Annotated in this window: 80 protein-coding genes, 1 tRNA gene, 1 other RNA gene and 2 pseudogenes; 41 read left to right on the forward strand and 43 right to left on the reverse strand. The window is 67.5% G+C overall.

The genetic code is table 11. The features are described 5' to 3' along the window. A pseudogene (locus AC1DWT_RS16845) lies at window positions 1-314 on the reverse strand (pyruvate dehydrogenase (acetyl-transferring), homodimeric type); the annotation flags it as partial. A 196-nt stretch (window positions 315-510) separates the two neighbouring features. On the opposite strand from AC1DWT_RS16845, the gene AC1DWT_RS16850 reads away from it, so the two are divergent. From AC1DWT_RS16850 to AC1DWT_RS16865, 4 genes are all read left to right on the forward strand, one after another. After that, entirely contained in the window at window positions 511-1,074 is a 564-nt protein-coding gene (locus AC1DWT_RS16850) for a hypothetical protein (protein ID WP_241031275.1), read from the forward strand. A gap of 168 nt (window positions 1,075-1,242) precedes the next feature. After that, a complete protein-coding gene (locus AC1DWT_RS16855; protein WP_012688155.1) occupies window positions 1,243-1,668 on the forward strand; it encodes a DUF3052 domain-containing protein in 426 nt (141 codons plus the stop codon). Window positions 1,669-1,710: 42 nt separating this feature from the next. Beyond that, window positions 1,711-2,175 carry a peroxiredoxin gene (locus tag AC1DWT_RS16860; protein ID WP_072945554.1) on the forward strand — a complete coding sequence of 155 codons (465 nt, stop codon included), beginning with the start codon at window positions 1,711-1,713 and terminating at the stop codon, window positions 2,173-2,175. A gap of 32 nt (window positions 2,176-2,207) precedes the next feature. Then, a tRNA-Val gene (locus AC1DWT_RS16865) sits at window positions 2,208-2,279 on the forward strand. A gap of 61 nt (window positions 2,280-2,340) precedes the next feature. Here AC1DWT_RS16865 and AC1DWT_RS16870 read toward each other — a convergent pair. Both AC1DWT_RS16870 and AC1DWT_RS16875 read right to left on the reverse strand, forming a co-directional pair. Beyond that, window positions 2,341-2,601 carry a hypothetical protein gene (locus AC1DWT_RS16870; protein ID WP_072945553.1) on the reverse strand — a complete coding sequence of 87 codons (261 nt, stop codon included), beginning with the start codon at window positions 2,599-2,601 and terminating at the stop codon, window positions 2,341-2,343. After that, window positions 2,594-3,109 carry a GbsR/MarR family transcriptional regulator gene (locus AC1DWT_RS16875; RefSeq protein WP_072945551.1) on the reverse strand — a complete coding sequence of 172 codons (516 nt, stop codon included), beginning with the start codon at window positions 3,107-3,109 and terminating at the stop codon, window positions 2,594-2,596. Before AC1DWT_RS16875 ends, AC1DWT_RS16870 begins: the two co-directional genes overlap by 8 nt. Window positions 3,110-3,244: 135 nt before the next feature. On the opposite strand from AC1DWT_RS16875, the gene AC1DWT_RS16880 reads away from it, so the two are divergent. After that, window positions 3,245-3,439 carry a hypothetical protein gene (locus AC1DWT_RS16880; RefSeq protein ID WP_072945549.1) on the forward strand — a complete coding sequence of 65 codons (195 nt, stop codon included), beginning with the start codon at window positions 3,245-3,247 and terminating at the stop codon, window positions 3,437-3,439. Between the two features lie 4 nt (window positions 3,440-3,443). Here AC1DWT_RS16880 and AC1DWT_RS16885 read toward each other — a convergent pair whose 3' ends face one another. Then, on the reverse strand, window positions 3,444-3,635 hold the full coding sequence (locus AC1DWT_RS16885) for a hypothetical protein (RefSeq protein ID WP_095865214.1): 192 nt from the start codon (window positions 3,633-3,635) through the stop codon (window positions 3,444-3,446). A gap of 264 nt (window positions 3,636-3,899) precedes the next feature. After that, window positions 3,900-4,262 carry a DUF5655 domain-containing protein gene (locus AC1DWT_RS16890; protein ID WP_072945545.1) on the reverse strand — a complete coding sequence of 121 codons (363 nt, stop codon included), beginning with the start codon at window positions 4,260-4,262 and terminating at the stop codon, window positions 3,900-3,902. A 49-nt stretch (window positions 4,263-4,311) separates the two neighbouring features. Between AC1DWT_RS16890 and AC1DWT_RS16895 the strand changes: the two genes are divergently transcribed. Next, complete coding sequence (locus tag AC1DWT_RS16895; RefSeq protein WP_206012689.1) at window positions 4,312-5,295, forward strand: cobalamin biosynthesis protein; 984 nt, start codon at window positions 4,312-4,314, stop codon at window positions 5,293-5,295. Here the strand turns inward: AC1DWT_RS16895 and AC1DWT_RS16900 are convergent. Genes AC1DWT_RS16900 through AC1DWT_RS16910 form a run of 3 tightly spaced genes read right to left on the reverse strand, consistent with a single transcriptional unit; the run spans window position 5,236 to window position 7,325 of the window. Further along, window positions 5,236-6,111: an SURF1 family cytochrome oxidase biogenesis protein gene (locus tag AC1DWT_RS16900; protein WP_072945541.1), complete on the reverse strand. Its 876-nt coding sequence runs from the start codon at window positions 6,109-6,111 to the stop codon at window positions 5,236-5,238. The genes AC1DWT_RS16895 and AC1DWT_RS16900 overlap by 60 nt on opposite strands. Window positions 6,112-6,154: 43 nt before the next feature. Then, window positions 6,155-6,628 (reverse strand): low molecular weight protein-tyrosine-phosphatase, encoded by a 474-nt coding sequence (locus tag AC1DWT_RS16905; RefSeq protein WP_072945539.1) that lies wholly within the window; start codon window positions 6,626-6,628, stop codon window positions 6,155-6,157. Next, complete coding sequence (locus AC1DWT_RS16910) at window positions 6,615-7,325, reverse strand: HAD hydrolase-like protein (RefSeq protein WP_095865217.1); 711 nt, start codon at window positions 7,323-7,325, stop codon at window positions 6,615-6,617. The genes AC1DWT_RS16905 and AC1DWT_RS16910 overlap by 14 nt, the downstream gene beginning before the upstream one ends. Between AC1DWT_RS16910 and cobC the strand changes: the two genes are divergently transcribed. The 4 genes from cobC (at window position 7,319) to AC1DWT_RS16930 (ending at window position 11,462) form a co-directional block, all read left to right on the forward strand. Continuing rightward, a complete protein-coding gene (gene cobC / locus AC1DWT_RS16915; RefSeq protein ID WP_206012688.1) occupies window positions 7,319-8,389 on the forward strand; it encodes an Rv2231c family histidinol phosphate aminotransferase CobC in 1,071 nt (356 codons plus the stop codon). The two genes, AC1DWT_RS16910 and cobC, sit on opposite strands and share 7 nt — an antisense overlap. After that, entirely contained in the window at window positions 8,386-9,525 is a 1,140-nt protein-coding gene (locus AC1DWT_RS16920) for a Nif3-like dinuclear metal center hexameric protein (protein ID WP_206012687.1), read from the forward strand. The genes cobC and AC1DWT_RS16920 overlap by 4 nt, the downstream gene beginning before the upstream one ends. 99 nt (window positions 9,526-9,624) lie before the next feature. Continuing rightward, window positions 9,625-10,362: a zinc ribbon domain-containing protein gene (locus AC1DWT_RS16925; RefSeq protein ID WP_206012686.1), complete on the forward strand. Its 738-nt coding sequence runs from the start codon at window positions 9,625-9,627 to the stop codon at window positions 10,360-10,362. Further along, window positions 10,359-11,462: a bifunctional RNase H/acid phosphatase gene (locus AC1DWT_RS16930; RefSeq protein WP_477921487.1), complete on the forward strand. Its 1,104-nt coding sequence runs from the start codon at window positions 10,359-10,361 to the stop codon at window positions 11,460-11,462. The genes AC1DWT_RS16925 and AC1DWT_RS16930 overlap by 4 nt, the downstream gene beginning before the upstream one ends. A 7-nt stretch (window positions 11,463-11,469) precedes the next feature. Here AC1DWT_RS16930 and AC1DWT_RS16935 read toward each other — a convergent pair whose 3' ends face one another. Both AC1DWT_RS16935 and AC1DWT_RS16940 read right to left on the reverse strand, forming a co-directional pair. After that, the gene (locus AC1DWT_RS16935; protein WP_072945525.1) at window positions 11,470-12,720 is read right to left on the reverse strand and encodes an SLC13 family permease; all 1,251 of its coding nucleotides are present in this window, start codon (window positions 12,718-12,720) and stop codon (window positions 11,470-11,472) included. A 7-nt stretch (window positions 12,721-12,727) separates the two neighbouring features. Next, window positions 12,728-13,279, reverse strand: coding sequence for a DUF1697 domain-containing protein (locus AC1DWT_RS16940; protein WP_072945573.1), 552 nt, complete (start codon window positions 13,277-13,279; stop codon window positions 12,728-12,730). A 36-nt stretch (window positions 13,280-13,315) separates the two neighbouring features. On the opposite strand from AC1DWT_RS16940, the gene rnpB reads away from it, so the two are divergent. Further along, an RNA gene (rnpB, locus tag AC1DWT_RS16945) (RNase P RNA component class A) lies at window positions 13,316-13,752 on the forward strand. 225 nt (window positions 13,753-13,977) lie between these two features. Further along, on the forward strand, window positions 13,978-14,781 hold the full coding sequence (locus tag AC1DWT_RS16950; protein ID WP_206012685.1) for an alpha/beta fold hydrolase: 804 nt from the start codon (window positions 13,978-13,980) through the stop codon (window positions 14,779-14,781). A gap of 59 nt (window positions 14,782-14,840) precedes the next feature. Here the strand turns inward: AC1DWT_RS16950 and AC1DWT_RS16955 are convergent, their stop codons facing one another. Genes AC1DWT_RS16955 through AC1DWT_RS16965 form a run of 3 tightly spaced genes read right to left on the reverse strand, consistent with a single transcriptional unit; the run spans window position 14,841 to window position 16,355 of the window. Next, a complete protein-coding gene (locus AC1DWT_RS16955) occupies window positions 14,841-15,470 on the reverse strand; it encodes a LysE family translocator (protein ID WP_206012684.1) in 630 nt (209 codons plus the stop codon). 22 nt (window positions 15,471-15,492) lie between these two features. Beyond that, entirely contained in the window at window positions 15,493-15,912 is a 420-nt protein-coding gene (locus AC1DWT_RS16960; protein WP_072945518.1) for a MaoC/PaaZ C-terminal domain-containing protein, read from the reverse strand. Then, window positions 15,909-16,355: an FAS1-like dehydratase domain-containing protein gene (locus AC1DWT_RS16965; protein WP_477921489.1), complete on the reverse strand. Its 447-nt coding sequence runs from the start codon at window positions 16,353-16,355 to the stop codon at window positions 15,909-15,911. The genes AC1DWT_RS16960 and AC1DWT_RS16965 overlap by 4 nt, the downstream gene beginning before the upstream one ends. A gap of 393 nt (window positions 16,356-16,748) precedes the next feature. On the opposite strand from AC1DWT_RS16965, the gene AC1DWT_RS16970 reads away from it, so the two are divergent. Together AC1DWT_RS16970 and AC1DWT_RS16975 are read left to right on the forward strand one after the other, a co-directional pair. Next, window positions 16,749-16,934, forward strand: coding sequence for a hypothetical protein (locus tag AC1DWT_RS16970; RefSeq protein WP_072945514.1), 186 nt, complete (start codon window positions 16,749-16,751; stop codon window positions 16,932-16,934). Window positions 16,935-16,964: 30 nt separating this feature from the next. Beyond that, on the forward strand, window positions 16,965-18,365 hold the full coding sequence (locus AC1DWT_RS16975; protein WP_477921490.1) for an RNB domain-containing ribonuclease: 1,401 nt from the start codon (window positions 16,965-16,967) through the stop codon (window positions 18,363-18,365). A 4-nt stretch (window positions 18,366-18,369) separates the two neighbouring features. Here AC1DWT_RS16975 and pip read toward each other — a convergent pair whose 3' ends face one another. The 3 genes from pip to panB are packed head-to-tail and all read right to left on the reverse strand — an operon-like array spanning window position 18,370 to window position 20,714. Next, window positions 18,370-19,335 (reverse strand): prolyl aminopeptidase, encoded by a 966-nt coding sequence (gene pip, locus AC1DWT_RS16980; RefSeq protein ID WP_095865222.1) that lies wholly within the window; start codon window positions 19,333-19,335, stop codon window positions 18,370-18,372. 7 nt (window positions 19,336-19,342) lie between these two features. Continuing rightward, window positions 19,343-19,804 carry a hypothetical protein gene (locus AC1DWT_RS16985; RefSeq protein ID WP_072945510.1) on the reverse strand — a complete coding sequence of 154 codons (462 nt, stop codon included), beginning with the start codon at window positions 19,802-19,804 and terminating at the stop codon, window positions 19,343-19,345. A 40-nt stretch (window positions 19,805-19,844) separates the two neighbouring features. Next, complete coding sequence (gene panB / locus AC1DWT_RS16990; RefSeq protein WP_072945509.1) at window positions 19,845-20,714, reverse strand: 3-methyl-2-oxobutanoate hydroxymethyltransferase; 870 nt, start codon at window positions 20,712-20,714, stop codon at window positions 19,845-19,847. A 183-nt stretch (window positions 20,715-20,897) separates the two neighbouring features. On the opposite strand from panB, the gene AC1DWT_RS16995 reads away from it, so the two are divergent. The 4 genes from AC1DWT_RS16995 (at window position 20,898) to AC1DWT_RS17010 (ending at window position 27,905) form a co-directional block, all read left to right on the forward strand. Beyond that, on the forward strand, window positions 20,898-22,466 hold the full coding sequence (locus tag AC1DWT_RS16995; protein WP_072945507.1) for an alpha/beta hydrolase: 1,569 nt from the start codon (window positions 20,898-20,900) through the stop codon (window positions 22,464-22,466). Between the two features lie 116 nt (window positions 22,467-22,582). Further along, on the forward strand, window positions 22,583-23,923 hold the full coding sequence (glnA, locus tag AC1DWT_RS17000; protein WP_005247775.1) for a type I glutamate--ammonia ligase: 1,341 nt from the start codon (window positions 22,583-22,585) through the stop codon (window positions 23,921-23,923). Between the two features lie 8 nt (window positions 23,924-23,931). Then, window positions 23,932-26,946 (forward strand): bifunctional [glutamine synthetase] adenylyltransferase/[glutamine synthetase]-adenylyl-L-tyrosine phosphorylase, encoded by a 3,015-nt coding sequence (locus AC1DWT_RS17005; protein WP_072945566.1) that lies wholly within the window; start codon window positions 23,932-23,934, stop codon window positions 26,944-26,946. Next, entirely contained in the window at window positions 26,943-27,905 is a 963-nt protein-coding gene (locus AC1DWT_RS17010; protein ID WP_206012683.1) for an endonuclease/exonuclease/phosphatase family protein, read from the forward strand. The genes AC1DWT_RS17005 and AC1DWT_RS17010 overlap by 4 nt, the downstream gene beginning before the upstream one ends. Window positions 27,906-27,908: 3 nt before the next feature. On the opposite strand, the gene AC1DWT_RS17015 is transcribed toward AC1DWT_RS17010, so the two are convergent. The 7 genes from AC1DWT_RS17015 to glnA (AC1DWT_RS17045) form a co-directional block, all read right to left on the reverse strand. Beyond that, window positions 27,909-28,892, reverse strand: coding sequence for a glycine betaine ABC transporter substrate-binding protein (locus tag AC1DWT_RS17015; RefSeq protein ID WP_072945503.1), 984 nt, complete (start codon window positions 28,890-28,892; stop codon window positions 27,909-27,911). Next, window positions 28,892-29,665 carry an ABC transporter permease gene (locus AC1DWT_RS17020; protein ID WP_072945501.1) on the reverse strand — a complete coding sequence of 258 codons (774 nt, stop codon included), beginning with the start codon at window positions 29,663-29,665 and terminating at the stop codon, window positions 28,892-28,894. Before AC1DWT_RS17020 ends, AC1DWT_RS17015 begins: the two co-directional genes overlap by 1 nt. Continuing rightward, window positions 29,662-30,888 carry an ABC transporter ATP-binding protein gene (locus AC1DWT_RS17025; RefSeq protein WP_477921492.1) on the reverse strand — a complete coding sequence of 409 codons (1,227 nt, stop codon included), beginning with the start codon at window positions 30,886-30,888 and terminating at the stop codon, window positions 29,662-29,664. The genes AC1DWT_RS17020 and AC1DWT_RS17025 overlap by 4 nt, the downstream gene beginning before the upstream one ends. Beyond that, window positions 30,881-31,531 (reverse strand): ABC transporter permease, encoded by a 651-nt coding sequence (locus tag AC1DWT_RS17030; protein ID WP_072945497.1) that lies wholly within the window; start codon window positions 31,529-31,531, stop codon window positions 30,881-30,883. Before AC1DWT_RS17030 ends, AC1DWT_RS17025 begins: the two co-directional genes overlap by 8 nt. A 99-nt stretch (window positions 31,532-31,630) precedes the next feature. Then, complete coding sequence (locus AC1DWT_RS17035; protein ID WP_072945495.1) at window positions 31,631-32,611, reverse strand: putative antibiotic biosynthesis monooxygenase; 981 nt, start codon at window positions 32,609-32,611, stop codon at window positions 31,631-31,633. A 6-nt stretch (window positions 32,612-32,617) separates the two neighbouring features. Further along, window positions 32,618-33,871, reverse strand: a complete 1,254-nt coding sequence (locus AC1DWT_RS17040; protein WP_206012682.1) for a multidrug effflux MFS transporter — start codon at window positions 33,869-33,871, stop codon at window positions 32,618-32,620. Between the two features lie 269 nt (window positions 33,872-34,140). Continuing rightward, entirely contained in the window at window positions 34,141-35,577 is a 1,437-nt protein-coding gene (glnA, locus tag AC1DWT_RS17045; RefSeq protein WP_005247755.1) for a type I glutamate--ammonia ligase, read from the reverse strand. A 212-nt stretch (window positions 35,578-35,789) separates the two neighbouring features. Here glnA (AC1DWT_RS17045) and AC1DWT_RS17050 point away from each other — a divergent pair, with 212 nt between their 5' ends. Next, window positions 35,790-36,266, forward strand: coding sequence for an RDD family protein (locus AC1DWT_RS17050; RefSeq protein ID WP_072945490.1), 477 nt, complete (start codon window positions 35,790-35,792; stop codon window positions 36,264-36,266). Window positions 36,267-36,349: 83 nt separating this feature from the next. On the opposite strand, the gene AC1DWT_RS17055 is transcribed toward AC1DWT_RS17050, so the two are convergent. From AC1DWT_RS17055 to AC1DWT_RS17080, 6 genes are all read right to left on the reverse strand, one after another. Then, a complete protein-coding gene (locus AC1DWT_RS17055) occupies window positions 36,350-37,108 on the reverse strand; it encodes a DUF4191 domain-containing protein (RefSeq protein WP_072945564.1) in 759 nt (252 codons plus the stop codon). A 73-nt stretch (window positions 37,109-37,181) separates the two neighbouring features. After that, window positions 37,182-38,222, reverse strand: coding sequence for a lipoyl synthase (gene lipA, locus AC1DWT_RS17060; RefSeq protein WP_477921493.1), 1,041 nt, complete (start codon window positions 38,220-38,222; stop codon window positions 37,182-37,184). A gap of 71 nt (window positions 38,223-38,293) precedes the next feature. Continuing rightward, window positions 38,294-39,703: a dihydrolipoyl dehydrogenase gene (gene lpdA / locus AC1DWT_RS17065; RefSeq protein ID WP_477921494.1), complete on the reverse strand. Its 1,410-nt coding sequence runs from the start codon at window positions 39,701-39,703 to the stop codon at window positions 38,294-38,296. A 9-nt stretch (window positions 39,704-39,712) separates the two neighbouring features. Then, complete coding sequence (locus AC1DWT_RS17070; protein WP_072946843.1) at window positions 39,713-41,245, reverse strand: 2-oxo acid dehydrogenase subunit E2; 1,533 nt, start codon at window positions 41,243-41,245, stop codon at window positions 39,713-39,715. 2 nt (window positions 41,246-41,247) lie between these two features. Continuing rightward, complete coding sequence (locus AC1DWT_RS17075) at window positions 41,248-42,279, reverse strand: alpha-ketoacid dehydrogenase subunit beta (RefSeq protein ID WP_072946842.1); 1,032 nt, start codon at window positions 42,277-42,279, stop codon at window positions 41,248-41,250. Between the two features lie 14 nt (window positions 42,280-42,293). Beyond that, window positions 42,294-43,259 (reverse strand): thiamine pyrophosphate-dependent dehydrogenase E1 component subunit alpha, encoded by a 966-nt coding sequence (locus tag AC1DWT_RS17080; RefSeq protein ID WP_477921495.1) that lies wholly within the window; start codon window positions 43,257-43,259, stop codon window positions 42,294-42,296. A gap of 149 nt (window positions 43,260-43,408) precedes the next feature. On the opposite strand from AC1DWT_RS17080, the gene AC1DWT_RS17085 reads away from it, so the two are divergent. Both AC1DWT_RS17085 and AC1DWT_RS17090 read left to right on the forward strand, forming a co-directional pair. After that, window positions 43,409-43,696 (forward strand): nucleoside triphosphate pyrophosphohydrolase, encoded by a 288-nt coding sequence (locus tag AC1DWT_RS17085; protein WP_095863523.1) that lies wholly within the window; start codon window positions 43,409-43,411, stop codon window positions 43,694-43,696. Between the two features lie 184 nt (window positions 43,697-43,880). Next, complete coding sequence (locus AC1DWT_RS17090) at window positions 43,881-44,408, forward strand: ester cyclase (RefSeq protein WP_095863524.1); 528 nt, start codon at window positions 43,881-43,883, stop codon at window positions 44,406-44,408. Window positions 44,409-44,556: 148 nt separating this feature from the next. On the opposite strand, the gene AC1DWT_RS17095 is transcribed toward AC1DWT_RS17090, so the two are convergent. From AC1DWT_RS17095 to AC1DWT_RS17115, 5 genes are all read right to left on the reverse strand, one after another. Further along, window positions 44,557-45,171 carry a hypothetical protein gene (locus AC1DWT_RS17095; protein WP_477921496.1) on the reverse strand — a complete coding sequence of 205 codons (615 nt, stop codon included), beginning with the start codon at window positions 45,169-45,171 and terminating at the stop codon, window positions 44,557-44,559. 578 nt (window positions 45,172-45,749) lie between these two features. Continuing rightward, entirely contained in the window at window positions 45,750-49,097 is a 3,348-nt protein-coding gene (locus tag AC1DWT_RS17100) for an Ig-like domain-containing protein (protein WP_477921498.1), read from the reverse strand. Window positions 49,098-49,638: 541 nt separating this feature from the next. Continuing rightward, a complete protein-coding gene (locus AC1DWT_RS17105; RefSeq protein WP_255315017.1) occupies window positions 49,639-49,770 on the reverse strand; it encodes a hypothetical protein in 132 nt (43 codons plus the stop codon). 187 nt (window positions 49,771-49,957) lie between these two features. Further along, the gene (locus AC1DWT_RS17110; protein WP_477921499.1) at window positions 49,958-52,564 is read right to left on the reverse strand and encodes a protein kinase domain-containing protein; all 2,607 of its coding nucleotides are present in this window, start codon (window positions 52,562-52,564) and stop codon (window positions 49,958-49,960) included. 189 nt (window positions 52,565-52,753) lie between these two features. Continuing rightward, complete coding sequence (locus AC1DWT_RS17115; RefSeq protein WP_477921501.1) at window positions 52,754-53,530, reverse strand: hemerythrin domain-containing protein; 777 nt, start codon at window positions 53,528-53,530, stop codon at window positions 52,754-52,756. A 239-nt stretch (window positions 53,531-53,769) separates the two neighbouring features. On the opposite strand from AC1DWT_RS17115, the gene AC1DWT_RS17120 reads away from it, so the two are divergent. Further along, complete coding sequence (locus tag AC1DWT_RS17120) at window positions 53,770-54,414, forward strand: TetR/AcrR family transcriptional regulator (RefSeq protein ID WP_072946837.1); 645 nt, start codon at window positions 53,770-53,772, stop codon at window positions 54,412-54,414. 183 nt (window positions 54,415-54,597) lie between these two features. Here the strand turns inward: AC1DWT_RS17120 and AC1DWT_RS17125 are convergent, their stop codons facing one another. Continuing rightward, window positions 54,598-55,983 (reverse strand): SLC13 family permease, encoded by a 1,386-nt coding sequence (locus AC1DWT_RS17125; protein ID WP_477921502.1) that lies wholly within the window; start codon window positions 55,981-55,983, stop codon window positions 54,598-54,600. Beyond that, a complete protein-coding gene (locus tag AC1DWT_RS17130) occupies window positions 55,980-56,252 on the reverse strand; it encodes a hypothetical protein (RefSeq protein WP_143548918.1) in 273 nt (90 codons plus the stop codon). Before AC1DWT_RS17130 ends, AC1DWT_RS17125 begins: the two co-directional genes overlap by 4 nt. A 122-nt stretch (window positions 56,253-56,374) precedes the next feature. Between AC1DWT_RS17130 and AC1DWT_RS17135 the strand changes: the two genes are divergently transcribed. From AC1DWT_RS17135 to AC1DWT_RS17145, 3 genes are all read left to right on the forward strand, one after another. After that, the gene (locus tag AC1DWT_RS17135) at window positions 56,375-56,500 is read left to right on the forward strand and encodes a hypothetical protein (protein WP_259375893.1); all 126 of its coding nucleotides are present in this window, start codon (window positions 56,375-56,377) and stop codon (window positions 56,498-56,500) included. 179 nt (window positions 56,501-56,679) lie between these two features. Continuing rightward, window positions 56,680-57,789, forward strand: coding sequence for a PrpF domain-containing protein (locus AC1DWT_RS17140; protein ID WP_477921504.1), 1,110 nt, complete (start codon window positions 56,680-56,682; stop codon window positions 57,787-57,789). Continuing rightward, window positions 57,786-58,613 (forward strand): HpcH/HpaI aldolase/citrate lyase family protein, encoded by an 828-nt coding sequence (locus tag AC1DWT_RS17145; protein WP_477921506.1) that lies wholly within the window; start codon window positions 57,786-57,788, stop codon window positions 58,611-58,613. The genes AC1DWT_RS17140 and AC1DWT_RS17145 overlap by 4 nt, the downstream gene beginning before the upstream one ends. Window positions 58,614-58,639: 26 nt before the next feature. Here AC1DWT_RS17145 and AC1DWT_RS17150 read toward each other — a convergent pair whose 3' ends face one another. Further along, the gene (locus AC1DWT_RS17150; RefSeq protein WP_072946918.1) at window positions 58,640-59,560 is read right to left on the reverse strand and encodes a LysR family transcriptional regulator; all 921 of its coding nucleotides are present in this window, start codon (window positions 59,558-59,560) and stop codon (window positions 58,640-58,642) included. 178 nt (window positions 59,561-59,738) lie between these two features. Here AC1DWT_RS17150 and AC1DWT_RS17155 point away from each other — a divergent pair, with 178 nt between their 5' ends. The 6 genes from AC1DWT_RS17155 to AC1DWT_RS17180 all read left to right on the forward strand — a co-directional run bounded on the left by AC1DWT_RS17155 (window position 59,739) and on the right by AC1DWT_RS17180 (window position 65,452). After that, window positions 59,739-60,980 (forward strand): CaiB/BaiF CoA transferase family protein, encoded by a 1,242-nt coding sequence (locus AC1DWT_RS17155; protein WP_072946832.1) that lies wholly within the window; start codon window positions 59,739-59,741, stop codon window positions 60,978-60,980. Next, window positions 60,980-61,765 carry an HpcH/HpaI aldolase/citrate lyase family protein gene (locus AC1DWT_RS17160; RefSeq protein WP_477921508.1) on the forward strand — a complete coding sequence of 262 codons (786 nt, stop codon included), beginning with the start codon at window positions 60,980-60,982 and terminating at the stop codon, window positions 61,763-61,765. Before AC1DWT_RS17155 ends, AC1DWT_RS17160 begins: the two co-directional genes overlap by 1 nt. 221 nt (window positions 61,766-61,986) lie before the next feature. Next, a complete protein-coding gene (locus AC1DWT_RS17165; protein ID WP_477921509.1) occupies window positions 61,987-63,165 on the forward strand; it encodes a cytochrome P450 in 1,179 nt (392 codons plus the stop codon). After that, complete coding sequence (locus AC1DWT_RS17170) at window positions 63,162-63,359, forward strand: ferredoxin (RefSeq protein ID WP_095863534.1); 198 nt, start codon at window positions 63,162-63,164, stop codon at window positions 63,357-63,359. Before AC1DWT_RS17165 ends, AC1DWT_RS17170 begins: the two co-directional genes overlap by 4 nt. Beyond that, the gene (locus tag AC1DWT_RS17175) at window positions 63,356-64,486 is read left to right on the forward strand and encodes an NAD(P)/FAD-dependent oxidoreductase (protein ID WP_477921510.1); all 1,131 of its coding nucleotides are present in this window, start codon (window positions 63,356-63,358) and stop codon (window positions 64,484-64,486) included. Before AC1DWT_RS17170 ends, AC1DWT_RS17175 begins: the two co-directional genes overlap by 4 nt. A 39-nt stretch (window positions 64,487-64,525) precedes the next feature. After that, window positions 64,526-65,452, forward strand: a complete 927-nt coding sequence (locus AC1DWT_RS17180; RefSeq protein ID WP_477921511.1) for a LysR family transcriptional regulator — start codon at window positions 64,526-64,528, stop codon at window positions 65,450-65,452. Here the strand turns inward: AC1DWT_RS17180 and AC1DWT_RS17185 are convergent. After that, entirely contained in the window at window positions 65,449-66,036 is a 588-nt protein-coding gene (locus AC1DWT_RS17185) for a TetR/AcrR family transcriptional regulator (protein WP_072946827.1), read from the reverse strand. The genes AC1DWT_RS17180 and AC1DWT_RS17185 overlap by 4 nt on opposite strands. A 148-nt stretch (window positions 66,037-66,184) precedes the next feature. Here AC1DWT_RS17185 and AC1DWT_RS17190 point away from each other — a divergent pair, with 148 nt between their 5' ends. From AC1DWT_RS17190 to AC1DWT_RS17220, 7 genes are all read left to right on the forward strand, one after another. Then, window positions 66,185-67,171: a phosphotriesterase family protein gene (locus AC1DWT_RS17190; protein WP_477921512.1), complete on the forward strand. Its 987-nt coding sequence runs from the start codon at window positions 66,185-66,187 to the stop codon at window positions 67,169-67,171. 52 nt (window positions 67,172-67,223) lie between these two features. Beyond that, the gene (locus tag AC1DWT_RS17195) at window positions 67,224-68,177 is read left to right on the forward strand and encodes a phosphotriesterase family protein (protein WP_387496238.1); all 954 of its coding nucleotides are present in this window, start codon (window positions 67,224-67,226) and stop codon (window positions 68,175-68,177) included. A 51-nt stretch (window positions 68,178-68,228) separates the two neighbouring features. Continuing rightward, on the forward strand, window positions 68,229-69,350 hold the full coding sequence (locus AC1DWT_RS17200) for an FAD-dependent oxidoreductase (RefSeq protein WP_378687425.1): 1,122 nt from the start codon (window positions 68,229-68,231) through the stop codon (window positions 69,348-69,350). 4 nt (window positions 69,351-69,354) lie between these two features. After that, window positions 69,355-70,281, forward strand: a complete 927-nt coding sequence (locus tag AC1DWT_RS17205) for an alpha/beta hydrolase (RefSeq protein ID WP_477921514.1) — start codon at window positions 69,355-69,357, stop codon at window positions 70,279-70,281. Window position 70,282: 1 nt separating this feature from the next. Further along, window positions 70,283-71,224 (forward strand): MBL fold metallo-hydrolase, encoded by a 942-nt coding sequence (locus tag AC1DWT_RS17210; RefSeq protein ID WP_072946821.1) that lies wholly within the window; start codon window positions 70,283-70,285, stop codon window positions 71,222-71,224. A gap of 22 nt (window positions 71,225-71,246) precedes the next feature. Next, a complete protein-coding gene (locus AC1DWT_RS17215) occupies window positions 71,247-72,980 on the forward strand; it encodes a CocE/NonD family hydrolase (protein WP_477921515.1) in 1,734 nt (577 codons plus the stop codon). A gap of 228 nt (window positions 72,981-73,208) precedes the next feature. After that, window positions 73,209-74,351, forward strand: coding sequence for an RNA-guided endonuclease InsQ/TnpB family protein (locus AC1DWT_RS17220; protein WP_477921516.1), 1,143 nt, complete (start codon window positions 73,209-73,211; stop codon window positions 74,349-74,351). Window positions 74,352-74,462: 111 nt separating this feature from the next. Here the strand turns inward: AC1DWT_RS17220 and AC1DWT_RS17225 are convergent, their stop codons facing one another. Together AC1DWT_RS17225 and AC1DWT_RS17230 are read right to left on the reverse strand one after the other, a co-directional pair. Then, window positions 74,463-74,930 (reverse strand): HAD family hydrolase, encoded by a 468-nt coding sequence (locus tag AC1DWT_RS17225; protein ID WP_241031220.1) that lies wholly within the window; start codon window positions 74,928-74,930, stop codon window positions 74,463-74,465. Between the two features lie 81 nt (window positions 74,931-75,011). After that, a complete protein-coding gene (locus AC1DWT_RS17230; protein WP_095864095.1) occupies window positions 75,012-75,455 on the reverse strand; it encodes a DoxX family protein in 444 nt (147 codons plus the stop codon). Window positions 75,456-75,674: 219 nt separating this feature from the next. On the opposite strand from AC1DWT_RS17230, the gene AC1DWT_RS17235 reads away from it, so the two are divergent. Further along, complete coding sequence (locus AC1DWT_RS17235) at window positions 75,675-76,124, forward strand: DUF5990 family protein (protein WP_174705512.1); 450 nt, start codon at window positions 75,675-75,677, stop codon at window positions 76,122-76,124. Window positions 76,125-76,133: 9 nt separating this feature from the next. Here AC1DWT_RS17235 and AC1DWT_RS17240 read toward each other — a convergent pair whose 3' ends face one another. From AC1DWT_RS17240 to AC1DWT_RS17250, 3 genes are all read right to left on the reverse strand, one after another. Continuing rightward, entirely contained in the window at window positions 76,134-77,537 is a 1,404-nt protein-coding gene (locus tag AC1DWT_RS17240) for a sensor histidine kinase (protein WP_477921519.1), read from the reverse strand. Window positions 77,538-77,698: 161 nt separating this feature from the next. Further along, window positions 77,699-78,064, reverse strand: coding sequence for an MmcQ/YjbR family DNA-binding protein (locus AC1DWT_RS17245; protein WP_477921520.1), 366 nt, complete (start codon window positions 78,062-78,064; stop codon window positions 77,699-77,701). A 129-nt stretch (window positions 78,065-78,193) separates the two neighbouring features. Further along, entirely contained in the window at window positions 78,194-78,901 is a 708-nt protein-coding gene (locus tag AC1DWT_RS17250) for a FadR/GntR family transcriptional regulator (RefSeq protein ID WP_206012354.1), read from the reverse strand. A 210-nt stretch (window positions 78,902-79,111) separates the two neighbouring features. Between AC1DWT_RS17250 and mhpA the strand changes: the two genes are divergently transcribed. Beyond that, window positions 79,112-80,713 (forward strand): bifunctional 3-(3-hydroxy-phenyl)propionate/3-hydroxycinnamic acid hydroxylase MhpA, encoded by a 1,602-nt coding sequence (gene mhpA, locus AC1DWT_RS17255; RefSeq protein ID WP_206012355.1) that lies wholly within the window; start codon window positions 79,112-79,114, stop codon window positions 80,711-80,713. A 24-nt stretch (window positions 80,714-80,737) separates the two neighbouring features. Further along, window positions 80,738-81,040: pseudogene (locus tag AC1DWT_RS17260) on the forward strand (fumarylacetoacetate hydrolase family protein); the annotation flags it as partial.

An 81,040-nucleotide genomic window follows, 5' to 3' on the forward strand; every position in this document is an offset into this window, starting at 1 on the left:
GTGGTGTTCACATAATCGGTCGACGTCAACGCCGGCAGAGCGACGTGCTTCTCCCCGGCCCGCTCGAGCATCCGCAACATCAGATACCGGGCACGAGTCGGACCGGACCGGTCCAACAAACCATCGAACGATTCCAACCACTCCGTGGTCTCATCCGGATCGATATCCGGCAGATACGACGCAACACCCTCACGGATGACGCGCACGCGTCCGTCGGAGCCCGGGGTCGCACTGGGGTTGGAAGGTTGGGCCGCTCCGGCGCCGGGTGTGGCGGAATCCGGTTGAGACGCGGGTCCCTGGATCAGGTCTGACAACGTTGCTCCTCATTGTGGTGGGACGCGCGGTGTGGCGTCCTCTCCATGCGATCGCGGCCTTGTTAGGCCCGATCCATCTCCTTTATGAATATGGCGCACCCTCATCTTTCCCCATTGCGGCGCGGTCGGCACACCGTGCTCGGGTTACTCTTCGGTAGCGTTTGCGCAGATCCGGGGGCGAATGTTGAATTTATCGATGTCGTCGAAAACGTGGGGGAGACGAATGTGCACGTCGTCGCGCCGCTGGGGGCTGCTGAGTGCTGCCGCCGCGGCGATCGTCGGCGCCGGCGTCATCGCCGGATGTGGCGGCGCGATCGAGGGAACCGCGCAGCAGAACGATTCCCAGGCCGCCGAGTACGCCGCCGAAGCGACGTCCTCATCGGTGGCCGCGTCGTCCTCGCAGAAGGCTGCGGCCGAGCGGGAGGCGCTCGTGGAGCAGTGCACGATGTTCGTGACCCGGGCCGGCGACACGATCGATACCTACAACACGTTCATCGATGCCGCCAACGCCGAAGCCGCGGACACCGGCGCGAAAGCGAGTGCCGCGGCGGCGGCACTCCGGTCGGCCGCGGACGGTGCGAACGCCGCCACGCCCGCACTTCCCCCCGACTTGACCGGACTCCTCACCGATTACGCGAACAACTATCGCGAACTCGCTGCGGCCGTCGACAGCGGGCAACGCGGAGACATTCTGAACACTCTCGCGAGCCGCGGAGACGAGCTCAGCGACTCGATTCGGGCAGCCTGCCCCACATCGTGACTCCCGCACCGTAGGCTCGGTCGATGACCACGCATCACTACATTCTCAGAAAAATTCGCGTGGTCGGCTTGCGCGAAAGCGTTCGAGCATGTTCGCTTTCACCTAATTGATCTTCATCCGGCAGGTGTTCGGGTATCCGAGCACCGTCAACAAAAGGAGGACCCCACCGTGGTCGCCGCGGCGGACGCCCAAAACTACGCTCAGAAACTCGGGATCACTGCCGACATGGCGGTACAGGAACTGGGCTGGGACGAGGACACCGACGACGACCTGCGTGCCGCGGTCGAGGACACCATCGGTGGAGAACTGCTGGACGAGGATTCCGACGAGGTCATCGACGTCGTGCTGCTGTGGTGGCGCGACGAAGACGGAGACCTCGTCGACGCCCTCATGGATGCCATCGGGCCCCTGGCCGACGATGGATTCGTGTGGGTCCTCACCCCCAAGACCGGTCAGCCCGGTCACGTGGAGCCCAGCGAGATCGCCGAGTCCGCGCCCACAGCCGGTCTCACCCAGACGTCGGCGGCAAATCTCGGAGACTGGTCGGGAAGCCGTCTGGTTCAGCCGAAGTCGCGTCCCGCGAACAAGCGCTGAACAGTCTCACGTTTCCCGTTCACTCACCGAAGGAATCACGTCATGCCGCTCGAGGTGGGCACCACCGCCCCCGATTTCACCCTCAAGGACCAGAACAACCAGGAGGTGACGCTTTCCGATTACCGCGGAAAGAAGAACGTCCTGCTCGTGTTCTACCCGCTCGCGTTCACCGGAACGTGCCAGGGTGAGCTCTGTAAGGTTCGCGACGAACTGCCGAAGTTCGAGAACGACGAGACGGCGATCCTCGCCCTCTCCGTCGGTGCGTCGCCGACCCACAAGATCTGGTCCGCCGAACAGGGATACACCTTCCCGCTGCTCGCCGACTTCTGGCCGCACGGCGCGGTCGCGCAGCAGTACGGCGTCTTCAACGACAAGCTGGGCTTCGCGAACCGCGGCACCTTCGTCATCGACAAGGAAGGCATCATCCGGTTCGCCGAGATGAACGGGCCCGGAGAGGCCCGTGACCAGGGAGCTTGGGAGAAAGCGCTCGCCACGCTAGAGTCCTGATGCGCATCCGGCGAGGTTCTCGCCGGATGTTCGGGCGTGTAGCTCAGTGGTAGAGCTCTGGTTTTACACACCAGCGGTCGGGGGTTCGAAACCCTCCGCGCCCACCGTCAGGCAAGGCCCCGATCTGCGCTCGTGCGCGGTCGGGGCTTTCTCGTTTCGCCGGTGTCAGTCGTCGGTGAGTTCCGCGAGCTGCTCGGCGGCGGTGATGTTTCCGCTGTCGGCGAGTCGCCGGAGTTCGTCCAGGTCGCCCAGTTCGGTGGCGACTTCGATGAGCTGGTCGGCCGCGTCGGAGCTGCCGCCCTCGGCGAGGCGCCGGAGTTCGGCCATGTCACCCCGCTCGCCGGCGAGTTCGATCAGGATGTCGACCGCCGTCGCGTCGCCGTTCGCGGCTCGCTCGCGCAGAGCGGACAGGTCGGATTCAGTCATGATGCACGTCCCCTTCTCGATCGACTGTGCTGGTTCGCCGGGCTCGGAGCTCATCGCGGCGTGTGTGCCATTCGTCCCGCAACTCAGGCAGTCGCTCGCTGAGGAACTCGGCCAGCGCGATCATCTCCTCGAGCGGAGCGCGGCGTTCGGGTGGGGCGTCGGCCAGCAACGCCAGCCCCTCCCGGAACAGTGCCGCGTGCTCGCGGTGGAGGGCGGAATCGAAGTTCTGCGGTTGCTGACTCGCCGGGTCCAGGCTCACCCGGTCCACCCGTTCACCGGCCACGCGGGTGCGCCGCGCCATCCGATAGCCCTCGAGCAGTTTGACCGCGCCGGTGACGGCGCTCCGGCTCGCCAGGAGGGCTTCGCCCAGCTCGTCGATCGTCTGCTGCGGCGGGTCGCATACGAACAGGTACCCCAGCAGACGTCCTGCCATCGGAGGGAAGCCGTACTGGCGGGCGTAGAAGCGGCCGACGTGGTCGGCGAAGATCAGCTGTGTGTCGGACGGCACAGCACCGAAGGTAGCAGTCCTGACTGAAATAACACAGATTTGTGTCATTTCAGTTCGGCTGCGGTGCTCCGACTGGTTTCGTGGAGTTAACCTGTTCATCGCCCGGAGCTTCGCCTGCAGTGGCATATTCCTGATATGTCCAGGTACAAGGTGACGCTGCGCAACGGCACGTCGAGCGACAGAACCTTCGAATCAGACTTCCAGGCTGTCAACGAGACGCACCGGCCCACCGAGCCCGGGGCGGGCATCGTGAAGATCGACCGTTACGAGGACGGCGGGGGAGTGGCCGGCGTCTGGGCTGCGCCGGCCACGAGCCGCCCCTCCCGGTAGTCGGTCAGGTGCCGTGTCGCGAGGCCGTCGATCCGCGGCGATCGAGTTCGGCCTCGAGTTCGGCGATCCGGCTGGTGACGGTGCGCACCGTTCCGCAGCCGTAATCGTTCGCGATCGACTCGCCGAGCAGCGCTCGCTGCTCGGCGAGAAGCGCGAGCAGTTCGTCGTCGCCGAGCTTCGTCACGTCGCTGGACACCCTTCGATCGTCTCAGGCCCAGTCGCCGATTCCAATGGCTCACTGAAATTCCCCACCGGACGCGCAGAACCCCGCCGGGCCACGTGGGTGTTGAGTCAGCACCGAAGATGTGAGCGGGGCGGGGCCGTGCGCCGCCCCTGAATGGGGGGAACGAGGCGGCAAATACCATGGTAGGCGCACGAAAGGGCGCTTGGCGAGTTCCTCAGGAGAGTTTCAGGAATCAGACATTCCGACCGGAACGTGTCCGTCCGGCAGGGACGGCCTCTACCGGGTGCGCGTGCCCGGACCCACCGTGTCGTAGGCCTCCGCGAGGAGCTCGGCCAGGGTGTCGTCGAGCTGATCGTCGGAGGTGATCGTCAACCGGTGCGTGATCACCGTCTTCGTGGTGGGAAACGCCTCCCGCAACTGCGGGTGATGGACKCGGCGGCGCAGGTCGAGGGCGATCTCGAGCCGCGACGAATAGATGAACGCGGCAGCGAAGACGCGGGCCCGAGCCCACGCGACCTCGGTCCGGTGGACGCGCTCGTCCACCTCGCCGCAGGCCAGAACGAGGTCACGGAACTGCAGCAGGCGCTCGGTGGCGTCCGGATCCTTGCCTGCCAGGTACTCGTCGATCGCGGCACTCATGGGACGCTCCTTTACATCGCCTGCAACGTTAGTTGATACAAATAGCGGCGTGCATCGAACCTCCCGTCCCGCCACCGCGCGCGCCGCAGGCCTGCTCCTCGGCTTCGCCGCCGACCGCGCGTTCGCCGACCCCGCCCGATGGCATCCCGTGGCCGGATTCGGCCGCACCGCAATGGCATTGGAGAAGGCGACGTACCGCGACTCCCGGCCGGCCGGAATCGTGCACGTTGCCGTCCTGGTCGGTGGAGCGGCGGGTCTGGGGGTCGCCGCGGCGCGGGTGGCGCGGCGCGGGGGCTGGGCCGGCGAGGCAGCCGCGACCGCCGTCGCAGCGTGGGCGGTGCTCGGCGGAACGTCCCTGGGACGGACCGGGTCGAGAATGGCCGCGCACCTCGAGGCGGACGACCTCGCCTCCGCCCGCGCCCTCTTGCCGTCGCTGTGCGGTCGCGACCCCAGTGTGCTCGGCGTCGACGGGCTCACCCGGGCGACGCTGGAGTCGGTGGCCGAGAACACGTCCGATTCCGCGGTCGGGGCGTTCGTGTGGGGCGCGGTGGCCGGCATCCCCGGACTGTTCGTCTACCGGGCCTCCAACACCCTGGACGCGATGGTCGGCTACCGCTCGCCGAAGTACGGCAACTTCGGCTGGGCCGCGGCGCGGTGGGACGACCTCCTCAACCTGCTGCCCGCCCGCCTGACGGGTGCGCTGTCGGTCGTCGCCGCGCCGGCGGTCGGCGGGTCGCCGAAGGAGGCGTGGGAGGCGTGGCGGCGCGACGCGTCCCAGCACCCCAGCCCCAACGCCGGTGTCGCGGAGGCCAGCGCGGCGGGCGCTCTCGGGATCTCGCTGGGCGGGCGCACCGAATACGCGCACGGCGTCGAGATGCGACCTGTGCTCGGATCCGGGCCATCGCCCCGGCCCGTCGACCTCGACCGGGCGGTGCGGCTGTCGACCGCGGTGCAGGGTGGTGCGGCGCTGGTGTCAGCGGCCCTTGCCGTAGCGGTCGGCCAGTTTCGCTTCCGCCGCCGTCCTCGGCGCTGATTCCACCGGTTTGCTCCGGGTGAACGGCTTCTTCCGGGCCACGGGCGCGGGAGCGGCGTCGTCGGCGGCCTTCGCGGACTTTTCCCTGCGGCGTTCGCGCCACTCCGCGCGGATGAAGTAGGCCAGGCCGAGCGGGGCCATGATGCCGAACGCCAGCCACTGCAGGCCGTACGACAGGTACGGGCCCGCGTCGAGTTGCGGGAGCGGAATAGTGCCGAGGCCACCCGGCTGATCGGGTTCGAGTTGCACGTACGCGTCGACGAGGTCGGTGCCGATGTAACCGCCGATCTGGCCCGCGTCGATGTAGTACACCTGCCGGAGCCCGTTCTCGTCGATCGGCTCCTTGCCCGCGATGGTGCCCTCGGACTTGCGGACGCGACCGTCGAGCGTCACCGGCCCGGCCGGCGGCGGATCCACCGGCGGCGCCTCGGTGCCCTGGATCGGGCGCACGTAGCCGCGGTTGACCAGGATGGCGCGGCCGTCGGTCAGCTGCAACGGGGTCAGGACCTCGTACGCGGGCTGCGACTCGATGGACCGCAACCGGACCAGCAGATCACTGTTCTGCACGTACGACCCGGTCGCGGTGACGCGGCGCCACTCGTCGTCCGGATTCGCCGCACCGCCGGACAGCAGGGTCTCCAGCGGGACGGGCTCGGCGTCGACCGAGTCGGCGATCAGCTGGTTCCGGTGCTCCGTGGACGTGTTCTTGCCGAGCTGCCACGGCGCGAGCACGTAGAAACACATGAAGGCGAATCCGGCGACCACCAAGGCCAACACCAACCAGCCGGGTCGCAACAGAAATCTCAGCCTTCGCACGCCTCCACGGTAGCCGCTCGCAGGTCGGGCCCCTGATCGTGGGTTACCGGCTGCGCACCCAGTCGAGCAGCCCGGGCACCGCGGCCTCGATCTGGAGGCGGACCCGTTCGAAGTCCTCGAGGTCCCCGTAGAACGGGTCGGGTACGGACGACGTGTCCGCGTCCGGGTCGAAACTGCGCAGCAACCGGCGGCGCTCGTCGGGCACGCCCATGTGGGCAAGCTCACGGTCGTGGTTGGCCGCGAGAGCGACCACCAGATCGGCGCCGAGGTGGAACGGGCCGACCTCCGCGGCCGTGTGGCCCGTCGGATAGCCGTTCAGCTTCAGGGTCTCGTTGGTGCGGATGTCGGCCTCACGGCCGACGTGCCAGCCGTGGGTCCCGGCGCTGCTCACCATCACCCGCTCGTCGAGGGCTTCCCGCCGGAGGTGCTCGGCGAAGATCTTCTCGGCCATGGGGGAGCGGCAGATGTTGCCGGTGCACACGAACGTCACGTGCAGCGGGGTGTCAGGCCGCGTCATCGAGCAACTTCCCGAGGTCGGCGACGGTCTGCGCCGTCGTGTGCGCGCGCTCGGCCTCGGTGGGGAACCCGTAACCCCACTCGACGAACACCGCGGGGATGCCCCAGTGCGCGGCGCCGAGGACGTCGTGGTCGCGGTCGCCGATCATCAGGACGTCGGCGGTGGCGCCCTCGGTGGCGGTGACTCCCAGGTTCCGCAGCGAATGCGCGATCACGTCGGACTTGGCGCGGCGACTGCCGTCGTCGCTGGCGCCACCGATGAACTCGAAGTAGTGCGCGAGTTCGAAGTGTTCGAGGATGCGGATCGCGAACCGCTCGGACTTCGACGTGGCGACGGCGAGCCTCCTGCCGCTGTCGTGGGCGGCGACGAGCACCTTCTCGATGCCGTCGAAGACGGCGTTCTCGGCCCACCCCACGCGGTCGTAGCGTTCGAAGTAGGCGGCGATCGCTTGCTGCACGAGGTCTTCGCCCAGTCCCATCGACCGGAACGTGTCGATCATCGGCGGGCCGATGACGGCGTCGATCATCTCGTCGGTCGGTTCCGGCTGACCGATCGTCGCGAGCGCATGGCGGAAGCCGGCGTGAATGCCGGGCGCGGAATCGGTCAGCGTGCCGTCGAGGTCGAACAGCACGATCGGTGCGGACAGGGCAGAAGAGGCAGGCGGGGTGGTGGACGCGGAGGTGGAGAGAGATGTCACCGGACCATTGTCCCTTAGGCTCGACAATCGTGGACATTCGTGCCGGGAGCCGGGAGAGCCTGCGTCACCACGGAGACGTGGATGCGGGGCCCGGACTTCTCGATTTCGCAGTCAACGTGCAAGGTGACGGGCCACCGGACTGGCTGCGCCTCCGCCTCGCCGACGCGCTGGCGCACCTGGGCACGTACCCGACGGTCGCGGCTGATCTCGCGGCCCGGACCGCGGTGGCGTCCCGGCACGGCCGGACACCCGAGGAGGTGCTGCTGCTCGCCGGGGGCGCCGAGGGGTTCTCCCTGCTGCCGCGGCTCGGAGTCCGGGAGGCGGCGCTGATCCACCCGTCGTTCACCGAACCGGAGTGGGCGCTGCGGGAGGCGCAGGTGCCGGTCACACAGGTGCTGCTCGACGACCCGTACGTCCTCGACTCGGCGACGGTCCCGGAATCGGCCGACCTGGTCGTGATCGGCAACCCAACCAACCCGACGTCGGTACTGCACCCCGCCGAGGCGATCCTGCGGTTGCGCCGACCGGGCCGGATCGTCGTCGTCGACGAGGCGTTCATGGACGCGGTCCCGGACGAGGGCGAGTCGCTGGCCGGTCGCGCACTGCCCGACGTGCTGGTGCTCCGCAGTCTCACCAAGACGTGGGCGCTGGCGGGACTGCGCTGCGGGTACGCGCTCGGGGCCCCCGAGATCCTCGAACGACTGCAGGTGGGACGGGCGCACTGGCCGGTGGGCAGCCTGCAGGTGGAGGCGATCGCCGCGTGCAGCGAACCGCAGGCCGTCGCCGCCGCCCGCGACCACGCCGTCGTGCTGGGCGAGTGGCGCGAAGACATGGTCCGGCGGCTGACCGGGATCGGCGTTGCCGTGCACCGGCCCGCCGTCGCGCCGTTCCTGCTGCTCCGCCTGCCGGACGGCGAACTGATGCGCAAGCACCTGCGCGAACGGGGCATCGCTGTACGCCGCTGCGACACGTTCCCCGGACTCGGACCGGACCTCCTCCGCGTCGCGGTGCGCCCCGCGGAGCAGACCGCCGTGCTCGTCGACGCGATGAAGGAGATCCTGTGAACCCGGTGCGTCTCACCGACGTGATCGCGACCCTGGACGCGGCCTACCCGCCCGCCCTCGCCGAGTCGTGGGACTCCGTCGGCCTCGTGTGCGGCGACCCCGACGACACGGTGGCGACGGTGACAGTCGCGGTCGATCCGACCGCCGCGGTGGTCGACGAGGCGATCGCCGCCGGTGCCGACCTGCTCCTCGTCCACCACCCGCTGCTGCTCCGCGGAGTCGACACCGTCGGCGCCCACACCCCGAAGGGTGCGCTCGTCCACAAGCTGATCAAGGCCGGCTGCGCCCTGTTCACAGCGCACACCAACGCCGACTCCGCGGACCCCGGCGTCTCCGACGCCCTCGCGGCGGCGCTCGGGCTCACCGTCACCGGGCCGATCGAGCCGCAGCCCACCGAGAACCTCGACAAATGGGTGATCCTCGTCCCCGCCGATGACGCCGACCCGGTCCGCCGCGCACTGTTCGACGCCGGCGCCGGACACATCGGCAACTACCGCGACTGCAGCTGGTCCGTCACCGGTCACGGTCAGTTCCTCCCGACCGACGGCGCGAATCCGGCACTCGGCGAGGTCGGCGCACTCGAACGGGTCGAGGAGAGCCGGGTGGAGGTGATCGCGCCGCGAGCCCTCCGGCCGAAGGTGCTCGCCGCCATGCGCGCCGCCCACCCGTACGAGGAGGTCGCGTTCGACGTGTTCGAGACGGCGACGTTCCCCGGCCCCCGCGGACTCGGACGCGTCGGCGAGCTACCCGAACCGCTGACGCTGCGCGACTTCACCGACCGGGTGGCGGACGCGCTGCCCGCAACCACGTGGGGTGTGCGGGCCGCGGGCGACCCCGAAGCCATGATCCGCACCGTCGCCGTGTGCGGTGGCTCGGGCGACTCGTTCCTCGACGACGTCGCACGTCTCGGCGTGGACGCCTACGTGACCGCCGATCTGCGACACCACCCGGCCGACGAGCACCTGCGCGCCGGAGGTCCGGCCCTGATCGACGTCGCGCACTGGGCGAGCGAGCAACCGTGGTGCGAACAGGCGAAGGGCGTGCTCGACACCGCGTTCGCGCACACATCGGGGTGGCAGGTGCAGGTGTCCGCGGTCCGCACCGATCCGTGGTCGATCAGCGCGCCGCCGTCGTAGCGCCGTCCGGCCGAAACCCGTGATGCGCCGGGGTACGGTTGACACCCAGCAATCTGCCGCAGAAGAACCCTTCACAGAAGACAGCAGGAGTTACCACGCGTGAACGTCGAACCACAGGTGCAGTCCAAGCTTCTCGACCTCGCCGGCGTCGATGCGGAGCTGTCGAGGATCGCCCACCGACGCACCGCGCTCCCGGAGCGTCAGGAAGTCGAGCGGCTCGAGGCGGAGCGCGTCACCCGTAAGGACGCGGCCGTGGCCGTGGAGATCATCCTCGACGACCTCGACCGCGACATCCGCAAACTCGAAGGCGAAGTCGACGCCGTCCGTCAGCGTGAGGACCGCGATCGCAAGCTCCTCGAGAGCGGAACGGTCGGATCGAAGCAGCTCACCGAACTCGAACACGAACTCGGCAGCCTCGTCCGCCGTCAGGGACTGCTCGAGGACGAACTGCTCGAGGTGATGGAACGGCGCGAGGCGTCGCAGTCCGACCACGACCACGCCGGTGCGCAGCTGTCGCAGGTCGAGGAAGACCTCATCGACGCGTCCCGCCGCCGCGACGACGCCGTCGCCGACCTGGACGCCGCGGAGCAGCGCTGCACCCGGGACCGGGCGGCACTCGCCGACCAGTTCCCCGCCGACCTGATCACCGTCTACGAGAAGCAGCGCAGCCAGAACGGCGTCGGCGCGGCGCTGCTGCAGGCGCGGCGCTGCGGAGCGTGCCGCATCGAACTCGACCGCGGCGAGATCTCCCGCATCACCGGCACCGCACCCGACGTCGTGGTGCGCTGCTCCGAGTGCGGCGCGATCCTGGTGCGCACCAAGGAGTCGGGTCTGTGAGCGTCGGTCGCGTCGTCGTCGAGGCCGACGGTGGATCGCGCGGTAATCCCGGACCCGCGGGCTACGGCACCGTGGTGTTCGCCGCCGCCGACGGCGCCGTCCTCGCCGAACGCAAGGAAAGCCTCGGCACCGTCACGAACAACGTCGCCGAATACCGGGGGCTGATCGCCGGGCTCGAGGCCGCCGCCGAACTCGGCGCGTCCGGGGTGGACGTGCGGATGGACTCCAAACTGGTGGTCGAGCAGATGTCCGGGCGCTGGAAGGTCAAACACCCGGACATGATTCCGCTGCAGCGCCGGGCGTCGGAACTCGCCCGGCAGTTCGATTCCGTGACATACACGTGGATTCCGCGGGCCGAGAACGCGCACGCCGACCGCCTCGCCAACGAGGCCATGGACGGTGCCGCCGGTTACGGCGCCGAACCGGAACCCGCCGCCGCGGCGTCGGACAAGCCCACCCCGGCGGCGCCGGGCTGGATGGACACGACCGGCGCCCCGACCCGGATGCTGCTGCTCCGGCACGGGCAGACCGTCCTGTCCGTCGACCGGCGGTACTCGGGTCGCGGGAACCCGGCGCTCACCGAGATCGGGCTGGCCCAGGCGAACGGCGCGGCTTCGCGCTTCGCGGGCAACGACGGCATCGCGGCCGTGGTGTCGTCCCCGCTGGGGCGCGCGCAGCAGACCGCGGCGGCGGCGGCGAAGGTGCTCGGGCTCCCGGTCACCGTGCACGAGGGCCTCACCGAAACCGACTTCGGCGAGTGGGAGGGCCTCACGTTCAGAGAGGCCGCCGACCGCGACCCCGAACTGCACCGCAAATGGTTGTCGGACACGTCGGTGCGACCGCCGGCGGGGGAGAGCTTCGACGAGGTCCGGGAGCGGATAGTGAAGGTCCGAGACGACCTCACCGCCACCTACGGCGGCTCCACGATTCTCGTCGTCACGCATGTGACCCCGATCAAGACCCTGCTGCAACTGGCGCTCGACGCGGGACCGTCGCTGCTGTACCGGCTGCACCTGGATCTGGCGTCGCTGAGCATCGMCGAGTTCTACCCCGACGGCGGCTCGTCCGTCCGCCTGGTCAACGACACCTCCCACCTGTGAGTACTTATTAACCGCCGGCGGTTAATAAGTACTCACAGGCCCAGAGGGCAACAACGGCCGCGAGCAGGGTCAGCGGCGTGGTCACCAGCGCGAGAATCGTGAAGGTCCGCAGATCCGCGGGCGATCCGGCTCGCGCTGAGACCCGCCGCCACAGCATGATCGCCAGCGACCCCACGTAGGTGAGGTTGGGGCCGAGGTTCACCCCGAGCAGCATCGCCAGGACGAGGGCGGTCGGCGGGTGGGGTCCGAGCGCCGCCAGCAGGAGCAGTGTGGCGGGGAGGTTGTTCACCAGATTCGCGGCGACCGCCGCGACGACGGCCATCGTGAGCAGGGCCGCGAACGACGTGTCGGTCGGCAGCCGCGAGCCGATCCAGTCCCCGATCGGGCCGTTCGCGACGCCGGCGACGACGACGCCGAGGACCAGGACGAACGCGCAGAACCACACGTCGACCGAATACAGGATGCGGCCGAAGTCGGTGCGGCCGTCGCGCAGCGCGACGACGCCGAGCACGATCGCCCCCGCCGCCGCCACCCATGCCGGCGCGATTCCCACGAAGCCGGACACCGCGAAACCGACGAGCGTCGCGGCGATGATCGACAGTGCGACGGTCGGTGCGGCTGGATCGCGGGCCGGTTCCGGTTCGGCGTCGGGCCGAACCAGGTCGCGGCGGAAGAACATCCGGAACAGGATCAGTTCGACGACGATCGCCACCGCCCAGGGCAGCGCCATGACGGCGGTGAAATGGAGAAAGGTCAACCCCGTCGCGGAAAAGGCGATCAGGTTCGTCAGGTTGGAGACGGGCAGCAGCGTCGACGCCGTGTTCGACAGGTGAGCCGTGGCATACGAATGGGGGCGCGGATCCATCCGCAGCGAGCGGGCCGTCGCGATCACCGCCGGCGTCAGCAGCACCACCGTCGCGTCGAGACTCAGCACTGCCGTGGTGAGTGCCGCGGCCCCGAACACGAGCGTCAGCAACCGCTTCGGATCTCCGCGGGCCCCGCGCCGCAGCCGGGCCGCGATCCAGGTGAACACACCCATCGCGTCCGCGAGGTGCGCGAGGACGAGGATCGCCGCGAGGAACCCGACGGTCGGGGCCATCTCGGTCACTTCGTCCCGGGCCTGCGCCGGCGTCACCAGACCGGTGGCCAGGACGATGACGGCGGCCGGTGCGGCCGCGACGATCTCGGGTAACCGGCGAGGCCGGACGACCGCGAAGACGAGGACCGCGGCGACGAGCGCCACTGCCAGAACAGTCACCGGCGGGTCACTTCAGGAGCTTGAGGAGGGTGCGCAGGTTCCGCGTGGTGGTGAAGGCCTTGAGTTTGGGAGTGCCGGTGCTCTTGCCGAACTTGCTCTTCAGCGTCATGCCCCGTTCCACCTCCCAGTACAGGACACCGTCTCCGGCCTGCACGCGTTCGACCTCCGGGTCCAGGTCGTCCCGGATCCCCAGCAGGGTGTCCAGGACCTCGGGGTCGGGAGTCACCAGCACGTACGGGTGCCAGCCTTCTCGCTCGGGGTCGAACGGGTAGTCGTCGACGATCTTCCGGATCGTGTCGAGGTCGAGGACGAAAACCCAGGCTTCGTAGTGGAAGTCGGCGCGCAGCGCGGATTCGATCTCGCTCTTCAGCGCGGGGACGTCGTCGCGGTCGGAATCGAACAGCACGTTGCCCGACGCGAGGACGGTCTTCACGTTCTCGAATCCCAGCTCGGCGAAGGTGCTGCGAAGGTCGGCCATCTTGATGTTGATGCCGCCCACGTTGATACCGCGCAGGAGGGCGGCGTATCGGGTCATGCTCAGACCATAGTGCGGCGGCATGACACGTTCGCGCGAACTGTAGGCTGATCGGGCGGACGAGTTGGCCGGGCGACCGCGGCACGGGGAACCAGCACATCAGTGCGCAGGCCCCGAGTCGAGGAAAGTCCGGACTCCACAGAGCAGGGCGGTTGTTAACGGCAACCCGAGGTGACTCGCGGGACAGTGCCACAGAAAACAGACCGCCGACGCCACATCCTCCGGGGTGCGGTGTCGGTCAGGGTGAAACGGTGCGGTAAGAGCGCACCAGCACCCCGGGTGACCGGGGTGGCTAGGTAAACCCCGCCCGGAGCAAGGTTGAAGGCCGCATCGGATCCTCCGGGACCCGGTGCGGCTGCGCAGGTGTTCGAGGGCTGCTCGCCCGAGCCTGCGGGTGAACCGCTCGAGGTACCCGGCGACGGTGTGCCCAGATGGATGGTCGCCACCCGGAGCTTCGGCGCCGGGGACAGGATCCGGCTTACACGCCAACTCGTCCGCCTCGTTCTTGCGTCTGCGGGATCCGCCGCGTGCGGCTGGAGACCAGGTCACGGCCCTGACTGGCGAGTAACAAACAGACCGGTTAGTGTTTTTCCCGCAGCGGCCCGACTGACCCGAATCGGGGTCGATGCCGGGGCCCGTCGTCCACGTCCGTGGGCGATGGGGCCCCTCGCCGACGGTGCCGGAACAGTAGATGTTACTCATGATAGCGGTAACATCTGCTCATGGACTTGCCTCACGACATCGCCGGTTCCGGCCCCACCCTGGTCCTCGTGCACGGGGTGGTGCATCGCAGGCAGGCCTGGAACGTCCTGCTCGACCAACTGACCCCCTATCGCCGGGTGGTCACCGTCGACCTTCCCGGGCACGGCGAATCGGCGGCACTCGAAGACGGCGCGGACACGATGGACCAACTGGTCGAGGAATTGAGCGGGTTCGTCCGCGCGGTGACGCCTGCCGGGGAACGGCCGCACGTTGCAGGGAATTCGCTCGGCGGCTGGCTCTCGCTCGCCCTCGCCGCCCGCGGCGAGGTCGCCTCGGCCACGGCACTCTCACCGGCAGGCTTCTTCGTCAATCACGCCGATCAGGCCCGCACCATCTACACGTTCCGCGCTCTGCGCGGAGTCACCCGGGCGCTGGGCCCGAACACTCCGAAGGCGTTGCGATACAAAGCCGTCCGCTATCCCACACTCGCCGCCTTCTTCGCGCGGCCCAGTCGGGTGCGCTACGAGGACGCCGTGATCGACGCGCAGTCGCTGGCCACGAACGCTCTGGTCGACAAGGGGTTGACGGCCTCGTTCGACCTCCCGCCGGTCGTCGACGCGACGGTACCGGTCACCGTGGCGTGGGGGCGGCGGGACCTGATCCTGCCCGTCTACCAAGCGCGACGGGTGCGCAGAGTGTTCCCGCAGGCGCGGATTCTGATCCTGCCCGGCATCGGGCACGTCCCGATGACCGACGACCCGGACCTGATCAGCACGATCCTGCTCGGCGGCAGCGCCGCGAGTTCCAGCGACTCCCCGAACTGACCGCGCTACCGCGCCTCGGTGACAAATCGGCGCTACCGCGCCTCGGTGACAAATCGGCGCTACCGCGCCTCGGCCACGACGATGGCGCCGAATCCGAAGAGAACGCTTCCGGTGATCCGGTCGAGGACCTTTCGCACCGACGGCTTCTCCAGCGTGGTGCGTGCGCGGGTCAGCAGGATGCTGTACGCGCCGAGCCAGACGATCCCGAGCAGCCCGTGCACCAGCACCAGCAGGGCCAGGCTCGGGGCGGTCGGCCAGCCGGGCGGGACGAGCTGGGGGAGCAGGCCGGTGTAGAACACCGCGATCTTGGGGTTCAGGAGGTTGGTCAGGAATCCGGCGCGCCAACTCGACCCCGAAGACGGCGCCGGCGCCGGCGCCGGCGCGGACGGGGCGGCGTGGGGGCGCGTCCGGCTGCGCCAGAGGGTGGAGACCCCCAGATACACCAGGTACATCCCGCCGACGATCTTCACGACGGTGTACGCCTCCGCGGAGGCGGCGAGCACGGCACCGAGCCCGACGACGGTCAGCGCGCCCCACACCATCAATCCGGCGACCACGCCGAACGTGGCCCGCAGCGCGGCGCTGCGCCCGCCGGACAGTCCGGCGCGGGTCACCACCGCCATGTCCGGACCGGGAATCACGGTCAGAAGCCCGAGGACCGCGAACGCTGTCACCACCACACCGATCATCGGCCCAGTATGTGGGGTGTGGTCAGCGCAGTGAAATCCACACCTGCGACTTGCCGAGCACGGTGTGCCCGTCGAACGTGACTGTCAGGTCGATCCTCGCGGTGCCCGCGGATTCGTCGACCTCCGCGGCCTTCGCGACGACCTCGACCACCGCGCCCCGGTCCGGGCCGACGATCACCGGCTTGGTGAAGCGCGCGCGGTACCCGGTGACCAGTGCCGGATCGCCGAGCCAGTCGACGACGCACTGCGTCGCCAGTCCCAGTGTGAGCATGCCGTGGGCCAGCACACCGGGCAGGCCCACTGCGTCCGCGATGTCGTCCCGGTAGTGAATGGAGTTGAAGTCACCGGAGGCTCCGGCGTAGCGGACCAGGGATTCCCGGGTCACGTGATACCGGGCCTTGGCGACGGTGTCGCCGAGCAGGATTCGTCGCGGGGAGGTCATTCCTCCCCCCTGACGAACAGTGTCGACGTCATCGTGCTCACGTGATCGCCTGTGGCGTCACGGATCTCGATGTCGGCGACGAGCAGGGTGTGCGGGCCGCGCGAGGTCACGTGCGTCACGGTGAGCACGGCGGAGAGTTCGTCGCCCGCGACGACGGGGCGGTGGGACGTGGCGTGCTCGGTGCTGTGCACCATATTGACCGGCTCGATCCCCGACGTCGGATCGGCGACCAGTTGCGCGAGTGCGCGTTCCTGCACGATGACGGGAAACGTGGGCGGGGCAACGAGATCGGCGTGACCGGCGGCGCGGGCACTGTCGACGTCGAACRACGTCGGGTTGGTGGCGAAGACGGCGCGGGCGAATTCCCTGATCTTCTCGCGGCCCACGAGGTAGGGCTCGGTCGGTGGGTAGACACGACCCTCGATCTCCGGATTCACTCCCATCACGTCAGCCTAGAGACGTGAGGTCCGGTGGGCAGGGCGAAGCGTCACGAATGTGTTGCGGGCGTGCGTGCCCTGATGCAGGGAAACCCCCGCCGGATGCGTCCGGCGAGGGTTTCGGGGTATCGACTGATCGACAACCGTCAGACGGGATCGACCATCAGCAGTTGGGCCCAGTAGGTGGCGCCTTCGGCACCGAGGTAGGGAAGTAGCTGATCAAAAATGATCGTCGACATGCTCGCTCCATTCTCTGTTCGGGCACTGCGCACGGGAAGAACGAGCCATCGGCACCGCACTGACCGGCGCCGGAGACCGTATCACCGGACAGGACTCCGAGGGTAACAGTCTGAGCGTGATCCACAACCCCACACGTCCCACCGGTGCCACACTGAGGACATGACTGACGAAGATCACCTCTGGTACTACAACGTCGAGGACGGCACCGTCACGCAGGGGAAGGCGGCGTCGTCGATGACGCGGATGGGCCCGTATCCCGACCGCGCGTCGGCGGAGAAGGCGCTGCAGATCGCTGCGGAGCGGAACAAGGCGGCGGACCGGGCCGACGAGGAGTGGAACAACTAGCGTTACGGAAAGGGTGTGCGCGAGGTGCCGATGAGTCGTTTCGTTGCGCGCGGAATCGATTTCGGCACCGTGCGCACCGAATTCCACCTGCCGGACGGGTATCCGCCCGCCGCGGTCGCGCAGGCGCGGACGGCGTCCGACCGGTTCGCGTCCGGACGGCAGGACCGCACCGATCTGGCGTTCGTCACCATCGATCCGCCCGATTCGATGGATCTCGATCAGGCGTTGCACCTCGAGCGGACAGCCGACGGGTTCGTCCTGCACTACGCGATCGCGGACGTCGGCGCCGTCGTGGAGCCCGGTGGGGTGCTCGACKTGGAGACCCGCAAACGCGGGCAGACGTTCTACCTCCCCGACGGCAAGGTGCCGCTGCATCCCCAGGAACTCTCGGAGGGATCGGCGAGCCTTCTGCCGGGTGAGGACCGCCCGGCGGTGGTGTGGCGGATCGAACTCGACGAGTCGGCCGAGCCGCTGTCGTGCACCGTGTCCCGTGCCACTGTGCGGTCCGTGGCCCGACTCGAATACTCCGGTGTGCAGGCCGATGCGGAGGCGGGGCGACTGCATCCGTCCATTGCGTCGCTGCCCGAGTTCGGCCGGCTCCGCACGGCGGCGGCGGTGGCGCGCGGAGCCATCGAACTCCGGCTCCCCGAGCAGGAGGTGGTGCCGGACGGCGACAGCTGGCGCGTCGACCTCGCGCCCCGCACCGAGGCCGACGACTGGAACGCCGAGGTCTCACTGCTGACCGGAATGTGTGCGGCCGCCATGATGCTCGACGCGAAGATCGGATTGCTCCGCACTCTGCCGCCTGCCGGGCCGGACGCGGTCGGGGCGCTGCGGCGCACAGCGGCGGCACTCGGGGTCGACTGGCCCGAGAGCGTCGGTGTCGGTGAACTCCTGGCGCGGTTGGACCCGAATTCGGCGTCGACGCTGGTGCTGATGACCGAGGCGCCGTCACTGCTGCGGGGCGCCGACTACGCGGCGTTCGACGGCACCCTGCCGGAACTGACGGCGCACGCCGCCATCGGCGCCCCCTACGCGCACGTGACCGCGCCGCTGCGCCGGCTCTCGGACCGGTACTCCACGGAGGTGTGCCTGGCCGTGTCCGCCGGAACGCCGGTGCCGTCCTGGGCGCGGGACGCCCTTGGATCGATGCCCGAGATCATGGGCGGCTCGGATTCCCTCGCGAGCAAGATCGACCGGGCCTGCATCGACCTCACCGAGGCGACCGTGCTCGCCGACCGGGTGGGGGAGACGTTCGACGCGACCGTGCTGCGGTCACGGAACGGCAAACGCACCGCGGACGTGTTCGTCCCGTCGGTGTCCGTGATGGCCAAATGTGTCGGCGACCCCGCCGAGGGCGAGCAGGTGAAGATCAGACTCGTCTCCGCCGACGTCGCGAAGCGGACCGTCGAATTCGGTTATCCCGCATAGCGGGTCAGGTGCGGAACCGGTCCGTCGCCTCGACCAGGTGGTGGACGATGCCTGGTTCCATCGCGGAGTGCCCAGCGTCGTCGACGATCTCGAGCCGGGAACCCGGCCACGCCCGGTGCAGCGCCCACGCGCTGGCCGCCGGGCAGACCACGTCGTAGCGGCCCTGCACGATCACGCCCGGAATGCCATCCAGCGCGGCGGCGTCCCGCAGCAGCTGGCCCTCGTCCAGGAATCCGCGATGGTGGAAGTAGTGGTTCTCGATGCGGGCGAAGGCCAGCGCGAACCTCGGCTGGGACGTCTCCACCACCCGTTCCGGTTTGGGGAGCAGCGAACTCGTCGCGCCCTCCCACGTGGACCACGCGACCGCGGCCCTCGTCGCGACGTCGGCGTCGTCGGAGTGCAGGAGCCGGTGATAGGCCTCGACGAGATCCCCGCCCCGCTCCGGCTCCGGCACCGGCGCCAGGAACTCGTCCCACAGTTCGGGGAACAGGTGTCCGGCACCGCCGTTGTAGTACCAGTCGATCTCGCTGCGGCGGAGCAGGAAGATGCCGCGCAGCACCAGTTCGGTGACCCGGTGGGGGTGCTGCTGGGCATAGGCGAGTGCCAGCGTGGAGCCCCACGACCCGCCGAAGACCTGCCACCGGTCGATGCCGAGATGCTCACGCAGCAGTTCGATGTCGCCGAGGAGGCGGCCGGTGGTGTTGACCGACAGATCGGCCCCGTCGGCGACGTGGGGTGTGGAACGCCCGCACCCGCGCTGGTCGAGCAGCACGATCCGGTACACCCGCGGGTCGAAGAACTGGCGTTGCGCGGGGTCGGTGCCGCCGCCGGGCCCGCCGTGGAGGAACACGACCGGCTTCCCGTCGGGGTTTCCGCTCTGCTCCCAGTACATCTGCTGGCCGTCGCCGACGTCGAGGTGCCCGAACTGATACGGCTCGAGCGGCGGGTACAGGGTGCGCAACTGGCTCACGTCGGCCTCAGAACCCGATCAGGCCGGACGCCAGATCGGGGATCTCCAGCGCGGTGATCGCCTGCTGCCGGATGTCGGGGCAGGCCGCCGTCGTGATGACGTCGATCCGGGCCCGGTCCTGCAGGAAGTCGAGCGCATTGAGGTTGTTCTTCGCGATCCACGTGCCGACCAGGCCGTTCAATCCGGTCTTCCCGATCGTCGGGGTGTAGGTGCGCCAGCTCTGCAACTGACCCTCGAGGTCGGTGCACAGCTGGGCGGCCTGCGCCTCGGTGACGCCACCCGGCACCAGGGCGGTGCCGGGAACCGCGGTGGTGGCCGGCGGCGGGGGCGCGGTGGTGCCGGGTGCGGGGGCGGGGCCCTGTCCGGCGCACCCTGTGACCAGCGCCGCGGCCGCCACCGTCCCGGCCGCGGCTGCGGCCAGGCGGTGACGACGTCCGAAGCCGTGCACGCGTCGCTGTCCCATGAACATCCCCCTCGAGTGTGTGCCGGCCCGGTGAGTCGAGGACGACCTAGAAGCTGTGCTCTTCCGCCGGAAACGTTCCGGTGCGCACTTCGGCCGCGTAGGCGACGGCCGCGTTGCGCAACTCGTCACCGACGTTACCGAAGCGCTTGACGAACTTCGCCGTCTTGCCACTGGTGTAGCCGGCCATGTCCTGCCACACGAGGACCTGGGCGTCGCATTCGGCGCCCGCTCCGATGCCCACGGTGGGGATGGTGAGCTTGCGGGTGACCTGGCCTGCGATCTCGGCGGGCACCATCTCCATGACGACGGAGAACGCGCCGGCCTCCTGCACGGCGATCGCGTCGGCGACCAACTGCTCGGAGGCGTCGCCGCGGCCCTGCACGCGGAATCCGCCGAGCGAGTTGACGCTCTGCGGGGTGAACCCGACGTGGGCCATGACGGGGATGCCCGCGGCGGTGATCGCGGCGATCTGCGGAGCGACGCGCTCGCCGCCCTCGAGCTTGACCGCGTGGGCCAGCCCCTCCTTCATGAACCGGGTCGCGGACGCGAGGGCCTGCTCCGGCGAGCTTTCGTAGCTGCCGAACGGCAGGTCCGCGACCACGAGGGCGTGCGGCGCTCCGCGGACGACGCCGCGAACGAGGGGCAGGAGTTCGTCGATCGTGACCGGGACGGTGGTCTCGTATCCGTAGACGACGTTGGCGGCCGAGTCGCCGACGAGGAGGACCGGGATTCCGGCCTCTTCGAAGATGCGGGCGCTGGAGTAGTCGTAGGCGGTGAGCATCGACCAGCGTTCGCCCTCGGCCTTCATGGCCTGCAGGTGGTGGATCCGGGTCTTGCGCTTGGGAACGTCGTGCGATGGTGCTGATCCGTAGAGCCGATCTTCTGACGTGCTCGCGGACGACTTGCTATCGGACATCGTTGTCCCTTTCTGGCCTCGAGGCCCTTGACGGGTCCCCGGGTGCGGGTGATGACGCCTACAGTCTGCCACCGGCCRGCGGGGGAGCGAAGGGGTCGCGCGGGTGCAATGGGTCACACCTGCGGTCCGGTCTCTGACCTGCGGGAAGGCCCTTCGCCGCGGAACCCCTGGCACGATCGTCCTATGTCGAAGAGTGCTCGGGTACCGGCCGCGTTCGCGGGGTGCATCGCCGTCGTCCTTGTCGTCGCAGGCTGCGCGGGGGGCGGACAGGGCACCGGTGAGGCCGTCGCCGAACCGTCGGCGGCCGAGGCCGCTCCGGCCGGACCGATCCCCGCCGGGCTCGAGGAGTTCTACACGCAGCAGGTGCAGTGGGGCTCGTGCGACGGGTTCAGCACGGACGGGTCCCCGCTCGGGGACACGCTCGAGTGCGCCGAGGTGACGGTGCCCAACGACTACGCGAATCCAGGCGGGGCCACCGCGCAGATCGCCGTCTCCCGCTCGAAGGCGACCGGCGACAAGATCGGATCGCTGCTCGTGAACCCGGGCGGCCCCGGGGCGTCGGGTATCGGGCTGGCATCCGTGGCCGACGGCACCGCCATCGCCGAGCGGTTCGACGTCATCGGTTTCGATCCGCGCGGCGTCGGCGCGTCCACACCGCAGGTGACCTGCATGACCCCGGCGGAAGTGGACGCGAGGCGCAAGGACGACGACGTCGACATGAGCCCCGCCGGAATCGCACGAACCGAGGCCGAGAACCGCGACTACGCGGACAAGTGCGCGCAGCGGACCGGTGTCGACGTCCTCGCCCATGTCGGCACGAACGACGTGGTGCGCGACATGGACGTCATCCGGGCGGTGCTCGGCGACGAGAAGCTGAACTACCTCGGCTATTCGTACGGAACCCGGCTCGGCTCCACGTACGCGGAGACGTTCCCCGGCAACGTGCGCGCGATGGTCCTCGACGGCGCCCTCGACCCGGAGCAGGACCCGACGCAGGAGGTGATCCTGCAGGCCGCCGGATTCCAGTCCGCGTTCGACGCGTTCGCCGCGGAGTGCATGCAGCAGAAGGACTGTCCGCTCGGCACCGACCCGGCGCAGGCGAATGCGAGGTTCCGGGCGCTCGTCGACCCGCTGATCGGCAAGCCCGCCGCGACCACCGACCCGCGCGGACTCAGCTACACCGACGCGATCACCGGCGTCCAGCAGGCGCTGTATTCGCCGAACCTCTGGGGCCCGCTCCGCGGCGGGCTGGAGAGCCTGCAGTCGGGGACGGGTGATTCGCTGCTGATGCTGGCGGACCTGTACGAGGGGCGCGCCGACGACGGCACGTATTCCAACCTCAACGACGCATTCAATTCCATCCGCTGCATGGACGATCCGCCCGTCACCGACCGCGCGGTTGTCGGGGAGGCGGACGTGCGGTACCGCCAGGCGGCGCCGTTCCTCGACGACGGTCGCGGCACCGGCAACGCTCCACTGGACGTGTGCGCGTTCTGGCCTGCGCCGAACACGGGCGCGCCGCACACCGTGTCCGCGCCGGGGATCCCGCCGGTCGTCGTCGTGTCGACGACCGAGGATCCGGCGACGCCGTACCAGGCGGGTGTGGATCTGGCGAAGCAGATGAACGGCTCGCTCGTCTCGTACCGGGGCACCCAGCACACCGTCGTCCTCGACGGCGAGGCGTGCGTCGACGACGCCGTCACGGACTATCTCGTCGACCTCGCAGCGCCGCCCGCCGAACTGATGTGCTGACCGGTGCCTGTGACGGGATCGCCCGAGGTGCCCGCACGCTGGCCCGATGCGGAATCCGGAACAGCCGAATCAACGAAGTAACACAGATTTAACGAACTTTGCTTACTCTCGCGGACATGGATCGCCAAAAGGAATTCGTGCTTCGCACCCTCGAAGAGCGCGACATTCGGTTCGTCCGATTGTGGTTCACGGACGTTCTCGGATACCTGAAATCGGTGGCGATCGCCCCCGCGGAACTGGAAGGTGCCTTCGAGGAAGGCATCGGCTTCGACGGATCCGCGATCGAGGGCTTCTCCCGGGTGTCCGAGGCGGACACGGTCGCGAAGCCGGACGCCTCCACCTTCCAGGTGCTGCCGTGGAGTTCGAGCAAGGGGCATCAGCATTCCGCCCGCATGTTCTGCGACATCGCCATGCCGGACGGTTCGCCGTCCTGGGCGGATTCGCGGCACGTGCTGCGCCGCCAGCTGAACAAGGCCAGCGATCTGGGCTTCAGCTGCTACGTGCACCCCGAGATCGAGTTCTTCCTCCTCGAGAACGGGCCGATCGACGGCACCCCGCCGAAGCCCGCCGACTCCGGCGGCTACTTCGACCAGGCCGTGCACGACTCCGCGCCCAACTTCCGCCGCCACGCCATCGACGCGCTCGAGTCGATGGGCATCTCCGTCGAGTTCAGCCACCACGAGGCGGCTCCCGGCCAGCAGGAGATCGACCTGCGGTACGCGGACGCCCTGTCGATGGCCGACAACGTGATGACGTTCCGGTACGTCGTCAAGGAGGTCGCGATCGCCGAGGGCGTGCGCGCCACCTTCATGCCCAAGCCGTTCAGCGATCAGGCCGGCTCGGCGATGCACACCCACATGAGCCTGTTCGAGGGCGACACCAACGCCTTCCACAACCCGGACGACCCGATGCAGCTGTCGGAGACCGGTAAGGCGTTCATCGCCGGCATCCTCGAGCACGCCAACGAGATCAGCGCCGTCACCAACCAGTGGGTGAACTCCTACAAGCGCCTGATCCACGGCGGCGAGGCCCCGACCGCGGCGTCCTGGGGTCCGTCCAACCGGTCGGCGCTGGTCCGCGTCCCGATGTACACGCCGAACAAGGCGTCGTCGCGTCGTGTCGAGATCCGCAGCCCAGATTCGGCCTGCAACCCGTACCTGACGTTCGCGGTACTCCTCGCCGCGGGTCTGCGCGGAATCGAGAAGGGCTACGAACTGCCCCCCGAGGCCGAGGACGACGTGTGGGCGCTGACGTCGGCCGAGCGCCGCGCCATGGGCTACCGGGAGCTGCCCGGCAACCTCGACGGCGCACTGCGCGAGATGGAGAAGTCGGAGCTGGTGGCCGAAGCCCTCGGCGAGCACGTGTTCGACTTCTTCCTGCGCAACAAGCGGCGTGAGTGGGAGGAGTACCGGAGCCACGTGACGCCGTTCGAACTCAAGACGTATCTGGGGTTGTGAGCAAGAGCATGGTGAAGCCTCCGGCAGCGCGTTCTGCCGTTCCCGGTCCGGGTCGTCTGGGTCTCGTCGAGCCGACCGCTCCGTCCGAACTCCGCGAGCTGGGCTGGGTCGGTGAGGACAGCATCGAACTGCTGTGGTCGCTGTCGCGGGCCGCGAACGCCGACCTCGCCCTCCGCACCCTGGTGCGCCTGAGGGACGGGCTCGGTGAGAGCTGGGCCGAACTCGATACGGCACTGCGTACCGACAAGGGCCTGCGCGGCCGATTGTTCGGGTTGTTCGGTGCGTCCAGCGCGTTCGGTGACCACTTGGTCGCGGATCCCGCGTCCTGGAAGATCCTCGCCGGCGACGTCCGCCTGCCGTCGAAGGACGAGGCGACCGCCACGATGATGGCCGCGGTCGGCGCCGAACCCGAGGAGGGCGCCCACCCGGACGCCCGCCTGTACCGGGCGAAGGTCACCGGACCCGATGCCATCGCGGCACTGCGCAAGACGTACCGCGACGAACTGATGCTGCTCGCCGCCGTCGACCTCGCGGCGACCGTCGAGAACGAACCGGTACTGCCGTACCAGACCGTCGGGCATCAGCTGTCCGATCTGGCCGATGCGGCGCTCGACGCCGCCCTCGCGGTGGCCGTCGCAGCCGTGTGCCCGGACGCCCCGTGCCCCGTGCGGCTGGCCGTCATCGCCATGGGCAAGTGCGGTGCCCGCGAACTCAATTACGTCAGCGACGTCGACGTGGTCTTCGTCGCCGAACCCGCCGACTCGATCGCCAGCCGCATCGCGGGCGAGATGATGCGCATCGGGTCCTCGGCGTTCTTCGACGTGGACGCGGCGCTGCGGCCGGAGGGCAAGCGCGGGGAACTCGTCCGCACCCTCGAATCCCACGTCGCGTACTACAAGCGCTGGGCCAAGACCTGGGAGTTCCAGGCCCTGCTCAAGGCCCGCCCGATGATCGGTGACGTCGCGCTCGGGCAGCAGTATTTCGACGCCCTCAACCCGATGGTGTGGACCGCGTCGGAGCGCGAGGACTTCGTTCCCGAGGTGCAGGCGATGCGCCGCCGGGTGGAGGAGATGGTTCCCCCGGAACTGCGCGAGCGGGAACTGAAACTGGGTCGCGGCAGCCTGCGCGACGTCGAGTTCGCGGTCCAGCTTCTGCAGCTCGTACACGGGCGCGCCGACGAGGCGTTGCACGTCCAGAGCACCATCGACGCGCTCACCGCACTCGCCGCCCGCGGCTATGTGGGCCGCGACGACGCCGCGAACCTGGCGGCGTCCTACGAGTTCCTGCGGTTGCTCGAGCACCGGCTGCAGTTGCAGAAGCTGCGCCGCACGCACACCCTGCCGCCCGCCGAGGACGAGGAAGCGCTGCGCTGGCTGGCCCGGGCCGCGCACATGCGACCCGACGGCAGCAAGGACGCGCTCGGCGTCCTCAACGCGGAGATCAAACGCAACGCGCACCGGGTGCGGCGCCTGCACGCCAAACTGTTCTACCGGCCGCTGCTCGAATCGGTGGCGCGCATCGACAAGGAAGCGCTGCGGCTGAGCCCGGACGCGGCCATCCGCCAGCTGGCGGCGCTGGGTTACACGGCCCCGGAGAACGCGCTCGGCCACCTCACCGCACTCACCAGCGGTGCGTCCCGCAAGGGCCGCATCCAGGCGCTGCTGCTGCCGACTCTGCTCGAATCGCTCGCCGACACACCGGATCCCGATGCGGGCCTGCTCGCGTACCGGCGGCTGTCGGACGCGATGACCGATCAGACCTGGTTCCTCCGGTTGCTGCGCGACGAGGCCTCGGTCGCCGAGCGGCTGATGACGGTGCTGGGATCCTCGGCCTACGTTCCCGACCTGCTGATCAAAGCACCGGACGTGGTGCGGCTGTTCGCCGATTCACCGGCCGGCCCACGGCTGCTGGAGTCGAAGCCGGAGGACGTCGCCCGCGGCATCCTGACGGCGTCGGCACGACACGACGATCCGGCCCGCGCGATCGCGGCGGCGCGCTCCCTGCGCCGCTACGAACTGGCCCGCATCGCCTCCGCGGACATCCTCGGCATGCTCGACGTGCCGGGCGTGTGCCAGGCGTTGTCGTCCGTGTGGGCGGCCGTGCTCAACGCCGCCCTCGCCGCCGTCATCAAGGCGAGCGAGAAGGAGCTCGGCACGCCCGCTCCCGCGACGTTCACCGTGATCGGTATGGGCCGGCTCGGCGGCGGTGAACTCGGCTACGGTTCGGACGCGGACGTCCTGTTCGTGTGCGAGCCGCGCGAGGGGATCGACGAGACCGTCGCCGTCAAGTGGGCCAACAGCATCGGCGACAAGGTGCGGACCCTGCTCGGCGCGCCGAGCACCGATCCGCCGCTCGAGGTGGACACGGGCCTGCGGCCGGAGGGGCGCAGCGGCCCGATGGTGCGCACGCTGGCGTCCTACGAGGCCTACTACGCGCAGTGGGCACAGGCGTGGGAGATCCAGGCGCTGCTGCGCGCCCATCACGTGGCCGGCGACGCCGACCTGGGTCTGCGCTTCCTGCACATGATCGACAAGACCCGCTACCCCGAGGGCGGGGTGTCGGAGCAGGCGGTCCGCGAGATCCGGCGCATCAAGGCGCGCGTCGACTCCGAGCGGCTGCCGCGCGGCGCCGACCCCGCGACCCACACCAAGCTCGGGCGCGGCGGGCTCGCCGACATCGAGTGGACCGTGCAGCTGATCCAGCTGCGGCACGCCCACGAGATCGAGTCGCTGCACAACACGTCGACCCTCGAGACACTCGACGCGATCGGTGCCGCCGAGTTGCTCAGCGAGTCTGACGTCGAACTGCTGCGCGACGCGTGGATCACGGCGACGAAGGCACGCAACTGCCTCGTCCTCGTCCGCGGCAAGGCCACCGATCAGCTGCCCGGGTCGGGACGCGTCCTGTCCGCGGTCGCGCAGATCGCCGGCTGGGGCGGCGGCGACGCCGGCGAGTTCCTCGACAACTACCTGCGGGTGACCCGGCGGGCCAAGGCCGTGGTGGAGAGAGTCTTCGGGGAGTGATCGCCACCTGGGGGGTGCGAGCACTGATCGCCCTCGGGTGGCTCGCGGTGCTCGTCGGCGTGTTCGGTGTGGTGCTGCGATTCCTCGACGTCCAGAATCAGCGTCTGCTCGTGCTGGCGTCCGCGGCGCCCTACCTGATGGCGGCCGCCGCGGTCGGGGTTCTGCTGCTGGGAATCACCCGGCACTGGATCGGGTTCGGGGTCGCGCTGACCGTGGCCGCGGTGGCCACCCTGTCGCAGGGCCCGCTGTACGTGGCGAATTCGGCGCCGGCGTCCGGGCCGGAGCTGACCGTGATGCAGGCCAACATCTGGCTCGGCAACGCGGACGCCGACTCCCTCGTCCGGCAGATCCGGGACCGCGACGTCGACGTGCTCACCGTCGACGAACTCACGCCGGAGGCCGTCGACCGGCTGGGGGCCGCGGGCCTCGAATCGACCCTGCCGTACTCGTTCCTCATGCCCGGCGGCGGCGGTGAGGGAACCGGGATCTGGAGCCGGTACCCACTGACCGACAAGGTCCACCACTCGGAGTTCGTGCTGTCCGCGCTGTCGGCCAGGGTGGAACTCCCGGACGGCGCGAGCACGGCACTGTACGCGTTCCACCCGGTCCCGCCGTGGCCGTCGGATCCGTCGCTGTGGTCACGCGAAATGGACCGCATCAAAGCCATTCTCGACGCCGTCCCCGCCGACTCGGGACCCGTGATCGTCAGTGGCGACTTCAACTCCACCCGCGACCACGTGAAGTACCGCAACCTGGTGACCGGACGCTACCGTGATGCCGCCGACCAGGTCGGTGCCGGAATTCAGAACACGTATCCCGCCGACCGGCAGCCGTTTCCGCCGATGATCGCGATCGATCACATCGTCACGAGCGGGGCGCAGGCGCAGTCCGTGGAATCGGTGGTGCTGACGGGCTCGGATCACCGGGGCCTCGTCGCCAGGATCACCCTCGGCGGCTGACCGTCACGGGAGCGTGACGAATCCCTTCTGCACCAGCCAGTCCCGGGCCACGTCGGCCGGTTCCTCGCCCTCCACGTCGACCCGCCGGTTCAGTTCGGTGATCTCCTCGTTGGTCAGGGCCGCAGAGATCGGGGCCATCACCTCCGCCACCTGCGGGTGCTCCTCGGCGAAATCCTTGCGCATCGTGATCGCCGGGTTGTACTTCGGGAAGAACTGGCGATCGTCTTCCAGCAGCACCAGATCGAGCGCGATGATGCGGCCGTCCGTCGTGAACACCTCACCGAACTTGCACTGGGTTCCGTCCGCGGTGGCCTGATAGATGATGCCGGTCTGCAGGATCTGGCGGTTCGCGCGAGCCGGATCGAAGCCGTACTTGGCGGCCATGCCCGGGAATCCGTCCTGGCGGACGTTGAACTCGGTCTCCACGCACGTCGTCGCCGCGGCGGGGTCGCGGTTGACCAGGTCCGCGTACTCCGACAGCGTGGTGATCCCGGTCTCCTCGGCGGTCTGCCTGCTCATCGCGAGCGCGTACGTGTTGTTCATCGGGGCGGGATCCACCCACACCATGCCGTTGCGTTCGAGGTCCTCGTCGCGGACGGCCTCGAACTGCGCGGTCGGGTCGGGAATCGGAATCTCGTTGCCGAGGTAGTTGATCCACCCGGTGCCGGTGTACTCGTAGGTGACGTCGATCTGACCGTCCAGCTGGGCGTCCCGCGTGCTGTTGGACCCCTGGATGTTGGTGAGGTCGCGCACGTCGGCGCCTGCGGCGCTGAGCGCGAATTCGATGATGTACCCGAGGGTGACCTGCTCGGTGAAGTCCTTGGACCCGACGGTGATCGGGACGCCCTCGAGTTCGGGCACGGGCTGGATGCTGCCCGGCTCCACCGACAGCGGCAGGGCGCCTCCGGATTCGAGACCGCAGGACACTGCGAGGACCCCGCAGAACGTCACGGCCGTCGCGGCGATCGCCTTCCGCAGGAGGTTCATCAGCGCAGCCCCTTCGGGCCGAGGAACTCCTCGGCCAGGGCGCCGCACCAGTCGACGAGCAGCGCCAGCGCGACCGCGAGCACGGCTCCCACGACCAGAGTCACGTTGTCGCGCAGCTTGTATCCGGTGTCGATGAGGATGCCGAGACCGCCGGCGCTGACGAGGAAACTGAGCGTCGCGGTGCCCACCGCGAGGACCAGCGACGTGCGCAGTCCGGCGAGGATGTACGGGACGGCGAGCGGGAACTCGACCTTGCGCAGCACGAGACCGGCCGTCATGCCCTGTCCCCGCCCGGCGTCGATGACCGCGGGATTGACCTCCTGCAGACCGAGGATCGTGTTCCGCAGCACGGGCAGGAGGGAGTAGAACGCGATGGGGAGCACCCCGATCCAGAATCCGGTGGTCCCCGTCGCGAGGAACAGCAGCACGAGCAGTCCGATGGCAGGCGCGGCCTGCCCGATGTTGGCGATGCCGATGAAGACCGGTGCCAGCTTGGTGAACCCGGGCCGGGTGAGCAGGATCCCGAGCGGGACGGCGACGATGACGACGATCACCACCACGACCACGGTGATCAGCACGTGCTGCCACGTCAGGGTCGCGATGTTCGCGGCGTTGAGACTGCCCTTCTGCGTGGCGGTCAGGTCTCGGCTGAACGCCCAGCCGAGGACACCCACCACCAGGAACAGGACGAGGATCGGCTGGACCAGCAGGCGGGCCCGCTCCGATCGCCGGGCGGCCGGAGCGGTGGGCTTCGTGGTGACGGCGGCCGTCATGACGGTGTCCCGCGCTCACTCGCCCCGTCCTGCTGCGGCTCGGCGTCCTCGTCGTCGTGCGCGTGTTCTTCACGCATCGCGGACAGGTGTGCCACCAGCGTGTCGATCGTGATCAGGCCGCGGTACTCGCCGTGCAGGCCGGTGACGATCGTCGACGCGCTGCTCTCCGCCAGCAGTGCCTCGAGGGCGTCCTGCAGTGTCGACTGGGTGGACATCACCTCGTCGATCGGGTCGCCGAGGTCGTGCAGCGAGGTGGCGGTGGCCAGATGGTGCAGCGACACCCAGCGGATCGGCCGGTCCCGCGCGTCCAGGACGATGCCCCACTTGATCYTGCGGGGGGAGATCGCCGCCCGCAGATCGTCCACCGAGCCGTCCTCGTACGCGGTCGGGCAATCGAGGAGTTCGACCTCCGCCACCCGGGTGAGCGTCAGCTGCTTCAGCGATGCGTCGGCGCCGATGAACCCGGCGACCATGTCGTTGGCGGGATGCGCGAGGATGGCCTCCGGCGTGTCGTACTGCATGATGTGCGACTGGTTGCCCAGCACCGCGATGCGATCGCCCAGCTTGACCGCCTCGTTGAAATCGTGCGTCACGAACACGATCGTCTTGCCGAGATCGGACTGCAGTCTCATCAACTCGTCCTGCAGTAGTGCGCGGGTGATCGGGTCGACCGCGCCGAACGGCTCGTCCATCAGCAGCACCGGGGGATCGGCGGCCAGTGCCCGCGCCACCCCCACCCGCTGCTGCTGACCGCCCGACAACTGGCGGGGGTAGCGTTCCCGGTAGAGGCCGGGTTCCAGTCCGACGAGGTCGAGCATCTCGTCGGTGCGGTCGGCGATCTTCTTCTTGTCCCAGCCGATCAGCCCGGGGACGGTGCCGACGTTCTTGGCGATGGTCAGGTGCGGGAACAGCCCGGCCTGCTGAATCGAGTAGCCGATGCCGCGCCGCAGCTTGTCGGGGTCGATGGACAGGGCGTCCTTGCCGCCGATCGTGATCTTCCCCGACGTCGGTTCGATGAGCCGGTTGATCATCCGCATCGTGGTGGTCTTCCCGCAGCCGGACGGGCCGACGAGGACCACGATCTCCCCGGCCGGGATGCGCATCGACACGTTGTCGACCRCCGCCTTCTCCTGGCCGGGATAGCTCTTGACGACGTCTTCGAGGACGATGTCCACGCCCGAGACCGTGCTGCCGTTGGTGTGAGGTGTATCGAGATCAGTCACGGATCCCCCTGGAGGTGGTGAGTCGGCCGACGACGGCGAGGACGCCGTCGAGTACGAGGGCGAGGATCACGATGAGCACGGTCCCCGTGAGGGCCTGCGGTATCGCTGTCGGGCTGCCGACGCGGGACAGTCCCGAGAAGATCAGGTTGCCGAGCCCGGGGCCCTTGGCGTAGGCGGCGATCGCGAGGATGCCCATCAGCATCTGCGTGCTCACCCGCATGCCCGTCAGGATCGACGGCCACGCGAGGGGGAGTTCGATCCTGCTCAGCACGGTCGTGCGGCTCATCCCCACACCGCGGGCGGCGTCGGTGACGGCGGGGTCGACGGACGCGAGTCCGAGGATGGTGTTCCGGATGATCGGCAGCAGCGCGTACAACACCAGGGCGGTCACGGTGGGGGCCACACCGAGCCCGAGGATCGGGATGAGCAGGCCGAGCAGGGCGAACGACGGGATGGTGAGGATCGTGCCGGCCAGGGCGGTCGCGATCGCGGAGCCGGCGGGGCTCCGGTACACCAGGATCCCGATCGCCACCGCGACGATCGTGGCGATGACCACCGACTGCACGACGGCACTGACGTGCAGGAGCGAGTCTGTGAGGAGTTGCTGTTTCCTGGCGGAGACGAAGTCCCACAGTTGCTGCATGTCCAACCGCGCACACCTTTCTCCAGATGTGAAAACAGACCTCGGTCCTTCACAGTGCTATGTACCCGGACATCGCGCAGGTGAATCGGGAAACTCCCGTCAGGTCGTGGGGATCATGAACAGCAGGGTGCACACGCCGATCGAGATCGCGAACAGCACGACCATGACGGTGTAGCCCAGGTTCCGCCGCCGGGCAGGGATCGCCGGGTCCATCCACCACCCGAACGCCTTGAACGCCGCGGGAACCGCCCACCACCCGAGGATCTGGGTGGTGACCAGGTTCCCGATGAACAGGGCGACCGCGATCGGCACACCGTGCGCCTCGATGAACGGCGCGCTGAAGAAATGACCCCAGATCACGACCAGCGGGTACAGCACCAGCAGCGCCAGCAGGTTGCTGCGGGCGACGGGCACCGGGGGCGGTTCGTCGCCGCCCGTGCCGCGGAACCAGAAGTCGAAACCGTAGCTCGCTTTGCGGATCCGGAGATTCCTGTTGAACTTCTCACCCTCCTCGAGGAGGGCGGCCCGCTCCGGTGAATCCATCCACGACCCCAGGTTGTCCTCGGTGTCGAAGCTGAGCACGATCGTCCAGTCCTCGGTGATTCCCTGCACCGGCCTCTCGACCTTGTGCCCCCGGAAGCCGCGGAACCCTGCCTCGGCGGCGGAGATCTTCCGCTGCCAGTCCATGAACGCCGACTCGTCCGCGGGGTCGACGTGACAGGAGATGACCACCGACGTCGCGGACTGCTCCCGGGTCTGCTCACCGGTGAGCAGGTGGACGTCCTCGTTGCCGATGAAGGCGTGCTTGATCTCCGCCACCAGTTCCGTCCGCAGGTCGCTGTCGAGCCACGCCCGGGCGTCGTCGAGGGTGGTGAACCGCAGCACGTCCACCCAGTCGTCCTGCACGGGCGGCGACGGCGGCACGATGTCCTGATCGATGAAACCGGGAACCGTCGCGAGGGCGTCCGCCGCGCGTTTCTGCCACTGCGAATATTCGGCGTAGCGGGCGTCGTCGATCCGGCGTTGAAAGATCACCGACACCGGGGATGCGGCTGGGCCGTGCTGGCTCGGGTGCGGCACGTGAGATCACCTCCGGTCGGTTCGTGGTGCGGGCGCCTCGGCGGGGGAACTGTCGGACTGCCGGGCGGATGTGGTGAGCAGGAGCAGAATTCCGGCGCCGGCGCCGAGAGCGAGGTAGAGCCAGCCGAGCGGTGCCTGACTGTTCTCCGGCAGCACGCCCGCGACGGCCATCGCCGCGCTGACGACGAGATAGCAGGCGGCGGTGACGACACCGCCGATCAGCCCGAGATTGCGGGTGAACAGCCCGAGAGCCAGCCCGTACATCTGTGGGCAGAGCACGCCGCATCCGGCGAGTGCGAGGCAGGCGCCGATCGTGATGGCCGGTGCGGTGACGACGGACATCCCGGCCGTGACGGCCAGTACCAGCGCGCCGAGCACGAACACCCACCAGGCGCCGAAAGCGAGGCGGCGGGTGCCGACCCGGACGGCGAGTGCGCTGCAGGCGAGTTCGCCGAGAAGGTTGGCGCCGCCCACGACGAGCGCCACCGCGCCGTACGCGGCGGGGGAGAAGCCGAGGATCTCCTGGTACAGGAAGGGCGCGACGACGCCGAACACCATCTGGGCGGACGCCATCAGTCCGAACACGAGCACGAAGCCCACGAAGAGGCGGTGGCGCAGCGCGGCCCGCAGCACCCGCGCCGCCGCCGTCGCATCGACCGGTGATCGCGATTCCTTCGGAAGCGTCTCCGGCAGTCCCGCGAAGACGAGGGGAACGGCGAGCGCAGCCAGAAGCGCGATCAGCCCGAACACCAGGCGCCACGACATGAACTGCACGAGCACACCGCCCACGGCGGGCGCGAGGACGGGGGCCAGCCCCCACGCGGCCCCGAGGAGACCGGACACGGATGTGAGCCGGGCGCCGCGGTAGCAGTCGGCGGCGATCGCATACGCGAGGACGAGGCACGCACACCCGCCGATACCCTGCACGAATCGCAGCCCGAGCAGGACCGTGATGTTCTGCACGAGTGCGCATCCCACACTGGTGACGACGAGGATCGTCAGGCAGGTCAGCAGAGTTCGTTTGCGGCCCACAGCATCCGCGATCAGTCCGACCGGGATGAACGCCAGACTCATGCCCAGCATGTACGCCGTCACCGTGTTCTGCACGACGGCCGCGGACGAGTCCAGATCGAGCACCATTCGCGGCAGCGCCGGGGTGTAGATGTCCAGCGGGATCTGGCTGAGCGGAATCACCAGCAGCAGGATGACCACGACACGGCGCGGCACCGGGACGCCGGTCGGCGTCGTGGGCACTGACATCCCGCACCACCTGCTTCTCGACCCATGGGGGATGGAGAACGGAGCAAGTTTCCCGAAAGTCTTCACGTGAACATGCCGCAACGGTCCGTGCGGTCGGTTCCCTGGATCATACGACTGCGCACTGCCGCGCCGTGCCGGTTCCGGGTGCGCCCGCAGCGGGGGAGCCCGCGACGCACAACGAGCCCACCCATGTCACCGGCTGGAATCAGCAGGCGCCACGGATGGGCTCGTCAGGAAGTGCCGGCCCGCATGTCGGCGGGCATCACGACTTACACGTCGTAGTACAGCTGGAACTCGTAGGGGTGCGGACGCAGGTTGACCGGAGCGATCTCCTGCTCACGCTTGAGCGAGATCCACGTCTCGATCAGGTCGGAGGTGAACACGCCGCCCTCGGTGAGGTAGTCGTGGTCGGCCTCGAGGCGGTCGATGACAGCCGACAGGCTGGTGGGGGCCTGCGGGATGTTGCGGGCCTCCTCCGGCGGGAGCTCGTAGAGGTCCTTGTCGACGGGAGCCTGCGGCTCGATCTTGTTCTTGATGCCGTCCAGGCCGGCCATCATCTGCGCCGCGAAGTTCAGGTAGGGGTTACCCGAGGAGTCGGGGGCGCGGAACTCGAGGCGCTTGGCCTTCGGGTTGTTGCCGGTGATCGGGATACGCACGGCCGCCGAGCGGTTGCGCTGGCTGTACACCAGGTTGATGGGGGCTTCGTAGCCCGGCACCAGGCGGTGGTACGAGTTGATCGTCGGGTTGGTGAAGGCCAGCAGCGACGGAGCGTGGTGCAGGATGCCGCCGATGTAGTGACGCGCCATGTCGGACAGGCCCGCGTAGCCGGCCTCGTCGTGGAACAGCGGCTTGCCGTCCTTCCACAGCGACTGGTGGACGTGCATGCCCGAACCGTTGTCGCCGAACAGCGGCTTCGGCATGAAGGTGGCCGACTTGCCGTGCTGCCAGGCAGTGTTCTTCACGATGTACTTGAACAGCTGCAGGTCGTCAGCGGCTGCGAGCAGCGTGTTGAACTTGTAGTTGATCTCCTGCTGGCCGCCGGTGCCCACCTCGTGGTGGCCGCGCTCGAGCTCGAAGCCCGCGTTCTGCAGGTTGGTGGAGATCTCGTCGCGCAGGTCGACGTAGTGGTCGTACGGAGCGACGGGGAAGTAACCGCCCTTGGGGCGGACCTTGTAGCCCAGGTTGGGGCTGCCGTCGGCGTTCACGTCGTTGCCGGTGTTCCAGGAACCCGAGATGGAGTCGAGTTCGTAGAACGCGCCGTTGATGCCGGAGTCGTAGCGGACCGAGTCGAAGATGTAGAACTCGGCCTCGGCGCCGAAGAAGGCGGTGTCGGCGATGCCGGTCGACTTCAGGTATTCCTCGGCCTTGCGCGCGACGTTACGCGGGTCGCGGCTGTAGGACTCGCGCGTGAACGGGTCGTGCACGAAGAAGTTGATGTTCAGCGTCTTGGCGGCGCGGAAGGGGTCGATCTGGGCGGTGGCGACGTCGGGGAGGAGCATCATGTCGGACTCGTGGATCGACTGGAAGCCGCGGACGGACGAACCGTCGAACGCGAGGCCGTCCTCGAACACGTCCTGGTTGAACGCGGACGCGGGGATCGAGAAGTGCTGCTGCACACCCGGCAGGTCGCTGAACCGGATGTCGACGTACTCGACGTTCTCGTCCTTGATGAACTTGATGACCTCTTCGGCCGTGGTGAACGCCACGCTTGTGCTCCTTAAGTCGCTTCAGCCAAGTGGATATTGGCGAAATTCGTCGAGCCAGACGGTATGGACTTGGTGTTGCCCGCCGGTCAACCTTTTGTTTCGCCCGTGTTACACGTCGAATCTTCCTGGGCTTTTACACCCGCTGTGACTGCGCACACAGCCCCAAGCTCCGGTGTGAGGTCCTCGGAGAGACGACGCCTATCCTGGACAGCATGGCACGTATCACCGGTTCTTGGCTCTCCGGACCTTCGGCTGCACTGCCGGACGGCGCCGACGAGACGACGCAGTCCTTCCGGGGCGAGCGCCTCGGGTTGCAGGCGGAGGGACCCGGTTCACTCGCGAGCACGGGACGCCGTCTCGCCGCGCTGATGATCGACTGGGTGTCGTCGGCCGGCGTCGCGGCTCTGATCATCGGCGACAACTTCTTCGACGGCCCGTTCTCCACGATCACACTGCTCGTCTGGTTCGTCGTCGGTGTCACCACGGTGACGCTGTTCTCCTTCACCCCGGGGCAGTTGTTCCTCGGCATGCAGGTGGCGCGCGTGGACGGACCCGCCCGCGTCGGCTTCGTGCGGGCCCTGGTGCGTCAGGCGCTGCTCGTGTTCGTCGTGCCCGGCACCATCACGGACGTCGACGGTCGCGGCATGCAGGACCGCGCCACCGGCACCGCGCTGATCCGCACGCGCTGACCCCCGAACGTCTTCCGCCCGATGTCGGATTCGACATCGGGCGGAGTAGGTGTGACGCGGACCAGGTGGAAGGCGACCGGCTTCTAGCGGCGACGGATGGTGCGCTGCACGCCGCGCATCTTCGCGCCGCCGGGCATCGGACCCTTGGGCAGTGCCGCGCCGCCACCGCGGCTGCTGAGCGCGGCGAGCCGCGACTCGATGGCGTCCATCCGCTTGGTGTCGATGTTCTTGGGAAGCTTGTTCAGGTGCTTCTGCAGCTGCGACAGCGGGACCTGGCCCTCGTCGTTGCCGATGACGATGTCGTAGATCGGGGTGTCGCCGACGAGGCGCGCCGTCTTCTTCTTCTCCTGGGCGAGGAGCGACTTCACGCGCTGCGGCGAGCCCTCGGCGACCAGGATGACGCCGGGGCGTCCGATCACGCGGTGCACGGCGTCGAGTTGGGTGGTGCCCGCGACCGCGCTGGTCACGCGCCAGGAGCCCTGCATGTTGTCGAGCGCCCACGCGGCCGCACCGGCCTGGCCCTCGGCCTTGCCGTACACCGTCTTCTGCACGCGCCGGCCGAAGATGATGAACGCACCGAGGACGCCGAGGAGGAGGCCGATCGGGAGGAGGAACCACTGCAGGCCCCAGATCAGACCGACGAGGAAGAACACCACCGCGAGTCCGACGAGTGTGCCGAGCATGAGCGGCAACAGCAGCTTGTCTTCCTTGCGCTGCATCTGGAACGCCTGCCAGAGCTGGGTTCTGCGTTCCTTCGACGCCTGCCTGCGGGCTGCCTTGGCGGCTGCCTTTGCTTCTTTACTGGGTTTGCCCGCTTTACCGGTTTTACTGCCGTTCGCCATGCTCTTCAGGATACGTCCCTGGCCGTGCGCGGTGATGACCCGTCCGGTGTCGATCACCGCGCACCCGCCGTGGTCAGCGGGCGAGGCGCGCCATGAGGGAACTGGCCTCCTGCGAGGCGTCACCGCTTTCGGTGAGATGCGCCTGTCCAGCAGGCAATTCGCGCCCGTGGTGGGCCATCGCCTGCGCGTAGAGGCGGCCGGCGCGGTACGACGAGCGGACGAGCGGTCCGGCCATGACGCCGGCGAACCCGATCTCCTCGGCGGCCTTGGAGTGCTCGACGAACTCTTCGGGCTTGACCCACCGCTCGACGGGGTGGTGGCGGGGGGAGGGGCGCAGGTACTGGGTGATGGTGATGATGTCGCAGCCCGCGTCGTGCAGGTCGTGCAGCGCCTGGGTGACCTCGTCGGGGGTCTCGCCCATGCCGAGGATGAGGTTCGACTTGGTGACCAGGTTGTCTTCGCGGGCGGCGGTGATCACGTCGAGGCTGCGCTGGTAGCGGAACGCGGGCCGGATCCGCTTGAAGATGCGGGGGACGGTTTCGACGTTGTGGGCGAGCACCTCGGGGCGGGTGGAGAACACCTCGGCGAGCTGGTCGGGTTTGGCGTTGAAATCGGGGATGAGCAGTTCGACGCCGGTGCCGGGGTTGAGCTGGTGGATCAGGCGGACGGTTTCGGCGTAGAGCCAGGCGCCGCCGTCGGGGAGGTCGTCGCGGGCGACRCCGGTGATGGTGGAGTASCGCAGTCCCATCGCCTGGACGGATTCGGCGACGCGGCGGGGTTCGTCGCGGTCGAGGTCGTCGGGTTTGCCGGTGTCGATCTGGCAGAAGTCGCAGCGGCGGGTGCACTGTTCACCGCCGATGAGGAACGTCGCCTCGCGGTCTTCCCAGCATTCGTAGATGTTGGGGCAGCCGGCTTCTTCGCAGACGGTGTGCAGACCCTCGCGTGTGACGAGGCCCTCGAGCTCGGAGTATTCCGGGCCCATCTTCGCTCTCGTCTTGATCCAGTTGGGTTTGCGTTCGATCGGAGTCTCCGCGTTTCGGATCTCGAGGCGGAGCAGCTTGCGGCCGGGCGGGGCCTGCACGGCCCGGGACGGTGTTCGTGGTGTGGCAGTCACGTGTCGATTCCTGGGTGGTGGTTCCCACCGAACCGCGGTGCCGGAGGGCAACCACGGTTCGGCGGGGAGCGCTACATGTTGATCGGGCGGCCGAGCGCCGACAGGACCGATTCGTGCATGGCCTCGGACAGCGTCGGGTGCGCGAAGACCACGTCCGCGAGATCGTCACCGGTGGCCTCCAGGGATCGTGCGATGCCGAATCCCTGGATCTGCTCGGTGACTTCGGGCCCGACCATGTGGGCGCCCAGCAGTTCACCGCTGTCGGGGTCGAAGATGGTCTTGACGAAGCCTTCGGCTTCACCGATGGCGAGTGCCTTGCCGGACGCCTGCAGATCGAACTGTCCGATCTGCAGGGAACGTCCGGTTGCCCGCGCCTGGTCCTCGGTGAGGCCGAGGCTGGCGACCTGGGGTCTCGAGTACGTGCATCCGGGGACATAGTCCTTGTCCAACGGTGTCACGTGTGGGGCTCCCGCCAGCTTGTCGACACACAGCACGCCTTCGTGACTCGCTTTGTGGGCGAGGCACGGGGCGCCGGCGACGTCGCCGATGGCGTAGATCCCGAATGCGGTGGTGCGGCACCACTCGTCGGTGGTGACGAACCCGCGGTCCACCTCGACGCCGACGTCCTCGAGCCCGAGATTCTCGACGTTGCCCTGGACGCCGGCGGCGACCAGAACCCGCTCCACGACCCGTTCTTCGAGGGATCCGTCCGCGCATTTCACCGTCACGGCGACGGAACCCGCGCCGACGGTGAGTTCGGACACCGAGGCGCCGGTGTGGATCTCGATCCCGCGCTTCTCGAACTGCAGGCGCACGTGGCCGGCCACCGAGGCATCCTCGACGGGCATGATCTGCGGTGCCAGTTCGACGAGGGTGACCGCACTACCCAAATCGTGGTAGAGGCTCGCGAACTCGACGCCGATGGCACCGGAACCGATGACCAGCAGCGACTTCGGAAGTTCCCGGGGTACCAGCGCGTCGAAGTAGGTCCACACCCGATCGCCGTCCGGTGTCACCCCGGGCACCGAACGGGGACGCGCACCCGTGGCGAGGATGATGTGGTCGGCCCGGTACTCGGTGAGCGGCGACGCCGAGTCACCGTCCTCCCGAACACCCACCACACCCTTTCCGGCCAGTCGCGCGGTGCCGCTGATCACGTCGATGCCGTTCTTCTTCATCAGGTACCCGATGCCGTCGGACAACCGCCCCGACACCCCACGGCTGAACTCGACCAGTTGCGCCATGTCGAATTCGACACCGCTGGTGGAGAATCCGAGGGGGCGCAGATTCTCCAGCGTGTGCGCCACGTCGGCGCCGTGGAGCAGGGCCTTGGTGGGAATGCAACCCCAGTTCAGGCAGATTCCGCCGAGCCGGTCCCGTTCGATCACCGCAGTGCGGAGTCCGTGTTGGGCGGCGCGGATGGCGGCGACGTAGCCGCCGGGTCCGCTTCCGATCACCAGAACGTCGTATTTGTCAGTCATCAACACTCCCTAGACCAGCATCAACGCGGGTGATTCGACGAAGCGCCGCAGTTCCTGCAGGAACGTCGCGCCGAGGGCGCCGTCGATCACGCGGTGGTCGCACGACAGCGTGACGGTGAGCATCGTACGGACCTCCATCCGACCGTCCACGACGATCGGTCGTTGCTGCCCCGCACCGACGGCGAGGATGGCGCCCTGCGGTGGGTTGATGATCGCGTCGAATTCGCGCACGCCGAACATACCGAGGTTCGAGATGGTGAACGTGCCGCCCTGGAACTGCTCCGGCGTCAACTTGCCGGTCTTGGCCCTGGTCACCAATGTGTGGACCTCACCGGAGATCTCGGCCAGGCTCTTGCTCTCCGCTCCGCGAACGATGGGCGTGATCAGGCCCGACGGCAAGGCGACGGCCACCGAGATGTCGGCGGCGGAGAATCTCAGCACCGATTGCGCCGCTTCGTCGAACTGGACGTTGACGTCCGGGACCTTGCGGAGCGCCGCAGCGCAGGCCTTGACCACGAAGTCGTTGACCGACAGCTTGACTGCCGGCACCGTTGCGTTGATCTCCGTGCGGAGTGCGAGGAGATTGTCGATCTCGAGGTCCGCGGTGAGCCGGAAGTGTGGGGCGTTGCGCTTCGATTCCTGCAGGCGCTGACCGATCGCCTTGCGCATCGAGTTGAACGGGATCGTCTCGAACTCGGGTATCGCGTGCGGGGTGGCCGCACCGCCGGCGGGCGTGGGTGTCGGTTCGGGAACCAGTCGGAACGTCCTTTCGGCTTCCCGGACGTCCGCCTCGCAGACGCGCCCCCGCGAACCGGTGGCCCGGCAGTCGTGCAGGTTGATGCCCAGAGATTTCGCCAGTCGACGTGCCACCGGCGTCGCATCGACCGCGCCGTCGTCCTCGGCGGAGCGTCCGGGCACACCTGAGCGAGTCGGCGACGGTGCCTCTGCGACGGTTCCGCCTGCCGAGCGAATCGCGTCGTGGACGTCAGCGACCGAGATCCGGCCGTCGCGGCCGGTCCCTGCCACCCGGCCCAGGTCGATCGACAGTTTCTCGGCCAACCGCAGGGAGTGCGGCGTTGCGAAGACGTCGACATTCGTCTGTCCCCGTAGCGAATCCGGGACGGCGGTGGTGCCGGATGGCCGCGCCGATTCCTGGGCCGCCGGAGCGGTCGGGGTAGTAGTCACGCGCGGCTCTGCGGGCGTGGGCTGCCCGCCCGGTGCCCGCTCCGGCTCGGGCGCGGGGACGTGATCCGCTCCGATTCCGGTCAGGAACTCCTCGATATCGGCATCGGAGACGGCCGCGTCCGCCGACACCGCCAGGACCGCACCCACCGGCAGCGTGGCACCCGGCTTGGCGACGATGCGCCGCAGTGCGCCGTCGAACGGCGCCTCCAACTCATTGGTGATCTTGCTGGTCTCGATCTCGCAGATCAGATCGCCTTTTGCGAAGGGCGATCCTTCGTCGATCAACCACGCGGTGACGGTGCCCTCGTCCATGGACAGGCCCCATTTGGGAACTTCGATCAGCTTGATGTCGCTCATGGTCAGGCAGTCACCACCTTGCGTACCGCGGCCTCGATGCGCGCCGCGTTGGGAAGCCATGCCTGTTCGAGCACGGGGGAGAACGGCACCGGGGTGTGCGGTGGGGTGACCAGTTCGATCGGTGCCTTCAGCGAACCGAACGCCTTGGTGGCGATCAGTGCGGCGACGTCGTGGCCGAATCCGCAACGCGCCGCGGACTCGTCGACGATCACAACCCGTCCGGTGGACGCGACGGATTCGAGGATGCCTTCCTCGTCGAGGGGCGAGACGGTCCGCGGGTCGACCACCTCGACGGAGATGCCCTCGGTGGCAAGTTTGTCGGCGGCCGTGTTGGCGGCGTTCACCATCGCCGAGAGCGCGATGATCGTGACGTCCGTACCTTCCCGGGTGTAGTTGGCGACCCCGAACGGGATCGTGTACGGCTCGTCGGGAACCTCGCCCTTCAGGTCGTACAGGGTCTTGTGCTCGCAGAACACCACCGGGTCGTCATCGCGAATGGACTGGATGAGAAGACCTTTGGCGTCATACGCGTTGGACGGGGCCACCACCTTGAGGCCCGGGACCGCGGCGAACACGTTGTACGGGGACTGCGAATGCTGCGCCGCCGCCGAGAATCCGGCACCGATCATGCCGCGCACCACGAGCGGGGTGCGGGCCTTGCCGCCGAACATGTAGCGAAACTTCGCCGCCTGGTTGTACAGGGCGTCGTAGCAGACTCCGAAGAAGTCCATGAACATCAGTTCGGCGACCGGACGCAGCCCGGTCAATGCGGCGCCGGCTGCCATGCCGATGATCGCGGACTCGGTGATCGGGGTGTCGATGACCCGGTCGGAACCGAATTCGGTCCACAGGCCCTTCGTCACACCCAGCACCCCACCGAACGCCTCGAGTTTTCCGGACTCGAGGTCCGGATTGGTACCCGCCTGACCGCCACGTAGGTCTTCACCGATCTGCACAACCGTCGCGTCGCGTTCCATCTCCTGGGCGAGCGCGGCCTTGATCGCTTCGCGGTACGTCGTCTTCGACGTTGTCATTTCTGTTCTCACTCTCAGTACGACACGTAGACGTCGGTCAGAAGGTTTGCCAACGGCGGATACTCGGCCTGCCGGGCCTTCGCCACAGCGTCGTCGACCCGGACCCGCGCGTCGGCGTCGACCGCGTCGAGCTCCTTCGCGGACACCTTCTTGCTGTCCGGGTGGTTGCGGAAGTTCAGCAGCGGGTCTTTCGTCTTGCGCAGTTCCGCGACCTGATCCGCGGTGCGGTACAGCTGCGCGTCACCTTCGAAGTGTCCGTGCCAGCGGTACGCGATCGCCTCGATCGACGTCGGCCCGCCTCCCATGCGCGCACGTTCGACGGCCTCACGGGTCGCCTCGTACACGGCGAAGAAGTCGGTTCCGTCGACGGTCACGGCAGGCATGCCGAACGAAGCCGCACGGGAAGCGATACTGGGTGCGCCGACGGCGTAGTCCCGGCCGGTGGCCTCGCCGAAACCGTTGTTCTCGGTGACGAAGACGATGGGAAGGTCGAGCACGACGGCCATGTTCATGGCTTCGAAGACCGTTCCCTGGTTGGAGCCGCCGTCGCCGGTGAACGAGGCGGCGACGCCGCCGTTGCGCAGTGTCTTCGCGCTGAGCGCCGCACCGATGGCGAGGGAGGGTGCCCCGCCGACGATGGCGTTCGCGCCGAGCATGCCCACCGACAGGTCGGCGATGTGCATCGAACCGCCCTTGCCGTGGCAGAGGCCGTCGTCCTTCCCGAAGATCTCCGCCATCATCCCGTGGAGGTCGCACCCCTTGGCGATGCAGTGCCCGTGACCGCGGTGGGTGGACCCGATGTAATCGCTGTCCTGCAGGTTCTCGCACACGCCGACGGCAATGGCTTCCTGACCGGAGTACAGGTGGATGAAGCCGGGAATGTCGCCGGTGGCGTTCTCCTCGTGAAGGCGGTCTTCGAACGCTCGGATCTCGGACATCTTCCGATACGCGCTCAGTAACGAATTCTTGTTCAGCGCCATTGCACTCCCTTGGTTTCTCCGTTGTCGCCGGCTACGTCGGGGCCGACCTCCGATCGCGATGCGGCGCCGGAACGGTTCGTGCCTCGTGTAACCCGGGTCATGAATGTAGGGAGATATGACGTGCGCACTAAAGGTTGCAGCGGATTGCAATGGGGCGGCTTCCGCGGCGAGGGGCCGGCCCGCGTGCGCCGGAATACCTGGCGGCCCTCCACACCAAGGTCGTGGAGGAGGCGAAAGAACTTCAGGACGCATCGCCGGACGAGCGGGTCGACGAACTCGCCGACCTTCTCGAAGTCACCACCGCCCTGATAGCGGCGCTGGGGATCACCGAGGCCGAAGTGAAACAAGCGGCCGACCGCAAACGCGCCACCCGCGGTGGCATCGAACGGAGAATCTGGCTCGAACACGTCGAACTCGGCGGCGCGTCCGACGCGTAGTCGGGGGGTATTTCCCCAAGCGAATCATCGATGACATCGCAAGCGGCGCGGAGGACAATGGGAACCGACCGGCCCCGGCAGCTGGAGTCGGCCGGGGTCGTGTTGTGTCAGAGTCTGTTCCGCAGGGGCCGAGGCTGCGTGCCAGCGTGCCAGCCTGCCTCGCGTCAACCTGCATGGAGTAGAGATGTCTGATCGCAGCCCGACCTCGACAACTTTTCCTCCCCCGAACGACGTCTCCAATGCGCTACTCGTCCGGTGGGCTTTCGAGCGGATCAACGCCAAGGACGTCGGCAGCCTGCGAAGTTTCTGGACCGCCGATTCCACCGTGCACTTCCCGACCGGGACATGTCGCGGGAGCGACGAGATCGCCGTCTACTTCGACCAGGTCTTCGCCGCCGTCTCCGACTTCGCCTTCGAGATCGTCGCGATGGCCGAGGCCGGCAACGACGTCCTCGTCCACTGGCGCCTGACCGGGCGGCACGTCGGCACCTTCGTCGGCGTCGCCGCCACTGGCCGGCGAATCGAATTCGAGGGATTCGACCATTTCGTCATCGCCGACGGAAAGGTCGTCACCAATACGGTGCGCTACGACCAAATGGAGTTCGCCCGCCAGATCAAGTTGCTACCGCCCGACGGTTCGATTGCGGATCGCGCGTTGAAGGCGGCCTTCAATGCCAAAACCCGTGTCGTCGGTATCGCTCGTCGTCGCTAGCTCGCGATCACGGATTGATCATCCGACGCAAGCTGTCGACGAACGGATAATCCCTGTTCGGGAACCGCGGTGGCCGAGACGAACTCGGTGCTCGCGGGGGATCTCGCAGTCGAACTCGATCCGGGCCTTCATCTGAATTCGTGTCAGATCAGGGCGCAAACTTCCCGACGGCGTCGAGGTTGGYGAACACCTCACCCGGCTGGACGAGGTTGGCGCCGGCGGTGTCGTTGAAAACCTGCGCGAAATATGGGGAGAAACGGAACGGCCAATATGTGGGTCCTATCCCGCCGCCGTGGGGCGTCATGAGCGTCGGCATCATTTCACCCACGTTGTAGGTGGCAACCATCCTCTCGCCCTGAGGAACTCCGTTGATCGTCACAGCTCCGTAGGCGCCGTCCATTCGCAGCCAGATATTCTCGACCGCAACAGAATTCCCAGTCTTGCTGATCAATCTCGGACCGCCGGGGTAGTACACGCCCTGGCATGCGTCGATGTAATTGGTGTGCGAGCCGATTGGCAGATAGAGACCGGTCTTCGCGGGCTTGGCCTCGAACGGCGTGATGCCTTCGACCGCGATCTCGTTGTCGTTCATCAGCGCAACGATTCGCGGGGGGAAATCGAAGTTGGCATATCCAAACGGCGTGAAGTACGGCATTCTCAGACACTCGGCCTGAGCAGTCGGCACGGGCGCGTGAAGAGATAGTCCCAGAACCAGAATGATCGCCCCGGCGATCCCTCCTACAAACGCACGCAAGATACGCATCTCTGCTCCAATCTTCGGGTTTGTATGGCGCGGCACCGGGCGGCAGGTAGCACCGAGAAGCGCTAGGAAGCGCCGAGAAGCCTCATGTAGTAGATTACGCGCCCAGCGCCTGACATTGAATCGCTATTTTTGCTGGGCTTGACCTTCTGTTGGGATTATCGCCACCGGGGCCTGAAGTTCGACTTCAACTTCAGCTTCCGCGCGAGGCGCCGTCAAGCGACCGGCACCCGTGTGGTCGACCGCCAACCGTCGCCGCCGAGGGTGCTCACAGTGCACGGTCGTGACGAAGTCCGGCTTGGTCGGATTCCGGCGGGTCGAGACCGCCCGGGGCCGAAAACCACGGCGATGGAACTTTTTCCGGTCGCCGTCGAGCGGGACGGCTCTGTGAACACATGCTCGACTTCCCCGTGCTGACATCGCGCATCCGGTGGCGTGCCAGAAGGCGTATTGGGGCGACGTGACCGGTCCCAAATCGACACCGCTCGTGTGAGTTTCGCGCGCGGTCATGCGCGGAGAATTGAGCATTTGTTCGGCGCCGGATCGTCTTCGGGCCATTCAGGCGTTCGGCCGCCGGGTGTTCACACGCTCTGGGCGGCGGGCGCGCCGATCGTCAGGCCGGAGACCGCGTACACCGCGCCGTCGCGGTAGTCGGTGACGTACAGCGTGTCGCCCGCGAGCAGCACGTTCCGGAGCGGACCGTAGGGCCCGGTGACCGCGCCGTCCTCGTCGGTGACGAAGGTTCCGACGACGGTGTTCGTGGCGGTGTCGATCACCGCGACGGTTCGTCCATCCCCGACGGTGACGAATGCCCGGCTGCCGTCGTGGCTCAGCGCCAGGTCCTGCGCGTCGCCGGTCAGTCGCACGTTCTCGAGCGTGGTGYCGTACGTGGCACTCGCCGGATCGATGTCGATCACGGAGACCAGTCCGTATCCGCCCGTCACGCGCCACAGCCGTCCGGTGTTGTCGACGATGAACTGTCCGTTGGAGAAGCCGCCGGAGGCGAGTTCCACGGTGCTGACGTGCTGGGTGACGTACAGCCGGTTCCCGTTCACGACGGTGAGGCTGTGCGAAACGTCGGTGAATTCGCTGCTCGTCCTGGTGTGGTCCCACGTGGGCCCGACCGTGATGGAGCCGACCGTGTTCAGGGACTCGGTGTCGATGACGCTGACAGTCGACCCGTTCGCGCCGAACAGGTAGCGGCCGTCCGCACTGACTTCCAGGCTGCCGTAGGAGCCGAGCGGCTGCGAAGCCACGACGGCGTTCGTGGCGGTATCGACCACCGACACCGTGCCGTCCTCACCGCTGGCGTAGAGGCGCGTCCCGTCGGGGCTGACGGCCAACTCCTGCGCCAGGGAATAGCCCTGAAAGTCGGGGGAGGTGGGCAGCCAGATCGTCTCGATGACGGTGCCGGTGGTCGTGTCGATCACCGAGATGGTGCCGGTATAGGGGCTGTTGACGTACACCCGGTCCACGTCCGGGGCTGCCGCGATATTCGACGAACTCCAGTCGACCGCGATCGGTGTCCCGACGGTCCCATCTGCGTCGATGACCCGCACGTAGCCGTCCTCGCTGACGACGTAGAGCCGGTCGTCGACGACGGCCGCGTCGGTCGGGTACCCCACCGTGATCTCCGTCGACTCGACGTCGAAGACGACCTGGAGAGGGGTCGGCGAAACGGAAACGGTGACAGGGATGTTCGTCACGGCGTGGCCGTCTGTGAGGGCGATGGTGAAGTGGTCGGCGTCTTCAATCGGTGTTTGCAGGGCGAGGTCGCGGGCGGCGGCGGTCGGGGTGTAGGTGAAGGTCACGCCGTCGGAGAGGACCGACCCGGACCCGGGCGCGGTGTTCGTGAAGGTCACCGGGTCGCCGTCCGGGTCTCTGGGGTCGACGAGGGTGACGACGACCGCGCCGTCGGACGCCCGAGGTGCGCCGGCCGTCCAGGTCGCTGTGGGCGCGGAGTTCACGTAGGTGAGCGTCAGGGCCCGGACCCGCCCGTCGGACGCGTCGGTGACGAGCATCCGGGAACCGTCGGCACTGAGCGCGATGGAGTGGTCGCCGGACTCGGCGGGCGAGTCGAGGGAGAGGGTGGACACGACGGTGTTGGTGCGCGTGTCGACGACGGTCAGTGTGTCCGGATTGGAGACGACATAGGCTGCGCTTCCGTCGGGGGTGACGCGCACGGCGGTCGGCTGGGAACCGACGGCGACGGTGGCGACGACGGTGTTGGTGGCGGTGTCGATCACCGAGACGGTGTTGTTGGCGCGGTTGGTGACGTACGCGCGGGTGCCGGCGGGGTTGACGGCGACGGCGGTGGGCGTGGTGCCGGTTCTGACGGTGGCGACGACGGTGTTGGTGGCGGTGTCGATCACCGAGAGGGTGTTGCTGCTGCGGTTGGTGACGTACGCGCGGGTGCCGGCGGGGTTGACGGCGACGGCGTTGGGCGTGGTGCCGGTCTTGACGGTGGCGACGACGGTGTTGGTGGCGGTGTTGATCACCGAGACGTTGCCGCTGCCGCTGTTGGTGACGTACGCGCGCGTGCCGGCGGGGTTGACGGCGACGGCGCTGGGTGTGGTGCCGGTCTTGACGGTGGCGACGACCGTGTTGGTAGACGTGTTGATCACCGAGACGTTGCCGCTGCCGCTGTTGGTGACATACACCCGGGTGCCGGCCGGGTTGGCCGCGACGCCGGTCGGCGACGTGCCGACGGTCACCGAGCCGACGACTGCGTTGTTTGCGTCGAGCACGGAGACGCTCTTCGAACCCTGGTTTGCCACATAAGTTTTGGTGCCGGCGAACACCGCACCCGATGGGTTGGACCCGACAGTGGTGGACTGCGCGAGCTGCATCCGTGCCGCCGACACCGGCACCTGCACGGTCACCGGGTTGCTGGACTGCCCGGAGGTCACGGTGACGGTGAACGAGTCGTAATCGGCGTCCGGGTTCAGCGCGGCCCGTTGGCGCTCTACCTGGGTGGGGGTGTAGGTGAAGCCGCCGGTCGTGTCGACGGTGACCGTGCCGCGGCTCGGCGGTGTGGTGACCGGGTACTGGAGTTGGGTTCCGGACGCGTTGATCGAGCCGAGCACCGTACCGGTGCTGCGGTCGGGGACACGGACATCGACGGTCGGCCCGGCAGTGGATGCAGAGAGTGCGGCGGTGGAGGTGGTGCTCGCGGCGGCGAACGATCCGATCGGCTCGCCGGTCGCGACGGAGGATGTTCGTGCTCCGGCGAACGATTCGATCGGCTCGCTGGTCGTGACGGGGGCGGCAGCCAGCGCCCGGCTCGCGTCGGTGATGACTGCCTTCTCCTGTCGACGGCACCACGCTGCGGCCAGCGCCCAGAACGTCGGCGACTCGATCGGTACCTGTGGGTCATTCGACAGGAACGGGCGTAGCCCGAGGGCGCCGAGCACCTTCGACACGACGCTGGATGCAACTTCTACCGCCGGGGCGGGGAGAGACGGTCCCGATGCCTGCGTCCCGATCTGCGGCGCATCGGCACGCGTGACGGGCACCGAGCGCGTCAGGGCTGCCGTCCCGTCGATCGCAGTGATCGCGGGAACCGTCGCCGGAACTGCGTCCGGAATCGCCGCCGACGCGGCCGGGACGGGTCCCCGCGCCGCCGGGTCCTCCACCAGGGCGGGCGGGTCGAGGGCCGCGCCGGATCCGTCCGTCACCGGTGCTGTCGACAGGTTCGGCACACTGGCGTCGCCCGCAGGTGCGCGGTCGTCACCCTGCGAGGATGTCGAGGACGCCGGCGAATCCGATCGCTCGGTGACTGCTCGTTCCGGAGGCCGGTCGGCCGGCGCTGTCGCGGCACCGGGCTCGTCTGCTGCCGTGCCCGAATCCGGCACGCCACCGCGGCTCACAGTTGACGAACTGCCGGGTGCCGTGGGGTCGGGTGCCGTGGCGGGGTCGGGAGTCGTCACGTCGGACCCGTTCACGTCGTTGTCCGAGGACGTGGATTCGGTGCCCGTAGTGGATTGGGTATCGGTGCCGGAGGTGGATTGTGAATCCGTGCTGGACGTGGATTGTGAATCCGTGCTGGACGTGGATTGTGAATCCGTGCTGGACGTGGATTGTGAATCCGTGTTCGAGTCGCCGGTCGTCGACGATCCGGATCTGTCGCTCGACGAGTCCGAGTCGGTACCCGATGTACCGGATGACGTCCGGTCCGACGAAGTCCTGTCCGTGGATCGGTCCGTGGAACGGTCAGTGGATCCCTGGTCGGACGATGTCCGGTCGGACGATGTCCGGTCGGACGAATCGGAACCGGACGACGTGGACGAGTCGCCGACGGACGGTGCTGCCACCGCCATGCCGGCTGGCGCTCCGACCGCAAGCCCGATGCCCACTGCCACCGCCAGCTCGCCGAGGTGCTGGAGGTGCTTGTCGTTATTCATGAGTTCCTCCTCCATGAGGACGCTTCGAACTGCCAGTCCGGACGCACCATCCCGGGGCTGGGCCGGCTCATCGCCCCGGAACTGACGTCTTGCCTGCGCGCATTCCGGCGCGACTCGTGATGAGAATGTCTCGTGGCGCGAAGTCGAGGTCGGCCATCGTGGTGCCCTTGTCCGTCATCGTTGCCTCGCTGTCAGGCAACTGGTTTGAGGCTAGTTCGTGCGTCGCCACCACCGCATCGGGCGTTCGCTGTATTCGGTGTCGCGCGAATCAGCCCCGATGGGCATTTCGACCCATTGGCGCGCTCGATCAGGCATCGGACATGGAGTGCCGTCCGGACAACAGGAAGTACCGGTCTGCTTCCGGCACGAACATGAATCGCGGCTGGTCAGTTCAGGCCGTGTTGGTATGCGTAGGCAGTCGCGGCGGCGCGTGAGGTGACGCCGATCTTGGCGAAGATGTTGCTCAAGTGCCGTGCGACGGTCTTCTTGCTCAGCGACAGGTGTTCTGCCACATCTTGATTAGTCATTCCGGACGCGACTAGTCGTAGCACCTCGACCTCTCGCGCGCTGAGACCGTCGGGGAGTTGTGCCGGTGGTGGCGCCGACCCGAGCAGTTCGTCGGTGCGCTGAAGATCCGGCATCGCACCGAGGCGGTCGAACACCGCACGACAGGCGTCCCATTCGAGTCGTGCAGTGTCCTCGTCGCCGATCGCGCCGCACGCGAGTCCGATCAGCCGGTGGCTGCGTGCGGCCTCGTAGGGCATGTCGAGGTCCGCCCAGATCTGCACGGCGCCGCGCAATTCGGGTAGAGCACCCGCTGGGTCGCCGTCGGCGAGGCGGACGGCACCGACAACCTGTTCTGCTGCGGCGCGGACGGCTGGCGGGGCGCCGTCCGCCAGGGCGGCAAGTTCCTCCGCGGTGGCGCGTGCGCGGTCGAGGTCGCCCGCAGAGATCGCGATCTCTGCTTGTGCGGGGAGCAGTTTCGCCCTCGCGAGGCGGTCCGAGGGATGTTCGACCAATGCACGGGCGAGACCGGCGGCGGCTGCGTCGGTGCGGCCCTGCGCGGCTCGCAGCAGTGCCATGCCGGGCTGCACATCCCAGCCGTAGGCGCCGGCGTGCCCGAACGCTTCCTCCGCTGCGGTGAGGTCACCGACCAACCGCCGGATCTCGCCGATCTGGTACCAGGCCTGGCCCGCATCCATGGCGACGGTTCCGTTCTGCTCCGCGCAGGCCTGCCGTGCTTCGTGTTCGGCGTCGGCCCAGGATCCGTGCAGGCGCAGGATCCGGGATCGGTGCATCCGGCACGAGCCGGAGACGGCCGTGGCACCGTGCTGGGTTCCCAGCCATTTCTCGAATGCGGATGTCCACGTGCTGGCGCGGCCGAAGTCCGACATGTATTCGGCGGTGTTGATCGAGCTGCAGTAGATCCACCAGGAGCTCACTGGTTTCACCTCGTGGCCGGCCACGGCGATCATGGCCTCGTCCAGTAGTGCGGTGCCTCCTGAGATGTCACCGAGCGCGACGAGGGCGCGACCTGCCTGGTGCAGGCCGACGTTGACCAGATCGGGATCGGTGAACTGTGTGCCGATTGTCGTTGCGCGGCGCGCCAGCTCGAGTGAACTGTCCGGGTTGCCGGTATGGAACGCACCCTCGGCCTGAGCTAGGGACAGATAGCCGTGCACCGCGCACTCCGGCTCCCGTTGCAGCAGCCGTTGTGCACGGGAGAGCCATCCCATGGCCGGGGATATGTCGCCGTGCAGCATCGACACCAGGTGGATTCGGATCGCGCACATGGCGGCGCCGGGGTCGTCACCGTTGTCCACCCGGTAGGTGTAGATCCGGCTCCGTGCCTCGACGCTGTGCTCGGGCCGGCCGGTGAGGTGGGCGGCCTCGGCGAGGGCCTCGAGATCGTCCGGATCCAAGGCCGCCGTTTCGTCTGCGCGGCTGAGCCGCGAATACGCCTCGTCCCACACCTGTGCTCGGTAGGCTGCTCGACCGCGCTCCAGGTCGTCGACCGCGCGACGGCACCGCGTGTCGCCCGAGGGCGTCGCCCGTCGAAGGAGCTCACCTGCGGGCGAAGGAGTAGCAGTTGTGCCGGGCACGATCATCTTGTCGACGTTGAGCCCGCACCCACGCTGAATCTCTTGGAGTTCGGCCCCGAACTCAGCGGCAGTGTCGGGACGATCGACGGGACTGGTGGCCATGGCCCGTTCGATGGCAGCGCACATCTTCGGCGGAATACCCGCCACACGAATGTCTGGAACCGGCTGCGTGGTGATTCTCAGGAACTGGGCAATCAACTGCTCGCCGCTCCGGCGTTCGAAAGCGGCGTGACCTGTGATTGCGCAGAACAACGTCGCGCCCAGTCCGTAGACGTCCGATGACGGTGTGGACGGCTCACCCTCGAGTAGCTCCGGGGCTGTGAATGCGGGCGAACCCGTGACCGTGCCGGTGGACGTCTCGAAGCCTCCGGCGATGCGCGCGATACCGAAGTCGGTCAACTGTGGTTCTTCGTAGTCGGTGAGTAGGATATTTGCGGGCTTGACGTCGCGGTGGAGTATCCCGTTCCGGTGCGCAGCCTCGAGTGCACCGGCCAGCTTGATCCCGAGGCCCATCGCATCACCCCACTCGAACGGGCCGGCCTGCTGGATTCTCTCCTCTACCGAACCGCCGGGGTGGTACTGCATCACGATGTAGGGTCGGCCGCTCCGGGTAGCCCCGACCTGATAGATGTCGACGATGTTCGGGTGGCCCGACAGTTTGCCCATCGCATGCTGTTCGCGGATAAACCTTTCGCGGTCGTCCGGATCTACGTCGGCGGTGAACACCTTGATCGCGACCGTGCGGTCCAGAGAAGGCTGCGGGCACCGATACACGATGCCGAAGCCACCCCGTCCGATCTCGATTGCATCTGTGAACCCGTCTGCAACCAAGTCGGCCGTGAACCCCGAAACGGGATCACGCTGGGTTGCCAGCGGGTCGTCCTCGGACATGGGTTATCTCAATTTCTCGACCTGGGGCATCAACGATGACGGAGGAACCACTTCGGTCTGCGCCGGTCACCGCAACAAGTCATACGAGCACCACCACGACAGGTCACCGCGCCCTCCTCGGATTTACAGACCGCATGGTTGTTTCATGTCAACCCTAAGTCCCGGCTCCATCGGTAGGTAGGCCCAGCTTCACATTGGCGCAGGTCCAATCTGTGGATACCGATCCGCCTGGTTCCGTCTCGTGGTGGGCTCGGCTGGTGGGATGCCCGCGTCCCTCACGGAGGCTTTCAGCGGCGGTACAGCAGCCGCCGGCCCGTCCTCCCACAATAGGGTGGCCTTACGGCGGTAGCTCCGGCCGAAGGTGTGCAGAAGTACGAAGCGTGGGACCGCAGGAATCACATGCAAGATCACGTCGCGGTCGTCGGGGCAAGCCCCATCGATGATCCACGGTCCCTCGGCGCCCAGCTCGGTGAAACTCTTTGGTTTGACGAAGTACTCGTTCTCGACGGCGAGGTACTCGGCGGTGGTGATGGTAGCGCCGACGACCGGCATCATCTCAAATTCTTCACGCTGCAGGTGCGGCAACAAGACGTCGTTGAGTCCAGCGATCGCATTGCGCAACCGTTCACGTGCGCACTCAGTGTGACGGTAGGCTCGTGCGGCCTCCTCGACGGTGGTGATGGCTGGGGCGATCCGCTGGTGGTCGGCATCCATCTGGTCGAGCAGGCCACTCGCAGACGGATTCCTGGCCCGGATCAGTGGCCAGAGTCCGGCGTCCTCGGCGGTGTGGTGCATGTGCAGGACGTGCATCATCCACACGACGTGCCCTGCGAGCGCTCGACGACGTCTGCCGTCCGGATACGGCGGAGACGCGAGCACCAATCGGGTTCGTTCCAGGTCACGGCGCAGAGCGCTGTGGACGATCCCCATGCTTCGTGTATCGGCGGGCTCATGCAGGTTTTCCATGTCCCTTTCCCTTCCCTCGTCCGCACCGCGCGATCACGTTGTACCGCATCGTTTTGCCGACCAACGACTTACGCGGTTTCGACAGGGCTGGACGCACTCTCTCGATTCGGCCGACAGGTATGTCGCATATCCGTCCCGATTCGGCCGCCTGCTGTGCACCCGGTTGCGACTGCGGTGCTGTGGCGTCAGCCCTGATACATTGGGTTCAATCAGGTTGTACTTAAATTATCGGAGCGGCGATGGTCGAAGTCAAGAGGCGCTACGACGTGTCCGGCAGGCAGGAGCGGGCGCGCGCGAGACGGCGTGCCGTGGTCGTGGCTGCGAAGGAGTTGTTCGAGCGCGACGGCTTCCGGGCCACGACACTCGCGGCGGTCGCCGATCGGGGCGGTGTCTCGGTGAAGGGCCTGTACAAGAGTTTCGGTAGCAAGGCGGCCCTGGCGAAGGCGGTGTTCGATTTCGTGATCGCCGGTGACGACGAGCCGGTGTCGGTCGCCGACCGCCCGGAGCAGCGGGCGATGCTCGAAGAGCCGGACGTGCGCCGCAAGATCGAGATGTTCATCCACGCAGTGGCGCGGCGGCAGCAACGGTCGGCCAAGGTGCAAATTCTCATTCGCGACGGACGGCACGTGGACGACTCGCTCATCCCGGTCTGGCGGCAACTGAGCGAGGAGGGATTGACTGCGATGACGATGATCGGAGGCCACCTCGCGGGGACAGGCCAACTTCGTGCCGGCATCGAACTCGACGAGGTACGCGACGTGCTGTGGAACTACCTCGCGATAGACACTTACGAGCGACTCGTCCTGGAACGGGGATGGACACTCGACCGATACTCGGACTGGATGACGCGAACGATCATCGCCGCCCTGTGCACGCAGGGGTAGGGAGTGCTCGGGAGCCGGTCAGTACCTGGACCCACCGGCGAGGATGTGGCTGAAGTGTGTACAGCACCATTCAGTCCGACAGGCCGGTGACCGGGGCTGCCGAGGTGGCCGCCGGCACGTGGGTGCTACGAGCGCGACCGCCACCTGGGATGAGGTGGCGGTCGCGGCCCTTGTCTGGCGTGCTCAGAACAGTGCAGGGGCGGCTACCAGGATGAACCAGCACAGTGCAGGTGCGACTGCGACGACGATGCCTGCGTTGAGGAGAAGCTGGCGGTAGAACGCGGGGCGTTCGATGTTCTGTGCGTTGGCGAGGACGAGGGCGCCGTTCGTGGAGAACGGGGACACGTCGACGACGGTCGCCGAGATCGCCAGCGCCGCGACGACTCCGACGACGGGGAGTGCGCCGGTCTGCAGCAGGGGCAGGGCGAGCGGGATGATCGCGGTGAGCAGTGCGGTCGAGGATGCGAACGCGGACGTGACGCCGATGACGTAGCACAGGACGAACGCGACCAGCAGTGGTGCGCCGACGGTGATGGCCATTTCGGCGAGGTGGTCGATGGTGCCCATTTCCTCCATGATCGAAATGTAGGTGACCATGCCGGCGACGAGTAGGACGGTGGACCAGCTGATGCCGGCGATGGCTTCGTTCTGCTTCGACAGATCGGTGAAGGCGAGGACCGCGCCGGCGGCGATGGCGACGAAGCTGATCGGCAGATGCAGCACCAGCACGAGTACGAGCACGGTGGCGATGAGGAACAGGGTGAGCTTCTGGACCCGGGTCACGGGGTGTGCGTCGGGCACGACGCTGGTCGCCGTCTGCCCGCGAGTGAGTACCTGCGTCCCGCCCGACGAGCCTGTACCGCCGGTGGTCGGCGTCCGATCCGGTGCCCCAACGGTGGTGGGACGCGGTGTACCGCTGCCGGTTTCGTTGCTGGTCCCGGTGGCGGTGTACTCGAGGTCGCGGACTCGGGCGAGGACCGAGTAGCCGACCACGGTCAGCACCGACAGCAGGAGGTTGATGCCGTAGCTGGCGAAGAACAGCGTCCAGGGTGCGATGGTCAGGCCGCTGGAGTTGACGATGTCGGTGACGAGGACACCGGAGACCGAGATCGGCGAGAACGCGCCGGCGTGGGCGCCGTTGATCGTCATGATGCCCATCACGAGCGGACTCATCCGGGTGCGCGCGGCGAAGGACATCGCCGCGGGCGAGATCAGCGCGACCGCTGCGGGGCTGAAGGTGCCCAGTGCCGTCAGCACGGAGGCGGAGAAGAAGAACACCCAGGGAACGATCACCGTCCGGCCGCCGACTGCGCGGATGCAGGCGTTGACGAGGAGGTCGATGGTGCCGTTCCTCTTGGCCATGCCGAAGAAGTAGGTGACGCCGATGATCGTCAGCACGATCGAACTCGGGAATGCGGCGAGGATTTCCTTGTCGTCGTAACCGAGGGCGAAGGCGCCGACGAGGAAGGCTCCGATGAAGCCCAGGATGCCGATGTTGATGGGGAAGATGGTGGCGATCACGAACATCGCGACCAAGGCGATCAGGGGGAGTATTTCGATGGAGGTCATGGTCGTTCTTTCGCTTGCTGTCCGGCAGGGTCGCCTGCCTGGTCGTCGGCTGTTCCGGTTGCGTGAACAATGGGGGCCTCGACGCGTCCGAGGGCACTGAATGGCGGTGCCAGGGGGTGCGTGTGCGGCGTCTCCCGACTTGTGACGGGGTCACGGTGCGGGGTCAGAACGGGCGCGGTGGAATCGACCAGTTCGGTGGACAGCTCCCAGGCCCGGTCCCGGTCGGCGGGAACGTCTTCGCTTGGGGGTAGCGGGCTCGTGGTTCGCATGTCACATCCTCTCGTCGATCATGTCCTACATCACGTTAGAGACGACAGATGTTCAGAACAATGTCACGTTTCTACCCGGGGGTTCAGTTCTGCTTAAGTCATGCCGACGGCTTCGTGCCCAGGTGATCGTCGTGCTGGTGGCGTCGCTGTGGGTCGTCGACCTCGACGAACGGTGGCGCCCGAGGTCACACCGCGCCGCCGGTGGGTGGGTGCGCCGTCCTACGAAGGCGCTCGACCCGGCAATGTAAGCCACTCTTAAGGGTCGTCCTCATATTCGAAATTGTGCTCCACCCAGGTGGGGCGCAGGGTTGATGGTGTCACCGCTGGAGATTCAGTTCCCTTACCCCGATCAGAGCCTTCGGCGGTGCCTCAGACTTCGTCACGAATGAAAGGCGGCCGGGCGGTGTTCACACTCCGTGGAACCTGGATGCGAGGGGGCACCAGCAAGTGCTGGCTCTTCAACGCGGTTGATGTCGACCCTCTGGTCGAGCAGGCGGGCGGGCTCGACGCCATACTCACCTCGGCCTTCGGGTCGGGTGATCCCCGTCAGCTCGACGGCGTGGGCGGTGGCAGCTCGACAACATCCAAGGCCGCGATCGTGCGCCGATCCGCCGAGCCGGGCATCGACGTCGAATACCTGTTCGCGCAGGTCGCGATCGGTGATCGCCGGGTCGAGTGGGGCAGCAACTGCGGAAACTGCGCCACCGGGATCGGGTTGTATGCGCTGCAGTCCGGACTCGTCGCGGTCGACAGTGCGACGACGATCGTGCGGATGCGCAACACCAACACCGGTGCGATCCTCACCGCCGAGATCGCCACCCCGGGCGGGGTGATCCCCACCGAGGGAGATGCCGCCGTGCCGGGGACCAGTGCGCTCGGCGTTCCGGTCGCCCTGACCTTCACCGGCCTGGCCTCCGGCACGGCGATCCTGCCCACCGGCTCGGCGTCCGATTCGATCACGCTCGGTGATTGCCGCTACCGGGGCACGATGGTGGCTGCCGGGGCACCGGCTGCGTTGTTCGACGCCGCCGATCTGGGCTTGAGCGGGGCGGAGGACAATTCGGTGATCGCCGACCACCTCTCCGTTCTCGTGGCCTTGCGGCGCGAATCGTCGCTGCGGATGGGACTGAGCAAGCCTGGTGACCCCATCTCGCATGCCATTCCGAAGGTCGGTGTGATCGGCCCACCGCGGGACTATCGCACCAGCGCGGGCATCGACATCGTCGGTGCGGACTACGACGTCTCGGTCCGCATGCTGTCGATGCTCGCCCCGCATCCGGCGATCGGCCTGACATCGGCCGTCGCCGTCGCCGCGGCCGCCACGGTGAAAGGGGGAGTGGTGGCCGACAACGCCCGGGTGCGGTGGCCCGGCTCGCTGCGACTGGGAACGGCCGCTGGTGTCCTCGACATCGACCTCACCACCTCCCCCGACGGGGTGATCGAGGCGGTCTCACTGCACCGCGCGGCACGGCGCATCGCGGCCGCCGAACTGTTCGTCGCCTCCCCGGCCGCCGTGCTGGCGGGATCTGCACGATGACCCGGCCACAGCACCTCGCGGGGATCGCGCGTTCGTGGCTGCTGGTGAACGGGACCCGTGTCGAGACCTTCGAGCAGGCCCGCCGATCTCCCGCGGACCAGATCGTCCTYGACATCGAGGACGCCGTGGACCCGAAACGGAAACCGCACGCCCGCGAGGGCGTCGCGACGTGGCTGGAGGAGCATTCGGCCTGGGTCCGGATCAACGATCACACCACCCCCTACTGGTCGGACGACGTCGACCGCCTCGCGGGACTTCCCGGACTGGCCGGGGTGATGCTCGCCAAGACCGAGGCGGCCGGCCACGTCACCGACACCTTCGATCGACTGGGCGGCACCGTTCCGGTCCTCGCCCTCGTCGAATCGGCCGTGGGCATCGAGGAAGCGCCCGCCATCGCCCGCGCCCGCGGCGCCTTCCGGCTCGCCTTCGGAAGCGGCGATTACCGCCGCGACACCGGCGCCAGCGCGGACGATCTCGCCATGGTCTATCCGCGATCGCGGCTCGTCGTCGCGAGCCGGGTCGGGGACCTTCCGGGACCGATCGACGGACCGACTGTCAGCAACAGCCACACCGTTCTGCGCGAGCAGTCCGCGGTCGCGGTATCTCTCGGTCTGACCGGCAAACTGTGCCTGGACACCGGGCAGCTGCCCGTGATCAACGAGGCCATCAGCCCGGCACCGTCCGACGTCATCTGGGCGCGCGAATTTCTCGCCGACTTCGATGCGCGCGGTCGGGTCATCCGGGACGGCAGCGACCTGCCGCGGCTCGGCAGGGCCGAGAAGATCGCACATCTCGCCGACGCATTCACCATCTGCCCCTCGTAGCCGGCGATCACCGTGCAGCCCTGCGCCTACGTGTCGGCGAAACCTTCCTCGAGGCGGCGCGCTGCCGCCATGCACAGTGTGATGGCCGCTTGAGCGGCCGGGCTCAGCCGACGCTCGGTCAGGTGTGCGACGAGGATCCGGCGCTGCGGCGAGCGGGTGGCGAGCGGGATGGACCGGACGTCGGGGCGGGGATTGAGGACGGCCAGCCGCGGCGCGATCGACACCCCCAACTCGACCCCCACCATGGCCTGAACCTCCCCGTAGTCGTGGGCGAGGAAACTTGTCCGGGGCGTGAATCCGCCTTGCTGACAGAGCCGTTCGAGTGTGTGGGCAACCGGGTGATCGTCGGCGCGCACCACCCACGACTCGTCGCGGAGTTCGGTGATCCTGATCGACTCCCGGTCGGCGAGGCGGTGTTTCTCCGACACCAGGAGCAGGGTCGGATCGTTCATCAGGTGGTGGTACGTCAGCAGTGGGTCGTCGATCCGGTTCCACTCGTAGTCCCACAACAGGGACAGCTCCGTCTCCCGGCGGCGAAGCGAATCGACGAGCTGGGCGAATCGTCCACTGAGGACGCGCAGGTCGATGCCGGGGTGGTGGGTCTTGAATTCCTTGATCACCAGTGGCAGCAGCGAGGATCCGGCCGTGGGGAAGGTTCCGATCGCCAGTTCTCCCGCACGTAGTCCCTGGATCTCCGCGAGTTCGGCGTCCGCGGCCTCGAGTTCGATGAGGATCCGTTCGGTGTGTTTGACGATGGAGCGGCCGGCGTCGGTGAGCATGATGCCGCGGGCGTGCCGTTCCAGCAGCGGTTGCCCGGCCTCCTTCTCGAGCTTGGCGATCTGCTGCGAGACCGCCGAAGTGGTGTACCCGAGCGCCGCCGCAGCCGCGGTGATGGAGCCGTGCTTCGCGACCTCGCACAGCGTGAACATCCGCGTCGTGTCGAGCACTTCGGCCACCTGCCTTTAGAAGAATTTAAAGGGAGTCAAGATACTCGCGATTGTACTTCACTCGGGCGAGTGACAGATTGGAGTCCGCACACGCGGGAAACGTGCCGCCCGACTTCCACGCAGGCGCCATCACCACCGTCCCGCTTCAATCGCCTCTCGACAATGCCGAGGACTGCCCATGAGCGTGAATCCACACGATGACACCCCGACCGCGAGTTCGCCGAGGGAGGCGAACCGCGGCCCGCTGCACGGAGTTCGAGTTCTCGACATCAGCACCGTGTACGCCGCACCGATCACCGCGATGCTGCTCGGCGACTTCGGAGCCGAGGTGATCAAGGTCGAGCACCCGACGGGCGACCCCGCCCGATCTCATGGGGCGAACAAGGACGGCCACGGACTGTGGTGGAAAGTCATTGCGCGCAACAAGAAGTGCATCACCCTCGACCTCGGCACCCCCGAGGGCCAGCAGATCCTGCGGGATCTGGTCGTCGACGTCGATGTGCTCGTGGAGAACTTCCGACCCGGAGTGCTGGAGAAGTGGGGACTCGGACCCGACCGGCTGATGCTGCTCAATCCAGGCTTGATCGCGTTGCGGGTCACCGGCTTCGGGCAGGACGGACCCTACGCCCAACGTCGCGCCTTCGGTACCCTCGCCGAGGCGATGAGCGGATTCGCACACCAGACCGGTGAGGAGGACGGACCGCCGACGCTGCCCCCGTTCGGTCTCGCCGACGGTGTCGCCGGCATCACCGGCGCCTTCGGCGTGGTCACGGCACTGCTGCACCGCAACAGCCCCGAAGGAAACGGGCAAGGGCAGGTCATCGACCTCTCGCTGCTCGAACCCCTGGTCGGCATCCTCGGCCCGGGCCCCACCGCCTTCGACCAGCTCGGCGCGATCGCCGGCCGTCAAGGCAACCGATCGCCCAACAACGCCCCCCGCAACACGTACCTCACCAAGGACGACCGGTGGGTGGCGATCTCGGCCAGCGCCACCTCCGTCGCCGAACGGGTCATGCGTCTGGTCGGACGAGCTGACCTCGTCGAACAGCCGTGGTTCGCCTCCGCCGGGGAACGCAGCCGCAACGGCGACCTCCTCGACGAATCGGTCGGGAAATGGATCGCCGCCCGCCCGTTCGACGAGGTCGTCACCGAGTTCGAGCGCGTCGGCGCCGCTCTCGCACCCATCTACGACGTCGAGCAACTGATGAATGACCCGCACGTCCGCGCCCGCGACGTGATCACCACTGTCGACGACGAGGACCTCGGGCCCATCGCCATGCAGAACCTCATGGTGCGCATGCTGGGCACCCCCGGCGCCATCCGGTTTCCCGGACGGCGACTCGGACAGGACAACACGCAGATCTACCGCGACGCACTCGGATTGAACATCGAGGCTCTGCAGGACAGGGGAGTCATCTGATGGCCCGCAGCTACCTCTTCGTGCCCGGGCACAAAGAGAAACTCCTCGGCAAGGTCTTCGATGCCGGTGCGGACGCGGTGATCCTCGACCTCGAGGATGCGGTCCCGCCGGAGTCCAAGGACGCCGCCCGCGCTCGCGTCGCCGACACTCTGACCATCCACCCCGCGTGGGTGCGCATCAACGCCGTCGGCACCGCGCCGGCCGCCGACGACCTGGCCGCGGTCGCCGACCGTGCTCACGGCATCCGGATCCCGAAGGTCGACTCGGTCGACGACGTGCGGTGGGTGCTGGATCGGGCACCGGGGACGCCGCTGATCTGCGCGATCGAAACCGCGAGGGGAGTCGCCAACGCCCTGGCGATCGCCGCCGAACCCGGCGTCGAACATCTCGCCCTCGGCGGCATCGACCTCCGGAAAGACCTCGACATCGGCGACGGGGACACCCCGCTCCAGTACGTGCGATCGCACCTGGTCATCGCCTCCCGGGCTGCGGGAATCGCACCCCCGATCGACAGCGTTTACCCCCACCTGCGGGACACCGACGGACTCGCCCGGGAAGCCGCACACGCCCGCTCTCTCGGCTTCGGCGGCAAATCTGCGATCCACCCCTCCCAACTGCCGATCATTCACACCGCCTTCAGCCCGAGCGAGGACGAACTCGCCTGGGCACAAAGGGTTGTGAACGTCTTCGAGGAGTCCGGCGGGGCCGCCGTCCAGCTGCCGGACGGCGAGTTCGTGGATCTGCCCGTCGCCGAGCGGGCCCGCAGAATCCTCCAGTCCCAGTAGTCCTGGGTGTTGCGGTTGTTCAGGTAGAGCCAGAGTGAGTCGACGGCGACGACATCCCGGCTGCTACACGTGGCAGCAAATGTGCGAACCGGATCCCGCGTCCGCGGTGTGCCGCGACCACGGATGAGAGCACCGCAGGGCGGACAGCATCAATCTTGTTCATGTCCGTACATGCCTAATATGAGTTGGATTTATGTGAGTGGAGTCACTTCACTGGAGGCATGAACAGAAGCACTCCGGCGAGTAGCGATACGGACCTCTTCGCCGACGAGGTCGTGATCGACCCCTATCCGACGTACGCCGAACTCCGCGATCTCGGCGCCGTGGTACATCTGCCCGCCAACGACGTCTATGCCCTGACCCGCTACGACGTCATCCGCGACGCGTTGGCCGACCCGGGCACCTTCTCGTCCCGGACGATCGGCTTCAATTCCGTGGTCAACGAGGCGCTTCAGGGCACATCGCTGGCCTCGGACCCGCCGATCCACACAGAATTGCGCGCGGCTCTTTCCGAGAACCTCTCTCCACGGGCGCTGCGGGGACTCCGGGATCAGATCCACACCAAGGCCGATGCGCTGGTCGTGGACCTGGTCGCCAGAGGATCGTTCGAGGCCATCGATGCGTTGGCGCGCGCCTTCCCGCTCGAGGTCGTCGCGGACCTGATCGGTTTCACCGGTGAGGTGCGCGACAACATGTTGCGCTGGGGGCAGGCCGCGATGGAAGTCATCGGTCCGATGAATCAGCGGACCGCGGAGAACTTCCCGATCGCCGGCGAACTCTACGGTTGGTGCACCGGGGTCCGGGCCGGTGATCTGGCGCCGGGGTCGGTCGGTCGCGGCATCTTCGACGCCGAGGACCGCGGCGCCATTCCTCCCGGCACCGCCGGCCATATCATCCACCAGTACCTGGGCGCGGGTGTCGACACCACTATCGCCGCGCTCGGCAACATCGTCGCGCTCTTCTCGGCTTTCCCCGATCAGTTCGACCTGGTCCGCGGAGATTCCGCGCTGGTGCCGGCTGCCTTCAACGAGATTCTCCGATTCTGGGCGCCGGTCCATGCCTGGGGCCGCTCGGTGACCCGGGACGTGAACATCGACGGCACCCTCGTGCCGGCCGGATCCCAGGTGGCGATCCTGTTCGGCGCAGGCAACCGCGACCCGAGGCACTACGAGAACCCGGACGCCTTCCTGGTGCAGCGAAACCCCGTCGACCACCTCTCCTTCGGGTACGGACCGCACGGCTGCGCCGGCCAGGGCCTGGCCCGTTTGGAAGCCCACGCCGTCATCGGGGCACTCGCCGTCCACGCGCAGCGGCTGGTGGCCGCCGAGCCGGTTCGGTTGCCCAGCAACATCACCCGCTCCATCGACGCACTCGAGATCCTGAAGGTGGTCCCGGCATGAAGAAAATCGTGATCGACCGGCCTCGCTGTGAAGGCCACGGACTGTGCGAAGAGATCGCTCCCGACCTGATGCACCTCGACGACGCGGGCGAACTGATCCTCGACGTCGAGGACATCCCCGAGGGAAGCCCGGAACTCACGGACGCCGGCGCTGCGGTCCGGGTCTGCCCCGTGGCCGCACTCAGGCTCGCATGAAACTCATCGAAGTTCCCGAACGAATCCTGGTCATCGGCAACGGGATCGCCGGCCAGACCGCGTGTGACGGTCTCCGAGCCGCGGGTTTCGACGGCGATCTGACCATTGTGGGGGCCGAACCCCGGGCGGCGTACTCGCGGCCCGCGCTCTCCAAGGCGCTCCTCGTCGACGGCGGTTCCCGCGAACTGGCACCGCCCACGCACGAGGCAACCGAGGTGCTCGGGGTGGCGGCCGTCGAGCTCGACGTCGAGTCCCGCCGGGTGCGTCTCGACGACGGTTCGGACCTGACCTACGACGGACTCGTGATTGCCACCGGTTCCAGGGCACGGCGCCTGGGCGGCGACCACAGCGTGGAGCTGTCCTTGCGCACCGTGGACGATGCCCTGGTCCTCCGGGAACGGCTGGCGGCCCGGCCCACGGTCGTGGTTGTCGGCGCCGGTCCGCTGGGCATGGAGATCGYATCCGCGGCCCTGTCGGCGGGATGCCGGGCCACGCTGGTAGCCGACGGCCCGCCGATGCTGTCGCACCTGGGGCACTGCCTGTCCGACGCGTTCACCGCGGCCGCGGTAGCCCGAGGGCTCACGGTCGTCCTCGGCTCGGCTGCCGGGATCGACGACGCGCATGGGGTGGTCCTACGCGACGGATCACGAATCGACGCCGACCTGATCGTCAGTGCGATCGGCGACATACCCGACACGGAGTGGCTGGCCACCAGCGGACTGCTGACCGGCGGCCGTCTCGAGGTGGACTCGCGCGGCCGGGTCCGGCCCGACATCGTCGCGGCCGGGGACGCCGCCGCCGTTCCCACGCCTACGGGAATACGTCGAATTCCGCTGTGGAGCAGCGCTATCGAGCAGGCCAAGGTCGCTGCCAACGCGCTCCTGGCGGGCGACGATGCGCCGGAACTCGACCTCGAACCCAACTTCTGGACCGAGCAGTTCGGGCTGAACCTCAAGGCCACCGGCCACCTACCGGCCGCCGGTGAACCCGAGTTCCTGCTCGGCGACAGCCCGCACGGACCGTCGGTGATGCGCTGGACCCACGTCGGCGGTGACGGTGTCGCGGTCGCCGTCAACCATCGGATCCCGATCCCGAAACTGCGCCGCATGGCCGCCGCGGCCGGATGACGTCGACCCCTCGGAAGGAGGACGCGTAACTTCGTGTGGATGAACGAACCCGGTGATCACTCGAGTGATCTCGGCCTGGAGCGGCTTGCCTCGGTCAACCTCAACTTGCTGGTGCCGTTGCTGGCATTACTCGAGGAAGGATCGGTCACCCGCGCCGCGGCCAGGGTGGGCATGTCCCAACCCGCGATGAGTCATGCCCTGGGGCGGATGCGCCGACTGATCGGTGACGATCTGGTGACGCGGCAGGGAAGCGGCCTGATGCTCACACCGCGTGCCCTGGAACTCGTCGCACCACTGCGTGAAGTGCTGCGGCAGACCGCACAGGTAGTGAATTTCCCGGGCTTCGACCCCGCTCGCGACAGCCGCACCATCACTGTTGCAATGACCACCAGCACCGCATTCGTGGTCGGGCCGGGTTTGGCGCGGTTGATCGCCGAGCGGGCACCGAATGCGACTCTGCGGGTGCGCAACTTCGTTCAGCCGCAACCGAGCGACTTCACCGACGACGGCGTGGACGTCGTACTCCTGTCCGAGGCGTTCACATCGCCGTACCCGCGCGAGCGCCTGTACGAGAATCGCTGGGTGGTGATCGCCCATCCGGACAGCGATCCCGGGGCATCCGCACTGGATCTGCTCACGTCGCTGCCCCATGTCACCTACGACTCCCGGCACCGGGTGGCGCCGTACGCCGCGATGGACGCGCACGGCGTGCACTACCGGATCGGGCAATTGATCTGCGACCACCTGCTCATCCCGCACATGGTCGCGTCGGCAGGCGGGGTGGCGGTGCACACATTCCGGGTTGCTGTCGCGATGCGGGAACGGGTGGACCTCCGTATCGAGGAGTTCCCGCTGCCGGTCTCGCCGTTGCGGATCGACATGGTGTGGAATCCGCGTCTGGCGGATGCGGCGTTCATCGCCTGGTTGCGGGAGATCCTCGTCGACGCGACGGCTTTCGAGTTCTAGTCGTCCGACGCAAGTAGGTGGCACCAGGAGTCGGTGAGTTCGTCGAGGCACGCCTCGCGGGGAGTCTGCCAGCCGACCGCGAAGTAGCGGCGCGAGAGGTACTCCAGCTGACCGAACGCGAGCACGCAGCGAATCCGGCGCCGACCGGGAGGGAACCGCTTGGCCTGGTCCAGTCCCGCCGTCATGTCGCCGACGGCGGACTCGAACCACTGCTCGGTCTTGGCTGCGACGTCCGGCTCCTGGGCTGCCTGGTAGGACGCGGTGAGATAGGGCTTGATCTCGTCCCACTGTGAGAACTTGCGGTCCAGCCACTCCTGGATCTGGTCACGCGAGCCCGAGGCCACCACCGCGGTGAGCGTGGGGTCGTCGGCAGCGGTGAGTAGTGCGTCGACCTTCGTCAGCAGCGCGCTCATCACGTCGGCCTTGGACGAGAAGTGCAGGTAGAAGGTCGTCCGGGTCGATCCCGCGGCGCTGGCTATGTCATCGATCGTGGTTGCGACATAGCCCTTCGTACCGAACAGCTCGAGCCCTTTGGCGAGGAAAAGGTCGTAGGTCATTTGCTTCTGTGCGGCGCGGAGCGACATGACCTCAGATTGTAGCCGCAGTCCACCCACGAATCAGATGGACCATTAACCAAACTATTAAGCAACTCACTTGACGCTTTGTAATGTGAGTGGCTACTGTGGCTAGTACCACGTCATGCGCACATGACGTTGACGAAAGGAAGTGCCGATGAAGGGCTCCCAGACCGCCGAGAGAAACACCGTCCACACCGTTCTCGGCCCAGTTCCCGCCGACGAACTGGGGGTCGTCTCGGTTCACGAAGCGCTGCTGTCCGTGGTCCCGGGCGCGGAGCACGCATTCGACATCACCCCGGACCGCGCCGAGACCTTCGAGGTGCTGGTGGGGAAGCTCACCGAATTCCGGGACCACGGCGGGCGGACGATCGTCGACAGCACCGGCATGTTCCACGGCCGCGATGTCAAGCTCTACGAAGCGCTTTCACGCACGACCGGAGTGCACATCGTCGCGTCGACGGGCATGGGACCCGAGGAAATGCTCGGCGGATACTTCCTGACGCCGCAGACCAATCCGCCGACGCCGTGGCCGGCAGACAAATTCGCCGACCTCTTCACCAGGGAGATCACCGAGGGCATGGTGGTTCCCCGGGTAGAACGCCGGGGTGCCGCAGGCCTGGTGGCTACCGCCGCGAATCCCGACGGCATGACCGCCACCGAGGAAAACCTCGTCCGTGCCGCGGCCCGAACCGCCCGCGACACCGGCGTACCGGTCTCTCTCCGCTTCGGTAAGGACGCGGTGCACGACCTCGGGATCGTTGTGGACGAGGGCCTGCAGGCCGACCGCGTCGTCGTCGGCGGACTCGACCGCAGGGATGCGGTCGACGCTGGCGCGCCGCTCGAGATCGCCCGCCGCGGAGCCTACGTCGCCCTCGACCACGTGGGTGTGGACGGCGGCATACACGTCACCGACGCCGAGCGCGCCACCCTGATCCGCGAACTGGTCGACGCCGGTCATGGCGACCGAATCCTCCTGTCGAGCAACGCCACCGGCGTGTCGGTGGGAGAACCGGGTCTCGATCTGCCGTTCAGCTACATCCTGTCGACTTTCGTGCCGATCCTCACCGCGCAGGGACTCGGCGTCACCGACATCCGGCGCATGCTCGCAGACAACCCGCGCGACCTGCTGTCGGTGCGCTGAGCACCCGACCCCACATCATCGAAGAATCGTCCTTCCCGAAGGGGAACTGCCTGTGTCAAGAGTGAACACCGTCCTGGGATCGATCCCGACCGAAGAGTTGGGCATCGTCGCCGTCCACGAGCACATCGGATACGGCATGCCCGGCTCCGAGCTGGATACGAGGTGGTGGAAGACCCCCGAGGAGCGGTACCAGGAGACCGTGCCGAAACTGCGCAAGTTCCACGAGTACGGGGGAGGGACTTTCGTCGACGTCACCGGAATCTGCAACGGCCGTGACGTCGACTACTACAAGTCGCTGTCCGCCAAGACGGGCGTCCACATCGTCGCCTGCACCGGCTTCGTCGGCGGCGACACCGCCCTGCCCTTCTTCGAACGCGCGAGCGTCGACTACCTGACCAAGCAGTTCGTCCACGAGATCACCGTCGGCATCGGCAACACCGGCAGCCGCGCCGGAGTCATCAAGGTCGGCGTCAGCCGCGGCGGCAAGATGACCGACCTCGACAAGCGCATCTACCGGGCCGCGGCTCGCGCCGCACTCGAGACCGGCGTACCGATCCTGACTCACCTGGCCATCGACGCCGAGAACGCCATCGCGATCTTCACCGAAGAAGGACTCCCGCTGCACCGCGTGCTGTTCGGGCATGCCGACGACGGAGTCAACGCTTCGAAGACACGCGACCGGTGGATCGCCGAACAGGGCGGCCGCGTCGGCTTCGACACCTTCGGCTACGAAACCGAACTCGAGGACCCGCCGTTCTGGGCCCGCCCGCGCAAGGAACGCCTCGACCACTTCCTCGGGTTCCTCGCCGCCGGTCACCTCGATCAGGCGCTCGCCGGCGTCGACGCCAACTGCAGCCCACTCGGTTGGCCCGGAGTCAAGGGTCACACCTGCAACTACCTGTTCGAGGACCTCATCCCGGATCTGCGCGAAGCAGGTCTGGACGAGGCGACCATCACCACGCTCTTCGTCGAGAACCCGGCCGACTTCCTGACCATCCAGACCTGACCCACCTCGAACCTTCGGCGCACCGGTGCGCCCACCCAGAGAGACACCACCATGCAGAGCACGCATCTGAAGAATCTGACCGTCGCCGTCATCGGCGCCGGGTACGCCGGCGCCGCATCCGCCAAGGCCCTCAGCCTGCTCGGCGCCGACGTCACCGTGTACGAGCAGGCCACCGAAATCCGTGAGGTCGGCGCCGGCATCGGCCTGCGCCCCTCCACCATGGACCGCTTCCGCCAGTGGGGCATCTTCGACGCGATTGCGAAGGTCAGCTCACCGAGCGACTACTTCGAGATCCTCACCGCCACGGGCGAACCGATCATGAAGGAATCGTGGCCGGGTATGGACGAGTACACCGTCAAAACCCACACTCACCTGATCCACCGCGGTGACTTCATCGAGGCCCTCGTGGGTGTCCTGCCCGGCGGCATGGTCGAGCTCGGCCACAAACTCGCCACCGTCGAGGACCGCGGCGAGCGTTCCCTGCTCACCTTCACGAACGGCACGACCGTCGAAGCGGATCTGGTCGTCGGTGCCGACGGCATCAAATCCGTGGTGCGCCGACAACTCTTCAGCGACAACGAACCGGTGTTCTCCGGCGAGCGGGCCTACCGTGCCGTCATCGATATTGCCGACGCCCACGGCATGGTCGTCGACGACAACCTACGCATGTACATCGGCAAGGGCACCAAGGTGTATCTGCTGCCCCTGCGTCACCGCAGCCAGGTCTCCTTCGACATCACCGCCCTGTGCCCCGACAGCAACTGGGCGCCACAGGTATCCAAGGACGACATGCTCGCCACCGTCGACGGCTTCGACCCGAGGATCGTCGACATCACTCGCGACCTCGACATGAGCATCGTCAACACCCGCGGCGTGTACGACATCGACCCGGTCGACACGTGGCATTCCGATTCGGCGGTCCTCGTCGGCGACGCCGCCCACTCGATGCTGCACCACCAGGGTCAGGGCGCGAACTCGGCGATCCTCGACGCCGGCGCACTCGCCGACGCCCTGCGGGACGCCGACACCGTCGCCGGGGCATTGGCGCTCTACCAGGCCACCCGCAAACCGGTCACCGACGAACTGCAGCGCATCTCCCGTCAGGGCTGGACCGAGGACGAGGTCGACGACGTCTTCCCGGGGCAGAAGCCCACCGCTCGGGCGCAGGCGTGACACGATGACCCTTCACCCCGCCATCGCCGACGTCCTCAGCACACTGCCGGCTCCGCCGGACTCGCTCGACCCGGCCGTCCTGCGCGCGATCGAAGAGTCGCAGGTCGCTCCGATCGACGAGCGCCTGCCCCTGCACACCGTCGAGGACACGACTGCACACACGCGCGTGGGTGAGGTGCCGATCCGCATCTACACCCCGGTCGAGGCCGACGTGTTCGGGTTGCTCGTCTACTTCCACGGCGGCGCGTTCTTCCTCGGAAGCCTCGACACCCACGACCACGTCGCCCGGAACCTGGCGGTCGAAACCGGACTGAAGGTCATCTCCGTCGGCTACCGGCGCGCACCCGAGGCGAAATTCCCGGCCGGACTGGACGATTGCGATGCGGTGGTCCGCTGGGTCGTGGAGCAGGGCGAGAGCCTCGGCTGGGACGGCGATACCCTTGCGATCGCGGGCGACAGCTCCGGCGGTACCTTCGTCGCGGCCGTCGCCGCAACGGCCCACGACGAGGGGTTCGACCGCATCACGCATCAGGTGCTGTTCTATCCGTCCTTGGACCTGGACTTCGACGTCGACCGCTACGACTCCCTCCGGGAGAATGCCGAAGGCTACGGTGTGGAGACGGCCGGGTTGAAACCCTTCAACGCGTTCTATTTCGACAGCGGCGCCGACCCCGCCGACCCGCGCGTCTCGCCCATCAAACGCGGCGACCTCACCGGCCTGCCGCCGGCCCTGATCGTCACCGCCGAGTTCGACCCGATGCGCGACGAGGGCGAGCTCTACGGCGCGCGTCTGAACGAGGCCGGGGTGAAGGCCACGGTCAGTCGCTACGCCGGCGCCAATCACGGCTTCGTCCAAAACTTCTCGTGGATCTCCGAGTTCCACCGGGCCTTCGAGGAGACGGCCGAGTTCCTGACGCGGCCGGGGGAGTGACGTGGCGAAGGACGGGACCATCCACCCGCTCGTCTCACCCTGGGGCCGGTTCGGGCTGTACAGCTTCTACATCGATGCTCCGGAGCCGGCGATCGTCGACACCGGCATCGCGACGTCGCCCACCGAGGGCATGGCGCCCGCCCTCGAGGCCCTCGGACGCCGTATCGAGGACGTCCGATGGATCCTGTTGACCCACGGCCACATCGACCATATCGGCGGGGCGCACGCGCTGTGGGAACTCACCGGAAGGCGCGCCCAGGTCGTCATCCACGAGGCCGACGCGCACCTGCTGCGCTCACGGCAGGCGCACGTCGACGAGTACCTGTCGGTGCGTGGGCAGTACCTGCACGACCCCGACGGTGAGGCGAAGCAGATCGCGGCGACGCAAGCGGTGATCTCCGGTGAGATGGAACCGACGATGCTGGTCCGCGGCGGCGAGACCCTGTCGCTCGGAGGAGGTGTCACCGTCTCGGTGCATTCCATCCCCGGCCACACACCGGGATCGGTGGCCTACGTCGTGGACGGTCGGAACTCCGTGTTCGTCGGTGACGCCGTCCAGGTCCACGGAGCGGCCAACGGATTCCCCGGCTACGAGAATTCGGATGCCTACCGGTCGAGCCTGGAGTACCTGCGGGACGAGATCCGCCCGAACCACCTGTACCTCGGGCATCCCTACCGGCGGGCGGACGGGGTCGCCTACGGCGTCGAACTCGACCGGGACCAGGCCGCCGAAGCGCTCCACGAAAGCCTCGACATCGAAGGCGACGTCCGCGGCGCAGCCCATCGGTGCCTGTGCGGGGGCCTACGCGAGATCGACTCGCCGTATTCGCCGTTCACCCCGGTGGCCGAGGACCTCGGCTACGACGGCGATCCCACCCTCGAACCGTCCCCGTTCTTCACGACGCTGCACGGCTACCGCACGCAGTACACCCAGAAAGTCTGACACAGAAAAGGAGTCGCGCCCCATGGCCGAGTTCCAGACGTTCGACGCGGGTGGACAGACCATCCGCATCCGCAAGGATCTCCGCGTCCCGATGCGAGACGGCATCGAGTTGGCAGCGGACGCCTACCACGGCGTAGACGACACACCACGACCGGCGCTGGTGGCGCTGAGCCCGTACGGCAAAGAGCTGCAGGCGCTCGCCCTCACCACACCGCCGCAGCGTCGCCCCTCCCCGATGTGGGACGGCTGCATCGAAGCCGGCGACATCGCCCGCGTCGTCGAAGAGGACTACGTCCACGTCATCGGCGATCTGCGCGGCTCCGGCGCCTCCGAGGGCGAGCACATCGGCAACTACAACGCCGGCGGCGTCTCCCTGGGCCAGGACGCGTACGACTTCATCGAGTGGGTCGCCGAACAGCCGTGGTGCGACGGCAACGTCGGCATGATCGGCATCTCCTACTTCGGGTCGATGCAGGTGCTCGCCGCCGCGGAGCGGCCGCCGCACCTGAAAGCGATCTTCGTCAGCGGCGGTCATTTCGACTTCTACGAGACCACTTATCACGGCGGCATCATGTGGTTCATGCCGCGTGCCGCCCGCGAGGGCCGCGGAGGCGACTCCGGCTGGGCCTTCACCGACAGCGTCAAGTCCCGCATGGTCGAGACGTGCTCCCCGGACGAGCTGAGGAAGCGCGTCGCGGCGCGCCTGGAGGATCCGGATGTGGCCGCCTGGCCGAACCTGGTGCACGTGCTGAACTACCCGAATCACCACGAGGCCTGGTTCGACATCGTGATGAACGACCTGGACGGCGAGTGGTACGAGGAACGAAACCCCATCACGCTGGCCCCGAGCATCGACATCCCCGTCTATCTACAGATCGATCAGGGTCGCGGCTGGACGGTGGACGGCACGATCGCGCTGTTCGACGCGCTGCAGGGACCGAAGAAACTCGATATCGGCCCGTACCCACCCATGCAGTCGCGGCCGTTCATCGAGGAACACGACAAGATGTTCCGCTGGTACGACTACTGGATCAAGGGCATCGACAACGGTGTGATGGACGAGCCGGCGGTCACCGTCCACGTCGAGGGCGCACGCGAATGGGTCACCGGTGACCAGTGGCCGCCGAAGGATGTGGAGTACCGGTCGCTGTACCTGCGACCGCGCGGCAAGCTGTCCACCGACCCCGAACCGATGGCCGCCCGGTACGCCGCCCCGGACGGCTTTTATCAGGCGCCGCTGACCGTCACCGACAAGGTCGAGATCCTGAAATGGGAGACAGCGCCGTTCGAGGAGCCCACGGAACTGATCGGCACCGGAGCCGCGCACCTCTTCGCGGAGATCGACCAACCTGACTCCAATTTCATTCTGCGCCTGTGGGATTACGCACCGAGCGGTCAACGCCAGCTGATCACCTCCGGGTACCTCAAGGCCTCGCACCGCGAACTCGACGAGCGCACTACCGAGGGCAACCCGCACCACCCACACACCCGCGCGCTGCCGGTCGAGCCGGGGACGATCGAGGAGTATGTGCTGCGCCTCTACCCCTTCGCCGCGACATTCCGGCCGGGGCATCGTCTGGTGGTGGAACTGTCGAACGCCGAACCGCCGGCGGACGAGCACAACTCGCTGCTACCACCGGATGCGTTCCATCTGCCGGTCGGCCGCCCCGTGACCCACAAGATCTACCGGGACGCCGCCCACCCGTCTCGCCTCGTGTTGCCGTTCACGACGCGCACGTCGGAGGAGAAGGTGTAGCAACATGTGTCGGCCGAGCACTGGCGCTCGCCGAGTCATTCGGTCACGATCGACTGGTGGAYCGCACCGCCCGACTCGCCCTCGCCGTCGACCGGCAGGGTGGGCGATGCCTGTGGTGTGGTCGGCGTTTCGGGCCGTTGATTCGTGAGTCTTTCGGCGCAAACCCGGTCCTTCAGGTCCGGGATGGCTGATCTGATGTTGTCGGACCGTGAAGCTAGTGTCTGGGTCATGGCGGGGAGGGTGGTGAAGCGGGCGTTCAAGTATCGTTTCTATCCGACTGCGGTGCAGGCGGAGCAGCTTGCTCGGACGTTCGGGTGCACCCGGTATGTCTACAACCGGGCGTTGGCCGAGCGGTCGCGTGCCTGGTTGCAGGAGCAGCGACGGGTGACCTACAGCGATACGTCGAAGATGCTCACCGGATGGAAGCGGGAGGCGGAGACGGAGTGGTTGGCGGAGCCGTCGAAGGGGCCGTTGCAGGAGTCGCTGCGGCAGTTGCAGGGTGCGTTCGAGAGGTTCTGGCGCAACCAGGCCGGCTACCCGCAATTCAAGAAGAAGGGCCAATCGAAGGATTCGGCGACCTACTTCTCGAACTGCTTCACCTACCGGGGTGGGGAGGTCCGGTTGGCCAAGCAGTCCGAACCGTTGGATATTCGGTGGTCGAGGCCGCTACCGGAGGGGGCCGTGCCGTCGCAGGTGACGGTGTCGCGTAACGCCCGCGGTCAGTACCACATCTCGATCCTCGTCGAGGACACCATCCGCGAACTCGCGCCGGCCGATCGGGTGGTCGGGCTCGACGCCGGAATCACCAGCCTSTACACGCTCTCGACGGGGGAGAAGATCACCAACCCGCGCCATGAGCGTAGGGACCGTGMGCGGCTGGCGAAGGCGCAGCGGATGCTGGCCAAGAAGGAGAAAGGATCGCGKAACCGGGCCAAGGCCCGACTGAAGGTCGCGAAGATTCATGGTCGGATCGCCGATCGGCGTCGCGATTATCTGCATAAACTTTCCACTCGGCTGGTGCGCGAAAATCAAGTGATCGCCGTCGAGGATCTGAGTGTGCGGAACATGGTCAAGATTCGGTCGTTGTCTCGGGTGATCTCGGATGCGGGGTGGTCGGAGTTCCGGTCGATGCTCGAGTACAAGGCCGACTGGTACGGGCGGCGGGTGGTGGCGGTCGATCGGTTCTGTCCGTCGTCGAAGACCTGCTCGGTGTGCGGGGCGGTCGCCTCGGCGATGCCGCTGGACGTGCGGGAGTGGACGTGCCGGTGCGGCGTCGTCCATGATCGGGATGTGAACGCGGCGAGGAATATTTTGGCCGTCGGACTGGCGGTGGCAGCCTGCGGAGACGGTGTGAGACCGCCTCGCACCTAAAGTGTGGGGAGGCGACTGTCGGTGAAACAGGAACCTCGGGACGCGAGTCCCGAGGAGAATCTCGGTCGTACACGGCCGAGAGGACGTCAAATCGGAGCCGATGATGATATCTCACGGGATTCCGGCATTCTTGGCCATGTCGAGCAGCAGAGAGGTGTTGCCGTTCGAGAGCGGACCGATGATGTAGTCGGACCGGATTGCGGTGAGACCGGGCACGCTGTCGGGCCACGGAGTGAGTTCGTGCCAGGCACGCGCGAGCTCGTCCAGCTCTCCGGAGTCGTGATCTGTGGGGGCGATGCCCGATTCGAGGAGCGCGGCGTCGAGGTTTTCGCGGTGCAGGGTATCGAGTGTCACGAACTCGCGAGCACCGGACCGGATGGGTTCCATGGACGGCTGGTAGCGGTCCCGCCACCGATCGGCGAACGCGGCTGCGTCCAATTCGAGCTGGTGGCGTTCCGCGTAGCCCGCCACAGCGGAGGCGATACCGGTTCGCCAGTCGACGACGGTGCCGAACGTATCGAACAACACGGCACGAATACTGCGTCCCGTCGACAGGGACCGGAACCGCGTACCACCCATGAGGCGTCCTTTCGCTCGAACGTACGACGTCGCACCACAATAGTGCGGCGACTCGCCGTCACGAGTCGCCGCGCGGATGGTTCAGACGCGTCGAACGGGCATGATCGAGCGCACCAGCGGGTCACGGAGGTACAACCCACCCCACACGAATATGCCGACATAGATCGGGAACAGTGTGGTGCTGACGATCGGCTGCTCGGTGAGCATGTTGGTAGCGACCGCTCCACCGAGGTATCCGGTGAGCAGCACGGCTCCCAGGATCGAGGTGGCGGGCACGATGTAGAGAATCAGGCACACCAGCAGAACCACCCCGATCACACGGTTGAGGTTCTCGGCAAAGCCCAGTTCGGCCATCGCATCACGCACCATCTGGGTGTTCGCGATGTGGATCAGCGAGTCGAACAGGAGAAACAGCACCGCGAGTGCGCTGACGACGAGCCCTGCGACTCGGGCCTTCTTCGTCGTTCCGTCCGTGGGAGCGGATGTCGCGTCGGACGCTCCGGTGGCGGGAGGTGTCGAGGTCATGAGATTTCTCCTTGTTGTTCAGGAAGCTGCACACCGCCGGCCTGGAATGTCCGCCGTCGGTGTAGCGCGGCATATTGTCCGCTCCAACACGCTTCGTGGGTCCTCACACCAGTACAGACCGGAGGTGCCGGGAAAACTCACCGCGGCGGGGTGAACTTGGTGCGCCACCCGCGCTTCGACCGCCCCCACGGAGGCTCTCCCAGGTGATTGGATGAATTGGTGCAACTCGTGATCGAGGCAACCGACCTTCCCGGATCGTCGTGCCCGCCGGGGGCCGATTTCCCCGGCTACGACAACATCCATGTGGCCGTGCAGCGCCGCGGTTCTCCCGGCGATCTGCTCGACCTGCATCCCGGGGACGCGGCCACCGCCCGCTGGGTTCTCGAGTGCAAGACGACCCCGACGCCGGCGGGTCTCGACATCACCGGGCCGTACGTACAGGGCCGTCCCGGTGCACGGTTCGTCTACCTGTCGTGGGGGACAGTCGACGGAGACGGCGGATTCGTCATGTTCCGACGGGCGAAGTTGATGTGGGCCGGGGTGGATCAGGCCACCGCGGACGCGGCGGCGTCGGCCGGGCGCATCACCGCGCGACTTGGACTCACCGACGCCCGCGGGAATCCCCTGTGCGCTGCAGTGCGACCGCCGTTGATCGAGTGGTCTGCGTAGCCACCGCGATCAGGACACGGGCACTTCCCACTCGACCACGGTCCCCGGCGCGCCGTCGCGGATGACGGCACGACCACCGAGTTGCGCGGCTCGGTTGCAGATGTTCGCCAGCCCGTGCCCCCGGACAGCGTCCGCGCCCATCCCGGTACCGTCGTCGGTCACGCTCAGCGCCAGACGGTCGTCGGCGGCGGCGACCATCACACGGCACGATGTCGCATGGGCGTGCCGGGCAACGTTGCTCAGGGCCTCGCGGAGCACCGCCTGAAGTTCCGGACCGGCGTCGTGGCCGGAGAACTGGTCGACCGGCCCGTCCAGGCACACGTCGGGAGTGAATCCGAGTGCGGCTGTACTGCTCTCGACGATCTCACCGACCGCCGCGCTCAAACTTGCGGTGCCGTTCGTCGGTGCGGTCGCACCACTCTCGAGGTCGAAGATGACCGCCCTCAAACCGCGAACGATGCTGTCGGTTTCGTCGATCAGCGGATCGAGATCCGCGGCAAGACGGGGATGCCGTCGAGCCAGGGAAGTCAATGCCAGGCCCAGCCCGAACACGCGCTGAATCGTCAGGTCGTGCAGATCGGCCGCCATCCGGGTTTGTTCGTCGTGGCGGGTTCGTTCGTGTTCCGCCTGCACGAGTAGCCGATTCTGGGTGAGCAGACTGGTCCGCATGGTGTCGACGGCGCCGCCGATCATCGACACTTCCCTCGGCCCGTCGGTGCCGATCTCCCGCTCGTAGTCGCCCTCGGCCACCGCGCTGATGTCCGCGACGAGACGCTCGATCGGCCGGGTCAGCAATCGTCGCGTCAGATACAGGGAGGCTATCGCGGTGCCGACGGCGAGAACGAACGCGACGGCGGTCGCGACATTTGCCAAGACCTGCGCCGAGCGAACCCGATCGACCTGTTCGGTCACCCGTTCATCCGTCAGGGCATTGAGGTCCTGAAGCTGTGAGCGCAGCCCGTCGAACAGTTCCTTGCCCGTCGCGGTCATGGCCACGACCTGCTCGTCCGCTATCTCGTTGTTGCGACGAGCGAGGATCTCCGGCTCGCTGGCCTGAGTGGTCCAGGTGTTCGCCGCCTCGACGACCTCGTCCAGCGTTGCCGAAGCCTCCGCGTCGCCGGCAAGGAGCGCGGTCAGATCCGACAGGGACGCGGCCGCGGMGTCCCTGCCTGCGTCGTACGGTTCGAGGAAACTCGGATCACCGGTCAGAACATAGCCACGCTGCCCGGTCTCCTGGTCCACATAGGCGGTCGTCAGATCCGACACGGCATGCTGTGCGGGCAGGAGGCGCTCGGAGAGCAGGGTCTCGGACGCACGAACCACCAGTCTCCCGTACACGGAAAACGCGGCAGAAACGGCGAACAGGGCCACGAGGATCCCGATCGCCAGCCACAGCAATGTCCGCAACGACATCCGTCTGGCATTCGCAGTCCGACCCGACATGGTCAGCCTCTCACCCGTTCCGAACACGGGATCGGGTGCATGGACGTCCCGACCCCGCCGGCTTCCACACTATTGCGCCCGACCTGCGCGGCGGAACCGATTGCCGAGTCCGATCGCCACCGGATCGTGGGTCACGCGGGAGGGTGCGCGCCGAGCCAGGTCGCTGCCCTGCGCGCCGACGCGCGCGAGAGCCACGCATCCTGAACGAGCTCCACCAATTCTTGCCGGGACAACTCGCCGATGCGGCTCCCCCGCAAGAGCACCGACAGGTGGCCGTCGAAGTGTGAGGTGGTGAAGAACGGTGTCGCGTGGTCGCGGACAAKCGCCTGCTTGTCGGCTTCGGACGGCACCCAGAACACGATCACGTCGTCATAGCGTTCCCCGGTGTCGGGGTCCGTCGCATCGGGTCGCGGATTGCGGAAGAACACGAACGACTTGCCCCCGATCTGGTAGACGGGATTGTCGCCGGGGCCGTGGATGACGGTGACGTGCGGCATGCCGAGAGCCAATTCGTGCACGTCTTCGACCCGTGCCGCCCGGCTACTGATTCCCACCGCACCACCCTAAATGCTCGACATCCGGTGCGCCTCCGTATCGGGTTTCAGGCCGTGTGTGCGCGTCCGGCCTCAGGTTTGTGTTGTGTTGTGCGCATGGATGAGTCGAAGGGCAGCGTCCCGGTCACGGCGGTCCAGGGCGTCGACGAGGTCGACGTGCAACTGCTGTCGTTCGGCGATGTATTCCGGCAGAGGTCTGTCGCCGACCGGTTCGACGGAGACGGTGTGGGATTCGATCAAATCGAGCAGGCTCAGGTAGATCGACTTCAGGATCGCGTTGGGACTCACGCGAGCGATCGCGGCGTGCAGTTCCCAGTTGGCTCGGACGAATTCCGTCGCGTCGCCGGCGTCGGCGGACTGCCGCATGACGTCGAGAGCGGTGCGCATACGAGTGATGTCGACGGCCGAACTGTGATCGAGTGCGTCCTCGATGAGCAGCGGGTCCAGCGCGTCACGGATGCGTACCGCATCGGCGACATCTCCTTCCGCGGCGTCGAGGGAGAGGATGGAGTTCCCGAGACGCGCGATGGGGGTGGGTGAAGCGGCAAACAGCCCCCCACCGGGTCCCGATCGGACTGTGATCACCCCACGTGACTGCAGAATGCGCAGAGCTTCGTTGAAGGTGCCTTTAGCGACGCCGCATTGTTCCTGGAGTTCCTTTTTCGTCCCGAGGCGCGCCCCGTGCTGCGCCTGCTCCGCGAGTTGACCGATAGCCAATGCAGCTTGCTCGGTCCGGCTCAGCGATGCGTCCATCATCATCCGCTGCGCGAGATCGGTCATCGTGTCCTCGTTTCGTCGTGCCCATCGCCGCTTCACCGCTGGGAGTCGGGCCAACGCCGATTCTACCGTATTGAGCATGCTTGATACGGATTGATTGGGTCGAGTCTCTTGACATGCGGCGCGGGTCACAGCATGCTGTAGCTATTCAACATGCTCAATAGGGCTCGATTGCGGTCCTATTGCACTCGCACCCGAGGAAGAGCAACGAACATGCAGGACAACACGCACGATGTCGTGATCGTCGGCGCCGGGCCCGTAGGACTGACGCTGGGTCGGATGCTCGGCCTGCGCGGCCACGACGTGGTGATCGTCGAACGCTGGCCGGAGCCGTTCCCGCTCCCGAGGGCAGTCCATTTCGACGACGAGATCGGCCGTGTCTTCCAATCGATGGCCCTGACCGAGGAGGTCCAGTCGATCTCCGAAGCCGTGCCCGACTACTACGAATGGCGCAATGCCGCCGGTGAGGCGCTGGTGCGGATCGACTGGTCCGGCACCGGTCCGAACGGCTGGCCGACAGCGAGCTTCTTCTCCCAGCCGCAGCTCGAGAAGGTACTGGCCGAGGCGGTGGCGACGATGCCGAACGTCACTCTGCTGCGCGGCGCCGAAGTGGTCGGTATCGACGAGGGCGCAGACGACGTCGCAGTGACATTCACCAGCACCGTCGTCAAACAGCGGCAGGTGCGAGCACGGTTCGTCGTCGGCTGCGACGGCGCGAACAGCTTCGTCCGTGAGCGCATGGGTGCGGCCATGCACGACGAGGGCTTCTTCTTCGACTGGCTGATCGTCGACACCATTCCGCTCGACGACCGCGAGTGGGCACCACAGAACTGGCAACTGTGCGATCCCGCCCGGCCGACCACGGTCGTGTCGGGCGGACCGGGGCGTCGTCGGTGGGAGTTCATGCGACTGCCCGGCGAGACGAGAGAAGAACTGAACACGCCGGAGAAGGCATGGGAATTGCTCCGGGCGTGGGACCGGACGCCGGAGAACAGTGAACTCGAGCGGCACGCCGTCTACACGTTCGCCGCGCGGTGGGCGGACCGGTGGAACGCCGGCAGGCTCGCGATCGCCGGTGACGCCGCGCACCAGATGCCTCCCTTCGCCGGGCAAGGCATGTGCTCGGGTATCCGCGACGCAGCCAATCTCTCGTGGAAGCTCGATCGCGTCCTGCGCGGCGAATCCGACCTCGCATTGCTCGATTCGTACTCGTCCGAACGCAGCGCGCACCTGCAGCATGCGGTCACGATGTCGGTCGAACTCGGGCGGGTCATCTGCGTCCTCGACGAGGAGAAGGCCACCGAACGCGATACCCGCATGATCGGCGGTGGCGCCGACCCCGCGAAGGTTTTGCCGGTCACAGCCCTTCCCGTCCTCGGAGACGGCGTCACCGCGCAGGACACTGACGGCGGCGGGCTGCGCGGGACCCTTGCACCACAGTTTCCGGTGCGGATCGGCGCCCACAGCGACCTCCTCGACGAGGTCACCGGCTTCGGTTCGGTCCTGCTGGTACGCGGTAAACCCGATGTCGCGCACGCGGATCCGACACTGCAGCGACTGCTCGACAGCACCGGCGTACGGCTGAAGACCGTCGAGGAGACCGGAGCACCGGATCTGCTCGACGGGACCGGTCAATGGACTCGGTGGTTCCACGGACAGAACATCAGCGCAGTGCTCGTCCGGCCGGATCACTACATCTTCGGCGCCGTCACCGACAACACCCAACTGACGGATCTGCTCAGCGAATACCGCGACCGACTGCGGACCCTAGACCCATCCCCTACCAGCCCCCACCCTGCAACCACCACCGTGTGAACTCACTCCAGGAGAACCACTTTCATGCGAATCGCCAATATCGACCACCGTGCCGCCCTCGTCCTCGGAGAGGAAGGTTCCGAGCGGGCCGTCGACATCGCCCACGCCTCCCGCGGCCGGTTCGGCCCGAGCCTGCAGGCTCTCTACGAAGCCTGGGACGACGTCACCGAATGGGCCGCAGTCCAGGACCTCTCGGCTCTGGCCGACGACAGCTTCCCGATCGACCGCACCCGGTTGGGTGCACCGTCGCCGGCTCCCCGGCAGGTGTTCGCCGTCGGCCTGAACTACCACGCCCACGCCGCCGAATCCGGCTTCGAATCCCCCACC

It is taken from the genome of Rhodococcus sp. P4_B6 (genome assembly GCF_056402215.1).

Bases quoted from the DNA above. Each gene is read 5' to 3' on its own strand.
- AC1DWT_RS16850 (WP_241031275.1), top strand. From the start codon at position 511: ATGTCGTCGAAAACGTGGGGGAGACGAATGTGCACGTCGTCGCGCCGC.
- AC1DWT_RS16860 (WP_072945554.1), top strand. From the start codon at position 1,711: ATGCCGCTCGAGGTGGGCACCACCGCCCCCGATTTCACCCTCAAGGAC.
- AC1DWT_RS16870 (WP_072945553.1), bottom strand. From the start codon at position 2,601: ATGACTGAATCCGACCTGTCCGCTCTGCGCGAGCGAGCCGCGAACGGC.
- AC1DWT_RS16880 (WP_072945549.1), top strand. From the start codon at position 3,245: ATGTCCAGGTACAAGGTGACGCTGCGCAACGGCACGTCGAGCGACAGA.
- AC1DWT_RS16905 (WP_072945539.1), bottom strand. From the start codon at position 6,628: ATGACGCGGCCTGACACCCCGCTGCACGTGACGTTCGTGTGCACCGGC.
- cobC (WP_206012688.1), top strand. From the start codon at position 7,319: ATGTCACCGGACCATTGTCCCTTAGGCTCGACAATCGTGGACATTCGT.
- AC1DWT_RS16940 (WP_072945573.1), bottom strand. From the start codon at position 13,279: ATGCCGCCGCACTATGGTCTGAGCATGACCCGATACGCCGCCCTCCTG.
- AC1DWT_RS16950 (WP_206012685.1), top strand. From the start codon at position 13,978: ATGGACTTGCCTCACGACATCGCCGGTTCCGGCCCCACCCTGGTCCTC.
- AC1DWT_RS16955 (WP_206012684.1), bottom strand. From the start codon at position 15,470: ATGATCGGTGTGGTGGTGACAGCGTTCGCGGTCCTCGGGCTTCTGACC.
- AC1DWT_RS16960 (WP_072945518.1), bottom strand. From the start codon at position 15,912: ATGACCTCCCCGCGACGAATCCTGCTCGGCGACACCGTCGCCAAGGCC.
- AC1DWT_RS16970 (WP_072945514.1), top strand. From the start codon at position 16,749: ATGACTGACGAAGATCACCTCTGGTACTACAACGTCGAGGACGGCACC.
- AC1DWT_RS16985 (WP_072945510.1), bottom strand. From the start codon at position 19,804: ATGTTCATGGGACAGCGACGCGTGCACGGCTTCGGACGTCGTCACCGC.
- panB (WP_072945509.1), bottom strand. From the start codon at position 20,714: ATGTCCGATAGCAAGTCGTCCGCGAGCACGTCAGAAGATCGGCTCTAC.
- AC1DWT_RS16995 (WP_072945507.1), top strand. From the start codon at position 20,898: ATGTCGAAGAGTGCTCGGGTACCGGCCGCGTTCGCGGGGTGCATCGCC.
- glnA (WP_005247775.1), top strand. From the start codon at position 22,583: ATGGATCGCCAAAAGGAATTCGTGCTTCGCACCCTCGAAGAGCGCGAC.
- AC1DWT_RS17005 (WP_072945566.1), top strand. From the start codon at position 23,932: ATGGTGAAGCCTCCGGCAGCGCGTTCTGCCGTTCCCGGTCCGGGTCGT.
- AC1DWT_RS17015 (WP_072945503.1), bottom strand. From the start codon at position 28,892: ATGAACCTCCTGCGGAAGGCGATCGCCGCGACGGCCGTGACGTTCTGC.
- AC1DWT_RS17020 (WP_072945501.1), bottom strand. From the start codon at position 29,665: ATGACGGCCGCCGTCACCACGAAGCCCACCGCTCCGGCCGCCCGGCGA.
- AC1DWT_RS17030 (WP_072945497.1), bottom strand. From the start codon at position 31,531: ATGCAGCAACTGTGGGACTTCGTCTCCGCCAGGAAACAGCAACTCCTC.
- AC1DWT_RS17040 (WP_206012682.1), bottom strand. From the start codon at position 33,871: ATGTCAGTGCCCACGACGCCGACCGGCGTCCCGGTGCCGCGCCGTGTC.
- AC1DWT_RS17050 (WP_072945490.1), top strand. From the start codon at position 35,790: ATGGCACGTATCACCGGTTCTTGGCTCTCCGGACCTTCGGCTGCACTG.
- AC1DWT_RS17055 (WP_072945564.1), bottom strand. From the start codon at position 37,108: ATGGCGAACGGCAGTAAAACCGGTAAAGCGGGCAAACCCAGTAAAGAA.
- lpdA (WP_477921494.1), bottom strand. From the start codon at position 39,703: ATGACTGACAAATACGACGTTCTGGTGATCGGAAGCGGACCCGGCGGC.
- AC1DWT_RS17070 (WP_072946843.1), bottom strand. From the start codon at position 41,245: ATGAGCGACATCAAGCTGATCGAAGTTCCCAAATGGGGCCTGTCCATG.
- AC1DWT_RS17075 (WP_072946842.1), bottom strand. From the start codon at position 42,279: ATGACAACGTCGAAGACGACGTACCGCGAAGCGATCAAGGCCGCGCTC.
- AC1DWT_RS17080 (WP_477921495.1), bottom strand. From the start codon at position 43,259: ATGGCGCTGAACAAGAATTCGTTACTGAGCGCGTATCGGAAGATGTCC.
- AC1DWT_RS17085 (WP_095863523.1), top strand. From the start codon at position 43,409: ATGGGGCGGCTTCCGCGGCGAGGGGCCGGCCCGCGTGCGCCGGAATAC.
- AC1DWT_RS17090 (WP_095863524.1), top strand. From the start codon at position 43,881: ATGTCTGATCGCAGCCCGACCTCGACAACTTTTCCTCCCCCGAACGAC.
- AC1DWT_RS17110 (WP_477921499.1), bottom strand. From the start codon at position 52,564: ATGTCCGAGGACGACCCGCTGGCAACCCAGCGTGATCCCGTTTCGGGG.
- AC1DWT_RS17115 (WP_477921501.1), bottom strand. From the start codon at position 53,530: ATGGAAAACCTGCATGAGCCCGCCGATACACGAAGCATGGGGATCGTC.
- AC1DWT_RS17120 (WP_072946837.1), top strand. From the start codon at position 53,770: ATGGTCGAAGTCAAGAGGCGCTACGACGTGTCCGGCAGGCAGGAGCGG.
- AC1DWT_RS17125 (WP_477921502.1), bottom strand. From the start codon at position 55,983: ATGACCTCCATCGAAATACTCCCCCTGATCGCCTTGGTCGCGATGTTC.
- AC1DWT_RS17130 (WP_143548918.1), bottom strand. From the start codon at position 56,252: ATGCGAACCACGAGCCCGCTACCCCCAAGCGAAGACGTTCCCGCCGAC.
- AC1DWT_RS17140 (WP_477921504.1), top strand. From the start codon at position 56,680: ATGCGAGGGGGCACCAGCAAGTGCTGGCTCTTCAACGCGGTTGATGTC.
- AC1DWT_RS17155 (WP_072946832.1), top strand. From the start codon at position 59,739: ATGAGCGTGAATCCACACGATGACACCCCGACCGCGAGTTCGCCGAGG.
- AC1DWT_RS17160 (WP_477921508.1), top strand. From the start codon at position 60,980: ATGGCCCGCAGCTACCTCTTCGTGCCCGGGCACAAAGAGAAACTCCTC.
- AC1DWT_RS17165 (WP_477921509.1), top strand. From the start codon at position 61,987: ATGAACAGAAGCACTCCGGCGAGTAGCGATACGGACCTCTTCGCCGAC.
- AC1DWT_RS17170 (WP_095863534.1), top strand. From the start codon at position 63,162: ATGAAGAAAATCGTGATCGACCGGCCTCGCTGTGAAGGCCACGGACTG.
- AC1DWT_RS17180 (WP_477921511.1), top strand. From the start codon at position 64,526: ATGAACGAACCCGGTGATCACTCGAGTGATCTCGGCCTGGAGCGGCTT.
- AC1DWT_RS17185 (WP_072946827.1), bottom strand. From the start codon at position 66,036: ATGTCGCTCCGCGCCGCACAGAAGCAAATGACCTACGACCTTTTCCTC.
- AC1DWT_RS17190 (WP_477921512.1), top strand. From the start codon at position 66,185: ATGAAGGGCTCCCAGACCGCCGAGAGAAACACCGTCCACACCGTTCTC.
- AC1DWT_RS17200 (WP_378687425.1), top strand. From the start codon at position 68,229: ATGCAGAGCACGCATCTGAAGAATCTGACCGTCGCCGTCATCGGCGCC.
- AC1DWT_RS17205 (WP_477921514.1), top strand. From the start codon at position 69,355: ATGACCCTTCACCCCGCCATCGCCGACGTCCTCAGCACACTGCCGGCT.
- AC1DWT_RS17215 (WP_477921515.1), top strand. From the start codon at position 71,247: ATGGCCGAGTTCCAGACGTTCGACGCGGGTGGACAGACCATCCGCATC.
- AC1DWT_RS17225 (WP_241031220.1), bottom strand. From the start codon at position 74,930: ATGGGTGGTACGCGGTTCCGGTCCCTGTCGACGGGACGCAGTATTCGT.
- AC1DWT_RS17230 (WP_095864095.1), bottom strand. From the start codon at position 75,455: ATGACCTCGACACCTCCCGCCACCGGAGCGTCCGACGCGACATCCGCT.
- AC1DWT_RS17250 (WP_206012354.1), bottom strand. From the start codon at position 78,901: ATGACCGATCTCGCGCAGCGGATGATGATGGACGCATCGCTGAGCCGG.
- mhpA (WP_206012355.1), top strand. From the start codon at position 79,112: ATGCAGGACAACACGCACGATGTCGTGATCGTCGGCGCCGGGCCCGTA.